Below are 115,343 nucleotides of genomic sequence, written 5' to 3'. Positions count from 1 at the left end.
ATTACGCCTATCAGGCCGATTTCTTCCGCAAAGGAAGCGAAAATGAAATCAGATTGGGCGGCATATACCAAATTCGGGTGACCTTGCCCTAAACCGGTACCTACCAAACCTCCGGAAGACATTCCGAACCAGGCTTGGACCAGCTGGTAGGAACCGCCCCGGCCTTCGTAAATCTCAGGGTTGAAGGCGTCGAGCCACACCGCGAAACGTGCTCGTACGTGCGGCACCGTGGTAGCCACGAAGGCGACGCCGCCTACCGTAAGCACCGCCCCGATAGCCAACCAGCTCACTCGTTCCGTAGCTACCCAGAGCATGGCCACAAAGAGCCCGAAGAACAGCAGCGTAGTCCCGAAATCGCGCTGGAACACCAGGATGCCCATGCACATCGCCCAGGCCACCAAAATTGGCACAATATGGCGAAGTTTAGGTAAGCGGATCCCTAAAAATTTCGGGCCGGCCAAGGAAAGATTGTCGCGTTCGGCTACCAGGTAGGAGGCGAAGAAAATCGCGAAACAAATTTTGGCAAGTTCGGCCGGTTGGAAAGAAAACCCGGCGATGTGGATCCACAAGCGCGCGCCATTAATAGTTCTGCCGATGCCGGGAAGCATGGGCAAAAGCAGCAGGCCAATACCGCAGGCCAGGGAAGTCCACTTGTAATTACGCAAAACCCGATAGTTACGGGTGAGCATTACCGTGAGCACGAAGAGCACTAGGCCCGCGCCGGTCAAAATCAGTTGCGAACGCGAACCGAGAGTTTCGGCAGCGGCGTCCACCCGATAAATCATGGCCAAGCCGAGCACATTCAGGCACAGTGCGATCGGGAACAACACCGGGTCTGCATAGGGGACCATCCACCGGATAAGCAGATGGACTATGAGCACGAACAGGCCGCCTCCGGCTGCGAGCAAAGTAAATTTCGGGGGTGTACCGTCATTGCCTAGCCCGTCCCACACTAGCCAGAAGGCAAGCAGGCCCAAGCCGAGCGCGGCCACCAAAAGCAATAATTCGGGCACGCGCCCTTTCCGGGCAGGAGCAGTAAGTACAACACTCATGACTATTCACCTCCCGGAGCAGGCGCGGCAGGTGAAGGCGCTGGGGCGGGCGGGACCGAGGAAGCAGGTGCAGACGAAGGGGCAGGCGCAGGCGTGCCAGAGTTGCTTGCTTCCGGGCCGGTGCCGGTGTTATTGCGTTTGTCCTCCCGCACCTGGGTGCGCAGGTTGTCCACTACCTCGCGCGCGCCGTCCAAAGAATCGCGCGTAATCGGATGTTGCAAACGTTCTTGGGCAATCGGGGCAAGATCGGCAAGATTAATATCGGTTTCTTCTACCGGGGAAGACAGCCGCAAAGATCCAATCACTTGCGGTACCCCCCGGTAAATCCACACTTTTCCGGATTCGGCGGCCACGTAGTAGCGGGTTTGCGTCCACTGGTAGCCGCCAATAGTGCCGCCCACCAGGATCGCGAGCACGGCCAGAATCGCAAAGAAACGGGCGAAGCGGAACCTGCGGGTTCGCGAAGTAGCGTCTTCCTCCGCGCCTTCCTCCGCGCCGGCCATAGTAGCTCCGTCTTTACCGTAGACACCGCTCCCCGCGGACCCGCCGGCGTATTCTCCCGCACCGTATCCGGCGCTGTTATCTGCACCCTCGCCATATCCTTCTGCGGCGCTACCGGCACTGTTTGGCGTCTTCGCTACGCCGGCTATACCGGCCATACCTGCATTACCGGCCGCGCCTTGGCCGAGCAGTGCCGCCCGGGCCGCGGCGGAAGTGCCCCCGCGGGTGGGCCGCTGATAGTCAAGGGCCGCACTACCAACAATTACGGGCTGGTTGGGGCCGTGTTCGCCGTCGGAATCGGCTACCACATCGGCTAGCACCACCGTAACGTTATCGGGTGCACCGGCCGCCAAAGCAAGTTCGATCAGATGCTCGCCAAGTTCTTCCAGGTCCTCAATGGTGGCCATGGCGTGCCGAATCGTATCGTTGGCGACGACGCCGAACAGGCCATCCGAGCACAGTAGCCAACGATCTCCAGGCCGGGCTTCGCGGATGGACTCGTCTAGTTCTACCTGGCCGGGAGTATCCCCCAGGGCCCGCATAATCACATTGCGTTGCGGGTGGTGTTCGGCTTCTTCCGGGGTGAGCTGGCCGCGATCTACCAGGTATTGGACGAGGGTGTGATCGTGCGTCACCTGTTGCATGGTGCCGCCCCGCATCAAATATGCTCGCGAATCCCCAATATGGACCATGCCGAGCTTATTGGAGGAACGTAAAATGGCGATGCACGTGGTGCCCAGGCCCGCCAGTTTTGGGTCGGCAGCTACGCGGGCGAGCATATCGTCATGCGCGTCCGTCATTGCTTGCCGCAGGAGCGGAAGCAGATCATCAGCAGCGTGCGAATCGTCAATTTGGGCAAGATGCGAAATTGCCACGGAGGAGGCGACGTCGCCTGCCGCCGCCCCACCCATGCCGTCAGCTACGGCAATTAGGTGCGGGGAGGCATATCCGGCGTCTTGATTATTACTCCGCACTAACCCGACGTCCGAGAACGCCGCATATTTCAGTCGAATATCGCTCAAATCTGCAGCTCCATCGTCGTCTTCCCGATCCGCACGCGCGTTCCGGGCACCAGTGCTACCGGTTCGGTGATTGCGGAATTACCGATGTAAGTACCGTTGGTCGATTGTAGGTCCTCGATCCACCAGTAGCCGTCTTGGAAGAAAACCCGTGCGTGGCGCGAAGAAGCATAAGAATCGTCAAGGACCAGTGACGAATCGGGGGAGCGGCCAATGATTATCTGGGCCTGGCCAAGGGGTAGCACCATGCCGGTGAGAGGGCCTTCAATAACCGCGAGTACCGGCCGCGATCCAGCGCCGCGAGTACCGGCCCCACCTCCGCCGGCCCGCGCCGGGCCGTGCCCGCTCACACCGCCGCGTGCTCCGGCTCTGGTACCGGCGTGAGCCCCCGCCGCCGCGCCGGCAGCGACACCGGCCGCGCCGGCTGCGGCTCCTGCTGTTGCTGCGGCTCCTGCTGCTGCTCCGGCACCTGCGGCTACTCCTGCGGCACCCGCGGCGCCTGCTGCTAGGTCACTGGTAGCGTTTTCGGTTTGCCGGGCAGCACGCCGCCCCCGCCGGGAAGGCTTCTTGCTACGGATCGCCAACCCGGAAGTATCATTGCGCACCACGAGAACCACGCCGAGCACGAACAGCCACAGGAAAATCAGGAAGCCGAAGCGGAGCAGTGTTAGCAATAGATTCATGAGCGTGCACCCTCACCCGTCCAGAACATAATGTGCGTGCGGCCGATGGTGATGGTGTTCCCGTCAACTAGCGTGGCCGCCGGAACCCGGTGACCTTCCACGTAGGTGCCATTGGTGGAGCCCAAATCGGTGGCTATCACGCCATTGGGAGTAATTTGTAATTCCAAATGGTGCCGAGAAATACCGGCGTCGTCAATTGTAATATCACAATCCGACCCCCGCCCAATAACGGTGGTGGGCCCGGTGAGAATATAGCGATCTTTCCCGATTTGGATCATCGGGTTACTGGCATTTGCCGCGCTGGTGGTAGCAGGGGCGACGGCGCCGCGCGTAGCGCGGGTTTCCACCTCTACGGTGCCCTCCCGCACAGAACTATCCACCACAAAATCAATGGTGATCGGACCCACGAAAATGTAATCTTGTTCGGCGGCGTGATTAGTGAGTTCCTGGGCGAATTCTTCACTCAGAGCTTCCCGCCCCCAGTTTTCTACCCGTTCGAAATCCTCGGGTGACAGGTGCACCGCGAAATCATTGGGGGAAACAGAACGGTCGCGGGAAAGGCGTGCCACATCGCGATCCATGGATTTTTTCATCTCCGTGAGAATCTCTACGGGCTTCAATTCCGAGCGGAACGCCCGAAACGCGCTGGCAACCGCGTTTTCAACACCTTTCTCAAATTTGCCAAACGCCCCCGCCATGGCTAACACCTTTCCTAGACATCTCTTCTACAGCCTCGATATTAGCGAACGCGGCTGGATTCCGGGGCGCAGGCACGGGATGAGCTTCTCTCATTGCTCCGCGAAACCGTGAGTTTATACCCACCCGCGGCTTTGTTGCGATCGGCAACACAACTTCACAGCTTGGTTTTGCCGGGTTTTAGCTATAAGCTGGTGTGCGCTGATAATTCTTCAGCACCTAGCTCGAGTGGCGGAATAGGCAGACGCGCACGGTTCAGGTCCGTGTGCCCGCGAGGGCGTGGGGGTTCAACTCCCCCCTCGAGCACCAACAGAACGCGGGTCGGTAGCTTGCTAGCTACCGACCCGCGTTTTGGTTCTTCCGGGCGCCAGTTAGTTTGCTGGCGCGGTGTTATTGGCCGCGGCCGCTTTTTGCTCTGCGGCCGGGTAATCCTGCAGGAGTTCCTTTTCCACCATGATCACATTCTCGAAGAGTTGTGACGGATAGGCCCCGCTAATATAGGTGCCATTGATGATTACGGCCGGCGTGGCATTTATGCCCAAAGAACTGGCATAACCGGTTTGCCCGGAAACAAAGTTCTGCGTATCTGCAGAATTCATATCCGCGTGGAACTTATTCATATCCAAGCCCAGTTTTTGGGCCAGGGCATCGAGTTTATCTTCCGCGATACGGGCCTTGCCGTGAGCGTCCGGCGTCGTCGCCCCTTCGGTGAACAAGAGATCTGAATACTCCCAGAACTTTCCTTGCAAACCTGCGGCATGCGCGGCGAAGGCAGCCTTATCCGAACCGAGCTGGGAGAAAATCGTGTAGTGGTAGAACTCGAGGCGAATCTCGCCCCGCCGCGCCTTTTCTTCCAAAACGGGCCAGGATTCTTCGTGAAGCTTCTGGCAGTAATGGCACAAATAGTCAGAAAATACGATCACCCGTACCGGAGCATCGGCCGGGCCGAGCGCTTCCGGGGTACCTTCCGGCAAAGCCGGGTTAGCCATGAGCTGACCGCGCACCGAATCGTACATCGTGGGCACAATTTCGTAGTTTTTCGCAGAAAGGCCCTTTTGTTCGGCGATTTCCGTGTACCGCGCGGCGATCGGATTTTGTGCCTGCACCTCTTCCATATTGGGAGTAGGGGAAGCATTAGCATCCGGGCTTGGGCTGCTATCCGCATCCCATTCGGTTTGCGGATCCGTCCACACGGAAGTGGGCCGATCGCTCGGCGAAGCCTGATTTACCGGCAACCGCGAGGGGTCCGAAGTGAATATCAACACCAAGGCGCTGACGACGAGGGCGATAATCACCAGCACGATCACCAAAATGCGATATCCCTTACCGCCGAGCGCGTTCCTTTTCGGGGTGCTTTCTACCGTCTCGTAACGTTCTTCGGACCCACTCTGCGTTTCGCTCAATCCTCGATCCACCTATCAATCGTATTCACGTATACCTCGGCGTCCTCATCACCAAAGATATCGAAAATCACCAGCTTGATCTTGCCGCGGTGAGTTGACATCCACTCATCAACCGCTCCCATCGCAATCTTCGTTGCAATCTCACGATCAAAATTTCCGCGCCCGGTTGCCAGAGCCACGAAAGCAATACTTTCAATGTCTCCCACTTCGGCTGCTAGATCAAGAGAAGAATGATAACAGGAACGGAGCTGTTCACATTCCTGCTCCGTCGGTTGGCGTGTACCTTCCACGATAGGCGGCAGGGTATGAATCACATACCGCGCGGGAAGCCGGTAGCCGCGCGTAATTTTCGCTCCGCCCGGTTCTTCGTCTTTCCCCTGCATTTCCCTGATCTTCGCCGTATCATTACGCAGCCACGGGCCGGCCTGGGAATGAATAGCTTGATCGGCGGAAGATACTCCGCTTTCCCGATAGCCGAGCAGATTGGGCCGTGCCCCTTCCACTACTGCATCCACTACGAGTTCGCGAATGTCTCCCCGCCAGATTGCCGCGTGCCGTGCCTGCCCGTATTCGGAGGTGGGCATCATGTCCGAGATCCGCATGAGATGTTTACCTTCGGTACGGCCCAAAAGTGCCGATTTCCGGTACAACAACTGGTCGACGGCGCGTCCGTAGCTTTCCGCAATCGGTCCCGGTTCGCGGTGAATAAGGTGATTTTCGAGTTCGTCAAAAAGCTGCCGATCCGTCATCTTTTCCTGACGTTCGGTGAGTCCCCCGAGAGCCACGGTGAAAAGCTCGCGATTAGACCGGGGATCGTTTCCCGGCACCGGCCACGGTTCGTCGAGCTTGATGGCTTCGCGGTAGTCAGAAAGTGAAAGCATGAGTTCTCCTCACTATGATTCTCGAGTTCTAGGTTACCGGCCCGCGCGCTCTCAGTGTGGAGAAAGTGGTCCCGGCTATGATGCTCCCATGGCAATTCAGCACGGCAACCCCATAGGTAAGTCTTATCCGGAATTCGATGCGGTACTCGCCACCGATGGCTCTTGTTCGGGTAATCCCGGCCCGGGCGGGTGGGCCTGGGTAGAACAAAAGAGTGGCGCCTATAACTCGGGCGGCGCTCACCACACCACAAACAACATTATGGAACTCACCGCCCTGCTGGAAGGCTTGCGTTTCATCGACCCGGCCGCGCGGCTACTAATCCGCTGCGATTCCCAATACGTAATCAATACGGTTACCAAGTGGGCACCGGGCTGGCGGAAGAAAGGCTGGCGTAAAGCCGATGGCAAACCGGTAGCCAACCAAGAACTGGTAGCCGCCCTGTTAGAAGCTTATGAAAGCCGGACGGGCTACACCGAAGTGGAGTGGGTGCGCGGGCACACCGGCGATGCTGGCAACGAGTTCGTGGATTCCTTGGCCACGGCCGAAACCCGTAAGTATTCCTAGCCCCAGGTTGCCCTGCCTTCCCGGCTTTTGCCCAGCCTTCCTAACTTGCCCTGCCTAGCCCCGCGGTTATTTTGCCGGCACAGCCCGGGTTTCTTGCGCGAAGCCCGCAAGTTTTCTACAGCAAGCAAAGTGTTTTCTGGCGCGAAGCACAGTGTTCTGATTCTTCGAAAGGCTACCGGCGGGCAGGTTAGCGCGGCTATGCTTCGGACATGGTAAACCTACGCGAAACCCTCGATAGCAGCCGCGATAGCGAGGAGAATTTCCTTTCCAATAAGCGGCATCCTGCTAAGGATGATCCGACCTTGCCGGCCGGGCCCACCGAGGAGCCAGTATCGGCGTCGTCGAACCCGGAAGATGTAAGCGCCGCACCTGCCACCGCGCCGCACCCGCCGGTGGCAAAAAAGATTCCCACCGAACGCGTTTTCCACGGGGATACCTACATCGATAACTACGAGTGGTTACGCAATAAGGAAGACCCGGAGGTGCTGGAATTACTGGGGGCAGAAAATGCTTATACAGACGCTTTACTCGCCCCGCTAGAACCCTTACGGCAAAACCTGTACGCGGAATATAAAGCGCGCACGGTCGAAGCTGATACCACGGTGCCGCAACGCTGTGGTGATTGGTGGTACTACGAACGCACCTGGGAGGGCCGCCAATACCCGGCCGTCTACCGCATCCCCGCAACGGGCGAAGAACGTCCACAGCCAGGCGGGCCCTACGAACAACTCGTGTGGGACGGCAACTCTTTGGCAGCGGGAGAAGAGTTTTTCCGCGTCTCCGGGTTTATGCCTTCCCCGGATGGCAAGTTGGGCGCCATGGGCGTGGATTTCCAGGGCGGGGAAACTTTCACGCTCCGCGTTTTCGAAATCGAAACCGGGCTGGTGGTTGACGATTCGGTAACGAATATTGGCTATGGTTTGGCCTGGGCCGCGGATTCTTCCGGGGTGATTTACACGCGGACGAATGCGGCGTGGCGCAGCTACCAAGTGTGGCTGCATCCGCTAGCTGCACAAACCGATATTTTGCTCTTCCAGGAAGACGATGAACGTTTTGAGGTTTCTCTGGAAGCTTCTCGCAATAACAAGTGGGTGACGGTCACTTCCGAATCGCGCACCACTACCGAAGTGCGGCTTATTCCCACGGCTTCCCCGGCCGATCAATCTACCCATTACGTGGTTTTACCACGCCAAGACGGGCTCGAATACCAGGTGGAACCTGCCGGAAACCAACTACTCATTACCCATAATCTCAATAATCCAGATTTTGAGATTGCCAGCGCACCTATGTGCACTTCCAACCTGGCAGAGTGGGTCACCGTGTTTTCCCCGCAAGCTGGGGAAAGGATCGACGCCGTGGAGGCCTACCGAGATTTCGCGGTAATTTCCATGCGTTCCGGCGGGGAAACCGAACTGCGGGTGATGCACCGCGCTACCCGCCCGCCCCGCGTGCTCCTGGATGCACCCGCAATTGCACTACCGACGCCGCAGCTGGCCGAATCTGCGCCAGCGCCGGAGGCGGGGGCTACCGCTAGCGCGCCGGAAAGTAGCGCTGCGGCGTCGCCAGCAAGTACGACGCCGAATACCGCGGCATCGCAAATTGCTGCGGCTTCCGGTGCGGTACCGGTGACTGGGGAAACTGGCGAGGCAGCGCAAACCGCTTCGGAAACGGAAACGGAAACGGAAAGCGCAGCGAACACCCCCGCTACAGAATGGGAGACGCCGGTAGTTATCCCGCGCGTTCCGGGTTCCACGGTGGCCACCCAACCCGATGCTTATTGGGAGGCGAGCGAGGTGGTTTACACCGAGCAGTCGCTTTTGGAACCGCCCACCCAGCGAGTTTTCGAACCTGCTACGCGCCGGCAACACACTCTCAAACAGCGCCAGGTGCCGGGCTATGACCACACGCGCTACGAACAACAAAATGTGTGGGTGACGGCCCGTGATGGCGTGCAGGTACCGATGACGATTGTGTACCGCAAGGGGCTGCAACCAGATGGGACGAATCCGGGCTATATCTACGGATATGGTTCCTACGAAGTTTCGCTAGACCCGTATTTCTCGGTTTCGTGGGCTTCATTCTTGGACCGCGGCGTAGTGATCGCGTGGACGCATTTGCGCGGGGGCGGAGAACTGGGCCGGGCCTGGTATGAGGATGGCAAACTTGATAAGAAGAAGAACACTTTCCACGATTTCGTGGATTGTGGGAACTGGTTACTCGAATCGGGATGGGTAGCTCCGGGCCGGCTGGCCGCCGAAGGGGCTTCTGCGGGCGGATTGCTCATTGGGGCAGCGATTAATGAAGCACCGGAACTGTTCCGGACGGTGGTGGCCGGAGTGCCTTTCGTAGACGCACTGACCACGATTTTGCAGCCGGAACTACCGCTCACCGTGGGGGAGTGGGAAGAGTGGGGCAATCCGGTAGAAGATCCGGATGTTTATGCCTATATGAAGAGCTACTCTCCGGTGGAGAATGTGCGCCAGGTGCAATACCCTTCGGTTTTGGCCACAACTTCGCTCAATGACGTGCGCGTATTTTATGTAGAAGCCGCGAAATGGGTGCAAGTACTGCGCGAGCAGACCGCGAATGGCCCGGACCGGCCGATCCTTTTGAAGATCGAAATGGTAGCCGGCCATGCGGGGAAGAGCGGCCGCTATGGCGCTTGGGAACAGCGTGCCTTCGAGCAGGCCTGGCTGTTGGACCAAATAGATGCGGGAACGCTACTGCCCGTAGCCGGTGCGGAAAATAGCGCGCCGAAAGCGGGGGAGTAAAGCACAGGAATAAAACGCGGAAACGCGGGAACGTAAACCGCAAGAACATAAACTGCAGGAACATAAACTGCAGAAACGTAAAACACGCGAGTAATCCGTGAGATAGTACGTGTTTTGCGCAAAAAGGGCGGCTCCGGCTGGCACCAGATCTGACTGGATTTGTTGCCGGCCGGAGCCGCGTTTTTAGTTTTCTGCGAGGCCGGCGGGCTCTGTTGGCCCGGTGGACTCGGTGGGCCCGGCGTGCCCGGCGGACTCGGCGGACCCGGCGGACTCGGTGGGCCCGGCGTGCCCGGCGGACTCAGCGTGCCCGGCGGACTCAGCGTGCCCGGCGGACTCAGCGTGCCCGGCGGACTCAGCGTGCCCGGCGGACTCGGCGGACTCTGCGGGCTTGGTGGCGGGGCTATCCGCAACCGCTTCCCCGCGGCCGTGCAGGGCCGCCGACCAAGAACCGTAATGCTGTCGTACTGCCGCGCCCGAAGGATAGATGCCTCGCAGGCCGGTTTCTTGTAGCCAGAGCGTGTAGTTTTTGAAACTCACGCGGCGACCTTCGGCCTGCACCCATTCGATGAACCGTTCGAGCGCCTCATCGTAATCGGCGTCAGTAAACTTCAAGGATCCGCGTTCCCGGCCGCGTTTTACCGCGAAACCGGCCGCCGAAAGCGCGTCATTCCAATACCCGCCGAAACGTTTTGTGACCGTCTGCGAAGTTGGCGGCCACACGAGTTTGCCGCGCCCGGAAACCGATGCCGCCTGGGCGAGCGCCGCCCGTTCTTCATCGTATTGCCGGGCCGTTATCGTCAGACTTGGATCTTCCCGCAAAGCCGCACGCACCCCGCCAATGATCCCCAAAACTTCTTCTTGGTCTAGGGGTTCTTCCGCCAAAGCTGCATGGTCTGCCGGCGTGGCCTCACTCAGTTCCGGCGTAATATCGTTGATTTTCCCGAACATATAGAGCAGCCCGGCTTGCAAAGCGTCCAGAGAGAAGCGCGGCGCGTGGGCCCGGGCGTGGCTAGTTTCCCCACTGGTACGACTGCCCGCCGTGCTCCCCGTGCCGCCGTCCTTCGCCAAACTACCTGCTTCCGCCCGCGGCCGTTTCGAGGCGAGGCTTAGGCAGGCATCCAGTTTTCCCGTTTCCTCGAATTTATCCAGCAAAGTACGGACCGTGGATGCCACACAAGCAGCGGAAAGTTCAGCTGCCCGGTCCAGTTCCATGTGATACACCTGTTCGGCGGAAGGCCCGGCCAAGTCGGAAGCACAGCGGATAGCAGCGAACGGAATCTGTGCCATGGCACAGCTTTGCGCCGCGGCCGCCGATTCCATATCCGTGAGCAAAGCTTCCGGGAACAGTTCGCGTGTCTCCCCCACATTTTTCGCCGTCACGAAAGCATCCGAAGAAAGAATCTGGCCGCGCAAGGTACCTTCCGGTGCGGCGTCGAGCAGGTCTGAATCTGCCGGGAAAGTAGCCGGTTGGCCCGGTACCTGCCCGATTTGGTAACCGAAAGCGGTGGCGTCGGCGCGCGTGTAGGCGTACGTGGTGCCGATAACGACGTCGCCGATGTTAATACTGGCCCCCAAACCACCTGCAGTACCCGCGGAAATAACGAAAAGTGGACGCAAGATTTCGGCCGCCCAGCCAAGGAACGTGGCGGTTGCTACCAGACCGATACCGGTTTGGGCAGCGATAATCGGGATTTTGGGGCCGGGGAAAACCCAGGCCTGACCGAAGGGCGTGGGGAAGGCTTGTACTTCCTCTGGTTTGGCGAAGGCGGCGATAACCGGTGCGATTTCTTCCCGCTGGGCGGCAATAATCAGGCCGAGCGCAGAAGGCGGGCCGGGCTCGATTCTTTTCGGTTCGGGAAGCGGCGGCATTTCCGGGGATTGACTCATGCAGCTTCCACCTTTTCCCAGCTATCGCGCTGTGCCAACATGCCGGCAATAGCTTCCTGCGCGGCTTGTAAATTGTGGCTTGCGGCCCATCCGCATTGGATTTCATTGGCAGCCGGAACTTCGGTGGCGGCCATAATGTCGCGGAAAGTGGTTTCTACCAGTTCGCAAATGGCCGGCACATTCGGAGCTTCGGCCATGAGGAGGTAGAAACCCGTCTGGCAGCCCATGGGCGAAAAGTCAATAACGTGCGGCGAATGGTTGCGTGAATATTCGGCGAAGGAATGCTCGATGGAGTGAATTACCGGCATTGTCAAATGTTCTTTATTGGGCTGGCAGAACCTAACGTCGTACTTCGTTAGCTGATCTCCCGCGGGTAAAGTCTTCACATCAGCTACCCGAATATAGGGAGCTACCACCTTCGTGTGGTCGAGGTTAAAAGACTCCACATTCATTTTCGTCATATATGTATGCCTCCAAGAATCACCTATTTACGTGTGATACCTATCGTACGTTGTATAAGCACTGCCGGGTATGATTTTCCCGGTTTTTCAGCTTTTTGCCGGCGCTGCACGCGCATCGGTATGCCCGGTTCACACCTAAAGAAATGGTGGATATTCGGCAAGATTTATTGCGTGTTCGCTCAGAACCTGATTAATCCAGCGGTAACAAAACAAGGCTAATCCCAGGTGCATCGGGCGGCTAGGTGGGTGTATGTCATCCTGACAGGAGCCCTGAGTGGCTTCCGAGTGACGCCCAGCAGCGTATTCGGTATGCTAGAGGCTAGTTACCGAATAGCGTTCGTTCCAATTTCTGGGAGTGTGTTAATTCCGATGGTGCTGTGATCTCCACTCGGCTTTACCGAGAAGCAACCGGATGTTTCGACGGCTTTGGAGATCGCTATGCCCACTCTCGAGGTAACCAATCTTTCCTTTTCATTTTCCGCCCAACCACTCTTAGATGGCGTTTCGTTCAGCCACTCTTAGATGACGTTTCGTTCAGCGTTGGCGACAGTGTGCGCGCGGTACTTGTGGGACCTAATGGTTCCGGCAAAACCACGCTGCTGCGCCTTGATCGCTAGACCTGCGTTAGCACCCAACCTTCCCTGATTGAGAGGTTGTTTAACGGTTGTAGATCGTGTCTCTTCGACCTATTGAGAAGACTTCAATCGTGATGATGTCGTCGTGGATGAGTGCAAGGATTCGATACGAGCCAACGCGGTAACGCCACTCTCCCGAGCGATTAGCGGTCAACCCTTTGCCGAAGGCACGCGGATCAGCGCATCCATCGAGGTTGTTCTTAATCCAGGTTGCAAGAATCCTCGCATCGAACCGATCCATCTTCTTCAATTGTTTGCGGGCACGCGCAGTAAGCTCAACACGCCACGCAACGCTCCGCGAATCCGTCATGAAAGCTCAGACACGACGTCGTCAATGCTGAATCGTTCACCAGAATCTTGAGCAATTGCCTCACGTAACTCTTGAAGATCGTAGACGTCCTCAATTTTCTCCAAGATCGCATTACGAGCAAAGTCGGAAATCGTGACGCCCTCGAACTGTGCGAACCTGCGCACTAGTTCCGCATCCTCCTCGTTCATTCGAACAGTCATCGTGGCCATAACGTTCCTCCCTAACCCCTCCACTTGAATACATCGTATTCACCAGCTAGCCGCTTCACAAGAGAGAAAACCAAAAAGACGCCCATTTTGTATCAAAATGAGCGTCCTGGTGGTGGAGCTGAGGGGACTCGAACCCCTGACCCTCTGCTTGCAAAGCAGATGCGCTACCAGCTGCGCCACAGCCCCGTATGAAGTTATGTGTCTGTTGCATCCTAGCTTGGATCTGGGATCTTTTGCCAGTGTGCGTAAACCTGCAGGTGTTTTTGTAATTCCACCGCGGCTACATATCCGCCAATTAGCACAAAAGAAAAGAGGAGAAAACGTTTCATTTCCCCTCCTCGCTTTCGTGGGCGTAGGTGGACTCGAACCACCGACCTCAGTCTTATCAGGACTGCGCTCTAACCAACTGAGCTATACGCCCTTACACCTTTGCGGACTGGATTAGTTTACATCAGGATGAGCAGAAACCAAACTTCGCGCATCGTGCGTTCCGTAACATTTCTACTACCGTGCTGATGTGTGCCTAGGTAAGCACACGTCCGCGGTGTATTAGCGGGTGCTTTGTTGTTTATGCGGGGTTTGGCGCGGTTTTATTCGTCGGTAACGGTGAGCCGTAGCCCGCCAACGAGTGCCGCGCACAGGTTGTAGATGAGCGCGCCTATGGCTGAAAGGGCCGTGAGGAGCGCAATATCAATAATGGCGATGATCACGGCGAAGCTCATCCACCTGCCAAACTCGAGGTATTGGGCGAACTGCAAGAGTTCTTTCGAGTTTAGGGTAAGCAGGAAATCGTTGAGGGAAGACCACACGTGCATACCGTCAAGTACCAGCCACACCAAGGCCATCGCAATAATGAGAACGATACCGAAGGCAAATGACAGGAGGAATCCGAGTTTCATCGCGGAAAGCGGCTCAATTTTTGAGATCGTCATCCGAATGCGCCGGATTCCTACGGTTTGCGCGGGCCGGGCATCTGGCTGGTTGCGGCCTCGCCCGTTGCCGCGTCCCCGCCCGGCGGGGCGTGCTTGCCCTTGCCCGCCGGCCCCGTGTTGGCGCGCGCCGGCTGGCAAGGCACCTGGAGTGGCCGGCGTGTTTTGGTCTGCTACCGGGGTGCGCGCGGTCACGGATACCCGTGCCGGAGCGGCTGCGGTTTTCCCGTTCCCGCGCTGCGGCGGCACAGACGGCGGTGGCGTTTTTCCTTGACGAGTATGTTCGCTCATAGTTCTCCCCGCTTGGCCGATACCTGTTCGGCCTTCTCCTTATCTGAAAAGTATCCCGTCAATAGAGAGTACCGCGCAAAAGCCCCGGATGTCCCGCGCGGCGCCCGCGAAATTAGTTTTAGACGCCCGTAATACCATCATTGTTAGCTATATCATTTTCAGCTTCGCCTGCAGCGCCGCTACTTTTATTCATCGCGACTTTCACCAGCTTCACCTGCGCCTTCACCTGTGCCTTCATCTGTGCCTTCGCCAGCAGCTGCTTCTTCGGCTGTTGCCTCCGGTTCTTCGGTCACAACCGCTGTTTCTTCGGTCGCAACCGCCGCTTCTTCAGCTGCCTCGGCTTCTTCGTCTTCTTCCATTTCGTCTTCGATATTGCGGGCTATTGCAATGATTTCATCGCCTTCATCGGGGCGGACGAAAGTGACACCTTGGGTGTTGCGGCCGGTGATGGAAACCTCACCCACGGTGGTACGCATTACCTTGCCGGAGGCCATGATCACGAGCACTTCTTCATCACCTTGGGTGACGAGGGCGTCTACCAGATCGCCACGGTTTTCTGGCAGGTTCGCTACCTTAATTCCAAGCCCGCCGCGGCCTTGCACCCGGTATTCCTCAATCTGGGTACGTTTGGCAAATCCGCCGGTGGTTACGGTGAACACGTCCGATTCGGGCCGCACGGTATCCATGGAAAGCAGGTAGTCACCTTCCCGGAAACGCATTCCCATCACGCCGCTGGTGGCCCGGCCCATTGGGCGCAAGCTTTCCGGCGTGACGGTGAACCGCAAGCACATGCCTTGCTTGGAAACGAGGAAGAGATCATCGCCGTCGTTCGCGAAGGTCACCGCTACTACTTCGTCTGTTACGCCTGCTTCTAGTTCGCGCAGTTTGATCGCGATGAGGCCGGAAGAGCGCGGAGAATCGTAATCGGTGAGCCGAGTTTTCTTCACTAACCCGGATTTCGTGGCAATCACCAAGTAGTCAGCGATTTCGTAGTTCGGGATGGAACGTACGGCTGCGATTTGTTCTTCGGGTTCGAAGGCCACCAGGTTGGCCACGTGTTGGCCTTTCGCGTCCCGGCTACCTTCCGGAATTTCGTATCCCTTGATCCGGTACACGCGCCCAAAGTTTGTGAAGAACAAATGCCAATCGTGTGTGGATCCTACGCCGAAGTGTTCGACTACGTCATCTTCGCGCAGGCTTGCGCCGCGGATGCCTTTGCCGCCGCGGTGCTGGGAGCGGTATTCGGTTACCTTGGTCCGTTTCGCATAGCCGCCGCGGGTAATGGTTACGACGACGTCTTCTTCCGGAATGAGATCTTCGACGGACACATCGCCGTCGTAGGGAAGAATGGCGGTACGCCGCTCATCTCCGTATTTATCAACGATTTCTTGGAGTTCTTCGGAAATGATTGTGCGCTGGCGTTCCGGCTTGGCGATAATATCGCGGTAATCGGCTACGAGCGCCTTCTTTTCGTTGTATTCGTCCGTGATCTTTTGGCGTTCCAGGGCGGCCAGGCGGCGCAACTGCATTTCTAGGATCGCATTGGCTTGGGCTTCATCAATATCGAGGAAAGCCATGAGTTCGGCGCGTGCGATGTCTACGGTTGCGGAACGGCGAATCAGCTGGATAACTTCGTCTAGAGCATCCAGGGCCTTCAGATATCCCTCGAGGATATGCATCCGTTTCAGGGCTTCATTGAGCCGGTATTGGGTGCGGCGCTGGATTACTTCCATCTGGTGGTTTACCCAGTGGCGCACGAAGCCGTCCAGGGAAAGCGTGCGCGGTACGCCGTCTACCAGGGCGAGCATATTTGCCGGGAAGCTGGTTTGGAGCTGGGTGTGCTTATAGAGATTATTGAGCACTACCTTGGCTACGGCGTCGCGTTTGAGGACGACGACGATGCGTTGGCCCGCACGGCCGGAGGTTTCATCGCGGATATCGGCAACTCCGCTAATCCGGCCGTCTTTAATTGCTTCGACCATGCGGTCGAGCAAGCGGTCCGGGTTGACTTGGTAGGGAAGGTCGGAGATAACCAGGCAGGTGCGGCCGTTGATTTCTTCTACTTCTACGATTGCTCGCATGGTGATCGAGCCGCGGCCGGTACGGTAGGTGTCTTCGATTCCGCGGGTGCCCAGAATTTGTGCGCCGGTGGGGAAATCGGGGCCCTTGATCCGCAGCATGAGTTCGCCCAGTAGTTCTTCCCGGCTCGCTTCCGGGTGGGCGAGGTACCACTGCACGCCATCATTGACTTCGCGCAGGTTATGCGGCGGGATGCGGGTGGCCATGCCTACCGCGATCCCTTCCGATCCGTTCACTAGAAGGTTCGGGAAGCGGGCGGGGAGTACTGCCGGTTCTTGTAGGGAGCCGTCGTAGTTCGGCATGAAATCGACGGTGTCTTCTTTGATGTCCCGCACCATTTCCATGGCGAGCGGGGCCATGCGCGCTTCGGTGTAACGCGGGGCAGCGGCACCCAGATCCCCGGGCGTTCCGAAGTTACCTTGGCCGGCTACCAGCGGGTAGCGCATTGCCCACGGTTGGGCGAGGCGAACCATGGTGTCGTAAATGGCGGAGTCACCGTGCGGGTGGTAATGCCCCATTACATCGCCAACGATTTTTGCGGACTTGGAGAAACTCGAATCCGGGCGGTAACCGCCGTCGTACATGGCGTAGACAACGCGCCGATGCACGGGTTTCATGCCGTCTCGCACGTCTGGCAAGGCGCGCCCCACGATCACAGACATCGCGTAATCCAGGTATGAGGTCTCCATTTCGCGTTGGAGATCCACGTCCATGATTTCGCCGTGGTTGTACACTTCGGACTGATCGCCCGGCGTCATTTCCGTCACTGCTTTTTACCTTCTCATGTTGCTCTTGGGTATGGGTGCTACTGCTTTAGGGCTGGTATTGCGCGGCTGGCGCGGCGGCTAAATATCCAGGAAGCGCACATCACGTGCATTGCGCTGGATGAACGCGCGCCGCGATTCGACGTCTTCGCCCATGAGGACGGAGAATGTTTCATCCGTGGCGGCGGCTTCCCCGATTTCCACCCGTTTGAGGGTGCGATTTTCGGGGTTCATCGTGGTATCCCACAGCTCTTCCGCGTTCATTTCGCCCAGGCCCTTGTAGCGCTGGATGCGTTGGGATTCTTCCTTGGGCAAGCGCCACCCGTTTTCTTTGCCTTTCGCGAGTTCTTCATCGCGCTCTTGGTCGGTGAAAACGTAGGAGTGCGGGTGGTTGGTCCACTTGATGCGGTACAGCGGCGGCATGGCCAGGAATACGTGGCCGGCCTCAATCAGGGGCCGCATGTACCGGTAGACCAGAGTTAGCAGCAAAGTGGCGATATGAGAGCCATCCACATCGGCGTCGGCCATGAAAATGATCTTATGGTAGCGGAGCTTATCTATATCGAATTCGTCACCGATACCCGTACCGAAAGCGGTGATCAGGCCCTGGATTGTATCGGAGGAAAGCGCTCGATCCAGGCGGGCTTTTTCTACGTTCAGGATCTTGCCGCGGATTGGCATAATCGCCTGGTGTTTCGGATCGCGCCCGTTGACGGCTGAACCGCCAGCCGAATCACCCTCTACGATAAAGATTTCGCATTCTTCGGGTTTATTGGAAGTGCAATCCTTAAGTTTGCCGGGCATGGAAGCCGATTCCAGCACGGACTTGCGGCGGGTTGCTTCCCGGGCTTTACGCGCGGCTGCGCGGGCCGCATAAGCCTGCGTGGCTTTGCGAACGATATCGCGCGCTTCGCTGGGATGGGAATCGAGCCAGTCCGAAAGGTTCTTATAAGCCTGCTGTTGCACGAAAGTGCGGGCCTCAGTATTGCCCAGTTTGGTTTTGGTTTGCCCTTCGAACTGCGGGTCGCCAATTTTTACGGAGATCACCGCGGTAAGGCCTTCGCGTACGTCCTCACCGGAAAGGTTCGGATCTCTATCACGCAAAAGGTTCTTATCCCGCGCGTACTTGTTTATCACCGAGGTGAGGGCGGAACGGAAACCTTCTTCGTGGGTACCACCTTCCGTGGTGTTGATCGTATTGGCGAAAGTGTGCACGGATTCGGTGTAAGCCGAAGTCCATTGCATGGCCACTTCCAGTTCGATCTGGCGTTCTTCGTCTTCCGTTTCGAAATAGATAATTTCCTCATTGACCAGTTCGGCCTTCTTCATGCCGTTGAGGAATTTGACGTAGTCAATCAGCCCGCCCGCGTATTTGTAAGTAACGTGACGCCGTTCGGGGGTGGCTTCGGTACCGGCGGCTTCTTCCGCGCCGCTTTCCCCGGTTACTTCGTCACCTTCCACGGTGATTCCTTCGCGTTCATCAATCAGGGTGATGCGCAGGTTTTTGTTGAGGAAAGCCATCTGGTGGAAGCGTTTGCTGAGCACTTCGAAATCGAATTCGGTGGTTTCGAAGATATCGCCATTGGGCCAGAAGGTTTGTTTGGTGCCGGTTTCGGTGGTTTCTTCCCCGCGCGTGAGCGGCCCGGTGGGTACCCCGTTCGCGAAGCTTATGCGCCATACGTAACCGTCACGTTTGATTACGGTTTCCATGCGGGTGGAAAGGGCGTTGACGACGGAGACGCCGACGCCGTGCAGACCACCGGAAACGGCATAGCCGCCCTGGCCGAATTTACCGCCGGCGTGCAAGACCGTCATTACAACTTCTACTGCCGGCCGGTGTTCGGTGGGGTGATCGTCTACGGGAATGCCGCGCCCGTTATCGCAAACGCTCACGCCGCCATCGGCCCGCAAAGTAATTTCTATGTGATCGCAGAAGCCAGCGAGTGCTTCGTCCACGGAATTATCGACCACTTCGTAGACGAGGTGATGCAGGCCGCGAGATCCGGTAGACCCCACGTACATACCGGGCCGTTTGCGTACCGCTTCCAATCCTTCCAGCACCGTAATATTCGAGGCGTCATAGGATTGGTCTTTTGATACCTCGCCTACGTGATGGACATGTGCCTGCGGTTGCGTTTCGGCAGCCGGTGTGGGCGCATCAGTAGTACCGGTATGGGATTCTGTAGTACCGGCATGAGATACGGCCGGTGCGGCAGATTCCTGTGGATCATTACTCTTCGTATCCGACACTCGCGGAAACTCCTTGGCTCTTGATCGGTAGGTTCCCGCCGCGGTGCGAGGATGTATCTGCGGCGCGCTACGCACACCACGACCCGCCCGCCACAATATGCAAGCAATGCACAATGCAGCAGGCTCGGTTTAACATCCACTTATTTCGCCGAAGAATATCCTGAACGTTATTTTCCAAAACGCCAGAAATGGACCCCTCGCGGGCGAAGACCTCTAGCGGGGGAACCCTACCCGAATAGGACTAGCTTCTATTCTAGCGCATTTTGGAGTGGTTTTCTGGGATGACATGTGCATTTCAACCCGTTTACTCCCACCCAAGTGCGTGGAGCTGATCATCATCAAGCCCGTAGAAGTGCCCGACCTCATGCACAATCGTGACCCTAATTTGTTCTACCAGTTCTTCACGAGTATTACACCAGCGTTGCAAAGGCCCGCGGAAAATATAGATCCGATCCGGCAATAGCCCGGCAGAATCGCCATACCGATCCGTTAGTGCTACGCCGTCGTACATTCCTAGCAGAGCGGGCTTTCCTTCGGCGTCGTACGCTTCTTCCCCCACGAGCATTTCGGGGGCCGGTTCTTCTTCCACTAGGAAGACCACATTGGGCAGGGTATCAAGGAAATGCTGCGGGAGCAGGTCAATTGCGTCTGCAACCGCTTCGTCAAACTCGGCGCTGCTGATCTCCAACATGAGAGCCTCCTAGGTTTTACTTGCAATTGTTTTGGCCCGGGTTTTGCGCGCGATAGTACGGGTTTCCTGGCGCGCGGCTATCCGTAAGTATCGCGCGGGCCGCGGCCGGGAACTGAATAGCGGCCGTGGCGCCAATTGCGTTGTTGCGGGCCGCGTACCTCGATATTTTTAACTATTTCCGGGCCGAGTTCGGCATCTAACCGGCTGGCTAAAGTGGCCAGCAAAGCGCGCATTTGGGTTGCCCACGACGTCGAAGAGGTGCGAATCGTAAGGGTTCCGGTATCTTCGTCGAAGCTTTCCACCCACGCATTGCGGGCCACGTTTTCGCCCACGATTTGCGGCCAGCGCCGTTCCACGGAGGCCACATTGAGGCGGGTTCCCCAGCCGCGATCCAAAATTGTGCGTTCCAGAATCACGCGTAAAGGCTTCGGATCTCGCCAAGAAGGGCGCGCACCGGAACCGGCATCCACGCCCGGGCTCGGCGTAAAAACTTCCGCGCCCAGCGGCTTGGCATCATTTAGCTCATCCGCGAGTTTTTGCGCCGCGTAACCGGCACTGGGCCGGCGAGTACGAATTTTGCCGCGGCGGAAAGCATCTTCACGCACCCGATCCAAAGCGCGCAGGGCCAAAATATCGCCGTTCTCCTGCGCGGCTTTGATCTTCGCCGCCTCCACTTTCCGATTCGTGGTCATTTTCTATTCGCCGCCTTCGCTGCGTGTGCCTTCGCTGCGTGTGCCTTCGCTGCGTGTGCCTTCGCTCCGTATGCCTTCGCTCCTTGCTGCCGCTCGGTTGGTTACCGGTGCTGAGTTAGTTTCAATTTCCGATTCGGGGTGGACGCGGCCGGCGTGGATGCGGAAGGTTTTCCCTTGCAGGGTAGCTGGTAGATCGTCACCGACGGCGGCCGTAATCATTACTTGGCCGGCGCTGGCGACCAGTTCCGCAAGCCGGCGGCGGCGGTGGCCGTCCAGTTCGGCAAAAACATCATCGAGAATCAGAATCGGTTCGCCGTCCCCAGACCATTCTCCCGAATCATCGGCCCGCAGAACTTGCCATTCCGCCAGCCGCAAGGCAAGCGCATAACTCCACGATTCGCCGTGGCTGGCATAGCCTTTGGCGGGCAACTGGCCTAAAGACAGTTGGAGATCGTCACGCTGCGGACCAACCAGGTTTTGCCCGCGTTCAATTTCTTGGGCACGGCGTTCTTGCAGGAGTTGTTGCAAGCGTTGCGTGGCCTGAGCGGGCTGGGCAAGTTCGGCGTCGTTATTGGTAATCGCGGCGGCAAGTTCGGGTTCGGCACTGATTCTTTCCGGCCCGGGCAGGGAGAAGAAACCGCGGTTGGCGCTAGCTTTGTAGTCGATGCGGGCGCCGGATTGGGTGCCGGAGACGAGGTTGTAATATTCGGCAACGAAAGGCCGGAGTTGGCGCACAATTTCGGCGCGGGCGGCCGTGATTTCTCCGCCAAGTTTAGCTAGTTGGGCGTCGAAAATATCGAGGACTGGATTTTCGAGGGAAACGTTTTGCCCTTGTTTTGCCGCGCTACTCAAGGAACGCAGGAGGGCGGCCCGCTGTTGCAGAACTTTATTGTATTCCGCACGTACGCCGGCCATCCGCGGCCGTAGCTGAATCATGAGATCGTCCAGGAAAGCGCGGCGGATAGCTGGTTCGGCGCGGATAATTCCCAGGTCTTCCGGCGCGAAGAGGACGCAGCGCACGATACCGACGATATCGGCGGGTTTGGCCGGCGCGCGGTTAATGCGGGCCCGGTTGGCCCGGCCCGCATAGATTTCAACTTGCACGGTGGTGGGGGAGGTGCCGCGATAGGTACGTGCTTGAATGACGGCGGCGTTCGCACTTTGCCGCACCAGCGCGTTATCGCTACTCACGCGGTGGCTACCGAGGGTCGCGAGGTAGGCAACGGCTTCCACGAGATTTGTTTTCCCCTGGCCGTTTTTCCCGGTCAAAATGTTTATTCCCGGGCTAAAGCTCACCACTTCACGTTCGTAGTTCCGAAAATCGGCCAGGGCGATATCGGAAATATACATTTACGCAGAATACGTCCGAATCGGCATGAGGAGGAGGCGGAAATCTTGGGAATCTTCCCCTTCGGGTTCCGCTTGGCCGGTAAGGACTGCCGGTTTGGTGGGATGGGTGTAGGAAAGCCGCAAATAATCGGTGGTAAGAGCCGAAAGCCCATCTTGCAGGAAAGACGGGTTGAAAGCCATGGTTATCGGCTCTCCATGTAGCGCTACTTGCAAAGCTTCCGAAGTTTGGGCGTTGTCATTTTGGCCGGCGTCGAGCACCACTTGGCCTTCCGAGAACTCGAGGCGCACGGCCGCGTTCTTTTCCACTACGAGCCGGGCACGTTTGATGGCGTCGAGCATTTCCGCGCGGTTGATGACGGCATAACCGGCAACTTCGTCCGGGAAGAGGGCGAGAACTTGCGGGTATTCGCCGTCGATAAGGCGCGCAATGCTCTTGCGGCCGGCCGCGGCGAAACCGATGGCGCCGGTGCGGCCAGAATTGTCGATCGTCATGGTGACGTCACCGGCGGTACCCAAAGAACGCGCGATATCTGAAAGGCGGGAGGCACGCACCAAAATCCGGGCTTCAATTTCCGGATCTGCGGGCTCCCAGTTGACCTTTGCTACCGCGAGACGGTACCGATCGGTAGCCATTAGGGAAATATCGCTACCGTGGATTTCGATGCAGACGGAAACCAGGAGCGGCAAAGTATCGTCTGTGGAAGCAGCCGTGACGGCTTGGCTTACCGCTTGCTGCCAGGCAGCGCCATTGATGGTGCCGCTCGTGCCTTCCAATTCCGGAGCGTCCGGATAATCCTCCAGGGGCATGGAAGTCATCGACATGCGGGAAGCCCCGCAGGTGAGATCAAGTTTCGCGCCTTGGGTTTCCAGCGCAACCGGCTTATTGGGCAAAGCCCGCAAATAATCGGCAAGCAGACGGCCAGATACCAAGATTTCACCGGGCTGATCTACCGCGGCTTCGATTACTGCGTGTGCAGAAATATCTGGATCATAGGAAGAAAGAGCGAGTTGACCATCTTCCAAGGCTTCAATCTTAATGCCAGAGAGAATTGGTAAGGAAGGCCGGGTAGGGATGGTACGTGCCGTCCAGGTAACGGCTTCTGCAAAGACATCGCGCTCAATCCGTAACTTCACGATTCTTCCCTTTCCGGCACCCGGAAGTGCCTACTGACCACTTTGTGTGGTGACTACCCGGTGGCTACAGGTGACCACCCGGCGGTTACCGGTGGCTAAGCGACCGCGCTGCCCTAACCATTAGGTACTGCGCCGCCCTGACCACTAACTGGATGGACAACTGCACCAGCCTACGAGAAAAGGCCGGGGAAATCACCCACGATGGAGGTAGAAAACACCTCAAACGGCATATTTCAGGTCCTACTCTACGCGAATATCAGACTTGCAACCCGGGAGTAGCACTGAACCACACTTCGCGAGGAGCGCGGCACGTGCAGCTGGTTGCGGCAGATCCGCTTCGGACTGAATCACACTCCGCGAGGGCGCGGACGAAAAGCGGTAGCGCCTCGGCGATGATCTTGTAATTCGCGGGTTTTAAAAGGTTGGTAGTAGTAATAGGGGCTGTGGATCTTGTGGATAAGTGTTCGAACCCGCGGGATCAAGCCAAAAGCTATGGTGAGATAGCTGTTGAATTCACTGTGGAAAATAATCGCTTGCTGTGGATTGGCTAGAATCGCCAGAAAAGTATCCACAATCCTATGTGCATTCATCACCTTAAAACCTGCTACCTTCCACAGCCCTTCAACACCCGATGTGGAAAGAAACTGGGCGGTAAATACGAATCGCGCCCAGTTTTTTATGAAAATTTAGCGGGGCGTGTTAGTAGTAGGGCGGGCTTATTCTGTTAGTTGCGGGTGTGTTTTTCTGTTAACTGGCGGTCTAGTTTTTGGCAGCCCGGCCGGCCACGAGCTGCGTGGGTAAAACGGTGCGCAAGCGATTTAGGTACGCATTAGGTACGCAGCATTCGGCGCGGAGAGTAACGTTACGCTACCTTACCCGGGAAGTAGAGGTACGACGTCGAACCTCGGAACGAAACACAACCAGTAAAACGGTAGCCAAGTCACACAACCAGTAAACCGGTAAAAGGTTGATAAGCGCTCGGAAAAGCGCCGCGCAGGAGCCGAATATGGCTATGGCGCGGCGTGCACTACAAGAAAATATGGAAGCAGCAAGCTTTAGCTACAGGAATCAGCGATCTCTAGCTACAGGTAACAGCAGTGTGTAGCTAGAGAACACGGCGGAAGTTCTTAGGAATTGTGGCCGGTGGCTTCCTGTTTGATGCGGACCGAGAGTTCAGAGACCTGGTTGTAGGTACTTTGTTGCTCGGCGATTTGTTTGTCGATTTTGCGGCAGGCATGCATGACCGTGGTGTGGTCGCGGCCGCCGAAGATAGCACCGATTTTTGGCAGGGAAAGATCGGTGAGTTCGCGGCACAGATACATGGCGATTTGCCGGGCTGTGGTAGGCAGGCGGGAACGATCCGCGCTGGTTAGGTCGTCTATCGAAACCCGGAAATAGTTTGCGGTTTGCGCCATAATCATCGACGGTTGGATCTGCACCGATTCTGGATCAGAGATCAGATCCTTGAGCACCATTTCTGCCAGCGTCAAGGAAACCGGCTGTTTGGAAAGATCTGCGAAAGCGGTGACGCGGCGCAAGGCCCCTTCCATTTCGCGAATATTTGTAGTCATGTTCGTGGCAATATATTCTTGCACGTCCCGCGGCACATCAATCTGATCCGCATGGGCTTTCTTCTCCAAAATTGCCACGCGCGTTTCCAGATTCGGGCGATCAATCGAAGCTACAACTCCGGAATTAAACCGAGAAAGCATACGTTCCCCAAACCCGTTGAGTAGATTCGGTGCCACATCTGAAGTAATAACGATCTGCTTGTTTTGGTTCGTCAAAGCGTTAAAAGTATGGAAGAACTCTTCCACGGTAGATTCGCGGCCGCCAATGAACTGAATATCATCAATGAGTAGCACGTCTACATTTCGGAAAGTATCTTTAAATTCGCTTTGCTTGTTATCGCGCAAAGCATTGATGAAAGCATTCGTGAATTCTTCTGCCGAGATATAACGTACCGCGATTTCCGGATAGAGCGCCAAAGCATAATTTCCAATGGCGTGCATGAGATGGGTTTTTCCCATCCCGGAATCTGAGTACAAGAACAGCGGGTTGTAACTCGTGCCGGGAGATTCGGCCACCGCCAAGGAAGTTGCGGAAGGAAAACGGTTCGAATCCCCAATCACAAAATTGTCGAAAGTATATTTCGGATTGAGGCCGGCTTTATGGGCGCGGGCCGCAAAACTCGGATCTTGCGCCTCATCCGGGCTGGTACGGGTGGAACTTGCCGCCGCAGTCGCATTGAGTGCGGCCGCCACCGTTTCCTCTTCAGCCGGATAACCACCGTATTGGAAACGCGAATTGCCCTGCCCACTGGTAGCCGCCGGTGCATTATCCAAATGCCCGCGGGCCGCAATCAAATCCACATATGAGGTTGGTTCGGCCGGCGGTTCCCAAGTTGATTTATGTGCCGGACGCATCGCTCGGTCAAGAGTGAGCTGGTTAGTGCCCGGATCGGCCGCAAATTCTGGGGCGGGTGCGGGGGTCGGTGCGGCGTCGTCGCTAAGCGGAGCAGTAGCCTCGGTAGCGGGCACGACGCCCGGAGCGCCGGCATCGCGAGCCACACCCGGAGCGGAAAAAGTGGAAGGTGCAGAACTCAGGGAGCTTGCCGTGGGCACCCGGGAAGGAAGTTTGGAAGAAACATCCGCAGGAACGTTTGGGCGCGCGCCAGCAGGAACATTTCCCGGAGCTTCGGAACGAAGACCCGAAACCGGGCGGTTCGAGGCGGCGGCCGCGGAAGGTGCAGAAGCAGAAGCTACCGCGGAGCTGCCGGTCAAATATTCTGGCGCAGCGGTAGAAGCGGCACTCGCGCCGGCCGCAGAACTCGCGCCGGCCGCAGAACTCGCAGTGGCAAATGTGCCCGCGGTGTCCGCTCCAGAATTACCGGCACTACCAGCAGAAACAGGAGAAATATTGGCGACCGGAGAGAGCGGCGAAGCCTGCGGGGCAGAACTACTAGGACTTCCTGCGCCGATCGTGCTGCCCGCGCTACCCGCGCTACCCGTGCCGCCCGTGCTGCCCGTATTTACCGCTCCGGTATTGGTAGCGGGACGAGAAATCCCCCGGGTGGAAACGTCAGTGACACTTGCCATACCGGTCGGTGTGCGGGAGGGTAACGGCGTCTCGTTAATCGAAGGGTCTACGGAAATGACGATTCTCACCTGCCGGCCGAGGATGGCCGAAAGCTTTTCCGTCATGGCTGCGGAGACATGCTCTTCAATCCAGTTCTTCACAAAATCGGAGCCGACTGTGATCATGAAGATTTCGTCTGCCATGGCCAGAGGGCGAGCCATCCGCACAAAGGCAGCCTGGGAATCGGAAAGAGCATCCTCGGCCCTTAATAGCTCCATGGCGGCAAGCCAAGCATCTTGGGCAGGATTCGAATCTGACATCAGTTCCTTTCCCCTTATCTACGGTGTACGAATGCGTGGACGATAAATCAGGCACCCGCGGATTTTTCGACGGCACCTGTGGTGCTACGAAAGCACACGGGCAACGCACGAGCTAAATACCAGCTACTTGCACGCTAGTTACAAGCCAGTTGCAAGCGTGTTACAAGCAGGTTGCACGCCAGTTGCCGCGGGATGCGAAAACTGTGAAACAGGGCGCCCACCGCAGTAAGGCGAGCGGATCCTTGGAGGATTTTATCCACGGCTAGCGGCCCTCATACTAGGACCTGTGGATAACTTCCCGAAAGTTTCCACCCCTCTCAAAACGGCGTAAATACAGGACTTTGCGCAGATTTACGCGAGCTGGGCCCGGTTTCTGTGGATTCATGGTAGGTCATTCCGCGCGAATCTGCGAGTGAGTTATCCACAGGTCTGTCCACACCTGTGGAAATTACATGCGTGTGTTTTAGTTTGCGTTTGCGTAAACGACGCCGAAAGATCGGCGTCTGCGCGCAATCCACATCTGTGCACACAGAAAAAAGTGAGATGCGCGGAGCGGAATTTTGCGGCGAGCCGCAGTATTGGAAAATCTCAAGAAAGTGAAACGCGGTAAGCGTGGGTGGTGAATTGCGGTAAAGGAACCGCGCCGCCAAGCCGTTAGATCTCTGTGAGATCACGGTCACCGCGGGACCGAAATCATTGACCAGAAGGGCAAATAACACGTAAAGTCGATTAGTCCGTGCATAGGTGTAACTATGCGCATTGTAAGTTTCATGCGAACTTTGACGCGGCGATGCTCTCGAGAGTGCTCAGATTTTCTGAGATAACAGGGCCCCGCCGGGGTAAAGCTCGCCGTCAGATTTGGGAGGATCACCGTGAGTACAAAGCGGACGTTCCAGCCGAATAACCGTCACCGTTCCAAGGTTCACGGTTTCCGCAAGCGTATGCGTACCCGCGCCGGCCGCGCCGTTATTGCGGCCCGCCGTCGTAAGGGCCGCGCCAGGCTAACCGCTTAAATGCTGAGCTCCGATCACCGTATGCGGAGATCGGAAGATTTCGCAGCGGCATTTTCGGGAGTACGCGGGAATTCTCGCCGGTTGCAAGTAGCAATCGGGGAGAATCACGCCGCAGATGAGATAACCGGCCCTCACCCTGTGCGGGTCGGTTTTGCGGTATCTAAAAAGGTTGGGAACTCAGTTGTACGCCATCGCCTTACGCGTCAACTACGGCACATAGTGCGAGAGAAGCTGGGGGAACTGAACGACGGCGAATGCGTCGTCGTACGCGCCTTTCCCGCCGCAAATGGCAGCACGTATGCGCAGCTCACCGCAGATTTTGACCGCGCACTCCACCGTGCCCGGAAGCAACAAACCGGGCAAAGAACGAGGCGAAACTAATGAACGGGGCAATAGGGCGCGCACTCATCCGCGTTATAAGGTGGTATCAGCGCAATATTTCAGCCGCTAATCCGCCGCGTTGCCGCTATGCCCCCACTTGTAGTGCCTACGCTATAGAGTGCTTGCAAGTACACGGAGCGTTAAAGGGTACACTCTTAAGTATCTGGCGCCTGCTACGGTGCAACCCTTTCACTAAGGGCGGCGTAGATCGGGTACCAGCTAAAGGTGAGTGGCCGCGCCGGCCGCTCGATCACGATGAACTCATCGAGCTTTATAAGAAGGAAGATGCCGATTTATCCGCGCAGGCGGAACGGGCAGAACGCTAGGAGATAACGCGTGGATACAATCCTTAGCCCATTCATGTGGGTTATCTCGTGGGTCCTCTACGGGATTCATAAGGGACTTGTTGCAATTGGAATGGCCGACGGGTCCGGCCCAGCCTGGGTGCTTTCCATTATCGGTTTGACGGTCGTGGTACGACTGGTCATTCTTCCTCTGTACAACCGGCAGATTAAGGCAAGCCGATCTACCCAGATCTTGCAACCAAAAATGATGAAGATCCGGGAGAAATACAAGAACAAGAAGGATACGATCTCCCAGCAGCGGCAGGCGGAAGAGATTCAGGCCCTATACCGCAAGCACGGGGTATCGCCAATGGCTTCCTGTTGGCCGATGCTCGTACAAATGCCGATCCTGTTCTCTCTATTCCGTGTGCTATACAAGTTCCCGATGATTGCATCGGGCGAGCATGCCGCAATTGGGCCGCTGGATGCCAGCCTTGCTGATGATTTCTTGAATTCGACTTTCTTCGGCGCGCCAATGTCTGCCTCCTTCGCGATGGCAAACAAAGCCCCGGGATATTCGCCGGTAACCATTCGAGTAGTGGCCGGGATTCTCGTGGTAGTAATGTGCCTTTCCATGTTCTGGACCCAACGCCAGTTGCTAACGAAGAATATGCCGGAGCATAAAGAAGGCGAAGACGAAGGCAACCCGGCGCTGCGGATGCAGAAGTACATGCTGTACGGTATGCCGCTCATTTACGTGTTCTCCGGTTATGCCTTCCCGGTGGGCGTGCTGATTTATTGGTGCGCAGGCAACCTGTGGAACATGGGCCAGCAAGCTTGGTTTATTCGCAATAACCCGACCCCAGGTTCGAAAGCTTATCGCCAGCGCGAAGAACGTTTGGCACGCGCACGGCGCCGCAAGGGCCTCAAGGAAGAGGGACTTTCGGAAGAAGAAATCGAAGAATTGGAGCAGAAGAGCGCGGCCGGCGGGCAGCGCAAACAGCCGATGAGTAAGGCGCGCGCGAAGAAGGCGGGCGTTACCGATCGCTTTGCCGCCGGAGGTCTGGAAACCGAAGAAGGCGGGGAAACGGAAGACGCTGCACTTGAAGAATCTGCCTCGGCAGACGCGGATAACGCCGAAAGTGATGGAGAAGTTCGCGGCAAGGACGGACTGACGGACGAAGAGCGGGCGCGCAAGCGCTACGAACGCCGGCAAGCCGAACGTGCCCGCGCTAAGTCGAAGCGGAAGAAGCGGCGCCGCTAAGCCGCCGATAAGAAGCGATGGCTTTCTAGACTGGGCCAGATAGTAATAATGGCAGTGGTGGAAGTAAGTGGCGGTTTCGGTGGTGGGACTCTTGGCAGTGCCTAGCCCGTGCCAGTGGCGGGACTGTTCGCGGCTCCGCGGCCGTGCATTGCGGGATCTTGCGCTACGGACACTACGGTCTGGAAGTTTCTTTGCCCCGGGGCGGCGCAGGTGCGTAAGCTGGCGCGGAATGCAGGCACGAATGCGTGCCGTTTCGGGAGTGCCGAGTCGGTGTTTGGGAGTAACGGACGATTGGGACCGAAAGATAATCGGTGCCAAACATGTATGAGATACACCGGTAGTAGCACGTAGCGCGAGAATCCGGCGTCGATATAGAAGTAAAATTTAACGAGAACTATCGCGGAATATAGACCGAAGAAAGGTAAGACAATGAGTGAAGTACCTGCGAAGGAACCGAATCTAGATAAGGAAGGCGATTTAGCCGCAGACTATCTGGAGGAACTGCTTGATATTGCCGATTTGGATGGCGATATTGAGATTTCCGTGGATCGGGACCGGGCAACGGTAGCTATTGTTACCGAGGGGGAAGCGGATTCGCGGCTGCGCCGGCTCATTGGTAAGCATGGCGAGGGTGTGAATGCTCTGCAGAGTTTGACCCGGTTGGCCGTGCAGCAACAAACCGGGGAACGCTCCCGCCTCATGGTTGATATTGCTGGATATCGGCAGGAGCGGCGCGAGAAGGTTTCGGAGCTTGCGGAACAAGCTATCCAAGAAGTAATCGATACCGGTGACGAGATTGAACTCGACCCGATGAACCCCTTCGAACGCAAAGTGGTTCACGACGCCGTTGCGGCAGCCGGACTTCTCTCAGATTCTGAAGGATACGGTTCGCACCGCCACGTCGTTATCAAGCCTGCTGATGATGAATACGGCGAATATGAGATCGTCTCGGATGAAGATGATGACGAATATGACGACTACGACGAGCACGAAGATAGTGCCGCCAGTGCAGAAAGCGCCGACTAAGCATACGAGCAAAATCACGCGCTGAAAGCAGCATCCAACACTAAAAAGCAGCGTTCGGCACTAAAGGGCCATATTTGGCACTTTAGTGCGGTGTTTGGCGCTAAAGGGCGGTTTTTGGCGCTTTAGGGCAGTATTCGGCACTAAAGGGTGGTATTCGGCGCTAAAAAAGAGGTATTTGGCGCTAAAAAGTAGATAGTAAAACTCGAGCGCGCACCTAAACGAGAATGCGCCAAGCGACTGTGTGTAAATAAGTGGGCAACTACGGTACGTAGCTTTCAGCAACGCTATCGAAGCACTGCACAGTTATCCGGAATAGACGGAGACGAATTTAGTGAGAGCCTCCCGCGAAAAGATATAACTAGGATATGTTTCGCGGGAGCTGCGAACTTATATCTGGGCAGGTCTTTGTTTTGCGGGTTGATTCCTGTGTTGCGCGGCTGTACTTGCGACGACGCGAGGCGAATAGGAAGCGATCCGATGTCCGAGCATCCGCAATTTACTTGTTCATTCGGCAGCTTCGTGGATGAATAGGTAAGTTTTCGCGAGAAAATCGCTACACGGCCGAATTCATGTAGGCATCTCTGCGGCTAGGAAGCATGCCTTGATAAACCTTTGCGCGCATGTTCGCGACGAAAGTGCGGTTCTAGAGCAAATTTGGTCCCGCCTTAATGTTGGGAATGTTTCACGTGAAACATTGGGCGGACCTAAGGAAATCTAAAGCTGTCCTAGCCGGGAACAACTAGTTGCCGGTCGGCAATAACTTGGCCGTTATTTGGCAAGTGCCCGTAGTAAACGGTTGATAGCCGGTAACAAGCGTTTGATAATCCGTAACAAGCGGTTGTTAGTCTGTAAAACTACTTGGGAGCCGGGAATCGGAAAGTTCCGGATCTTCATAAAAATAAACTCACCACGGTAATGAATAACCCCTAGACTCATCATAGGGATGTTTCGAAGTTGCGTATGTGCTCCGTTTCTGCCCGATGCTCTATCAGAAAATGCAACCATACGGAAAGGTCACGGCGTGAAGACCGAAGATTTTGATCCGGAAAAAAATGCCGACAGCGGAGAAGAGAATGAATCGGGAGAATCGAAAACCCAGATTCGCGCACGTGCGGATCCCTTCGGTGACGGTCCCGCGGCAAGGAATGAAACTAGATCACAGCATGACGATAGACCGAGTGCGAACTCGGTTGAAGTTCCTCCAGAAGGAGGATTAGAACACTTTGGTGATGAAGCTTGGTTGCGATTGTTGGCCTTTGCTGGATTACTCGAAGAAGAAGGGGAGAAGCGTGGGCTAATCGGACCTCGCGAACTCGAAAGACTCTGGGAACGTCATATTCTAAACTCGACCGTCCTCGATGAATTTATCCCTAATAAGGCGAGCGTTGCTGATGTGGGATCAGGTGCAGGTTTTCCCGGCATAGTTCTCGCGATTCAACGTCCCGACTGTAATGTAGTGCTCGTCGAATCAATGGAGCGCCGTGTGGAATGGCTGCAGTTTGTCACGGCGGAGTTGGCTCTAGATAATGTTCGCGTTAAAGCGTGCCGAGCTGAAGATCTTCATGGGAAACAAACTTATGACATTGTGACTGCGCGTGCGGTGGCGGCATTAAAGAAACTCACACGAATCACGCTACCGCTGGTTAAACCGGGAGGCTCACTACTTGCCTTGAAGGGTAAGAAAGCCGAACAAGAAATTCGAGAGGCGATTCCTCAGCTGAAAAAAGAGGGAGCCGCCTGGGCTGATATATATGATCGCAAGCCTTTCGGCACCCAGGAAGTAACTCGTATTCTTGAAGTGGCGAAGAAGTAGCTGTTTTCGTAGCGAATGGATAATTGGGAATCAATCACTCTGGGCCTCTGAATGTTTCACGTGAAACATTAGGAAGCCCAGAGTGAACCGTATCTGCACGCGACGCGCTCGATTCGAGCTGCTCTGTGTAATGTGAACACTCTTAGGTGCCTTAACCTCACGCGATTCGAAATGTTTCACGTGAAACATTTCGTCACTCTAATGAACTACCTGTTATCCAAAAACGCTTCCTTATATAATCTTCGCGCGAAAACGTCCGAGAGGGAACGGGAATGGCTAAACGAGCAGCGGGAAGTTGAACTGGTCGGAGCTATCTATTCTGCTTCCGAGCGCAAGATACGGGAGGCTGGAAGTCATATCTCATCAGGAATGTTTCACGTGAAACATTTCGTCAGACTACTATTGGTCAAGTATCTTGGTTTTGTCCGCGCTCACGAATAACACCATAGTCCTAGCAACAGATTTCTTTGCGTCCTATTTCGTAAAGTACCTGTGGAAAGTCCCGGACGTCGAGTTGAAACCCTCCTGGAAATCCGTACTGTGGTGAAGGGAAGATGTGAGGCAGGTATGTAAAAGCTGTGCCGTCCCTTATATGTGGGATTGACTCAGGAATGTCTGTGCTTGAGTGTCGTTGGGCGTCGATAGACTTAGGGAAGGCCAGGGAGGTGCTCATGAGTGATCCGAGGAAGAAGGTTCGTGTGTCTTCAGAGCAAAATGGTAAACACGCATTTTGGGACGGTTGGTCAGGTGACGACACTCCTGTAGGGGCAGCTCTTGCTCGGGATATGGCCCGTTTGGAGAGTGCTACGGAAGATAATTGGAAGAGACCGAAGCAGACCCGAATTATTGCCGTCGCGAATCAGAAGGGTGGAGTTGGAAAAACTACTTCTGTTACAAATCTTGCGGCGGCCATGGCAAAAGCTGGCCTCAATGTTTTAGTAATAGATGCCGACCCGCAGGGGAATGCGTCTACCGCCCTAGGATGCGCGCCGGAAACACGCGGTAATTCCTTGTACCACGCGCTGATGGGCAAGATTTCGCTCAAGGACATCGTCAAGCAAAACGACAAACTGTCCCGGCTCAAGGTGGTGCCAGCAACGATCGAATTATCCGCCCTTGATATGCAAATTGCGGCAGAACCAGATCGACTAACTAGGCTCAGCGATGTATTGCAGGAGTATCTCAAATACGCCGAATCTCAAGGGCTTCACTATGACTATGTGTTTATTGACTGCCCACCTTCTATGGGGTTAATCCCACTGAACGCCCTTGTTGCTGCCGGGGAGGTTTTGATTCCGGTGCAGGCAGAGTATTACGCCCTGGAAGGTCTGGCACAACTGCGCGAAACTATCGAAATGGCACGGTCTTCAGCAAATCCAGATCTACGCATCAGCACAATCCTCATTACCATGTATGACGGCCGCACCCGACTTTCGCAAGATGTGGCACAAAATGTGCGCGAATACTTCCCGAAGCAAACACTTGATACAGAAATACCACGAAATGTGACAGCAGCGGAGTCACCTTCCTTTGGTCAAACCGTGGTTACATATGACGAGAGATCATCTGCGGCAATCGCATACACGAGCGCGGCGCACGAGATTACTGAGAGAGCTGATTAGGAGAGATGGCTAAACAGAAACGACGTGGTCTAGGCGCCGGGCTCGGCGCGCTTATCCCAGAATCGCAAAAAGAAGCAACTAATAGCCCAATCGATGTTTTCTTCGGTGGAACACCACATGCACCAAAAGCAGTAGACAAAGGAGAAGCTCAGACTAAACAGGCTCCGGGGGAGGGAAATGTTTCACGTGAAACATTGCCACCTTCGAAGGAAGTAGTTGGAACAGCCTCATTGCGGGATGACTCCCCGACCGCGCGGACTGAAACAGAATCAACGACACCAAAGACTAGCTCCGAAAATAAAGCTTCTGCCAGGAAGGCAGCACCAAAGGGGCCGAAGCTTTCTGCTAAAGCTACGACCAAAGTCGCGAATGAGGCACCCGTAGAAACACAGGACGCAATTAAGCAAAAAACTAGGGTATCTGCTAAACCCAAGAAACAGACTCCAGTGGAGGAGGCAAAGCTTGATGTCGAGGAAACCACTTTGCCGGAGGAGGTCTCTTCCAATCAAGTAGCTGATAAAGGCGCAACGGGTCCTGTTACTACGGATCGAGAACCAGGCCTGGGAGTAGATAAGGACGTTGATTCGGACGATCTGGTTCCGGTTCCTGGTGCAACTTTCGCGGAGATTCCGCTCGAACAGATTGTTGCTAATAGAGCCCAGCCCCGGCAGTACTTCGATGAAGAGGAACTAGAGGAATTAGCAGACTCTATTTCTCAAGTTGGAGTCTTGCAGCCAATCGTGGTTCGCCCGCTTACAGAGCCTTTGGAAGATAATCCAGCTGCCCGTTATGAACTCATTATGGGGGAGCGGCGCTGGCGCGCATCGCAGAAAGCGGGCTTAGATTCGATTCCTGCAATTGTTAGGCGCACACAGGAAGATGATCTGCTGCGGGATGCGCTTCTTGAGAATTTGCATCGTGTACAACTTAATCCATTGGAAGAGGCGGCTGCGTACCAGCAGCTCATCGAGGATTTCGGATGGACTCAGGAAGAGCTATCGCGGAAGATATCAAAGTCGCGGCCGGTTATTACGAACACCCTGCGGCTTTTGCGTCTACCAGCACTAGTCCAGAAGAGGGTAGCGGCAGGTGTTCTTTCCGCTGGGCATGCACGAGCATTGCTAGGCCTAGCAGATCCCGCTGATATGGAGATTTTGGCACAAAGGATTGTGGCCGAGAATCTATCCGTTCGCCAGGTGGAAGAAATCGTGGCGATGGGAATTGATAAGCAGGAGAAAAAACCGCGGACGCGCCGCCGGGCCGGCCGTTATCAGGCTGAGCTCAACACCCTGGCCGGCCATCTATCTGACCGCTTCGAAACGAAGGTCAAAGTGCGCTTTGGTCAAAATAAGGGATCAATGACAATCGATTTTGCGGACATTGATGACCTCAATCGCATACTCGAAGTACTAGCCCCCGGCGAAGCTTCACTCATTGTTGAAGAGCCGGAAAGCGAATCCTGATCTGTAATTACAAAAAATCTCCCGGGAGAAGGCCATAAGTTCTTCTCCCGGGAGATTTTTATTCAGTACTGATACAAGGTCTCGAGTTCTAATACGGTAGCGGTCCCTTAGAACAAGAAAATCGATGCTTGGCGGGCGGGCGTATTAGAACACCTAATCGGCCGCCTTGGCAACTGAATCCGCATTGTCTGTGGCAACCGGCTGTGCCATATCTTTAGGTGCAGCCGGATCTGTACAACCATTCGCTCGATTCGCCGCGGTACGCAGAATTTGCAGGTAAATGTCTTCTACGGGAACCTGTAGTTCACGTGAAAACGCTTCTACAGCTTGAGGAAGTAGAGAAGTCTCTGTCATACCGGGTGCAACATTGGCGTCAATAATAATTGGCTGTGAATCGGAGACAATCATATCTATACGAGATATATCCCGGAGCCGCAAAACCTGATGTGCCCGAATAGCAGCTTCCTTTGCCGAGTCAATAACGGCTTCAGGTAGGCGAGCTGGAATGAAGTATTCGGCACGGCCGGCGTTGTAGCGAGCATCGTAATCGTAGGGACCATCTGTGTCTATTTCGACTGGCGGGAGGGCAATGACTTCGCCGTCGAGCTCCAAAACCGAAACTGCAATCTCAGTTCCTTCCACGTAGGATTCGACGTGCGCGGCCTCCCCGTATGCGAAGCAGTCAACCATCGCGCGTGGAAGATCCGCTTCATGTGAAACAATCGAAACCCCAAGTGCAGACCCGCCGAGATTCGGCTTTACAACGAGGGGAAAACCAATCTTCGAGCCGAGCAGATCGAGAATAGGCGCAACCCCGATCTCCCGGAAAAGCTTCTCCGGGAATGTTACCGACCAGGGAACCTGCAAGCCTGCATGCCGCAAAGTAGATTGCGCCCCGGCCTTAGATGAAGCGGTGCGAGCCGCATTCGCTGTGGAGCCCACGAAAGTGTATCCGGCGAGTGAAAGCAGATCTTGTAAGGCCCCATCTTCGCCCGTGGTGCCATGCACAAGTGGCCACACAACATCAGGATTCATAGAATCTAGTCGCTGCAAAAGGGAAGCATCCACATCCAAAACTTTGGCGTTCATACCGGCCTCACGCAATAGGCTGGCTACGCGCCTTCCTGAGCTCAGCGAGACATCTCGTTCATGAGTGAGCCCGCCAGCCAAAATAGCTACCGTTAGTACCTTGCTCATTATTTTGTCATCCTTTGTAATTCGTACCCAAGTGATCGGACTCCTCATCGGTGAGGTTCCGCGCCCGTTATTGCTAGTTTTGGTCAGAACCTATTCCGAACATATCAACGAGTTCCGCTTCGGCGGACACAACTTCTCCGAGCCGGCGCACACCCTCGGTGATTTCTTCCGGCGTGGGGTAGCAGAAGGAAAGCCGCATATGATCGCCGCCCTGGCCGTCTGCATAGAAGGCGGTACCAGAAACATAAGCAACCAGATTTGTTACCGCACGCGGGAGCATATCCTTCGCGTCAAGTCCTTCAGGTAAACCGACCCACGTGTAGAAACCGCCGACCGGTTTGTTCCACGTGCACATCGGCATGTATCTTTCGAGCGCATCTTGCATCGCTGCACCACGCTCTGCGTACTGTGCGCGATACTTTTCGATTTGGTCGTACCAATCATATGTGCGTAGATATTCAGCAATAACTAGCTGACCAAAAGTAGTAGGGCACAAAATCGCGTTCTCATTGGCGAGGGTGATGCGTGCAGAAACGGCGGGCGGTGCATAGGCCCAGCCTACACGGAATCCGGGTGCGAAAGTCTTCGAGAAGGAGCCGAGATAGACGACGCCGTCTGGATTAAAAGTCTGCAAGGAGGGCAAAGGATCACCATTGAAACCAAGCAAACCATAGGGGTTATCTTCGACAATTAAAACGTGATGGCGTTTGCATATCTCGGCAATGATCGGTCGTCTCTCAGCGCTGAGTACAACCCCGGCAGGATTGTGGAAATTCGGGATGGTATACAGGAATTTTATGGGTCTCCCTGCTTTTTCAAGCTCCCTAATTGTCTCTTCGAGGTTTTCTGGGATAAGGCCATGCTCATCCATACCCACATGAATTACATTTGCTTGATAAGCGCGGAAGGTCCCTAAGGCGCCCACATATGAAGGTGCCTCCGCTAGAACCACATCACCGGGATTAATGAAAATCTCGGAAATTAGATCGAGTGCTTGCTGGCTCCCTGTGGTTACCGTAATGTCATCCGGATGTCCACGCACGCCATCTGGGCGCATGACCTCAACGATCATTTCCCGGAGTTCTTCTTCACCCTGGCCGCCGCCATATTGAAGAATCTTTGTGCCGCGTTCACTCACGAGTCGTCCGATCATCTCGGACAAGAAATCGATGGGGAGTCCGCTAATATTTGGCATCCCGCCGGCAAGCGAAACAACTTCGGGCCGGTTTGCTACGGCGAATAATTGCCGCACTTCTGATTGGCGCATCCCCAAGGCGCGGTCTGCATACACGCTATACCAAGGGTCGAGGCGTGTACCGTGCGCAGATAGATCCTGTCGCTCGCTCATTGTGTCCTTTCTTGATGACCTGGAGAAAGTGTGCCACCACCTGAAGTGGATGGCGGCATTTTCCCGGGTGTCGCGCTCAATAAAGCGCGAATCACTTAACATTATCCACTCTCGCGTGGGGTGCGCGAGGTCTAATGACGATTCGTCTTCTTTTGTACAGGATGGGATTTTCTTTTAGGCAGATAAGGACTAACTCCCAGGATTCTTCGTGTATTTCGAGGCAAGTATCTGGAACTTTCCAGAGCCGTGCAGAATGTGCGACCGAAATGTTTCACGTGAAACATTTCGGGGGAGTGGGAGTGATGCGTAGGCGGCATCTTCATTCGTGCCTATGACTAGTTCGGATTATCGAGGCAAAAAGATGAAGGTTGGCAAGAATGTTTCACGTGAAACATTAGGGCTTTCTACGGGCCGAACTTGTAGAGGGAGTGCGTTGAGAATCGCGCGGCTTTAAAAAACAGTGAGCGAAGATTTTAGCTAGAAATGTTTTACGTGAAACATTTCCGTGTGGGGATAGGGCCCGCTCTACCAGGCTACGGGCTCGCCATCCATACCATCGAAGCATTGGAGAAGCTTTTGCCTAATCTTGAGTTTTGGCACTTGGCCTTCGAAGCGTGCATATTCGACGCCACATGGTTCCTCCTGGTTCTCTCGCTGCCCTAGCTCTTTTAAGTCCTCTTGCGCTTCGTGTTCTTCCCGTCCGTAAGGTTCTTCCCACTCAAGAATCAGAACCGGCAAAAATGCCAAATGCGGTTCGAAGGTATTAATATCCCGCGAGCTTCTTTCAAGTAAAGGTCGCCCGTTTTTCTCGAAAGTGCCTGGTGGAGCTGTTGCTGCGTCGCTCTCTGCCCACCCCAAGGCTTTGAGTTGCGGTGCACTAAAAGAAAGGTCGAGCGAATCTTGGGGGAGGAAACCCTGCGGTTTTATCTGTTCGGTGGCGTCCAATATCTTGCCCAGCAAGGGAAGTTCCGGTCTGGCCTTATGGGTCTTCAATAAAACTTCGGTAAAAATTCGGAGCATAGATGCTGTGGATGGCACCCACTTCGCACTCACGAAGGTTAAAATCCACCCGCCTACGGAGTCAGTTTTCTGCTGATCGGTAGGCGGGTGAGTTTTCATAAGGTTGCTTGTCCTATTCGGCGCTACTGTCTAGATCGGCTAGGTACCGTTCGGCGTCGAGCGCGGCCCGGCATCCCGTACCCGCAGCTGAAATTGCCTGCCGGTAATGCTTATCTACCACATCGCCGCAGGCAAACACTCCAGGAACGGAAGTGGTGGTATGCGGTTCATCCACGCAAATGTACCCTTCGGCGTCGAGCTTGATTTGATCGCCAAGTACGGCAGTACGTGGTTCGTGACCGATAGCTACAAATAGCGCAGAAACCGGGAGATCTTCAGTTTCACCAGTGACCGTATCCCGCAGTACCAAGTTGTTCATGGAACCGCCTTCTTCACCTTGGATATCGGCAACTTGCCGGTTCCAATGTATCTGCACCTTCGGATCGGCTTGTAGGCGGTCTGCCATAATCTTTGAAGCACGCAATTCATCGCGGCGATGGATAACGTGAACCGTGGAAGCGAAACGGGTGAGGAAGAGGGCCTCGGTAACGGCTGAGTCACCACCACCGACGACTGCTACTTCCTTACCCTTAAAGAAAAAGCCGTCGCAGGTGGCGCAGTAGGAAACACCGCGCGCCGCATACGTAGTCTCGCCTTCCAAGCCAAGTTTTTTGTAGGCGGAGCCGAGTGCCAAAATAACTGTCCGCGCCTGGAATTCTGACTCTTCGGTGCGGATGGTCTTCACGGGGCCTTCTAGTTCTAGCTCGATTGCGTCGTCATATTCGACTTCCGCGCCGAATTTTTCGGCCTGTTCTTGCATGCGTCCCATAAGATCGGGACCTTGCACGCCTTCGGGAAAGCCCGGGAAGTTCTCCACTTCGGTGGTGGTCATGAGCGCGCCGCCCGCATCGATGGCACCCGCAATCACCAGCGGTTTCAGCCCGGCGCGGGCAGCATACATGGCTGCCGTCCAGCCGGCTGGGCCGGAGCCCACAACGATCACATCGCGAATGTTATTATCTGCCATTTTCCCTTACCTTGACCTCGTAACTGGCTAACAAGTCTAAGTGATTGAAGGATAAACGGCCAGGGTGAAAACTACACCTCTCCGCCACTTGCCTTCACACACTTCTGAAAACTTCCCGGAGTAACGGTCACGTTCAGTGTCCTACTGCTACCGGGCAGGTTCCCGCCGGAGTCGTTTTAGGAGCCTTTGCTTCTATGCCGGTAAACGACGCCGCACGTCTTCTTATTCCGCACGCGGTGCCTACGCCTACCGCACGCGGTGCCTATGCCTACCGCACACGGTGCCTATGCCTTGCCTTTCTGTGATGCCGTTTAGGTTTTCCGCGCAGCGTGCCCGCGGCTATAACGCATGGTAACTTGAGCGCATCTGCCGGGTATCCGATTCGCGCCGAAGGAGCAGGCAGAGGTGCCGACAATGGGGTAGGCCGGGGTGCCGACGATGATACAGACAGAGGTACCACAATGAGGTAGGCCGGGGTGCCGACAATGGTACAGACAGAGGCACAAACAATCGTGCAGAAGGTTTGCTCGATGGTTTCGCGTGCACTTGCCCTGCACAAAACGACATTTGCAGTTACTGAACGACCATCACGTTAGCAGTCGATCAGTGCATTATTAGTCGATCGTTACGTCTACCAGGTCGATACGGAATTTCCCTTCGGGATTTGTCGGTAATTTCGTGAACCAAATCATCACGGTATCGGTTTCTACCGGTTCCGCAGCGGTTAGCACCGTGCTGCCGCTCATCGGGGTTTCGGCTACGAGTGTGCCGCCGGCCGGATCGGCCGCCGTCGTATTTCGCCACTGTACGGAGCCGCCGTTACCTTGCACGTTGAGATGCACGTTATGTACTTGTGTGGGCTCTGCCAACTTAACCTCGATGCCGATCCCTTCCTTGAGCCCGCCAAAAACAGGGTTCCGCAAATACTCGTAAGTGGACCAGAGCGTGTTCGGATCGCCGTCGAAAGCACGCGGCAAATGGTCCGGGAAATCCTGCCCGGGCTCGTTACTCGGGTCCGGATTGACCAGCGTGTAGGAAGCAATTTGCGGCGGCGCCGCAGGAGTGGGGGAAGGCGTGGGTGTTGGCGATGGGGACGCCTGCTGTGCACTTCCGTCTCCTGCGGGTGCTGTTTGCGCTGGTGGTGCGGAAATAGTCGGAGCAATAGTTTCGACGGCGCCGGGCGGGCTCGTTAGCTTACTTACAGCAAACCAAGCAGCGAAGGCCAAAACCAAGATAGCGCCACCTACGATCAGCGTGGAGGAATTGAAAATCTGGGAAGCCCAGCTCACCTTACCGGCGCCGTCGCGATCAATAACGCGAGGCCGGGAAGAATCAGCAGTTCCGCCGCGGCCAGCGCGGCCCCCGCGTGCACCGGTACCGCGCGAATCGCTACCCCGGCCAGTTCCTTGCGACCCGCTACCCGCTTGGCTCGAACCGGCAGGACGAACCGAAGTTACGGGTGCAAAAATACGCTGTCCGGAAGCATCACCCTCGGGCACAGCACCAACGTGGGGAGTGCCGGGCGCGGCACTAGCCACACTCGTAACATTTGCACCAGCACCCATTACGCCAGCAGCAGCGCCACTCGCGCCCGTGGTACCGGCGCCAATACCACGATCTCCAATTCCGCCATCGCCCATGCCGGAAGGAGCATTCCAATGCGGCTTTAGGTTCGGATCCGCGGGCGCAATAATCCCCAGTTCTGGATCGGGCGTGCCACCGGCTACGACATCTGCAGCTTCGCCAGCCGCAGCTCCTGCGCCGGAAACTGTAGTCTCTGCGCCGGAAATCGTAGCCCCCGCGCCGGAAGCTGCGGTAGCCGCAGTGGTGCCATAACCAGCATCAACACCGCCAACAGTAGATTCAGCTGCCGCGGCACCTGGCGTATATTCGCCTGGCGCATATCCGCCGGCCGTATATTCTTCGGGTGCATATTCGTCGGACGGATATTCGTCGGGCGCCGAACCCCAAATTGAATAGACTTCGGTATCGCTTCCGCTCGTACCGGGAATGCCTTGCCCGGGTTGAGTTTGTGGGGTGGCAGTGGTGAGCGCTACGTCGCCCGGACGTAGTGAGCCCGGAAATACTATCGAGCCCGGAACGTACGGGCCGGGCACGGGCATAGCACCACGTTCCTGAGGTGGCAACAAAGCCGGATCAATCGGATCCCAGGGCGCGAGCAGGCGCAAAACCTCGCCGGGGGAGAGCAGACCGGCCGGTGAACCCGCCCGTTGCAAAACGTCCCGAACTTCCTTCGGAAGTGAAGCGTCTTCGGAAAGTACTTCAATCCCGCGTGGATCTACATCGTGGCCTTCAAGCAAGGTAGCCAAGAAATTTGCGAGCCCAAAAGCTTCGGCATTATCGGCATCCGCCAAGGAAAGCGTATCGGTGTTAATTCCCGCCAGGGCGGCGTCGATCCCTAAACCGTCAATATAAACTTCCCCGGAATCGCCTACCCGCACGCGGGAGGGCCGCAAACGCACATGCCGCATACCCTTTGCGGAAGTTTGCGAAAGCACAGCCGAAAGCTCGCCCACGATTGCTCGCGCCAATTCCGGCTCCAAACCTTGCCCTTCCGGGAAATGCGCCAGCGAAATCCCCAGCGGAAGTTCGGTAATTACGAAATTATAACCCACGGAAAGGGTGCGAATCACGTGGGCGTCTTCAATAAGCGCCGATCTGCGCGCCCCATCAATCCCCGCTGACGCGGTGGGCAGCGCGGGATCGATCAAAAGCACGCGCACGGCCGTCCCGAGAACCGTGTCGACGCCGTACCACTGTTCCGTTCCCGGAATGTCTAGTTGATCGGGATACAGCTCCGTGAGCCGATAGCGCTCAGCGAGCATTAATCCAACCGCACCTATTGTTTCCACTTCGTTTCTCCTTGTGGGTTGGGCCGCCAAAATTCCTGCTCTCAATCCTATAGATAACCGTGCCGAATTAGCGGAAGACGCGAGATCTTTGCCAATTTGTAACAATCCCGCCGCGGAAAATAGCTATTCGCGGCTTTGCCGGCTTTCCGAATCCGGATCCTTTCCGCTTTCCGCCACACTACCAGCAGTATTACTACAACCCGGCCCGGGCCAGCGCGCACCCGCCTCCGCCGTAGCGGCAGCCTCCGTGCCTTTCTCGCCGTGCTTGCCGGCATGTTTAGCGCGCGCTTTGCGCCGGCGTTGCCGATCTTGTTTCACGTTTTGCATATGTTCACCGGGTGCCACCGCTCGGGAACGGCGGCCACGATGCACGGACCGCACCAAACCAGTAATTAGCACCAGTCCGAAAATGATCGCTGCGATCGTGGTGCCCGCGGTTTCCCACCCGGCCCGCACGCGGACGCGAATCGTCTGCACGGCCGAAGTTACCTGCCCGGGTGGATCGGTCACCACCGCAGACAGCACAATATTTCCGGAGCCAGAGGCGCGGATCGGCACGCTCACCGTCGTCGTCGAAGCCGCGGGAATAGTGGCCGCAACCTCCTCTTTCGGGACGATGCGGTAATCGGGCGCGCTGAGCCGCACCACCACCCCAATCGGCATGGGCAGGTCATTGCGCACATGCACCGGCAACTCCGTAGTTTCAGAAATTACGTTAATGGTAGAGGAAGCTTGGATTGAAACCGCGTCCTGTAGCCAATTCGCGGTTTCCTCCAGCCCCGCAACCAAGTCCGCGCGTACGTCTGGCCGCGCGCGCAGGGAAGCTCCGGCGCTCAACATTGCCCGATCCCAAGAAGGGTTAGTGATCATGCTCGGAGTGGAAGTAATGCGCGCCACCGAATTAATGTCCTGCATCGATTCTGCGGCGCTGCGCAGCTCTCGCGGGTTCGCCTCCCCGGCGGCAATATTTTTCTCGGCCATATTCGCGGTGGTCCGTTCGGTTGCCGCATTTAGTTGTGCGGGCGACGACGCCGTAATCCACGGCGCGGTTAACAAAGCATCCGCATTTTTCCGCACGGTTTCGGCGTTTGCATAACCTGCTCCCGCATCCAACCAGGCCCTATCTACTGCCAGCAGTTGGCTACGTGAAGAATCAGGCTTTTCCAGGTAGCTTTGCGCGGAGAGCGCGAGCGTGACCTGGCGTGAATCCACCTCATCGAGCTCGCCTATCCCCGCCGGGGCATTATTTTCGGCGCCGCCTTCGCCACCTGCGCCGGCTTCGGCGCCGCCCTCGCCACTTTCGGCACCGCCGGCATCGTTTTCGGCACCTCCAGCAGCGGTTTTCTCGGTGCCGGGGGTGCCGTTTTCGGCGGCATCGCCCGCGGCGTCGTAGCTGTACAAGCGGCCGGCCAAAGCATGGGAGATTGCGTCGTCCACCATGAGGGCCGGCACGGTTTGGCCTTCTCCGGTCACCACCGAAATAGGAGCGCCGGGCATCGTCCGGCTCGTCGTCGTAATATCCCCGGAATGTACCAGTAGCGGCCCCAAACCGGCACTTGCTGCCGTGGCCACGCTCGCCGCATCAGCGCCGTAGTCCACCAAGCCCAGGGGAGTAGGCGGACCTGCCGGCGCGCTTGGGGTTTCTGTAGCGTTTTGAGTATCCGAAGCTGTCGGCGCCTCCGGACCGGTTGGCGTTTCCGCGGCTGGAGTTTCCGCCGTTCCAGCAGCCCTAGTTGTGCCCGCCGTACCAGCGCCCCCCTGCTCGGTGGCGAGGTTTATAGCGCGGGCCACGGCTTCCCCCAGCAGGTTCTGCCCGCTTGGCGAATGGGCGAAAGCCGCCACATCCGCATCACCAGCCGGAAGATAAACAAAGTCCAGCGAGCCCCGGCCCACCATATCCTGCAGGGCCTGCGTGAAACGCACGTCCGAACGTAATAGTGGATCTAAAGCCACGGTCACCCCGGGCCGGTCCAAGAAAGCTAGGGCCGAAAGATGCGCATCAGTGGCGAGCCGGCCCCTTTCGCCATTCGCAGCGCCGCGTGCCGCGTCCTTTCCAGCGCCCTCGGTGCCATTACTGCCCGCCTCTTGCCCGGGGCTCGTAGTTCCGTTCGTGCCAGGAGTCCCGTTCCCGTTGGAGTTTCCGTTCGCGCTAGGGCTCGCGTCCGTGCCGGGAGTCCCGTTCCCGCTGGAGTTTCCGTTCCCGCCTGAACCTTCATTCCCACCAGGAGCCCCCGCGTCATTGCGCGCGGCCGGGCCGGTTCCATTCTCGCTCGCTCCGGCGTCGTTATTAGCATCCGCGGGAGCGCCGGGCTGATTTTCGGTACCGTTAGCGCCCTCCGTGCCGGTGCCATTTGCGCCAGTTTCAGCGCTTTGCGTTTCAGGGCTTTGCGGCGCGGGAGTTTCCGTTTTCTCCCCCTTGGCGGGAGACTTTCCCCCATTACGCGAGTTAGCAATCACTTCCTGTTGCACGGTTTCGCTCACGGAAGGCAAATTAGCGACATTTTCCGGACGTACAGTTAGTGGCAAAACAATCCCCGCCGGCACTTTCTCCAGCTCGTGATCCGGCCCAATAATCAGCATGGAACGGTCCATTGCCGAGATTCCGCCGGCTTCCGCGGTCACCTGAATCCCGCGCGGCCCCCACTGCGCACCTTCGCCCCAACTCACGAATTTTCGGTCCAAACGCAAAGTGAAACTCGCCGTTTGCCCCGGCGCTAAATCCTGTTTAGGTTCCTCTTCCGCGAGCAAACCGAGCGAAGCCGGCGCTCCGCCCATAAAGTCCAAAATTGCTTCCCGCGTATCCGCAGTGCTCCGCTCCGCATAAAGCGACAAATGCTCCAACCGCAGCGGTTGCGCGGAAGTATTCTTCACCTCGGCGGTCACCGTAATATCCGCCTTTTGTGCCAAAATCGGTTCCCCAACGGAACTTATCCGCACCGCCAGCTCGGTGGCGTGCCCGGTATCCGGATTATCCAAGGGCAGGAACGACGCCGTCTTTGCCCCGCTAGTAGCGGAGGTTGCGGTGGCAACGGTAGAGGTAGCGGTGCGTGCGGCGGCAGCTTCCGGGGAAGCGAGGAGACTCAAACTTCCTTGGAAGGTGGCGGCAAGGATACACATGGTCGCGCCGAGTTTGCGTGTAAATCTACGCGTAATTCCCCGGCGCACCTAATCATCACCAGCTAAGATCGAGCGGGCGGAAGCAACGATCCGCCGCTCATTGGGATAGGCGAGGCGAGAAGAGACGCGGTCTAGCCGCACCCACTCCACTTTTTCAGCCTCGTGATCGGGATCGTTTTCCACCGTGAGATAACCGGAAATAGCTTCCAAAAGAAAATGGTGTACAACCTTGTGAACTCGATGGCTGGTACCAGAAAACCAGTAGTCGATGGTGGCGAGGTGGAGGAGAACCCGGCCGGTAATACCGGTTTCTTCCGCAATTTCTCGCACGGCAGCTTCTTCGGGGGTTTCGTCGCCTTCCAAATGACCCTTCGGTAAACACCATTCGAGCCGGCCGCCGCGGTTGCGCCGCGCAATTACCGCGGTATAAGCGCGCCCCTCATGGACGGCAATGACGACCCCACCCGCGGATGTTTCATTCACCACGGGCTGAGTGTGCCGGCGTGCCCCGGCTTGGTGAGCCGCAGCCGCGCGCCGCCACGAACGACGCCCGCCAAACTCTGACGGGAGCGGAGCAGATGCAAACATAACTTTCACTTGATCAACAGGCCTAGGCGCCCGGCGTAGAACATGTTTGCCGCCCGGTTCGGCCGAGCCGCGCCACCGCCCCTGCGCAAGGTGCCCCTTCAACTGGTTTCATTCTCCCAGACTTCCCGCAAAAATGGCAGACGTGACCAGCGTTCCGGCGCGGTTCCAGTTTCCCGGCGGGTTCGGCGTGGTTATCTTGCAGCTTCCCTGTAGTTCTCCCACCGTTTCACCGCGGGCAAAGTCCCGTTAGTTTCCGCAGCGTTTCACCGCTGGCAAACCCTCGTTTCACATGAGTTTTCTCGCGGAGTGCGGCGCGCGGCTAAGGGAATGTGGCAGTCTTAGGAGGTGGCACTGAGCAGCGGTCAAGATAAAGAAATGGGACAGAAAAGGGGAGCGGGAGCCCTGCGTACTCCCGCGGCACGGGTTGCAAACGGCGCGACCTCTAAGGGAACGCCGCCGGCGCAAGCAACAACGCCGCCCGCAAATAGTCTTGCGAATGAGCGGGCGCGGTTGCTGGTAAATGCGCAGCATCGCCTGGCTTCGTTACCCGCGGCAATTACTGAACTGGGGCATATTTTCACACAAGCCGGCCATGAGTTAGCGCTCGTGGGCGGCCCGGTGCGTGACGCCTTTTTAGGCCTGCCCATCCACGATTTTGATCTCACCACCTCGGCGCGCCCACAAGAGACCGAAAAACTGCTTTCTACCTGGGGTAACACTTGGGATATTGGGCGCGAATTTGGGACCATCGGCGCCCGGCGCGGCGATATCACCGTGGAAGTCACCACCTATCGCAATGATCACTACGATATTGGTTCGCGCAAACCCGCCGTCGATTTCGGAGACACCCTGGAAGGGGATCTAACCCGCCGAGACTTCACCGTCAATGCCATGGCGGTGCGTTTGCCCGAACTCACCCTCGTAGATCCGTGCGGTGGCTTGGATGCTTTACTGCGCGGCGAACTGGATACCCCGGTTTCCGCGGCACAATCTTTCGACGACGATCCCCTGCGGATCATGCGCGCCGCCCGGTTTGCGGCGCAGCTTTCCCTTGACGTTTCCGAAGACGTAATGCGAGCCATGCGGGACTATGCTCCGCGGCTGGAAATCGTTTCCGCAGAACGCATCCGCGCAGAACTCGAACGGCTCATCATCGCCGAACATCCCCGCCGCGGCATTGAACTCCTGGTCTATACCGGCGTAGCCGATGTGGTGCTCCCCGAAATTTCCAATCTGCGCGGCGCCCACGATGAACACGGCCGTCACAAAGATGTTTACGAACACTCCCTGCAGGTCCTCGATAATGCGATTGCCTTAGAAGACGCCGCCGCGCCGCCGCAGTCCGCTGGTTCCAAGCTCGCTACTTCCGAGCCTGCTGCTTCCAAACCCACTACCTCTGAACCCGCCGCATCCGCGGCTTCCGGGAGTACTGCCGAAACGAATGCCGCTGCTCCCGCATCTGCCGGGGCTGAATCTTCCACTTCCGCATCTGCCGGTACAGAGAGGCCGATTTCGGAGTTGAGCCAGGCGGAGATCCGGGCAGAAATTGGCACCGTGGCCCGCCCAGATTTTGTTTTGCGCTTCGCCGCGCTCATGCACGATGTGGGCAAACCGGCCACGCGTAAATTCGAAGCGGACGGCACCGTCACCTTCCGGTTCCACGACGTCGTCGGCGCCCGCATGACCACGCGCCGCATGAAACAGCTCCGCTTCGACAAACAAACCATCAAAGACGTTTCCCGCCTCGTAGAACTGCACTTGCGTGCCTACGGGTTTGCGGAGGCCGATTGGACCGACAGTGCGGTGCGGCGTTTCGTGCGCGACGCCGGCCCGCTACTTTCCCGCCTCCTGCGGCTCATCCGCGCCGATATTACTTCGCAAAATAAGCGGCGCGTGCGCAAGCTACATGCTGCCAATAATGAGCTGGAACGCCGCATTGTAGAACTACGCCGGCGCGAAGAGCTCGACGCCGTGCGTCCGGATCTAGACGGTAACGAGATCATGGAAATCCTTGGCATCGCCCCGGGCCGCCAAGTGGGCAAGGCCTACCAATACCTGCTGGGGTTGCGCCTGGATGAAGGTGCTCTCGGCAAGGAAGAAGCGGAACGCCGTTTGCGCGCCTGGTGGGAAGAACAGGAACAAGCATGAAACTAATCTCGGATCTGAAATCCCTGGCCACCTCACCGGGGTTTCTGAAACTGCTCTCCGTGCGCCTCGTTTCGCAATGCGGCGACGGCATGTTCCAAGTGGGGCTCGCTTCCCTTTTCTTCTTCAACCCGGCTCGCGCCTCCGACGTCGGCACCGTGGCCCTTTCCCTAGTGGTCATGTTGCTCCCATTTTCCCTAATCGGCCCGTTCACCGGCCCGTTCATTGACCGCTGGCCGCGCCGGCAAATCCTGCTCTGGGGTAACATCTTGCGCGCCGGCCTAACCGCGGCGATCCTCGGCGTCCTCTTCGCGCAGATCGACTGGCTGGTTTATTTGCTCGCGCTCATCACGCTTGGGATCAACCGCATCCTGCTTTCCACTCTTTCCGCAGGTTTGCCCAAAGTGGTGGAATCCAAAGAACGTTTATTGGTAGCCAATTCGATAGTGCCCACTTTAGGGGGAGCTTCGACGGCGATAGGTGCCGTCCTCGGTTTCCTTTTGCGCCTCTTTTTGCCCACGGAAACCGGCCAGCAAATTGGTGCGCTCATCGCCGCTATTGCCCTGTATTGCGGCGGGGCCGCGGTGGCTTCGCGACTGGGCCGCCAAGAACTCGGGCCAGATAAACCGGTGCGGGAAAAGTTTGGGAAAGCCCTGGTTTCCGCGGCCCGCGAGCTGGGCGAAGGCGTGCGCTACCTGATGAAACGCGGTACGCCCGCGGCCGCTTTGACCACGATGTCCCTGCACCGTTTTGTTTATGGCATGCAGCTCATCACGATTATTTTGGCGGGCCGGAACCTGTATGCAGACCCGGCCGACGCTACGGCGGGGATCGCCAGTTTTGGGGCCCTCATGGGGGCAATGGTGGCTGGCCACGGCCTTTCTATTGTGCTCACGCCGCTCGCTCATGAACGCATGCGTCCCGCCACTTGGATCGTGTGCTGCTTGCTGGGCGGTACCGCCGGGCAAATCCTGATTGCCGCGAGTAGTGAATACGTAATCGTACTGGCCGGGATTTTCATTTTTGGCGTAGGGGTACAGGGCGCGAAAATCGCCGTCGATACTATTGTGCAAGCCGATACGCATGACCGTTTCCGCGGCCGCGCTTTTTCGATTTACGACGTTCTGTTCAACCTGGCCGAATGTGTGGCCGCTGGCGTTTGTGTGCTCGTACTCCCCGATATTGGGTGGTCACGGCCGGTACAGATCAGCCTCATCGTGTTCGTGTGGGCAGTAGCCGCGCTATACAGTTTCGAAACGCGCCGCCTGGGCGGCCAGCCCCGGCCGGTACTACCCGAAGAAGCCACAAGCGAAAGCACAGATCCAGCGCCCACCCGCGCGGTGGCCAGCCAGTAAAATAGCGGCCGGCTATTAAAAGAAATAGGTAGCCGGCTAAATAGAAATAGGCAGTCGGCCACTAAAGCCGCGGCTTGGCACTAAAGTGGCCGGCCTCCCAATAAAGTGGTGTACTCCTCGAGTTCGCCCTGCGGCGTCGTTATGTATTTCCACAGCTAGCACCTTTATGCTGGTGCCGAAGCTCCGCGTCTGAGGGGCGGAACGGGCCGAAAATGATATTTCGGTGCCGGCGCCGCAGGCCAGACCGGGTGAGAATAGCCGGTGCAACTGGAAACTATGCCGGTGGCCGCCATGCAAGTGGCCACCAACTGTAGACCGAGGACCTTTACCCAAGGCATAACAAAAGAACGGAAACACAATATGGTGCGTATGGGGCCGGGAGACCTCCCTCGCGATAAGGAACTGAAAATCAAGGCAGCCACCCAAGAGCAAGGGCGAGAAGCAGGAACCACGGAAACGGCAACCGGCCAAGGAACTGCGGCACAACCGGCGCAACCTACGCAACCGGCGCAACCAGCTGGGAACACACAAACCACCAGGGCGGAGAAAAATACCCCCGCGGGAATTCGCGCCGCCACGAACAACCCCTCCACAACTAGCTCCGCTACGGTAACCGCTGGTTTTGCGCCGGCTGGGGAAGCCCCGATCGGGCTCAAAATTTTGTTGGTCGTTGCCTTGATAACCGTGGGATGTGCGGGCCTGTATATGATTCAGGATTTCTTCGCCCCGCTGTTCTTCGCCCTTACTTTGGTGCTGACCGTGCGCCCGATCCACCGCTGGCTAATGGCACACCGGGTGCCGGGATTCCTTTCCGCCACGGTAACTATTTTGGTACTCATCGTGTTCTTGGGGGCCGTGGTGGGCCTGGTGGCGTGGTCGCTGGCCGGGCTGCCGGATACAATCATGCGGTATTCGGATAAATTCACCCAGCTTTTCCACGATGTTATGAACTTTGCGGAACAGCGGGGCTTTTCCACGGAAGAAATAACTCAGCAGCTTTCCAAGCAGTTCGATGTAGGCACGATTATTTCCTGGATCCAGCGGGCAGCCGGTTCCATAATGTCAACCGGTGCTCTTATTGGGGTGCTGGCCCTATGCGTGCTGTTCTTAACGATCGACACGATCCAGCTGCAATCGCGCAGCCGAATTCTTGAGAGTCACGATTCTGATTTCTACCGCGCGATCGCTTCCTTCGAAGGCCGCGTGCGCCAGTACTGGTTGGTAGCCACCGCCTTCGGTCTGGGAGTTTCGGTAATTAACTACTTCGTGCTCCTGGTGCTAGACGTGCCGATGCCGCTGGCCTGGGCACTGTGGACCTTTATCACCAACTACATCCCGAATATCGGTTTCATCATCGGTGTGATACCGCCAGCGCTGATGGGCCTGGTAGATAGCGGCTTGGCTACCGCTATTTGGGTGATCGTGATCTTCACTTTGATCAACGTGGTGATTCAAGGAATCATTCAGCCTAAATTCACCGGGGAAGCGGTGGGACTTTCCCCCACGGTCACCTTCATTTCCTTGCTCTTCTGGACGGTAGTGGTAGGCCCGCTCGGTTCTATTTTGGCTGTTCCGCTCACGCTCTTCTTCAAGGCACTTTTGGTGGATTCTTCCCCCAAGAGTCGCTGGCTTGATTCCTTCCTCATCCCCGAAAAGGAAGCAAAAATGAAGGAAGAACGCGGCATATATGAACCGGAAAGTGAGGCGGAAGTATTTATACCTTTCCAGCCTTTACAAGAATCCCGGTCTAGACTCTCTTCCAGACTATCCGTGAACTCGAGTCGTTCCGCGAGCCGCCTCTCGCGAGCGAAACGGCGAGCCAGCAGGAAGTAGATACCTACACACATGGCAAAAAAGCAGCATTACAGGAAACAACAAGTCAAGCAAGCAGGTGGCGGTTCCCGTAGAGGGCGCCAATCTGGCCGCAAAGGCTTTCGGTGGAATTACCCGCGCCGCGGGCTCGGGCCGATCCGCCGGTGGCTCCCTTCGTGGCGCTTTCTACTCGGTTGCCTGCTGATCGGCGTCGTCGCGATTATCGTGGCTTTTGTAACCCTGTATATGCTGTTAGACATTCCGAAACCGGAACAGATCGCCGCCGCCCAAAGAACCACCGTCTACTACGAAGACGGTGAAGAAGAAATGGGGGCTATTTACGATTACGATCGCACCGCGGTTTCCCTCGATACCCTCCCGGATTATGTGGGTAATGCGGTAGTCGCTTCCGAAGACCGTACTTTCTACACGAATAACGGGATTGATCTGGGCGGGATCGCGCGTGCCGCGATTAATAACCTGCGCGGCGGGGCACGGCAAGGCGGTTCCACTTTGACCCAGCAGTATGTGGAAAACTACTACCTGGGCCAAACCACGGATTATCTGGGCAAGCTGCGGGAGGCCGTGCTCGCCGTCAAAGTGGATAATCACCTCACCAAACAAGAAATCCTCGAAAACTACCTGAATACGATTTACTTCGGGCGGGGCGCCTACGGTATTCAAGCCGCCGCGGAAAGATATTTCGGGGTGAAAGCGGCTGATCTGACTTTGGACCAGGCCGCCCTGCTTACCGCGATCATTCCGGCGCCTTCCGCCTGGGATCCAGCTATCAATCCGGACCAAGCAGAAGTTCGTTTTGACCGCGTAATTCGCCGCATGGTTGATGATAAGTACATTACGGAGGCGCAGGCGGCGGCCGCGAAAATGCCGGAAACCATTGCGCCGAAAACCGCGAGTGATTTTTCGGGACCTTCCGGTTACCTCCTCGATCAGGCCCAGAAAGAGCTGATTGCTACCGGGAAATTCACCGATGAAGAGCTACGCCAAGGTGGTTTCCACATCATCACCACGATCGACGCCAAAAAACAGCAGGCCGCGATAGATACCGTCAACAACCTGCCGGATGACCGGCCGGAAAATAACTACGTGGGGATCCTTTCCGCCGATCCGCGCAATGGCGAAATCTACGCCATGTACGGGGGTGCGGATTATCAGAAACGGCAACGTAATGCGGTAACGCAGGATCGCGCGCAGGCCGGGTCTACTTTCAAGCCCTTCACTTTGCTCGCAGCTTTGGAACAGGATTATTCGCCGCAAAATACGTATTTCGATTCCCGTACACCCCTGGAGATCGGCAATATCAAGGTCCAGAATTACGACGGCGTCTCTCGCGGCCGGGTCAATATGCTCACGGGTACTCAGCACTCCATCAATACCTATTTTGTGCAGCTCAACCAGAAAATCGGGCCGGCAAATACGGCCCGGGCAGCGGTGCAAGCAGGCCTGCCCGAAAACACTCCGGGTTTGGATGACTCGTTGACGAATGTGCTCGGTTCGGCTTCGCCGCGGTCGATTGATATGACGCAGGCCTATGCCACCTGGGCTAACCGCGGCATGTACGTGCCCTTGCATATCGTGCGGGAAGTACGCGATTCGCACGGCAAGGTCGTATACACCACCCCCACCAAGGGGGAGCGGAAGATCGACGAGAATATTGCCGACAATATGAACTGGATCTTGCAAGCTACCGCGCGGCCGGGTGGTACCGCGGAAAAGGTGGCGAAACTGGGCCGCCCGGTAGCCGGGAAAACCGGTACTTCTTCCGGCCCGTGGTCTGCCTGGTACATCGGCTATACCCCGCAGATGATTACCACGATCAACATGTATCAAATCGGCCCCAATGGGGAAGAAGAAGTGCTCACTCCCTTCGGTAAATACTGGTGGGGTATTGGTGGTAATAACTTCCCGGTGGACATGTGGATGGACTACATGACGAAGGCCACCGACGGCATGGAAGTAATGGACTTTGCCAAGCCGGGGCCGATTGCGGGCCGCACGCCGGATACTGACCGCATTGAGGAAGAGCAACCGCAGATAATCGAAGCTCCGAGCGCGCAGCCAGAAGAAAGCCCGGAGCCGGAAGTTCCCCAGGCTCCCGAACCGGAGCGGCCGGCCGCGCCGGGTGCCGATGATGGCAAGCATGAGGCTCCAGAACGGCCCGGGCAGCCGCCGGTTCCGGCCGAACCGCAACAGCCGGCCCGGCCTGAACCGCAACGGCCGCAGCAACCGGAACAGCCGGAATGGCCCCGACCCTCCGCACCAGCAGATCCGCCTGCCCCGGCCAACCCGGAACCGGGCTATCCGGTTCCAGGTAATCCGCCTGGCAATAACAGTGCCCACTAGCGAGCCGGGAGGACTCCACGCGGAGCGGCTAGCTTTCGTGAAAATCACGTAGCGATACCTTCCTCGATAAGGCTAGGATGGAACGCTAGTGATAGTTTTCCGGTTAGGTGCCGGCAGGCTGGCACTAAATTCGCATAACCCTCCTGCCACGGAAGTACCGTGGCCGCATGAGACCAGAGGAGGTGGGTAATAGATGCGTGAATACGAGATGATGATCATCCTCGATCCCACCAACGTGGACGAGCGCAATATCAAGAACAACTCCGAGAAGTGGTTCAAGGTAATACCCGATGAGGGTGGCACGCTCGAGAAGATTGATGTGTGGGGCCGTCGTAAGTTGGCCTATCCGATTCAGAAGCACGAGGAAGGTATTTACATCGTCCTCGAAATCAAGGCGAAGCCCGCAACCGTGCAGGAACTGGACCGGCAGCTCGCGCTCCGGGAAGACGTACTGCGCACCAAGTTGCTGCGCCGGGACGAAAAGTAAGGCAAACCGGAAGGTACACCAATGGCAAACGAACCAATTCTGACACTCGTCGGCAATTTGACGGCGGATCCGGAGCTGCGTTTTACGGGTGCCGGTGTGCCCGTAGCGAGCTTCACCGTTGCTTCGACGCCGCGGAAGCGGAACCAGCAGACCAATGAGTGGGAAGACGGCGAACCGATGTTTGTTCGCTGCTCGGCCTGGCGCGATATGGCAGAAAATTGTGCCGAATCGCTAAGCAAGGGCATGCGAGTACTCGTAACCGGGCGTCTGACCGTAAGCCGTTACACCTCTAATACGGGTGAGCAGCGCGAATCTTTGGAAATGCAGGTAGACGAAATCGGACCGTCTTTGCGCTGGGCAAAAGCTCAAGTGCAACGGACCACCGGTGGTGGTTCGGGCGGTTTCGGCGGCGGATATAGCGGCCAAAACTTTGGTGGCAGCCAGCAAGGCGGCCAGGGTGGCCAAGGCGGTGGGCAAGCCCGCGGCGGTTTTGGGCAGCAGGGTTACGGCCAGCAAGGCGGCCAGAACCAGGCTACTTATAACGCCCCGCAAGGCGGTTCGCCCGCTGATCCGTGGGGTCAGCCCCCGCAGGGAGGCTCTGCTTTCGACGACATGCCGCCGTTCTAAACCCGTTCTAAACCCGCTTCAGATCCCGCGTGAAGCTTTTATTGCTACACCGGTAAGAGGCTAGAACCGCAGGCACATATCAATATTCTTAGGTAGGGCATTTCAGTGCCCGCCACGATGAGGAGACATTATGGCAAGGCGCCAGGTTCGGAAGCCGATTCGTCGTAAGAACGAATTCCACAAGGCTCCGAAGGTACAGAACATTGACTATAAAGACACCGCTACGCTGCGTAAGTTCATTTCTGACCGCGGCAAGATCCGCGCGCGGCGCGTGACCGGTGTGACCGTTCAGGAACAGCGCAAGTTGGCACGGGCAATCAAGAACGCCCGGGAAATGGCGCTTCTTCCCTACACTTCGAGCGCTCGCTAAGGAGGGAAACAAATGAAGATCATTTTGACTCATGATGTTGACCGCCTCGGCCAGGCGGGAGATGTGGTTGAGGTAAAGCCCGGCTACGGCCGTAACTACCTCATTCCGCAGGGCTATGCCACGCCGTGGACCAAGGGTGCACAGCGGCAGATCGATCAGATGGCGGAAGCTCGCCGCCGGCGGGCAATCACGGACCTCGAGCAGGCACATGCCCTGCGCGATGCTCTTGTTGCTGAACCGCTGCGGATCGAAAAGAATGCTGGGGAATCTGGCCGCCTCTTCGGTGCGGTTTCCACCCGCGATATTGCGGAAGCCGCAACGGAGAAGACGGGCAAGCCGGTAGACCGCCGCTGGATCCACTTGGCAAAGCCGATCAAGTCGGTAGGCCAGCACAAGGCACGCGTCAAGATCGCCGATGATGTAGTTGCTGATCTGGAGATCGAAGTCGTTTCTGCCAGCAAAGGCAAGTAAGCGCTATAGCTAGAAAGCGATAGCCAGAAAATGGTGGGCGCTTCCTAACCAATGTGTGTTAGGAAGCGCCCACCATTGCTATCTGCACAAAGATCCACCATTACTAGCTGCACCGGGCCATTGCTATTTACATGACGAAGGCTTGGCCCGCGGAAGTAAGCTGCTGCGTTTAGGAATCCGCGCCGAGCCGGATCCAGGCGCTGGAGCGGGCACGTAGCCAGGTGGTGAGGGCGCGGGCCCCGTGGAAGATAACACCGTAGCCGATCCACAACCAAGCAAAGCCAGACGGCCCGCTACCCCAATAGAGGACGGCGAGAGCCGCCGGGGCGTAGGCGAGCAAGCTGAGGCACATGAGATAAGCCAAGGCCCGAGTATCACCGGCCCCGATTAGAACGCCGTCGATAATGTAGGCAATGGAAGCCAGGGGCGAAGCAACTCCCATAATGATCAGCGAAAGTAAGGCCAGGTGCAAAACTTCCGGGTCGCTACTCATCAGGCGGGGCAGGAAAGGCGAACAGGCGGCCAGCACGGCGCCCACCACAACTCCTACGGTAATCCCGCGGTACAAGCACCGGCCCAATACTTGGCGCACGCGGCGCTCATTTCCTTCCCCGAGGGCTTGGCCAACTAGGATTTGCGCGGCCATAGCTAGCGCGTCTAGCCCGTAGATCGCGAAATTCCACACCGTCATTGTTACTTGGTTGGAGGCCAGTGCTTCCGTGCCCAGCCGGGTGGCCGCCGCAATTTGCAAAATGACGGCAACGCGCAACACGATGGTGCGCACGATGAGCGGTACGGAATCGCGAAGTGCGGTAAGCACCCCGGATCCGCGCGGGCCTAGATTCACCGCGTTCTCGCGTGCCTTGCGTGCTACCACGCCTCCCAGCCAGGCCCCCATGAGGGTCTGCGCGAGTGCGGTGCCGACGGCGGCTCCTACCAGCCCCCATCCGATCGGGTAAATAAAGAGGTAATTGAGCGGGATATTAACAAAGGTGCCCACCAAGGAAACTTTGAAAGGCGTCGTGGTGTCTCCAAGCCCGCGGATTGTTCCCGTGGCTGCCAGATTGATGAGCATGCCCGGTAAACCGAGAGCCGCAAAACGTAAATAGCCAGAGCCGCTTTCCACAATTTCTGGGCTAGCTCCAAAAAGGGTGAGCACCTGGGGCGCGCCAGCAAAAAGCACCAAGGCAAGGATGATTCCAAGCCCTCCGCCCAGCCACAACCCGTCGATCCCGTGCCGTAGCGCGCGGCCCATCTGCCCGGCACCCACGTAACGCGCGGTTGCCGCGGTGGTCGCATAGGCAAGGAAAATGCAAAGCCCCACCAAGGTGAGCAGGATCGTGGAAGAAAGGGAAAGCCCCGCTAGCGCTTGGGTTCCCAAATGCCCGACCATTACCGAATCAGTGGCCGTCAAAAGCGGTTCGGCCAGAAGCGAGCCCAAAGCCGGAATCGCCAAACGCCAAATCTCCCTATCAATGAGTCGATTCTGCGTTCTTTTATTCTCTAGGTCGTGGTTTTTGCTGTGCACTGGCTTAGGCTATCAAGCCGTCCTAAAAAGGGATATGGCGGCAATGAATCGTGCGGGTTGGTTGGGGTTGGTGGCGGGTTGGTGGCGGGTTGGCGACGGGCTGGTTGACGTTGGTGACGGGTTGGTGACGGGTTGGTGGCGGGTTGGGGGCGGGCGGATGCTCGGGCGGTGGAACAAAACGGTATGGGCGGTGGCCCGGTTGGCGTGGCGGGCAAAATCAGCGCGCAGTAGCAGACAGAAACAGTTGGTTATTGTGCAAAATGATCCGAAAGTAGTTTGAAGATTGCAAGATTTCCGCAGCAAACTGCGGAAATCTAACTTGAGGAAACGCTGAAGTGAGAGGTATCACGTGGTGTAAACCTGTGGAGAGAATCCACAGCTGTGGATAAAACTGGGGACGACATGACGCCATTTTCTCGGAGTTTTGCACAGGTGTGGATAGAGAAGTGGAAAAGTGTGGATAGTATTGCCGATCTTTTATTCGATATCCACAGGTTGTGCACAGGAGGTGCGGCGTGTTTCCACATTCCTTAGTTGCAGTTAACTTGCGCTTTGCCGGGTTTTTCACTAAGGGTCGAAGAGGGACCGCAGAAACGTGGTGCTCGTCCAGAAAGAACAAATAACCTCGATTCTTTCCGAGTGCCACACATAAGGTAGTGCGGTGGCTGGTATTTCGACGCCGGGTGCCCGCGCGGAAAGGGCGCACTAGCCCGCAAAGGAAAGAAAAGTAGGCGTGCGCCCGCGCGGAAGTGGAAACGTAGGCGTGTGCTCGCGTGAAAGCGGGAACGTAGGCGTGCGCCCGCGTGAAAGCAGGGCGCCGGGTGCTGGCGCGGAAAGCACGGATCGGCAATGTGGGGGAGTGTAAATAGGTGAGCGTGAACGCGGCAAATACGAGTTTTGAGCGGCGGCCGCCGCAGAATCTAGAAGCAGAACAGTCCGTACTGGGAGGCATGATGCTTTCCAAGGACGCGATTGCGGACGTCGTCGAAATTCTGGCGGTAGAGGATTTCTACAAGCCGGCGAATGCCACCATTTTCTCCACCATTATGGAACTGTTCGGGCGCGGAGAACCGGCCGATGCGGTAACGGTGGGTGCGGAGCTGAAACGGCAGGGCGAACTCGAACGTATCGGGGGCTTACCGTATGTGCATACCCTGGTCGCTTCCGTGCCGACGGCGGCTAATACCGCCTACTATGCACACATCGTGCGCGAACAAGCCCAGCTCCGAGGACTCGTGGAAGTTGGGACGCGTATCGCCCAGCTGGGTTACACCACCGACGGCGCGGATGTGGAAGGCCTGCTCAATATGGCCCAGTCGGAAGTGTTTTCGCTGGGGCAAAACCGCCAGTCCGTGGAATATTCGATGCTTTCGGAGATCGTGCCCGGCCTGTTTGAAGAGCTAGAACGCAATGCGCAACGTTCCGGCGAAATCGAAGGGATTTCTACCGGGTTTGCCGATTTGGATAGCCGGCTCAATGGCTTGCGGGAAGGCCAGATGATTATTGTGGCCGCCCGCCCCGGTGCCGGTAAATCCACGCTGGCCCTCGACTTTTGCCGGCAGGCCGCCATCCGGGAAGGCAAGGCGGTAGTCTATTTCTCCCTGGAAATGAACCGCACCGAACTTTCCATGCGCCTACTTTCTGCCGAATCTTCCGTATTTCAAGACCGCATGATTAAAGGCGAAATGACGGACGAAGACTGGAAGCGCGTGGGTGAAACACTGGACCGAATTTCTTCCGCTCCGCTCGTGATCGACGATTCACCGAATCTCACCTTGGGGGAGATTCGCGCCAAATCGCGCCGGCTCAAGCAGCAATACGATATTCAAATGATCGTGATCGACTACTTGCAGCTGCTTTCGTCCGGTGGCCGCATCCCGGAATCACGCCAGCAGGAAGTTTCCGAGTTCTCCCGCTCGATTAAACTCTTGGCCAAAGAACTCGAATTGCCGATAGTCGCCGTCGCGCAGCTTAACCGCGATTCGGAAAAACGTAACGATAAGCGCCCGCAGGTTTCCGACCTGCGCGAATCCGGTTCGCTTGAACAAGACGCGGACGTCGTTCTCCTCATCCACCGCGAAGATATGTACAACCAGGATTCGGAAAAGGCCGGCCTGGCAGAGATCATTATTGGCAAGCAGCGTTCCGGCCCCACCGGTTCTGTGGAAGTCGCTTTCCAGGGGCACTTCGCCCGCTTTGCCAACCTTGCGGAATAGGCGGGCTGGGCGCCGGATCCTTCCGGTGACTATCGGCCCCAGCCGTTTGGACACCGCAAAGGCGCCGCAAGGCCCCGCAAAGGCGCCATCGCGGCCGGCAGTTAACTACCGCTACTCGTTTCTGACTACCGCCACCCGTTTTACAATGTGAAACTACCGTTTCCGCACGTGAAATAATTCACCGATTCAAATTATCTGGCAATTTCACGGTAAACGCCCTGTAAAAATTTTTAGAGCGGCGGCCCTGAACCGCTAGATTTCAGCGGAAATAGCCGCATGGCACAACTTCAATTTTTCAGTGCAAAACCAGCATGTGTAAAAGTGCTGACAAAGAAAATGGATCGGAAAAAACTGCGGCGCGGAATCCCGATTTGTGGCACGTCTCGCATTATAAACTAATCGGTAGTTGTCAATGGAGACGAGGAGGAGATGTACATGGTTCACCCCCAACCGCGCCTGGGTTCTCGAACCGGGCGTTTTATTGAGGAAGATGGCCTCAGGTTCCGAGATTTGGATGGTGATGGCAAGCTTTCTCCGTACGAAGATTGGCGTCTTCCCGCCGCGGAGCGCGCCGCAGATCTTGCTTCCCGGCTCACCATGGAAGAAAAAGTCGGCTTGATGATTATTGGCTCCCACTATCCGGGATACTCCACTTTCCGGCCTGATCCGGAACCGGGCAAAATCCTCGCGGATACCGACGTCTACCGGGAAAACCATCCGATCACGGGGATCCCTTACCCCGAACCGGTACTCGTAGCTTCCTCTACCGAAAAAGCGATCAATGAGCGCCACCAGCATTTCTTCATTGTGCGGGACAATCCGCCGGCGCGCGATCTAGCTATCTGGACGAACGCCGTCCAAGAAGTAGCGGAGAATTCGCGGCTCGGCATTCCGGTTGTTTTTGCTTCTAACCCGCGCAATCACGTGGCTTTGGTAGCCCAATTTGGGGTGAATGAATCGGCCGGGATCTTCGCCGAGTTCTCCAACGAGCTAGGCTTGGCCGCCTTGCGTGATCCGGAACTGGTGGAAAAGTTTGGCCGGGAAGCGGCCCGCGAATGGCGTGCGGCAGGTATCCACAAGCTTTACGGTTATATGGCCGATACACCTTCCGAACCGCGCTGGTCACGCTTCAATGGCACCTTCGGGGAAGACGTTGCTATCGTCACCGCTTACACGCGGGCGGTAGTACGCGGCATGCAAGGCGAACAGCTTTCGGAAGAATCCGTGGCCACCACGATCAAACACTTCCCGGGTGGGGGCGTGCGCGATGAAGGCCATGACCCACACTTCGAATGGGGGCAAGTAAACGAATACCCCACGGAAAACTCGCTGGCTACCTATCATCTGCCACCCTTCCAAGCGGCCATCGACGCCGGGGTTTCCTCGATCATGCCGTACTACGCCAAACCGGTAAACACATCGGCTGCCCAGCTCCCGCGCGAATCGTGGATGAGTGAAACCGAGCAGTTCGATGAAGTTGCCTTTGCCTACAGCGAGCAGATTCTGCAAAAGCTGTTGCGCGAAAAGATGGGCCTGCGCGGCTATATCAATTCCGATTCGGGCGTTATCGACGCCATGCCCTGGGGTGTGGAAGAGCTGAGCGAACCCGAACGCTTTGCCCGCGCCGTGCGCGCCGGCGTCGACCTCTTCTCCGATATGTCTGACCCCGCGCAACTAATCACCGCGTGCCGGGAAGGGCTGCTTGAAGAAAAGTATCTAACTCGCGCCGTTACCCGCACTTTGCGCGAAATTTTCGAACTCGGATTGTTCGAAAACCCGTATGTGGACGAAGATCGCGCCGCCGCGGTGGTTGGCAATAGCGAGTTCTGGCAGCTGGGTGAAAAGCAACAGCGTGATTCAGTAACGCTCCTGCGTACCGGCCCGATACTTCCCCTGAGCGTGGCCACTCCCGCGAAGGTTTACGTGTACGCCACCGGGCGTACCAAGATCGACGCCGTACAAACCAAGCTGGAAGCAGCCGTGCGGAAAGTGTGGGTGGGCGCCGAACTGGTTGATAGCCCAGAAGCGGCGGATATCGCGCTGGTTTGGGCACGCCCAGAAATTTCCCTGTTTGAGGACGATAAACCGGGAGTTTCCCTTTCGGTCGAACTCGCCCCCAACGGGGTGGATGTGGAAGAGGTCCGACGGATTGAAAACACCGTCCCCACCATTTTGGCCGTCAATTTCACGAACCCGTGGGTGATTGGCGAAGTGGAGAAGGACGCCGCGGCCGTCGTCGGCACTTTCGAAATCCAACCGGAGCAACTGCTCCGTTCCCTTGCCGGGGAAGACGGCGGACCGAAGGGAGTTTTGCCTTTCTCGGTTCCCGCTTCCAGCGCCGCGGTGGATAGTTCGCCGCGCGATGTGCCCGGTAAATATCTCAGTGATTCCTACGCCTATGTAGATAGTGCCGGGAATCGCTACACCTGCGGGTACGGGCAGAGATTCTAGCCCTTCCGCATCTCGTGTTTATCTCGCGGGTGGCTCACTTTCCGCCGACCGGATTACCCCTGCCGGCGGAATGCCCGCACTCGCAAGCCACCGCCCGAGCTCTCGCTCGTGTTCGGGGCGGTGGCAGGTAAACGCGCTAGTTAGTGATGCCGATATAGTTGCCCCGCACGCACCGCGGTGGCGCGCTATCTACCAACTGAAAGAAGAATAGTTATGGCTAAGAAAGACGAGCAGGCGCAACCGCAAGGAAGCGGTAGCGTGACTTCTAAACGACCCTTCGGGTTACGCGACAAGATCGGGTACATGTTCGGTGATGTTGGTAATGACTTCACCTTCATTTTGCAGATGGCCTTCTTCATGGTCTTCTACACCCGCATGGGCGTAAATCCCGGATTTATCGGCACCATGCTGCTTGTGGTTCGCCTCTTTGACGCATTCTGGGATGTTATTTTCGGCCGCATTGTAGATGTTCTCAAGCCCACCAAGCATGGACGCTTCCGGCCGTGGATCGGGCGTATCGCGATTCCGATCTGCGTGGCTTCCGCCCTCATGTACATACCCTTCGTTTCCAGCTTCTCCACCACCGGAAAACTGGTTTACATGGTTTGCACCTACCTGCTGTGGAACTTCCTGTACACGATGATCAACATCCCGTACGGTTCCATGGCTTCGGTAATTACGGACAATCCGAAGGACCGGGCTTCCCTTTCCGTGTTCCGTTCCCTCGGCGCCATGATCGCCGCGCTGGGTATCCAGACCGTCCTCCCGATCTTCGTTTACACCTACGACGAAGCCACCGGCCAAAAGGTGCTGAACCCGCACAATATGGCGATTGCCGCGATAATCTGCGCGATTTGCGGGATAATTTCCTACTACATCACCTTCTTCAATGTGGAAGAACGTGTGGAACCGCAGGTGGATCCGAACCACGAGAAGGCCGGCTTTGGTGCCATGCTGAAAACCGTGGCCACCAACCGGGCTTTGCTCGCCCTCATCTGCGCCGCCATTTTGGTGCTACTAGGTTCCTTCATCGCTGGCCAGGTGATGCCGTTTATCTTCCAGGATTACTTCGGTAACGGGCAGTTGCAGTCTTGGGGCGGGCTGGTACAAAACATTCCGGTGCTACTTCTTGCTATTACCGGCGCGTGGCTCACCGTTCACTTCGGTAAGAAGGAAGCCATTAGTGTGGCGCTGCTGTTCTCCGGCGTCGTCGGTATTGTTATGTACTTCCTGCACCTGGATAACGTGGTGATTTTCCTGGTGCTGTACTTCTTCATGGCACTGGGCCTTTCCACCTTCAATTCTCTGGTGTGGGCGATCATCACGGACGTTATCGACTACCAGGAAGTGCGGGTAGGGGAGCGCGACGACGCCACGATTTACGCGATCTACTCGTGGGCGCGTAAGCTCGGCCAGGCCCTGGCGGGATTCATTGGAGGTTGGTCGCTGACGGCGATTGGCTACAACGAACACGCGGTAGAACAGGGCGTGACGCAAACGCAAAGCGTGCTCGATGGTCTGTACCTTCTCTTCCTGATCGTGCCGGCAGTGCTATACCTGCTGGCCGGGTTAGTGATGGCTTTCTGGTATCCGCTCACCAAGCAACGGGTGCACGAAAACTACCTGACCTTGCGGGGCCGCCGCGAAAAGGCAACGGGCCGCAAAGCGGATCTGGATTCCAAGTTCGTAGGCGATAGTGAGGATGCGCAAGTGGTTGACCCCGCTGCCGGTGTAAAGGTACCTGCCGGGGGCTCTTCCGCGACGGCGGAATGGGTCAGTCCGGTAATGCGCGATACCGCACTGGGCCGGGAAACTTCTGAGGAGCGCCGCATGTTTGAAGAAGACCGGCGCATTTACAAAGAAGACCGGCGCGATTCTAAAGACGAATAGAGCAAGCGGATCTAAAGAAGAATAGAGCTAGCGGTTCTAGAGAAGAATAGAGAAAACTCGCTTATTTCGCGCTTCCGCGTCCACGTTCAGACTCACCTGAGCGCGGGCGCGGAAGCGCGTTAAGGTGCACGAAAAGCACGACTCATACGGAAATCGTGCAAGCGTGCAGAAGCTACGCAAGTGCGCGAAAGGCGACGGATATGCGCGGTGCGAGTTTCGCTACCCGGGCGCACCCAAGGCGCAACCGAAAGGCGCCGGATATGCGCGGAGCGAGTACTGAACAGCAAGCTAGAGAACAAATTTCCCAGAAAAATCCCAGCCGGATTGTATGGATAACTCAGGGCTGTCTAGTTATATAGAACTTGTTAGCGGGGAAAACGGGAGCGTGGACCCGTCCCGCAACGGAGGAGTTCCCTCCTTCTAAATATATATAGATCACTTGCAGCCATGATGAGCGTTTGGTTTGCTCGAACAGTGCCCATTGGTTCGATGTTTGCTCTAGCGCGGTGATCAGGTGGCCGGGGAGCGTGGACCCCGGCCACCTACTCTTTAATCCCAAATTCGATTTAGTCGCAAACTCGATGCGATGCCTGTAGCCGGGCTCTGCCTGTGCGAGCTATATAACCGAGCTATATAACGGTGACGTGCGGATGGCGCGCGGATGGCGCGCCGGTTCGGCAATCCGGAAGCCGGCGCGAGCAAATATGAGGCTAGCGCGGGCCCTGTGTGGGGTGCATGTAGTGCGCCCTATCGGTGCTGGGTCAGAGCTGGTAGCCGCCTATTCTTCCGGCGCGTGCCTGGCTTCTTGGCATTCGGGGCAGTAACCCCAGAAGGTAATTTCGGCTTCGTCAATCTCCCAGCCGCGCGGATCGGCTGGTAAGAGGCATGGGGCTGCGGCTCGCGGGCACGGTACGTCCACAATTTTCCCGCAGGACCGGCAAATCATATGGTGGTGATTATCCTGCAGATTCAGTTCATACATCGTCACGTTCGAAGTAGGCTGCATCTTCCGCAAAATGCCTTTTTCGGTGAGCGTGTGCACGATATCGTAAATCGCTTGCACAGAAACAGATCCGAGCTGCTCAATTACTCCCGCGCGGAGTTGCTCCGCGGAAAGATGGCCGCCCTTATCAACTTCACGGAGCACCGCAAGCCGAGGCTCCGTGGCTCGCAAGCCCGCGTCCCTCAACATCCTGGTGAAATCGGTGCCCATCTACGTCTCTGCTCTATCCTCTGCTATATGCCCTACTGTGTGAAAAATATTCTGCCGAAGCGCCTCTGCGCCTTCTACCTACCATATCCCGGCAGAATCGGTGAGAGGGCCTGGAATCGGGTGCGAAGTTAGCACTAACTAACCAGCTTGCCACCCTTCGAGAGCCAATTATAGCCGATTTAACCTACTTTCTATTGTCCTGGTGTTCTATTTCTAAAGGAATCCGGGACGGTTGCCCGCTCGCGCGGCGGGCTATCTGCCCGGCTGCGGTGAGCTAATACATTGCCGCAAAGATACACAGCCTGTGGATAACTTTGGTCGAATTGTTCCCCAGGGTGTGCGTATCCAAAGAGGGGATTCTTTGTGTGCTTCATAGTGTGGATACCGCCGACGCCATCGCCCCGGTTTTCGCACTGCTAACGAAACACAAAAACATTGGTACTGCAACGAAAAACAGCCACCTGAAAAGGGTCTTCGCGGCAGAAATAAACGATTCACTTAAAGGGTCTGTGACTGTGGAACAGAATGTGGAAAGGCTGTGTATAAAGATCATGAAAGAAGTTTTTTGGCGGCGCTCTGGTCAACAAGTTATCCACAGAAATGGGGTTCTTATGCACAGTTAATGACATCTTTGTCATTAGCGAGCGAACCACAACACCTTGTGGTTACTTCCAATTTCAATCACAAGGTGTAGTGTTGAAGCCTACGCGGCGCGGCCAATGTGGATCTCGATGGTAATGGCCGCGATCGGGTCTGAGTTTCTTGCAGTTCAGCAAATCAGCAGTTCAGCAATTCAGCAATCGGAGGAGAAACGATGAGTATCACGGTTTATACGAAGCCGGCATGCGTGCAGTGCAATGCCACGAAGCGGGCCCTGGATAAGGCCGGCCTGGAATACACCACCGTTGACCTCACGGAAGATGCCGCGGCGCTAGCGGCGGTTAAGGCCCTCGGGTATGCGCAAGCTCCCGTCGTGGTGGCAAATGGCAAGCACTGGTCGGGCTATCGGCCCGACCAGATTAAGGCGCTGGTTGCCGCGCGGGATGCACGTGCGGAAGAAGCGCAGCGCACAGACCGTGCAGAGGCTGACGCGCGGGCGGAGGTTGCCGCGTAGGAACTAGTTACGCGGGCGCTGATTGCCGCGTAGAGGCTAGTTACGCCGGCGGCAGGAGCTGCGGAAAGTAGGGATTATGGGATTGATTGTCTATTTCTCCTCGGCCACGGGTAATACGCATCGGTTCGTGCAGAAGCTGGGCATGCCGGCAGTGCGCATACCTATTCACACGCGAGAGGAAGGCATCCCGCACGTGGACGAACCGTATGTGCTGATTACACCCACTTATGGGGGAGGGCGGGAAAAGGGTGCGGTGCCGCGCCCCGTCATCAAATTCTTGAACGACCCGCACAATCGCTCTTTTATTCGCGGCGTGATCGCGGGTGGAAACACGAACTTTGGGAAGTACTACTGCTGGGCGGGCGATATTATCGCCGCGAAATGCAAGGTCCCGTTCATGTATAAGTTTGAGCTCCTGGGCACCCCTACCGATGTGGCGGTAGTACAGCAGGGCTTGCAAGAGTTTTGGGAGAAGCAGCAATGAAAGATGTAAACACTTCGGCCGGTACGGAGGCAGGGAAAGCTACCGCGGCTGCTGAAAAAACTGCCGCAACTGCCGCGGCTGGTAACACCGCGGGCGGGGTGGCGCCTGCACCGCAGCCGGCACACGCACCGCAGCCGGCACACGCACCGCAGCCGCAACACGCGCCCCGGCAGACGCCAGCACCCCGGCAGGCACCGGATCCGGCGCTGGACTATCGCTCTTTGAATGCCAAGCTCAATCTTTATGATGAGAACGGGCAGATCCAGTTCGACGCCGATATTGAGGCCGTCCGCCAGTACTTCATCCAGCACATTATTCCTAATACCGTGCGGTTTGAAACCTTGGAAGAAAAACTCGCCTACTTGGTGCAGGAAGGCTATTACGAAGCAGAAGTACTCGAACAGTACCGCAGGGATTTCATTAAGCAGCTATACCAGGCGGCTTATGCCCACAATTTCCGTTTCTCCACCTTCCTGGGTGCCTACAAGTACTACCGTTCCTACACTTTGAAAACCTGGGACGGGAAGAAATACTTGGAGACTTTTGAAGACCGCGTGTGCATGGTTTCTCTCATGCTGGCCGAAGGCGATGAGAAACTCGCCATGGATCTAGTAGAGGAGATCCTTTCCGGGCGTTTCCAACCGGCCACGCCTACTTTCCTCAATGCCGGCAAGAAAGCCCGTGGGGAACTGGTCTCCTGCTTCCTGCTCCGCGTGGAAGACAATATGGAATCGATTGCGCGGGCCGTTAACTCTTCCCTGCAGCTTTCGAAGCGTGGCGGCGGGGTGGCGCTCAATCTTTCGAACCTGCGGGAACAGGGCGCGCCCATCAAGCGCATCGAAAACCAATCTTCGGGTGTAAACCCGGTGATGAAACTCCTGGAAGATGCCTTCTCTTACGCCAATCAGTTGGGAGCGCGGCAAGGTGCGGGTGCCGTGTATCTGCATGCACACCATCCGGATATTATGCGTTTCCTGGATACGAAGCGGGAAAATGCCGATGAAAAAATCCGCATCAAAACGCTCTCGCTCGGCGTCGTCGTTCCCGATATTACTTTCGAACTAGCGAAGAAAAAGGAAACGATGTGGCTGTTTTCCCCATACGACGTCGAACGCGTGTACGGGGTACCCTTCACCGAAATAAATGTGACCGAGAAGTATTACGAAATGGTCGCAGATACGCGGATTCACAAGTATCCCTTGGACGCGCGCCAGTTCTTCCAGACCTTAGCGGAGATCCAGTTTGAATCCGGATACCCGTACCTACTGTTTGAGGACACCGCGAACCGGGCGAACCCCATCAAGGGCAAAATCACAATGTCTAACCTGTGCTCGGAGATTTTGCAGGTCTCGGAAGCTTCCACATATAACCCGGATCTTTCGTATGAGCACGTGGGCAAGGATATTTCTTGCAACCTCGGTTCGCTAAATATTGCGAAAACCATGGATTCGCCTTCGCTCGGAAAAACTGTGGAAACCGCCGTGCGGGCATTGACCGCGGTTTCTACCCAGACTTCGATCGAATCGGTTCCTTCCATAAAACGCGGTAACGACATGTCGCACGCTATCGGGTTGGGGCAGATGAACCTGCACGGCTACCTGGGCCGGGAACGGATCCATTACGGTTCGGAAGAAGCCCTGGACTTTACGAATATGTATTTCTATACCGTGGCTTACCATGCGATTCGTGCCTCCATGGAGATTGCGAAGGAACGCGGGGAGCGCTTCGAAGGGTTTGAAGATTCTGCCTACGCGAGTGGTGAGTATTTTGAGAAGTACCTCAACCAGGTGTGGGAACCGAAATGTGAGCGCACGCGGGAACTGTTTGCCGGGCACCATATTCCTACCCGGGAGGATTGGCGGGCCCTGGCCGCAGACGTAGCCACCTACGGGCTCTACAACCAGAACCTGCAGGCGGTGCCGCCCACCGGGTCGATCTCCTACATCAACCATTCCACTTCCTCGATTCACCCGATTGTTTCCAAGATCGAAATCCGTAAGGAAGGCAAGCTGGGCCGCGTCTACTACCCGGCGCCGTACATGACGAACGACAATCTCGAATATTTCGAGGACGCCTACGAAATCGGGCCGGAAAAGATTATTGACACCTATGCGGTGGCCACCCAGCACGTGGATCAAGGCCTATCCCTGACCTTGTTCTACCCGGATACGGTGACCACGCGGGATGTGAATCGAAACTACATTTACGCCTGGCGCAAAGGCATAAAAACCCTTTATTACATGCGGATCCGGCAGCAAGCATTGCACGGCACCGAAGTGGAAGGCTGCGTTTCCTGCATGTTGTAGCGGGATGCATGGTGTAGCGGGGTGCATGTTGTAGCGGCTGGCGCCGGTGGAGGTCAGAACTGGGGACCTCGCGTGTGAGGCGTAATTGAAGGCGTTGCGCGTGCGGGGGATACACGCAACAAGGGCGCCGCGGAAGTTGTGGATAGCTTTCGCGGCGCCCTTAGTTTTTCTTACAATGTCACTATATGCGCGTGGTGAGGTTGCCGCGAACGACAGGAGCGAAGGGGGTTAGCATGGTTCCAACAACAGTAGAAATAAGCGCAGAAACGGCAGCAAAACTCGAAAAACTTTCAGCTGCTACGGGAAAACCTGCTTCCGAATATATCCGGCAAGCCATCGAGACCACAGTTGATAATTTGTTAGTAGAACAAGAGATCCTGGAACGTCTCGAAACTTACGAATGCGATGGCATTAGCTACTCAGAGACCCAGGTCAAGGTGGCCCTTGGGCTGGAAGATTGAATACCTCCCCGGCGCTCTCAAAGATCTCAAGAAACTAGACAAACAGGTTGCTCGCGAAATCACCGCATATTTGCGTGACTTGGCAAGTACTGGATTCCCTGAAAAACAGGGGAAGCCCCTTTCTGGAAAGTTAGCAGGTCTACGTAGATACAGGTGGCGTGACTGGAGAGTCGTCACGCGGCTTGATCACGAGAACTTCATTATCCTTGCGGTAGCCGTCGGGCACCGCTCGCGTATCTATGAGTAACTCGTAGCTGAAACTAGAAACCACCTGAGGAGCCGACGTCGGAGAGTAAGGCCCGCATGTCGGCGGCCGTGATGGGCCGATCCGCGCCGGAGTTGACGATCCCGGCTAGGCTCCGTTTGCGGTCCTGCAGGGCTACCACTTTTTCTTCGATCGTGCCTTGGGAGACCAGCCGGTACACCATCACCTGTTTGCCTTGCCCGATGCGGTGGCTGCGGTCAATTGCTTGTTCTTCGGCGGCCGGATTCCACCACGGATCCATAATGTAAACGTAGTCTGCTTCCACTAGGTTGAGGCCGGTGCCGCCCGCCTTTAGGGAGATCAAGAATACGGGGTTTTCGCCCTCGCGGAAGCTGGCGATTGCGCCGTCGCGGTCTCGGGTTGAACCATCCAGGTACGAGTAGCTAATCCCGGCTTCGCCCAAGCGCCGGGCAATCCGTTCCAAATAGCTGGTGAACTGGGAAAAGACGAGCACCTGGTGCCCTTCTGGCAATAGCTCGTGCAAGTGTTCCACAAGCCGTTCGGTCTTCGCAGATTCTGAAAGGCCGGCCTTTTCGTCAAACAAGCCCGGGTCAATAGCCAGCCGCCGCAACCGCGTTAGCGAAGCCAAGATTGAGATGCGGTTATGATCCACGTCCTCGATCAGCCCCAACACTTCTTGGCGTTCCCGTTCCAATTGTTGGCGGTACCGGCGCATATGCTTGGGAGTTAGCTCCACCAAAATGGTGTTTTCTACCTTCTCCGGCAAATCTTGAGCTACGTCGTTCTTCCGGCGTCGCATAATGAAGGGATGCACCAGACGTTGCAATAGCTTGGTAGCTTCCTGATCGCCACGCCGCTCGATAGGTTTGCGGAATTTTTCCCAAAAAACCGTGCGGTTAGGAAGCAACCCGGGCGCCGTCAAATATAGGAGCGCCGCCAAATCACCGAGCGAGTTCTCAATCGGCGTGCCGGTTACCGCGAAGGTCCACGGCCGCCGCAAATCCGCAATCGCCTTATAGGAATTCGTAGCCGGGTTTTTGATTGCTTGTGCCTCATCGGCAACCACGCCACCCCACTGCACGCGGCGATATTCCTTGGCGTCGATCCGTGCCAAAGTATAGGAAGTGACCACGATATCGGCTGAGCTGGCAAGTTCCGGGATTGATTCACGGCGCCGTTTTGCCGAATTGCGCACCACTTGCACCCGCAGTTGCGGCGTGAATTTTTGCGCCTCTGCCTGCCAATTCGAAACCACCGAAGTGGGGGCCACGATCAGCACCGGCCCTTCCCGTTCCCCGGTTTCCTGCAGGCGTTGAATCATCGTGAGGATTTGTAGGGTTTTGCCCAGGCCCATATCGTCGGCCAGAACACCACCAAAATTTGCCCGCGCCAAATGCGTGAGCCAGGCGTACCCGTTTTGCTGATAGCCACGTAAAGTAGCCGAAACGTGTTCCGGCAAAGGTTCCGGATCTCCCAGGCGTTCCAGTTCCCGCAGTTTTTTGCGAATATTTTTCGACGCCGTCAACTGGCTTTCCGAAAGGTACAGGGCGTGCGCGCGCACGGTTGGTACCCGCACGGTTTTCGGCGCCACTTCGCCGAGCGCGGCGGCACTGGAGAGCAATGCGCGGAGCGGATCAAAATCCGGGCCGAGCGGAATCATTACGTCCCCGCGTATCACATAGTCATAGTTATTGGTGAGGGCCTCATAAAGTTCAGGCAAAGGCACCTCAAAATCCCCGATTGTTACCACAATCCCTAGGTCTAGCCAGTCATTGCTCTCCTGGATCCGGGTTTCAATCACGGGTTTTTCGTGCGAAATATGCAACTGGGCGCCATCGGCGTAGAAGACGCGAATCCCAGCCTCTTCCAGGCGCGGGGCGAGCTCTCCTTGGAAACGCGCAAACTGCTCAAAATTTAGGTTAGTGGTATTAGAACCCCAAGCGTTAATTTCTGCCGCGCTGGTGTGAAACTGCGAGAGCAGCAGCGCCGAACGCAAAGAAGTTGGTACTCCGCCCACCGCGCTGTTTTCCCACAGCCGCAAACAGGTCTCGATATCATCTCTGAGAGCCAGATAGTCCGCAATTGGCGCGATCTGGGGTTCAGGTTGCGCTTCAGGTTGTGATTCACGTTGCGGTTCGACGCCGTCTTCCCTGCTTTCGATAGCGGCTGCGGCGTCTGCTTCGGTGCTTTCTTCGCTGGCCGCAGTGCTAGCTTCCGCGGCGAGCGTGGTTTCGGGTGCGGTGTTTTCCGCGGCGCCGCGCAGTTCTGCTGCGTCGCCTTCCAGACTGACTTGCTGTTTGGCCGTGATTTCGAAGTAGCCTGATTCGGGCCGGGATACTTCCAGGCACAGGCGGGGCGGGGAAACCCGGCACGGGTGGTAGGAATCATCGCGGGAAGAAACCGGAAGAATTTTCTCCAAAGAGGGCAGGAACGCGGTTTCGAACTCGAGCCGGTCTTTTTGCGGCACGGAAATTGGGTGGTTTGTGCACAAAAGAGCAGCTACGGCCTTAGAAGTGCCTTGCGGCAGGGCACCAAGAATCGCCCCATTATCGGTAACCAGCAGGCCGAGCAGAGGCTTGGTGTTTTCCAATACTTCTACGCGCCGCCCATCGGCCCCGAGCGCCAGAATACGCACCTGCAAATCTCCGCTATCCAGCAGGGTCACATCTGCGCAAACTTCCCACGGATCGGCAGAAATCTCGAGGGGATGCGAAGTGTCTTGCCAAAATAGTTCCACTCCGGCCTGTGCGGCCTGTGCCAGTAAAGCCAGCGCCATGCTGCCGAGGTCGCGCAAAGTTAGACCTTCGTGCGGGGAGCGGTAGCCGGAAGAAACCTGCCGCATAAAATTCTGCAGGGCCGCGCGGTGCGCGGGGACGGCTAGCCGGCTTCCGGTACGTGCGCCGGGGCGCTGCCTTTGGGCAAACTGGTTCCAACTCATCTGGTTTGGCGTCCAGTTACCGGCTCGCAACTGGCGTAAAGGCCGCAGTTTGATCCCGGTTTTAGTGCGCTCCAAACGAAGGCCAAGCCGCTCATATTCCGGCTCGTGCTGATTTGCCTTAGTTACCTGGCGGCCGCTACCTAACATGTATAGCTGCTCACGCCAAGAACTGCTTTCGGCACGCACGGCCAGCAAGGTGGCGGCAATATGTTTACACCGCACGCGCACTGGGCATCCGCAGGTAGCGTGGAAAGGATGCAGAGAGTTAATTACGACGCGGTAGGAGCGGCCGTTGCCTAGTACCACCGCGGAAATGCCGCCCGCCAATTCGGGTTCTTCATCGGTATGTAACACGTGCTCATTGATGAAATATTGATACCCGCGGGAAAACATAGTTTCGCCGACGATGCTGATGATTTGCGCATCACGCAATGCCGCAATCTGCTCCCGTATGTTTTCGGCCATTCTCTCATTTTAGAACTATTGGCGTGCCTGCGCATTACCGCGAAAATCGTGGCAGGGGCGCGAGCGGCGGCGTCGAAAAGAAGAGGCGGGGGCGGCGTCGAAAAGGGCAGGGGCGGCGGCGTCGAAAAGAAAAACAGAACAGGGCGGCCGAGCCGCGGGTAGGTAAGCGAGTGGTAGCGCGAAGCGGCCTGTAGCGACACGAAACAATGCGAAGCGGCATGGCACGCACCACCCCCACAAAAAAATATTTGAAAACTTTGCGACGTGGGACATTGGAGATGGCGGGCGCGCGTGGCAAACTTGGGCACTACCGGTGCTCCGAAATCTAGCGCAAGCGGAGCCAAAACATGCGGGAGCGCGGCGCTCCGCGGGAAGGAAACAGCATGATCCAGCCGAAGCTCAAGCTGGTCAGTTCGGTCAGTGCGATCAACTGGAACCGTCTGGAGGATGAAAAGGACCTCGAGGTGTGGGACCGGTTGACGGGTAATTTCTGGCTCCCGGAGAAGGTGCCGCTTTCGAACGATATTCAGTCGTGGAACAGCTTGCAGCCCCACGAACAGCGGATGACCACGCGCGTATTTACCGGTCTTACTTTGCTGGATACGATCCAGGGCACGGTGGGTGCGGTCTCCCTGATTCCGGATGCGATCACACCGCATGAGGAAGCCGTGTACACGAATATTGCCTTTATGGAATCCGTGCACGCGAAGTCGTATTCTTCGATTTTCTCTACCCTGATTTCTACCGAGGAAATCGACGAAACTTTCGAATGGTCGGAGAATAATGAGTTCTTGCAGAAGAAGGCGCAGATCGTGCTCGATTATTACCGCGGGGACGATCCGGAAAAGCGCAAGGTCGCTTCGACGATGCTCGAATCTTTCCTTTTCTACTCCGGTTTCTATGCGCCCATGTACTGGTCCGCGCACGGCCAGCTCACCAATACCGCGGATCTGATTCGCCTGATTATTCGCGATGAGGCCGTGCACGGCTACTACATTGGTTACAAGTTCCAGGTGGCATTACGCAAGGCTTCCCAAAAGCGGCGCGAGGAGCTCAAGGAATACACTTTCAACCTGCTGCAAGATCTGTATGAAAACGAAGTGGAATACACTTCCTCCCTGTATGACGAAATGGGATTGACGGAAGATGTGTGTGCCTTCCTCCGCTATAACGGCAATAAGGCGCTCATGAATTTGGGCTACGAAGCGCTCTTCCCGGCCGAACAGACGAACGTGAATCCGGCGATCTTGGCGGCGCTTTCTCCGGGGGCCGATGAGAACCACGATTTCTTCTCCGGTTCCGGTTCTTCCTACGTGATTGGTGAGGTGGAAGCCACGGAAGACGACGACTGGGATTTCTAGCCGGCGTTCGGGATGGCCTTCCCGGGAGGCGGGACAGTTGGCCCGGCGCGCGGGCCGGCTTGGCCTTGCCGGCGGGAGGGATAGGTCGCTCTGTGGGCAGGGCGGTTGGCCCGGTGGGCGGGACTGGGGGCCTGGCGGGCCGGGTAACTTTTACCCCGAAGCATAGGACCTCCGGCCCGGAATTTCTTTGGGCCGGCGGTGGGTGTTACCCAAAATGGGCAACAAGTCCACCTCTTTCGCGGAGCTCATCGTACGGCGTCGCTAAATAAAAGGTCGTACAATGGTCCCAGAAGGAAGGAGGAGGGATGCCGAAAATCGAAGCTCCGACGGTGCGTGAGCACCGGGAAATGATGACAAACCGCATCGTAGAAGCGGCGGAAAAAATTTTGCGTACGCAAGGTCCGCGCGCCCTTTCCGCCGGCGCGGTAGCTGCCAAAGCGGGGATTGCCCGCAACTCAATTTACCGCTACGTGGATTCCGTGGATGATTTACGCCTCATGGTTTTGGATCGGAACGTGCCCAAATGGCGGGCGGAAGTCATGCAACACGTGGACATGGATGCCGAACCCGCGCAACGTTTAGCTACGCTCGTGGTGGCTTGCATTAGGCAATCAGGCACGCGGTCCTCACACGGCTGGCTCATGGGTTTGATGCGTAGCACGCACGGCAAACCGGTTTCTGAAGCGCGGCGTTCTGAGGCACAAAAAGACGTCGATCGCGTGCACGATTTCTTCAGTGAGCAACTGAAGATGGCGTGGAAAGATATAGGGGCGGCAGATCCGGATATTTGGACCTCATTCACCCGTGCCATCATTTACGACGGTTTCAAACAGGTAAGTGCGGGCACGCAAACCGAGAAAGTGTGTGCCGCGGCCCGGGAATTGGTCTTCCAGATGGCACAGGCGGCGCAAGCAGAAGAGTGACGGGCCGATAGCAGCGCGAAGTGTAGATATGCTCCGGATATATCTCAAAATATGCTGGCCTCCGGGGCGCTGGCCCACGGAGGCATTACGCTCTTCTCGTCACCGGCACCGCGCTTTGCGGAAACAGAAGAAAGGGGCATTGCCATTATGGGAAAGATCCGAGTAGCAATTAACGGGTACGGCAATTTGGGCCGCGGAGTGGAAAAAGCTCTCGCCCATGCCGAAGATATGGAGCTGCTGGCAGTATTTACGCGCCGCGCCCCGGAAACTGTGGTCACCGCTGGTGCTCCCGTGGTGGCTTTGCGCGAGCTACCCAGCTGGGTGGGCAAGATCGACGTCGTTATTAACTGCGGCGGTTCCGCAACCGATCTGGAAACCCAAACTCCGCAGGTAGCCGAGCATTTCAACGTGGTCGATTCTTTCGATAACCACGCGCATATCCCCGCGCATTTCGCGGCCGTGGACGCTACCGCCAAGGAGCATGGCACGCTCGCCCTGATTTCTTCGGGTTGGGATCCGGGGTTCTTCTCCCTGCAACGCGCCTATGGTCTGGCTTTCTTGCCGGCCGGGGAAACCTACACTTTCTGGGGGCCGGGCCTTTCGCAAGGGCATTCGGATGCGGTAAGGCGGATTTCCGGGGTGAAGCACGCGGTACAGTACACGCTCCCCGTGGAAGAGAATATGCAGCGCATCCTCGCGGGCGAAAAGCTGGAGCTGAGCACGGCGGAAAAGCATCGCCGTCAAGTGTTCGTAGTGCTCGAAGAAGGTGCCGATGCGGATGCGGTGCGCGAAGCGATCGTGACCATGCCCGACTATTTCGCTCCCTACGAGACCGAAGTGAACTTCATTTCGGAAGCCGAATTTGCGCGGGATCATACGGGTATGCCGCACGGCGGGCATGTGATTCGCATCGGGGAGACGACGCCGGGAACCACGCAGGTGGTACATGGCGAACTCAAACTAGATTCGAACCCAGAATTTACGGGTTCGGTACTCGCTGCTTCCGCGCGGGCCGTGGCCCGCATGGCCGCGGCGGGTGCCACGGGTGCAATCACGCTCTTCGATGTGCCGCCGGCCCAGCTAGTAGCGGCAGACCCGGCCGAACTGCGCCAGCACTGGCTGTAGCGAGCCGTAAATAGCAGTAGTGCGCCGTATTTAATCGGTAGCACGCCGCAAATAAGGTAACAAAGCGCCGCCCGCGCTGGGTATCTCGCAATCGGGACCAGCGTGGGCAGCGCTAAAGTTTGCGCCTAAGCAGTTCGAATCGGGCAGTTTGCGCCAAGCAGTTTTGCACCTAGCGGTTCGAACCGGGCAGGTTCCGCTAGAAAGTCGGGCCAGCTTCCGTTAGGAAGTTGGTCCGACTTAGAAATCAGTGCGGCTTATGAAGTTAGGTCGGCGCTTTCGAGCCATTCATGCACGTGTTCGAGCGTGCGTTCGCGTTCTACGTCTTCACCGCGGATGTACATGGGCAGGCCAACGGTAGCATCGGGCGCCACGAGCGCGATCGTGCCGGTAATGTTCACGCACAGCGGGCTCAAGGACCACGTAACGAAAGGCAAAATTAGGGACTCTCCTACTGAAGCTTGGGAGAGGTAAGAAGAAATAATCCGCGGCACGCTATCGCCCCACACGGGGAAGCCCAAGACAATCACGTCATAATCGGCCAAGCTCGGTACCGGCTCGGCGATTTCCGGCATGGCGTGGTCATCCTGTTCCGCGAAGTTCCGCGTTTTTGCTTCGTCCACATCTTCCGGGTAAGGATCAGCCGGCAAGATCCGATAAGTATCGAGGGTTGCACAAGCCCCGCCGCGTTCAAGTTCGTCTTTGACAAGCTGCATCAACCGTTCCGTATTGCCAGGTTGACGAACCGCCGTCCCGGTAAACCACATCGACATCCCGCCCCGTGAAAAATACACGAGGGCCGCGCGGATTTGGTCCATTCCTCTACTCCTCAATCGCAGGCGAACTGCATTTACACACCGAGAAACTCCTAGTGCACAACTCGGCGTTAAACGCCTCAATCATATTAGCCGCACGTCCTGCTTGGGCGGATACGCGCGTCACAACTTCGAGACGATGCGATACCCAAAACATTCTCTAGCCACACTATCACTTGAAAGTGGGACTAAGGGTGTAAACCGGCGGTGTGCGCCTGTGGTATCTGCCTCTAGAAATGCTCCGTTAACAGCGGCGTACACTCGGGCCGCCGGCAGGAAAACCTCCTCCCAGCGGCCCGATGGTAAGTACTATGCTCCCGGCGGCCCGGCGGTAAATACCATGCGCGGTCGGTGGCTAGTCGTTTTGTCGCCCTTGGCGTAAGACCACGCGCTTTTCTAGCGGGGCCACCACGAGCAGAGCCACCAGGCACATGGCCAAACCGATACCTAATACCGCGAGGAGTACCACCAGGTTATCGCTTTCAATGTAGTTGCTCTTACTGGCCGGAATCATAAAGCTAGCGAGCCAGCGGCCCAGGGTGGTGAATAGAATCGCGCATACTAGGAGCGGTCCGAAGCTTTGTACCAGCCGTGTGGCAGAGAAGATTCGCGTGGGGAAACCCAAGTAACGCAAAGCTTGGGTTTGCCGGCCCCGATCGAAAATATCGGAAGCCTGGTTGATAAGAATCCCAATCGCCGCTACCACGAAGCCAACCGTCAAGGTAATCAGCACGCCAAAACGAATATCGTGGAGGAACCAGAGATCGCCCCGGGTAACGCCGTCTTTGGTGAAAGCTACGGAACTTATTGAAGTGTAACCAGCGATAAAACAGAGCAGAATAATGCCGCTGACCGTACGCCATATGGCACGCGGGTTATCGAGAATGCGGCGGGCCGCAAGGAGCACCGGAACGCTATTGACTTTTGTGAGAGGCCAGGCCAGTACCTGAATAATGAAAGGCGCGGCAACTGTAATACCGGCAATTACGCCCGCTAACGTCAGGCTTATAATTACCCAGGTTCCTATTTCTTGGTAGCTTCCGCGTTTCAACATATATGCGATGAATATGATGATAGCGAGAGCCAAAACGAGCAGACGCCACCAGCGCAAAGCCGCCGAGCTTTGGTGGCGGGCCACCCCGAGCGGGGAGATGCGCACTTTCTGCAGACCGGAGACCGTGGAAAGCACAGCGATCAAGAGCAACGCCAGCAAAATGAGCGCGAATAGCCACCAGGGTAGAAGCATGTGTTGCCAAATAATTCTTTGCCCCACAAAGGAGCCGTGTTGCCATAGCGGCAAAGTTGCGAGGTAAGCAGCGCTCCCGATAGTCGCGCCGATTACCCATTGCACTACGGTTTCGGCCACGGTCATGAGAGTGGTTTGCCCGCCCGTCATACCCACCAGCCGCAAGGACGCCAGGCGGCGGGCCCGGCCAGCAGCACCCAGCTGGGCAGCGGAAGAACCGAGCGAAAACACTGGTACTACCAAAAGCCCGCAAGCAAAACCGGCGAGAATAAAGTACTGTAGGGCCCAAAGTTTTACGGAGTCCGCTTGGGAGGCGATGTCTCCACTAAGCTCTGCCGTGCCGGAGATTTCCAAGAAACCTTGCGCAATCTCCGGGCTCGGATCGGTATACCAGCCGTAAAACATCCATGCGCCACCCGCCACCGTGAGAGCTAAAGCTGCTGAAATGGCGAAGGTAATGACGGCTAACACGTCTAGCCAGCCGTCACCTTGCCGAGCTTTGATCCGCCCGGCGGTGAGCATGGGCGCTAATTTCAAAGTGTTCATTGCTGGCCTCCCGCAGCTTGCTGAGTCGCCGCGTTCGGTTGGCCGGGCTGGCCAGGTTGTTCTGGGGCGTTCGCAGCGTTCGGTTGGGAATCGGCGTGAACCACACCATCGCGAATTTCCACTAGCCGATCACACCATTGGGCGACCTTCGGATCGTGCGTCACCATGACGAGCGTGGCACCGGACATGCGCACCGTCGTCGTCAGAATCTGCATGACCTCGTGCCCGGTGGACTGGTCGAGCGCGCCGGTAGGTTCGTCCGCGAAAACGACGGCGGGACTGCCGGCCAGGGCACGGGCGATAGCCACGCGCTGCATCTGCCCACCAGACATTTCCCCGGGCCGGCGCTTGCGCTCGCGATCCACGCCGAGCCGGGCCAGCCACTCATCGGCTACCTTTAGGGCGTTCCCGCGCCGCGTCCCGCCTAACATGAGCGGCACGGCCACGTTTTCGCGCGCCGGTAATTCAGGGATGAGCTGGCCGTCTTGGAACACGAAACCCATGCGGGCGAGCCGCAACTTGGAGCGTTTTGCATCGGAAAGCGCGGAAATCTCAGTATTTCCCAAAAAGACGGTGCCGCTCGAAGGGGCCATGATACCCGCCAAGCAGTGCAACAAGGTGGACTTACCGGAACCGGAAGGCCCCATAATGGCCACGGTTTGGCCGGAGGGGATATCGAGCGTCACCCCGCGCAGGGCGCGCACCTTCCCAAAATTCTTCATAAGGCTCGCGGTGTGGAGCGTTGATGTTTGTGTTGTCATGCTTCGATTCTGGCGCGCGGGCCGGACCGGCGGAACGGCCCTGAGTATCGCAATAAGGTAGAGCTGAGTCTACCTGTGCCGCGCAGTATCCGCGCCGTTCAGTATCTGTGCCGCGCAAGTGAGAAGATAAAGGCATGACCATTTGGCCGTCACTTTCTGCGCTTCCTGTGCCTTTTGCGCCGCGGGTGAGGAGGGAGCTGCATGCGTAATTCTCGGCGCGCGCTGCGTAAATCGTCGTGGTGCATGTTCTTATACGGGGCGGGAGCCGGGTTCTGCTCACTGTTCGGGTTTCTGCTGCTCTGCGCTGGATTGCGCAGTTACGGCTACCCGGTGTTTCTAATCCTCGTCGGTCTTAGCTGGCTTGCCGCAGTGTGGTGCGTGGTGCGTGCGCGAAATAGTGCGCGCGAGTTTTCCCGGCAGCGCGAAACTTCCACGTGGAGTGTTTCCGCTGCCGAATACGGGTACGACGTCGCCGCGCGGCGCCAGGTGGCAGCCGCCTTCGAAATTGAAAGGCGCCGCATCGAACGCGATCTGCACGACGGCGCCCAACAGTTCCTCGTGGCCGCATCAATCGACGTGGGCGAAGCCGCGCTCATTTTGGACGACGCGGCAACCCAGGCGGATGCGGATTTGACGGCGGATTTCAGGGAGAGTTTGGCGGAAGCACGCAGTTTAATGGCCTCCGCGCAAGACCGCACCGAACTGGCTTTGCGTGCTTTGCGGCGTACCGTGGCCGGAATCCACCCCAAGGTGCTGTCCGATCTGGGTTTGGAAGCTGCCGTGCGCGACCTTGCAGAAACTTCACCTTTGGATGTGGAATTAGTGGTTCCCGAACCCTTGCCGGAAATAACGGAGGGGGTGACGGCCGCGGGATATTTCGCCGCATCAGAAGCTCTCACGAACGCGGCGAAATACGCGCGCGATGCCCACGTGGTGGTGTTATTGACGGCCGGGGATAACTTGGTGGTCTCGGTGAGCGACGACGGCCCGGGCGGCGCCGTCTTACGCGAAGGTGGCGGTCTGGCCGGTTTGGCGGAAAGACTGGCCTCCTTTGGCGGTTCTCTCACGGTTTCCTCCCCGCCGGGCGGGCCCACGGTGGTTGCCGCCCGTATTCCTTTGCTGTTACAACGCGGCGAGTTTGGCGTAGCCGGCGAGTCTCGCGCCCGCCAAGAGGGGCACGAAATCCGGGAGAATAGCGATAGTTGAGGCAAGCGCGTTACCAGTGCGTCCAAGTGCGAACCCGCGCCGCAAAGCGCAGGCAGGAGAGGCAATAATGAAGGTGATAGTGGCAGATGATTCGGCTTTGTTCCGCGAAGGTTTAGTGGGCATTTTGGAACGGCGCAAACACGAGGTGTGCGCCCAGGTGGCAAGCGCGCCCGAACTGCTCGCCACCGTAGCCGAAACACCGGTAGACGTGATTATTACGGACGTGCGAATGCCGCCAAATATGACCGACGACGGTTTGCGGGCCGCCGTGGAAATCCGCCGCGCCCATCCCAGTATTGGCATCGTGGTCCTCTCCCAATACGTGGCCCCGGCCTATGCACGCGAACTTTTTGACCCCTCCGGTTTCAGGAATGCTGGGGGATTCGGAAATACCGGGGGAGTGGCGACCAGCGGAGAAGAACCTACGGGCGGGCTTGCCTACCTGCTGAAAGACCGCGTGGCCCGGGTTGCGGACTTCATGCGATCCCTGGATGTGGTGGCGGCGGGCGGCGTCGTCGTCGATCCGGAAGTGGCCGGGGAATTAATGCGCGGTTCGCGCTCGCGCTTGGCGGAGATGACGGAACGGGAAATGGAAATTTTGGCGCTCATGGCCGAGGGGCTTTCCAACTCGCAAATGGCCGAAAAGCTGTACCTTTCCGGGGCAACGATTTCCAAGCACGTGGCCAGTATTTTCCAGAAACTCGGCATGGAACCGGGGGAGGAGAACCGGCGCGTGCGGGCCGTGCTCGCCTACCTCACCGACCACGGCGCTACCCGATAATACGACCCACCCGGTAATACGGCTCCGGCAGCGGCGCCACTCGGCCACTCGACAGCCGGGCGCTACCCGATAGCATGGAGTAATGCCGCGTTCTTTATGTGATCTGCTTCGTGAACCTCCTGCTTTGCCGGTCGCCACCCAGTTGGCAGACGTGTGGCAGGCACTGGAAGAATCGCGCGGGCTCGCCGTTATTGAGGCACCGCCCGGTACCGGGAAGACCACACTGATTCCGCCGCTGGTTGCCACTTGGGTGGCAGGCGATCCGGAGGCGGCGGAACTTTTTGGGGATAAAGCGGCGCCGGCATTTTCCCAGACGCAAGCGGGACCGGTGCGGGAAGCAACCCGGGTGTTAGTTATGCAGCCACGCCGCGTGGCCGCGCGGGCCGCGGCTCGGCGGATTGCCGCCCTTTTGGGGGAACCGATCGGGAAAACCGTGGGGTTTGCAGTGCGCGGGGAGAACCGTACTAGCGCGCAGACACGGATTGAAATGGTTACTCCAGGTGTGCTGGTACGGCGTTTGCAAGCAGATCCGGAACTGCCCGGAGTGGGCGCCATAATTTTGGATGAGATCCACGAACGCCACCTCGATGCGGATATTGCGCTGGCCTTTGCACTCGACGTGCGCGCCGCTTTGCGCCCGGATCTAGCGCTTATAGCTATGTCTGCCACCTTGAATACCGCCGAAATTACAAAATGCTTGGCAAGTGCGGCGGGTGAAGCCGCAAGTGCGGCGGGCCAAACCGAGAGTGCTGCCGGCAGCGCACCCGGCGAGGGCAATACACACAGCGAGGGCAGTGTACCCAGCGAAGGTAGCGTAACCAGCGAGGGCGGTGTACCTAGCGAGGGCGCTGTAACGCGCGAAGGAGAAGCGAAGCCGCAAGCTAGTAGCAACGAATCTGGCGTAACCGCCAGCGCCGAAACTGAAACAGGCGATTCAGGTGTGCGAGCGGTGCGAATCCAGGGTGAGGTTTATCCGCTCACGGTACGTTATGCGGCGCCCGGTCGCGGTGCAGAACCACTGGGCACGATTGGACGCGACGGGGCGATCGGGGTACGCCGCGAATTTTTGGGCCACGTAGCGGCTACCGCGCGGCGGGCGCTGACGGAAACCACGGGCAATATTTTGGTGTTTGTGCCGGGCCGGCGGGAAGTGGAAACCGTGGCCGGATTGCTTGCCGGCAAGGCGCTTGCCAGCGAGGTGCTCGCCAGCGAGGTGCTCGCCAGCGAGGCCGTGGAAGTTCTGCAATTGCACGGTTCTTTGGATGCGGCCGCGCAAGACTATGTGCTTTCCGCGCCGGAAAATCCGGGCGAGCAAGAATCGCAAGTGCCGGGCAAACAACAGCAGGAAGTGCCGGCCGGCGGCGGGCAGGCGGCGCCGCGGCGGATTATTGTTTCCACTTCGATAGCGGAATCATCTTTGACGGTACCAGGAGTTTCCGTGGTGGTTGATTCCGGGCTTTCTCGCCGCCCGCACACGGATTATGCGAGCGGCATTTCTGGCTTGGTGACTGTTTTGGAGTCACAGGCAGAAGGCGAACAGCGCGCCGGCCGGGCGGCGCGGCTCGGCCCGGGCACGGTGTACCGGGTGATGGCCGAATCGACCTGGGCGCGGCTGGCCGATCAAGCCGCTCCCGAAATAACGACGGCGGACCTCACCGATTTCGCGCTCCAAATGGCCGTGTGGGGAACCCCGCGCGGGGAAGGACTAACGTTGCTTACCGCGCCGCCCGCGCCCGCACTTTCAGCCGCCGAAGGAGTATTGCAAGACCTGGGTTTGCTGGGGCCAGAAGGTAAGGCTTTGCCCGAAGCACGGGTGTATGCACGCATGCCGATGGATGTGCGGATTGCGCGCGGGGTGCTCACGGGCGCCGCTGACCCACGTATCGGCCCGCGCCGCGCCGCCCAAATCGGCGCCATGCTGGCTCTCGAACCGCGCCTGCCCGGAGCAGATCTAAGTTCCTGGCGGCGTGTAGTGCAAGGCGGAGGTAGCGGCCGCGGCGGGAGCCGGAATGGTGGGAGCGGCGGGAGCCGGGGAGGAAGCCAGGCGCATCTGGCTCGCGAATGGCGGCAGCAAACCTCCCGTTTAGAAAAAGAAATTCAGCGCGCTGGTGGGGCCGGCTTCAGGGTTGCGGATGGCTCCGGATACCAACCAGGGGAAACCTCTAGTTCCCAACCTGCGAACACGGCCGCCTACAAGGCTGCGGAGGGAGGTAGCTCCGCGCCGCTTTCGGAGGTAGATGCGACGGCGTTGATCGTGGCCGCTGCCTACCCGGACCGGATTGCCCGGGCCCGGCCGAGCAGCAACCCCGCGCGGCCCTTCGCGCGCTACGTGCTCACGGGCGGGACGGGCGCGGTACTCCCGGAAGATTCACCGCTCATCGGCGAGGAATGGTTAGCGATTTCTTCTTTGACCACTTCACCAGGCCGGGCTGATGCCATGATTCGCGCCGCGATCCCCATTGCGGAAGCTGATGCCTTGCAAGCCGGGAAAAACATGGCGCGAACCACCACCGACGTCGAACTAACTCAAGGTAAACGCAAACGCCTGCGCGCGGAAGAAAACCACTGGTTGGGAGCGATCCACTTACGCCGCCGAACCGTGGATAAAGTGCCGCGCGAGGCGGCGCGGGCGTGGCTGGAAAAAGCAGTTGCAGATGGTTCTTTGCCGCTTGAGTTTTCGCGGGAAGGGGCAGAATTGCGCGAGCGTCTGCAATTTTTGCATGACGCTTTAGGGGATCCGTGGCCGAATGTTTCACGTGAAACATTGGCCGCTAGATTAGACGAATTAGCTGGGCCGGAATTGGATGAGTTCGTGCGTTGCGGGAGCTTTGCGTCGATTTCGGCGGCACAGTTGATGCGGCTTGTGCCCTGGGAGCAGGCCGCGCGGCTCGCCGAATATGCACCCGCGGCGATCCAGATTCCTACCGGGGAGAACCGGCGAATTGATTATTCGCGGGCGCGCCCTACCGTCCGTTTGCGGGTGCAGGAGGCGTTCGGGTGGAAAGCAACGCCGTGCATTGCCGGCGGAAAAGTGCCGATCACTTTGGAATTGTTATCTCCCGCGCAACGACCGGTGGCAATCACGGATGACCTGGCTAGTTTTTGGGCCGGCCCCTACGCGGATGTACGGGCGGATATGCGTGGCCGGTATCCGAAACATCCCTGGCCAGAAGATGGCGCGAATGCCGAACCCACCAGCCGCGCCAAAAGATCGAGAATCAGTACCCGAAAGTGAGGGAGGGTGACTGGACTTCATCGGCGAACTGTTCCCGGATCGAGTTGGCACCGGCCGCGAAATGCTGCAACTGGCTATACAGCTGCGAGCCCGTAACCTCGCCGAGAGGGACGGTAATACGCATGGCAAGCATCGATTCGAACATCACCAGATCGCCTTCCAGTAGGCGGGCGTTTTCCTGCATGATTCTGCGAAGTACCCCCTCCGTCGGACCATCGACCAGCGGCGCCGTGAAATAAGCGAGATCGCCGAGCTCGGGAACGGGCGCGTAGGAGGCAAGCACTGCTTGAGACTTGTCATCAGATTTCCATACCACCCGGAAGGCATAATGCACGCCGTCTTCCTGTTGTTTCGCCCGGAACCGGGTGACTAGAAATTCGCGCAGGTCGGAATCATTCTTGATTGGTAATTCCGCGAAATTGGAGCGGTTTTCCTCGCGCTCGCGGCGCCGCTTTTCTCTGAATTTTTTAAACATCTAGGGTCTTTGCTTTCCGTATTCTGTTTGCTCGGGCAGCTGCGAGTGTTTCCACTGCGGCCGTTTCTCTCTACCCAAAACCGTTTTGCCGCCGGGTTTCTTACCGCCGGGCCTCTTGCCGCCGGGCTTCTTATCTCAGGGCCGTTTGCGGCCCGGGCGGTTTTGCTACCCGGTTGCTCTGCTAAGGATGTCTCATTATAAGGGCTGTTTTATGACTCTAAGGCTTCTTTCGATATGGCCTTGGTCTGCGTAACTAGCAGCCGAATCGCGGCCGCCAACCAGTGAGCGGATACTGGGAACCGCACCGAAAAATGCAGATGGGGTAGATTGCCCAAAAGCCGTACCCCGCCCAGCGGCAAATTCTCGGCCAGGCGTACGATCTGCACCAAGTCCGGACCCTCCGGATCGATGCCAAGTTTCTCTAGCAATCTGCTCGCATGGGGATGCGCGGCCTGGCTGCCGGACCGTGCGTCGGGTTCGTTAGCGGTAGCGCCCGCCGTGCCGGTTTCGGTTGCGGCATCGGTTTCGCGCGTGGCACAGGTTCCACCCGCCGTGCCGGTTTTGGGCGCATTGCTGGTTTCGGCCGCAGCACTAGTTTCTGTAGCGGTAGTAGTGGCGGCGCCGGGCGCGGCAGCGTTTGCGTCAAGGCTGCCAGGCTCTGGTGTGCCAGCTGCAAGAATGCTTTTGATAATCGGCGCGGCCGCGTGTACTACCTTGCCGCCATGGCGCATTCCGGAAACCCCGAGCCAAACCGTCACGGGTACGCCATCTACTTGCAGGCGTAGAGCCCCGGCGTCGTCTACCGCATCCGGGAAGGCATCATGCAGAGCCGCGCGCAATTCCGACCATTCCGCCAGTTTCGCGGTGCCGGTTTCGGTGGGGTCGAAGTGTGGTGTTTCGGTTAGCGGGGCACCCGCGTGGCTACCGCGTGCGTGGGCGGCGTCGTTATTGGTATTAGTCCAGGTCATGGTTCCTTCCGAGTCCTTCATGTCCTTCAAAGTCCGCGAGGCGTTCGCGCAGGCGCGAAGCGATCTGCACGCTTTCCACGCCAAAGGTGGTCACCTGTTCGGCGATTGTGCGCAGGGGCAGGCCCGCAATTTCCAGGGCGTGCATGGCAAAAATCTGGCCTTGCAATACTACGACGCCGGTCAGTGCCGTCCCCGCTGCCGCTTCCGCCGCGAAACGCACTTCCAGCGGATGTGCCTCCTCTAGCGGCGTCACCAGGTAAATCGAATCCTCGCCAGAAGGCAAAACATTGCGCGAAACCGTTACCGGCACTTGTTGGCTCAAAGCATCTACGTATAGCTGGAAACCGAATTGGAGTTCTTTCGGATCACCCTCGCGGCCATGAATGATGTCTTCCCAAGAAATCACGCGTTTATCCAGATCGCCCATTCCCGAATAAGCGAAAGGTTGCAAGCTAATCTGGTGCGGCGCGCTGTGGGGAGCTTTGCTGGAGCTGTGGGGAGCTTCCCCGGGGTTAGAGGTAGAGGAAAAACCGGCCGCATAAGCTTCGTAATACTCGTCGTAGTAGTCGGTGGAAGTTTCGTATGATTCGCCGGTTTCCCTGCGAATAGTTTCCAGGTTATCGGCGGCGAAAGCGATGCATTCGGCGCTAAAATGCTCGCCTTTGACCGGCGGCACATCGGCGAGTCCCTGCACGAAAATCGCGCGCGCATCAAGCCCGGCCACGAGCACAAACTTCACCATCGAAGAAAAGCGGGAGAAAGAAAGATCATCCGCGCGCAAACCAACAAACAGGTAAGCGCTGGAGTTATGCACGCGAACCGAACCGAAAGTGAAAGTTTCGCCCAGCCACTTTGCTAGGCGCCCCAAATCTACCTGGCTGGCCGGCGCAACACGGAACCAAATTCCATAGCAAATGCGCCCAAATGGTTCGCGGGCGGGCCGCACTTCCACACCATCCACGAGCGGCCCGATTGCAATCGGCAAGACGAGGCGGCGGAAAAGTATGTCGGTTTCCAGTTGCGTCTGGCATGCCTTAACTAGCCGCGGCCAGGTGTTAACGATGTACGCCGGGCTCGCGGGTGTAGCGGGTAAAGAGTCAAGGCGAGCATTGCGTGCAATCGAATCAATTTCGGCAGCAAGCTCTCGGAAATCCGGTTCTTCAGCCATACTCCTTAGCGTACCGGTGTCAGGTTTTGTTAGTTGCATTAGCTTCAGTTTCCGGCGACGCCGTCGCCCGCGCCCACTGCAACTGAGGCTTTCCCATCTGCCGCCTGCTGATGGGGTGAAAGGCGGCGCGCCCACCTCAACCTAGCCTTCCGAATGTGGCCTGTGGAAAATTTCGGGCACCCGTAATTGAATACTTAGGTAAGGCGAACTATAGTTCCGCGCATGGCATTACACTCACGCACTCCTTTTCAGGCAGCCAGCACCACGCGCACACCTACCAGTACAACCACGCGCACAACTAGCAGCACAACCACGCGCATGACCACGCGCACAACTACCAGCACAACCTGGCGCATAACTTTGCGTAGGCAAATCAAAGCAATCATTGCGGCTTTACTCGCCGCTGTACTCGCCAGCGCGCTCACCGCGTGTTCCCCGAAAAACATGGGCGCGAGCCGAGATAAGGAGGATTCCCGGCCGCTGGTTTTGACCTCGTTTACGGTGCTTGCCGATATGGCCCGGAATGTGGACGGCGATTTGTTACGTGTGGAATCGATTACCGTACCGGGTGCGGAGATTCATGATTTCCAGCCCTCTCCGGAAGATATAAAGCGCGGGGAAGGTGCGCAGCTAATCTTGACCAACGGCCTGGGGTTAGAGCGTTGGTTCGATAAATATGTGGAAAACTCGCCGGCGGAAGTAGCCGAGCTTTCGGAAGGTGTGGAAGCGATTCCGATTGGGGATGGTGATTACGCAGGTGCCCCTAATCCGCACGCGTGGATGAGCCCCGCAAACGGAAAAATCTATGTGGATAACATCGTCAAGGCATTTGTAAAGCTTGATCCGGACAATGCGAATACCTATCGGGAGAACGGCGAAAAGTACAAGCAGAAAATCGGTGAGATTTCCACCGAAATGGACGAAAAGCTTTCCACGGTGCCGCCCGAGCAGCGTGCCTTGGTGACTTGTGAGGGTGCCTTTAGCTATTTGGCGCGCGACCAAGGCCTGACCGAAAAGTACTTGTGGGCAGTCAATTCTGAGGGTGGTTCCAGCCCGCGTGCGAAGGCCGATCTAGAGAACTTCGTACGCGATTCGGGCGTCAAGGCGCTGTTCTGCGAAACTACGGTTGATGACAAAATGGCCTCCGTTTCTGAAGATACGGGCGTCCCGGTAGCCGGTTTGCTTTATGTGGATTCATTGTCTGAGACCGATGGTCCCGTACCTACCTACCTTGATCTTCTGCGGTACGACGCCGATTTAATCACCGCCGGTTTGCGCGGCGAAAAAACGCCGGGCACGGGCCGCGAGAAGTAACGGGCACGGGCCACGAGAAGTAATAAGCGCGGGAAGCGCATTCCACTACCAGTAAGTTAACGGGCTGCGAGAAGTGACCAGCGCGGCTAGGGCACAGAAAAGCGTTATTCGAGTAGGGATGAGTTGATGAAGGAGAAGGCCTTAGAGGTCCGCGATGTGCGGGCGAGCTACGGGCGAGTGCAAGCGCTGACGGGCGTGAGCTTTGAGCTTGAAGCCGGCAAGATTTGCGGGCTAGTAGGCATGAATGGCTCCGGGAAATCTACGCTCATGAAGTCAATTATGGGGGCGGTGCGTCATTCCGGGCAGGTGCGGATTTTTGGCCGGCCCGCTCCGGAAGCACGCAAAGCAAGCCTGGTTGGCTATGTGCCGCAAAACGAAGGCGTGGACTGGATGTTTCCCGTTTCCGTCAAGGACGTAGTGACCATGGGCCGCTACGGGTATATGGGGCCGTTGCGCCGCACCCGGCCCGAAGATGCCGCGGCCGTGGCCGAGGCTTTGCAAATCGTAGAAATGAGCGAGTTTGCGGATCGGCAGATCGGCTCCCTATCGGGCGGGCAACGCAAACGCGTGTTTATTGCCCGGGCTATTGCACAAGGAGCACGCCTACTTTTGCTCGATGAACCTTTCGCGGGTGTGGATAAACCTTCCGAGCTCATGATCACCCGGATTTTGCATGAGCTCGTGCAGGATGGCCGGGCGGTATTTGTGGCCACCCACGACCTCTATGAGCTTCCGAACTTATGCCATGAGGCGCTGTTGCTATACCGTCGCGTGATTTTCCACGGCGATGTGGCCGAAGCGTTACTACCAGAACACTTAGGCCCGGCATTTGGCATGACGCCTAGTGAAACTACCGCCTGGCGGAAAGGAAGTAGGGAGGCGTGAGCATGGAGAACCTGTATTGGCTTTTCGGGGAGATGTGGACGCATCCGTTCATGGTGCGCGGAGCCACGGTGACGCTGGTGGCGGCCGCGGTGTGTGCGGTGATTTCATGTTGGCTCATTCTGATTGGCTGGTCGCTAATGGGGGATGCGCTTTCGCACGCGATTTTGCCGGGTGTGGTAATTGCCTATATTGCGGGCGTGCCGTTTTCGGTGGGGGCTTTGGCAGCGGCGATCGTCGCGGTGCTTTTCATTTTCCTGTTGCGCGGGACTTCCCGGGTGAAAGAAGATGCGTCGATGGGAGCAGTTTTTACTGCCATGTTCGCGCTCGGGCTGATTCTCATCAAGATCAACCCTTCAAATGTGGATCTGAACCACGTGATTTTCGGGGATCTGCTGGGGATCACGAATTCCGATATGAAGCAGGTGCTGATTTTGGCGCCGCTCGCGCTCGTGCTACTGCTAGTGAAGCGGCGCGATATTACGGCTTATGCCTTTGACCGGACCCATTTGCGGGCAATCGGGATATCCACAAGGGCAATTGGTGCGTTACTGCTGGTCTGTTTAGCGCTCACCGTGGTAACTGCAATGCAGGCAGTGGGGGCGATTTTGATTATTGCGCTGGTGATTGTGCCGGGCGCGGCCGCCTTCCTCATGACCTCGAAGATCCAGCGGATGCTGTGGATCGCTCCGGTGTTCGCCTGTTTGTGCGCGCTGGGCGGGCTGTATGTTTCCTACTGGTTCGACCTGCCTTCGGGAGCGTCCGTGGTGGTGGCGCAGGGCGTGGTCTTCCTTATTATTTGGGTCTGCTCTCCGCATGGCCTGCGCGGATACCTTGCCGGCCACATCGGCAAGCCTGCCATTACTGCAGCTGGCAAGCCCGCGGGTACCACACCCAGCAAGCCCGCCGATGCCACAGAAACCCGGGAAGAGAGGGAAACCCTGGAAAAGAGGGGAACCGAAACCGTAGCTTCCACCGGAAACTAAGTGGCGATGCGGAGTACAGATGCTCGCATCGATTTGGTACGTAAGACGATGTACAGGCGCGGCTAGATATAACTGTGGTGCGCTTCGGCTGTAACACACTTCGCAGAAGGCTCGGCGTTACCATAACGAGTGACACATTAATCAATGTTTTCCACCGGCTACCCTGGTTCACATGAATGCACGCTCTCTCGCGCTAACCGCGGCCATGACCGGCATAATCGCAGCCCTCGGCATTATGCCGCCGATTCCCGCACCCATGATCCCCGTTCCGATCACCTTGCAGGCTGCCGGCCCGATTCTTGCCGGCATGTTGCTGGGCCCGCGCCGCGGTACCGCTTCGGTGCTTCTACTCTTGGTGCTCGCCGCGATCGGCCTGCCAGTACTCACCGGCGGGCGCGGTGGCCTCGGCGTTTTCGCTGGCCCTACCGTCGGCTACCTGGTCGGATACGTAATCGCCGCTTACGTGACGGGCCTTATCGTACAGTTTGCACGCGCCCGGGTAGCCGCGCGAGCCCGCGCACGAAGCGAGAAACAAGTAAAACGCGGCGAGGCTTTCAGGGAACTGCTGTGGTACATCCTTGCCGGCGCGGTGGGCGTACTAATTATGTACGTTACGGGAACCGTGGGAATGGTCCTAATCTTGCGCATGGAGTGGGTTGCGGCTTTTGTTGCGAACGGAATTTTTGTTCCGTTCGACGCCGTAAAAGCCGTCCTCGCGGCCATGATTGCCCGCGGCGTGCACCGCGTTATGCCAGATCTTTTCGAGAATGCGAAGCAAAGTTCCGCAAAAGCACCTGCGCTGGCCGCGCCCGCGCCTATGGCTACGTCGGCCAGAAGCAGGCTGGCACACGGAAGCGGGCTGGCGCAGGAGAGCAAACTTGCCCAGGAGAGCAAGCTGGCACACGAGAACAAGCAGGCCCAGGAGAGCGGCCAAAAACATGGGAGCGGTCAAAAACACGAGAACGGGCAGGCACAATGATCGAATTATGCAATGTGGAAGTTTTCGCCGGCTCATCAACTAGCCCGGAAACCCGCATTCTGGGCCCGCTTAGTTTGCGTTCCGAAGCGCGCCGAATCGGCATAATCGGCCCGAATGGTTCCGGCAAATCCACACTTTGCCGCCTACTTGCCGGAATCGTGAAACCCGGCGTCGGCACGGTAACGGTAAGCGCCAACCAAGCGAGCCAAGAAACCGGCACACGCGGCGGAGTAGCGATGCTTTTTTCCGAACCGGACGCACAAATCCTGCTCCCCACCGTGCTAGAAGACGTCGAATTTTCCCTGCGTGACCTGCCGCGCAGCGAACGCACCCCGCGCGCCCTGCAAATCTTGGAGCGGCTCGGCATCACCCATTTGCGCGACCGCCTCTGCCACACACTTTCCGGCGGCGAAAAACAACTACTCGCGCTCGCGGCGGTGCTCGCCACCGACCCGCACACGATCGTCTTCGACGAACCCACCACGCTGCTTGACCTGCGCAATCGTCGCCATTTCCGGGAACTTCTCGGTTCTCTCACCCAAAATTTCGTGCTCGCCACCCACCAACTCGATTTGCTGGATGTGTGCGAACGTGTTTTTGTGGTCAATTCCGGGCAGATCGTGTACGACGCCGAACCTGCACGGGCCGTCGATTACTACGTGAATGAGGTGGCGTAGTGGCGAATGCTAGCGGGGGAGCGGCCAGTTCAGCACGATCCGCAGCGCGGGAACTGGCGGCGGTGAGGCGGGCAAGCTGGGTAATCGGCCTCACGGCAGTGGTTTCATTACTGGCCATGTTATTGCCGCCGCTTCCGGCCGTAATTGTGTTTGGTCTGGTCAGTGGGCTGTGGGCCGCTACAACTTTGGCCCCGGTGTTTCCGCTGGTGGCGGGGCGGGCACAGCTCGAGGCCGGGTCGGGTCAGGGTAGCGCCGGGGGACAGCCTGGGGCCGGGCCGAGGCAGGGCGGTGCGCGGGCACCGGCAAGAACATCAACGCCGGCAGCCGCCACGGCGAACAGGAAAGCCCAGGCAGTGGCGGGCAGGCGGGAATCCCGGCGGGAACTGTGGGCGCGGCTCCGCAAAGGCCTGGTTTTACTGGCAATTATTATTGCTTGCGCGTACGCGGGGCGGTTGATGCCGCTGCTAATAACCGGGCGGGCGAATGGGGGCGCGGAAGGAGCGCGGGAATTCGGCGCAACGCTTGCCGAAACCCATGTTTTGGCGGCTCGTTTGGCCGCGGTTATTCTGCTCGCCACCTGGGTGAATGCGACTACCAGAAGTCTTGATCTAGTGGAAGGTGCCCTGTGGTACGTGCGGCCGCTAGCCAGGTTGCGCCGGTTTGATGTGGATCGGGTGCGCATAACCTTGCTCGTGGCCATGCGCATGATCCCAATCGCCCTGGCAGAAATCCGCAAAATACGCGAAGCACAGAACGCGCGCGGATCACGGTCGCTGGTGCCGTTCGGCGTCGCCCTCGTGGTGAAAGTTTTCCGCCGCGCCGAAATGACCGGAGACGCACTCATCTCGCGCGGGGCCGTCTAACAAAACGAGGCGCCGCGAGGCCACCGGCATCAGCATCAGCATCTGCACAAAGTGACGGTGGCGGTTTCAGCGCCGCGACGCCGCGACGCGGGCGTAAAGCGAAAGGATCGGCGGCGGCGACGGCGTCGGCAGTTTTTATGCGAAAGCGCCGGTGGGTAGTGGCTAGAAAAACAAAAGGTACCGGCCCGGACTGTGTTTCCACAGACCAAGCCGGTACCTAAAACCCCGGAAATGCCTATCTACAAGAGTTTGCCGTGTTTACGCACGTACGCGGGTTTCATTAAGGAAACCAACACGAAGTAGCCGACGAGTACGGCGGCTAGCAACCAGTAGTAGAAACCGGGCAGCGGGGAAAGCTTGAAGTAGTTGCCGAGCGCCGTGTAGGGCAGGGCGGTGCCGAAGGCTACTCCCAAGCAGGTAATAACGGACATTGTGAAAGATGGCCAGGAATGAATGAACGGCAGCTTTTCGGTGCGCAAGGTCCACAGCACGAAGGTTTGCGTCCACAGCGAGACGATAAACCAGCCCGTGTGGAATAGGGATTCGAAACCGAGTTCTGCGGGCGTGCCGGCGGCTTGGCCGAAGGGCATTCCCATGATTGCCGGGCAGATCAGGAAGTATAGGACGGCAAAAGTAATGCAGTCGAAAATCGAGCTGACCGGCCCGAAATAAACCATGAAATTCTTGATATCCGAAGCGTCCCAACGTTTTGGGTGCGCCAAGTATTCGCGGTCCATGCGATCCCAAGGGATTGACATGCACGAAATATCGTAAATCAGGTTGAGCACCAGAATCTGGGTTGGCAACATCGGTAGGAAAGGCAAGAACAGGGAGGCTACCAAGATCGAAAATACGTTTCCGAAATTGGAAGAAACCGAGATCTTGATGTACTTCATAATGTTGCCGAAGATTTCCCGGCCGGAAAGTACGCCACGTTCCAGGATTGTAAGATCCTTTTCCAGCAAAATAATATCTGCGGATTCTTTTGCAATGTCTACCGCGGTGTCTACGGAAATGCCGATATCGGCTTTAGCTAGTGCCGGAGAGTCGTTAATACCATCCCCTAGGAAGCCGGTTACATGGCCATTTTCGCGCAGTTGCTCCACAATATCGGCTTTCTGGCCGGGAGAAATTTTCACGAAAATATTGTGCTTTTCTACCGCTTCCGCCCATTCGGAACGCGGCAACGCGGCCAGTTCTTCCCCGGAAATGATCCGCTGGTCATGGATACCTACTTGGCGGCAAACTGTACGGGTGACCTCGAGATTGTCTCCGGTAACCACTTTTACTTCAATGTTTGCTTCGTGCAGGGCCGCGATCGCTGCTTCCGCGGATTTCTTTGGCGGATCGAGGAAAGCCAGATACCCGATGAGCACCATATCCCTCTCATCAGAAAGCTGAAATTCCTCGGCCCGCGGCGGATTGTCTTTCCGTGCCAGCACGAGCACACGCATTCCGTCTTCATTTAGCCGGCGTACTTTTGCCTGCACCATTTGCCGGATGCCTTCCGTAAGCGGTTTGACTTGCCCGTCCAGTTCCACAAAGGAGGAAATGGCCAGCATTTCTTCCGCCGCACCCTTCGTAATAAGTTCGGTCCGGCCGGCCTCATCACGCATAACTACGGACATGCGCCGCCGGTTGAAGTCGAAGGGGACTTCGTCAACTTTGGTGTATTTGCGGCGGTCGATGTTTAGCTCATCTTCCGCGGCACGGATTACCGCTTTGTCCAGCAGGTTCTTTAGCCCGGTCTGGTAGTAGGAGTTGAGGTAGGCGTAGCGGAGTACGCGTGGGTCCTCTTCCCCGTGGCAGTTCAGGTGCCGTTCTAGAACGATCTCATCTTGCGTGAGGGTGCCGGTTTTGTCGGTACAAAGTATGTCCATGGCGCCAAAGTTTTGTATGGCATTCAGGTTGCGCACGATCGTTCCTCGCCGGGCGAGGGTTGCGGAACCTTTCACGAGGTTCGTGGTAACCACCATCGGCAACAGTTGCGGAGTGAGTCCGACGGCCACTGAAACCGCGAAAATAAAGGCATCGGTCCAATTCCCTTTGGAGAGCCCGTTTACGAGCAATACCGCGGGGGTCATTATCAGCATGAACCTAACCAGCAGGCGCGAAGTTTTGTCCAGGCCAATATCGAAGGCGGTGGGTTCTGAGTGTCCGGAAAGCCGGGAAGCGATGTCCCCAAATTCCGTGTTTTCTCCAGTTCGAACGACGACGCCGATACCCGCGCCCGAAACAATATTCGATGCCATATAGGCAATGTTTTCCGGCTGGTCAGCGCCGGAATTATTAGCCGGCTGGTCGGCACTGGATGCGTGAGCCTGGTGATCGGCGCCGGAATTATTCGCTGGCTGGGAAGCGGTATCGGGGCTGGCTAGTGCCTCGGTTTCGGCCGGGTTTTGGCCGCCCACGCTCGCTGACAGTTTATTCCGGCTACGCCGTATTTTGCTTCGCCGTGGTTCGGCTACTTTTTCTACCGGGTAGGATTCGCCGGTTAGTGCCGATTCGGAGACGAAGAGGTCTTTGGTGTGGATGAGTCGCATATCGGCGGGGATGATGTCTCCCGCGGCGAGTTTGACGCGATCTCCGCACACGATTTCTTCGGTGGGGATTTCGCGGTATTCGCCATCGCGATAGACGGCTGCGGTCACGTGGACCAGTTTTTCTAGTTCCGCGGTTGCTTTATGGGAGCGTACGGATTGTACTAGTGAGATCGTCCCCGAAATGATCAGGATAATCAGGATGATCAGGGGCGAAGAAAAGTCTTTCTCTCCTGCCGGCGCATATACGAAATCGGTTAGGAATGTGATGATAGCGAGGACGAAGAGAATGATCGAAAACGGGCCGCAATAGGACTCGCGAATGAGTTTCCATAGGGAGGGGCCGCGTTGGGAACTGAAAGTGTTGCTCCCGAATTCCTTTCTGAGTGGTTCGACCTGCGGGGTGGTGACGCCAGATTCATCTACCCCGAAGTGGTCGTAAATCTTTTCCACATCCATTGTTGAGAATTCCCCAAGGGTATAAGTCCGCATGGTTCCTCCTTGATATGTTTATGTGTTCTTTGATGAGTGCACGCGCATGTAAGGAGTTGATTTTCTGGTTTTGTACATGGCGGCGAGGCACGCGAGCTAAGGCCGCGTAGATGTGTGGAAGAAAAATATCACGCCGTGGGCGTGCTTACGCCCACGCGAATGAAACGCAAACCTCGATGTAAAAAATTGCGGGTTAGAAACAGTTTCCCAAACCCTCCAAGGAGTTTAGCAAGGTCAGCAAGGTTGAACAAGTAATTCTGCCCACGCCGGGTGGCGTGGGCAGAATCGGAGTTATGGAGTTTGGGATTTGAAGATCTAGCTGGCCGCTTTCGGGCTAGGCCCGCGCATTCAGAGGCCGCCGTATGTCTAGCAACTCGGAGATTTTCTCTAGCCGCTCCTTTTGAGTGGCAACGACGGGCACTAGATTCTGCGTGCGTTCTCCCTGCGGGCTCGTATGAGGTCCGTAGAGTACGCAAGTAAGCGGCCGTTGTGCGGTATTTGCTTCTTGGTGCGCTAGCAATGGTGCAGGAATCTGAGTAAAAGCATTGGCAGATCCTCTACCCAGGTAGAAAGGAAACTCTGGCGCGAAAGCTTTCCGGCCCAGATAGGTGGCGAAAGCAGGGGAGCTCAAGGCGTCTTCCAATTCGTCTTCCTTGCCCGCTACCGCGATTCGTACCAAAAACTCGCCGTCGGCTAGGTAGGTGCGATTTACGATCGAGGTTCCGCTTCGCGCGTCGGGTGTGAAGACCAGGGTCTTTTTACTAACCCGTTGGCCTTGGATTATGATCATGCGGCGTCGAAATTCCTCAGATTCTTCGCGGGGGTTAATTGTCTGGAAATCGTCGGTGAGATAAGGTTTTCGATCTTGCCGAACCCAAAACTCAGCTTCATCCAGCCAACTCGGCCAAGCACCGCGCCGAGCACCGAGTGCCCCAGCGAGAAGGCCTTTGAGGCCAGAGCGCGTGGGAAATCGTTCGGTGCGAACGATATTTCCCGCTACCGCCGGCCCTGCCCAAGACTGCAGGGGAGCGGCGAGGCGAATGTAGAGGCAATCCATTACTCCTCATTCCCGGCGTCTTTAAGCGGCTCTAGAATCCAATCCACAATGCCCGCAATGAAGTCATCGAGATTGCAGGATGTGGCGCCGGCAAATTCGCCTTCGTCAAGCTCAGCAGTGCCGGAAACGAGTTCTAGAGGGCCAAAGTTTCCCGGATCGAAGGACCGGGCTTGCTTGTATTGCCGGTTAAGTTCGGCAATGCTGGTTTCTTCATACCCGCCATCACGGCCTGCCTCCACCGGTTTTTCGAAACTATATGCCGTGCGGTACCGCTGTTCTTCCGCAAGCAGAAGGCTTGGCATCGTGTAGGGAGCTGTGGCATTTTCTTTGCCGCGGGGAGCTCCGTAAACAATAGCTCGAATTAGTTCGCTTAGATTCTCTCTATTTTCCGGCATTTCGTATCCGGTCCAGCTTTCTTTAAGCTGCTCACGATCAATTGTGACGCTACGGTAGAACGTGCCATTTACGAAACGTGCGACGCCGAGATAGGTGGCCCCGGTTTCTCCCGCACGTTCTTTAATATCGTCAACGGTAGTGAAGTAGTCCGTTTCGATAGTTGCCGCGTGGGTGGTAATTCCAGGCGATACCGCAATCGCTGCTTCCGTATTGTGTTGGGGAGAGTTTGCAAACATCCGGCCAAAAGCGGCAATAGCAAGAGAACCCGTTGCATTCCCGGAAATGAAATCCGTTCCATCCTCTGCAGAATCTGGATGTATTAGCGCCTCCGCTAGGGTATTGATTTCCTCTTGACTAACCCACACTGAACGGTCCGATTCCGATTCCGCGGAACTGCTTTTAGTCAGTTCTCCAATTCGTTTATTGGCGATCTTCCGTAAGGCGGGAATATCCGCTTCCGGGGCTAGTTTGGCCACAGTTGCCATGACCTCGTCAAGTATATTTCCGGACCTGACGGAGGTGTTAAGGCTGGCTTCTTCATACTTGGTGCGAATGCCACGTTTGATAGATTGCGAGGAATGGAGAGCTCGTAAAGCGCCTCCTAACGTGACCCGCTTCGGAGTGCCTGAATCGTCACGATTCAGATTTGAATACGGAACGTTGGTTATCTGATGGATAGTAAGGTGACGAGCCATGTTTTTCCTTAGTGCGTATTAGTGGTTGAATCGGAATTATCTTTGGGTGAATAGCTTGCTGCGCCGGCGTAATAGTGCCGTAGCGGCGCGGAACGAACTTTTCTAGATCTCTCCGAGATTCCATTTCCCCAGCGACTGAGCATCCGGTAAAGACCGAAATAATCCAGGCTGGGTGGTGGAGTGAGGCCGCGCGCGTACTGCATCAGGCGGTACACGGAGCGAACTGCCTCCTCGAAGTCTTGGGTGTGGATATAGGCGAGCCGCTGTGCAACCGTATCGGGTTTATCTGGGTTGAGGATAAACTCCTGACCATCTTTTCGGGCCTGGGCTACAGACACCTCGTAGCACCACCGCCCGAATGGCTTTGGTGGCCTATCCGAGGTGCGATCATCCTGCGGTATCTCCACGAATTCAGCAACCAGCGCTGCGGTTCTTAGCAGCACTTTTTGGCCGTGGGTGCTCGAATCCCCGGAAAGGAATGGGAATACGTAAGGAATTGCGAATGTTTCCGTATTTTCGTCGATGCCGCGGCGTAAGTTAGCGCGTTGCTGGCGGAAGGTCTTATCGGTTCCATCCGCCCGGCGGGAGAGTATGCGCGCGATTAGTTGCTGAGGTGTGGCCGTGCGAGCATTATCCATGAGATTATCCCTTCAATTCCTCATCGAAAACTGGGTACTTTTCGCGTAGCTTCGCCCGAATTATTCGGGAAAGTGCAGATCGGGTGTAGTAAATCTCCGCCGAATGTTGGTCCAGATAGGGGTGGGTCACCCGGTCATAAGCAAGTAAAGCACTTCGATGTAAACCGTGTAGTAACGTTTCCACATCAGGTTGACCCTGCCGTGCCGAATCGAGGAAATCCTCGTAAGTGGCAGTTACCTCGCGCCAGAATTCGGCAGAAGCATCGGGCTGGGCATCCGCAAGCGCGTCCAAAATAGGGGTGAGGCGCCCCGAAGACTGTTCACGCTTACTGTCTTGCGAGGAGTGGCGCCGGAATCGGCCCCGAAAAATACTATGGACTTCCCGGATAATCTGGGCTGCATCTACCACTGCGAAAATTGCCTCTTCAGGAACATCGAAGGCCCATACCGTATCGTCTGGGAAGAATACTTCAGAGGCACGAATTGACGGAGAAGAAGCAGTACCCTCGAGCTGGTGGCGGAGGAAAATCGGGCGCCTATCAGCTCCCGATGTGGGTAGCAGATTCTGTTCGGTGCTTTCCGTGAGTGCCCGCATTTTCTCTTCTGCCGCCCACTCGACCGCAAGGTCGGTGCCATCGCGTCCAAAATCGATACGTTGCGCCTTGAGCTCATTCTTATCGTTTGCGACGTAAAGATATAGCGGATCGGCTTCGTTTCGCGTATCCCACCATTGTTTCAACAGGGCCTTTCCGCTTTTATCAGAAGCATTAACGGGCCACCAGGAAGTGGGGATGCCACCAACTCGTACGCCAGTAAGCTCCTCACCTTCCCAAAAACCGACCGCGGTATTTGAGCTCCAAGTAGCAGCCCAGAGCGGGGCGAACTCGAGGCCTTCGCGTGCTTTCTTCGGATCCCTTTCTGCCCAAGCAGGAAGTATTTCGCCGGGAATCCAATTTTGAGGAATTGACGTTAACATGCTGGCAAGAGGTATTTGCTCATCTTCTTGCCACCAGAATTCGGTTGCAGCGTTCCCTTTGCCCAGGAAACGAATTCCAGGCGCCCCCATCTGCGCTTTGTCGCCGTCGTAGTTGTTATTTCCAGCCAGCGAGTAATAGTGGTTAACCACCAGCAATAGAGTGGCTGCTGCTTCGGTAAGAACTTCTGGGAAACTAACCAATAAATTCCAATAATCTTCTCCTTCATCAGAAGGCATTGCAGGAGATAGTTTTTTCACTGGATGATCATTTCGCCCCAAGCGGCGTGAACTGTCCTTCGGGCTGGTGGGCTCCAATCTTGGCCTCTGCATAAAAGGGCGTTCGGCATCGCGAAGATTTGCGTAGGGAGCCACTTTTTCGTAGGCGGCCGCAACCGCACTCTCGGTAAAGCCTGTTTCTACTAGTCTTTCGGCTTGATCCCGAGTGATACGGCCACCTGGGCGCGCACTTTCCGGAATCTCTTCGCGTACTGCCAGGGCTACCATGCTAAGTAAGAAGCGGAATTGCGCGCCCACCTCGAACCCGGGTCGGTCTAAATCAAGTGCGTATTCGGTTTCATGGCAATGCAGCAAGAATTCATACGGTGTGCAGGGGCCAGAAGTGGTGTGGATCCACTGCACGGTTTTAAGTGCGTCACCATTCATATGATTCCTACATCCTTATCAGCCGCACACCAACGTGCGGCGCTATGGTCCAATAGACTGCAGTGGGCTTAGCCGACCACACTAGTGGTCATACCGTAACATTGTACTAACTAAATGCTCAACGCGAGGGTGCGGGGGCTTGCTGATGAAAGGAAAGTTCATGTCCGAGCGCGTATATCTTGCCAAATATCCGCTACATGAGGCTCTCGCCCAAGAGGCAGAACACAAGCCGCAAAATGGCTGGAATCCTAACGATCCAAAATTTCGACATCGTGCGGTGATGTCCCTATTCGGCGATTTGACGGATAGTGAAACAGAGGCGGATGCACAGAGCGGCACAAGCGCGCGACGGGCGGCGGCAGGAGTGCTTTTCCGGGTGGATAAACTTCCAGGTCAACCACCATTTTTCTTAGTGCAAGCACAGTTACGGCCAGAGGAACGCCAGGGTCTGGAAGTCAAGCAAATAGAGCTCAGCGAGTATCCGGTGGGGCAAGTACTCGGATTTCGGATAGCAATCAATGCGATTCGGCGGCAAAAAGGGCCGGAATCTTATACCCGAAGTGGTAAAAAACGAGGTGGTACGAAGGCGGTGCCGGTTCCTTTTGATGGCGATACCGAAGCGCCGGAAGGGATTTCGCGTATGACCCCATGGCTAGAAAGCAGATTCGTGGGCGCGCTCACCGGCGTCGAAATCATTAACCACCAGCGCGAAGTGCTCGGAACAGATCGCGCAGGAAGGAACCTCAGGGGCGGTAGTGGCAGGGTTGTGCAAGTAGATACCGTTGACGGCGTGGCACGCGTTGCCGATCCGGAACAGCTTTTGCAGTTGCAGTTGCAAGGAATTGGCCGAGCAAAAAGCTACGGATGTGGCCTTCTAACGGTTAGGCCGTTAGCATGAATACCCACCCTGAGCTATGGGCAAAACAAAGCAGGCTCGTCAAAACGTACCCACTTCTAGCGCACTTGCTCGACACCGCTACCGTGATCGGCGTGCTTTACGATTCCTGGTTACGACCCGAATTGCGTGATCTTATTAGCGCGGAACTTGGCCCTAAAGCTCGGCAAACGGTCCAGTTTCTGGGTGGAGCGCACGACGCCGGAAAAGCCATACCACAGTTTCAACTTCAGCCCCGCCGAAGCGGAGAAGTGTGGGAAGAGATTCGCCGTCGCATCAAAGCGAGTGGGTTATACGGCCCACCTTCTCCACTAAGTACCCTCATTACCAGTACGGATCCCGTTATTCGCAGGCATGAAGCGTGGTCCGCGTACGCTTTGCAAGGGGACTTATTACGGCGGGAAGCTCCCGCGCGCGCCACCTGGAAAGAACTTACAGTAGCTGGCCATCACGGGCGCTGGCAGTGCGTGGTTGGTAGAGCCAGGCAAATTCGCCCCGCCCTACTGGAAGTAGAAAAAACCCGCTGGGCGGCCGCGCAAAGCGATTTACTGGCCGCGGTTGCTGCCGGATGCGGGATATCGCGAGAGGAAATGCCCGAAACCGTTGCTCCGGCTATCACTTTGCTACTTTCCGGACTGGTGATTCTGGCAGATCGAATTGCTTCGGGGGAAGAATTTGTACTTGCGGGGCAGGAAATTCTGGCCAAATCTCCGGAGCTCCTTGCCACCCCAGCCGATTGGATTGCCCGCCGCTCCGCGGAAGCAGAAAAACGAGTGCGGGAAACCGTTGGCATATACACGCCGCCCTGGAGAAACACCGAAGAAGCCTGTAAGAAAATCCTCCAGGGGCATGCTCCGCGGCCAGCACAAGCAGAAGCTATGCAGTCTGGGGCCGGACTGTACTCGATTATGGCCAGTACCGGTTCGGGCAAAACCGAGGCGGCACTACTACGCCACGCCACGAAAAACGAGCGCCTGATTTTCCTATTGCCAACGCAAGCTACTACTAATGCCATGATGGCTCGCATCCAAAAAATCTACGCCGGGACAGCTAATGTTGCCTCTCTAGCCCACGGGCTCGCCTCGATCGAAGATTTTTATGCCAACCCGATTACGGTGTACGACGACGAAAGCACTGGCCATTCCAACACACAGCACAAAAATGCCAAAGCTGATGCGGAACTAGAAATAGAGGCCGAGCAAAGTCAGCGCCCCAGCGGCCTGTACCCTTCCACCTTCGTCAAATCAGGAGCTTCGCGGTTACTGGCCCCAATTTGCGTGGGCACCGTTGACCAGGCACTTGCTGGTGCCCTTCCTGGAAAATGGATCCATTTACGGTTATTAGCGTTGGCAAATGCGCACGTGGTAATTGATGAGGTGCATACCCTCGATCAGTATCAAACCGAGCTTTTGGGTCAGCTTTTACCGTGGCTCGCCGCTACGGGTACACGCGTTACTTTCTTGACCGCAACCATGCCCAGCTGGCAACGTGAAAGGCTTATGCGCGCCTACGGCGGCGAAAACTTCGCTCTGCCAGAAACCGAATTTCCCGCAGTAGAATCTCTTGCTGAATCGGAGCTGCGGATCGCGAAGGTACCGGACCGCGCTCGCGAGATAAAAATTGCGGTGGATGAGGTGCCATTTGCAGAGATGGTGGAGGGGCACGTCGCGTGGGAAAAGCGGATCCGGCAGCGGTTCCCGCAGGCGCGCATTGGCATTATTTGCAATACAGTGGCGCGTGCGCAAGAAACGGCGCAACTTGCTCGCGCGGCGGGGAGCGAAGTGGTTCTCTTGCATTCCCGGATGACGGCAGAGCATCGCCGCGTGCTTACCGAAAGGCTTCATGAAACGGTGGGAGCCGGGAGTGCGGGAAGCGCAATAACCGTTGTCGGCACGCAGGTGATCGAAGCATCGCTAGACATCGATCTGGATTTTATGCGCACCGAACTTTGCCCCGCTCCTTCGCTTATTCAACGGTTAGGTAGGCTGTGGCGGCGTGAAGACCCATTGCGGGCGGAACGAGCTCCGGGGCAAACTGGGATGGAGTTGAGCTTGGCCGTAATTGAAGATCCAGAAGCATGGAAGGTGCGGCCATACTTGAAAGCCGAACTCACACGTACCGTGGATTGGATTCGGCCCCGGGGTAAGTTAGTTTTGCCGGAAAATGCGCAGGAATTTGTGGACGCAGCAGCGGTTTCTTTAGAAGATGCAGTGACTGCGGATGACGAAGAAGCAGTAGCAGAACAGATTATTCAGGCGATGAAAGCGGGCAATCGAAAGGCACGGATCGCGGATTTGCTTACGGGAGATCCACAAGCGGGTAGTTTTGAAGCTCTTACCGTGGGATTGCCTAAAGACGAAAGTTCCACCCGTCTCATTGATGATAGCGACCAATACCAGTTGATTATGGGTGGGGACCCGGACGCGGTGCCCGGTGCCTGGCAGGGAACTGCGGAAGAACTGCAGCGGTTACCTAAAGATGAAAGCAGGCAAACAATAATTCGTGCAGCGCTCAAAGCTTCTATAACCGTGCGTATCAAGCAGGATATGTTCGCGCAGCTGTGTGAAGAGGGCAGTTTGGAATCGCTTAGCGACTCGAAATCAGTGCTGGCGGGGTATTACTTGCTGCGAGGTGCGGAAAGGTTTTACTCTCCAGAGATTGGTTACGTGGGGCTAGAGGGCGGAACCGGGGAGGACAGCTCGGCAAGTGCGGGGGAGAATCACGCATGAATTATTCTGAGGAGGCGCTGGCATTCTCGCGCATTCCAGCTAGCCACCAAGTGCGAATATCTGACCGGATTTCGTATCTGTACCTAGAGCGGGCACTCATACGGCAAGACCGCACCGGCGTTATCGCTATCCAAACGGATGATGCTAAAGCAGGAGCTCCGGAAGCGGGTGAAGCGGAAGCGGATGATGTGGAAGCGGGTGATGGGGAAGCAGATGAAGCGGAAGCGGATGTTTCGGAAATGAGTGATGCGGAAGCGAAAGCTTCCGTAAAAGATAGGGAGAAGACCGAACAGCTGAAGCTGCGGATCCAGTTACCGGTAGCCGGCCTCGGAGTGCTGGTGCTCGGGCCGGGAACGAGTATTTCGCATGCGGCTATGGCTTCGTGCGCGAGGGCGGGATGCGTGGTGGTATTTTCGGGAGGTAGCGGAATTACGAGTTACGCGGTGGCGACGCCGTTGACTTCTTCCGCTAAGTGGGCAATCGCGCAAGCGAAATTGATTTCTTCCGAAGTGCATGTGAAAGAAGCTGCCCGCAAGCTTTACTGTAAACAGTTTGGGGAAGGGGTAATAAAAGGCGGAACTCTGCAGGTGATGCGGGGACTGGAAGGCCGGCTCATGCGAAGTGCTTACCGGGAGGGCGCTAAGAAGGCGAAGATCAAGGGGTTTAAGCGTAATCCGGAGGCGGAAGATCCTGTAAACGCGGGGTTAAACGTCGCTAATTCTATTATGTATGGCGTTGCGTCAACTGTGTGTTCGGCTATCGGGGTGAACCCAGCACTGGGCGTGATTCATCGGGGAAACGCGCGGGCACTGCTTTTTGATTTGGCGGATCTTTTCAAGGCGCGACTCGTGGTGCCACTAGTTTTCTCGTGTGCCCACGAGGTAGAGCCGGTGGCGGAAATTCGACGTCGGCTGCGTAAGGAAATACATCGGCAAAATGTGTTGCCGACTATGCTTGATGTTCTAATGGAGATCTTGGAGCCGCATCTGCCGCATCGCGACGATGACAGGCTTCTTGATGATTCAGGGGAAGTGCCAGGGCATATGCAGTATGGCAAGGATGAAGAATAGTGTTTGCAGTCATTCAGCTTTCCGCAGTGCCTGAGCACGTACATGGATATGTGAGTAGATTCCTTTCCGAAGTGAGCTCGGGGCTTTACGTGGGCGTTATTTCGCGCAATGTTAAGGAGCAGCTCTGGGAACGCCTCAGCACAGTAACCGGAGAGGGTTCCGCAGTCTTGATCTACAACGATTCTTCCCGTGAGCAAGGATTTGGAATTGAAATGAGCGGGCGGCAAGCCTGCAAGGCACTCGACTTCGACGGCTTGACGCTTTTTGCTTCGCGCCCCGGTAGGATTAACGAAAATTGGGCGAGCGGCCGATAAAACCGCAGGTCATTTAGTCTCTTCTCCGCACGCGCGGAGGTATTTCCAGCGTTCGGTCAGCAGAGAGCCGAAATCCTCGCTCTTCTCCGCACGCGCGGAGGTATTTCCCAGTGAAGCCGTTGTAGGTGATGCCGCGCGTGCTCTTCTCCGCACGCGCGGAGGTATTTCCCGCTATCCTTGTCCCGTATCTCAATCCGGAAACTCTTCTCCGCACGCGCGGAGGTATTTCCCGAACTAAGCCGCCCTTAGGGTAGAAACCTCCCTCTTCTCCGCACGCGCGGAGGTATTTCCTGTAGCCCGTGCGTCAACATCATCCGCGTCGACTCTTCTCCGCACGCGCGGAGGTATTTCCCAATTTCCGGGCCGATTTCCGCGCTAATACCGCTCTTCTCCGCACGCGCGGAGGTATTTCCGGCATGCCCGATTTCCAGGGCACCGCGCCGCACTCTTCTCCGCACGCGCGGAGGTATTTCCTACTCAGCGAGTATGCAGGGCGTACCGGTGATCTCTTCTCCGCACGCGCGGAGGTATTTCCGAGGCTCGCCACGGTCTCGCGAGAAGCGCCCTCTCTTCTCCGCACGCGCGGAGGTATTTCCATATTTGACCGAAGCGGTCATTGACGGGGCTGCTCTTCTCCGCACGCGCGGAGGTATTTCCGGGTCGCTAGCGCTTCCACCGGCGGGCGCGTTCTCTTCTCCGCACGCGCGGAGGTATTTCCTCTCCGATGACGCAGTGAGCGGATCCCAAAAGCTCTTCTCCGCACGCGCGGAGGTATTTCCCCCCGCACCTCACTCGTTCTCTTCTTCGACAACTCTTCTCCGCACGCGCGGAGGTATTTCCCCGATCGAGGTACTGACAATACGGCCCGGTCACTCTTCTCCGCACGCGCGGAGGTATTTCCGGCGGTGATGAACGTACGGCTTCAGAAGGTGGCTCTTCTCCGCACGCGCGGAGGTATTTCAAACCTTAGCGGCCTTCAAAAATGCGGAAGTCGCTCTTCTCCGCACGCGCGGAGGTATTTCCTCTCCGCAATCCGGAAGGTTGGCGGTCTGTCGCTCTTCTCCGCACGCGCGGAGGTATTTCCCGATCGCGGCATACCGGTCTGGATTAGCTTGGCTCTTCTCCGCACGCGCGGAGGTATTTCCTTCTTCTCCCCTCCTAACAGCTTTTTGCACCCCTCTTCTCCGCACGCGCGGAGGTATTTCCCAGGCAGGCCCGCTCATCGAAACCCTCAAACACTCTTCTCCGCACGCGCGGAGGTATTTCCTGGGAAATATAGGACCGCACCGTATTAGGAGACTCTTCTCCGCACGCGCGGAGGTATTTCCGTAGCCGCGGGCGCGTATAGCGGCGGCAAATTCTCTTCTCCGCACGCGCGGAGGTATTTCCATGGGCGGTTGTGGGGGTGGTGGTTTGTGGCTCTCTTCTCCGCACGCGCGGAGGTATTTCCGTAGCCGCGGGCGCGTATAGCGGCGGCAAATTCTCTTCTCCGCACGCGCGGAGGTATTTCCATGGGCGGTTGTGGGGGTGGTGGTTTGTGGCTCTCTTCTCCGCACGCGCGGAGGTATTTCCGTAGCCGCGGGCGCGTATAGCGGCGGCAAATTCTCTTCTCCGCACGCGCGGAGGTATTTCCATGGGCGGTTGTGGGGGTGGTGGTTTGTGGCTCTCTTCTCCGCACGCGCGGAGGTATTTCCGTGGTAGGCGACGAAATTCATTGCCCCCACTACTCTTCTCCGCACGCGCGGAGGTATTTCCGGCCTTAATTTTGAGGGTGACCTCCCTATCGACTCTTCTCCGCACGCGCGGAGGTATTTCCTAGACCTAATCGACACCCTCGACTATTGCCCCCTCTTCTCCGCACGCGCGGAGGTATTTCCGTACGGGGATACAGGCCGCCCGAACCGGCTTGCTCTTCTCCGCACGCGCGGAGGTATTTCCGTATGATCTGGTGGCTGATCGGGGCGGGATTACTCTTCTCCGCACGCGCGGAGGTATTTCCCTTGCGATAACCGGCATGGAGCTGGTGAATCGCTCTTCTCCGCACGCGCGGAGGTATTTCCAGAAAGCGACATCGCCGGGTTGTGGGAACACCCTCTTCTCCGCACGCGCGGAGGTATTTCTCGTTGCTGTGGGCGGGGCCTATGGGCGGGGAGCTCTTCTCCGCACACGCGGAGGTATTTCCCGAATTAACCGGAATAAACGCGTGCACAGAATCTCTTCTCCGCACGCGCGGAGGTATTTCCCGGTAATAGGGTTACGTATACCGCGGCCCAACCTCTTCTCCGCACGCGCGGAGGTATTTCCCGCTCGCTCCACCACCTGCCGCGAAACGCCCGCTCTTCTCCGCACGCGCGGAGGTATTTCCGGGCTTTACGCTCTGCCAGGCCTTCACGGCGCCTCTTCTCCGCACGCGCGGAGGTATTTCCCTGCTCAGGACGCGGGCGCGCAACACGGCCGGCTCTTCTCCGCACGCGCGGAGGTATTTCCCCCTAATCAGTGTGCCCGCCGGTAATAGCGGCGCTCTTCTCCGCACGCGCGGAGGTATTTCCATGCCATGCTCCACTACAACAAGGACACCCCCCTCTTCTCCGCACGCGCGGAGGTATTTCCGGGCACTGTCTTTTCTTCCATCTCGGTTTCCTTCTCTTCTCCGCACGCGCGGAGGTATTTCCCTTCGGGGTCTTTCAATCCCCAGCCACTAACGCTCTTCTCCGCACGCGCGGAGGTATTTCCCTGCGGTACCGGCATGGCTGGAGACTTCAACACTCTTCTCCGCACGCGCGGAGGTATTTCCTTCGAGAACTACGCCTTTGATGTCGTCGGCTACTCTTCTCCGCACGCGCGGAGGTATTTCCAGCTCAGGGCCTGATAACTCTCGCCTACCGCAACTCTTCTCCGGGGGTTTTCCCCCCCCCCCCCCGCAGGATCGCGCCAGTCGCCTCCTGCCGCTCTTCTCCGCACGCGCGGAGGTATTTCCCTCGTAAATTTCGTAGGCTTGCCGGTAGATCCGCTCTTCTCCGCACGCGCGGAGGTATTTCCCCCCTTCCCACAACTTCCCCAATAGTGAGAAACTCTTCTCCGCACGCGCGGAGGTATTTCCCGGCATGGAATTAGTGAATCGCGTGTTGGAGACTCTTCTCCGCACGCGCGGAGGTATTTCCGTTCTAGCAAAACCTGTGCAGGTGGCGAGGTCCTCTTCTCCGCACGCGCGGAGGTATTTCCGTTTACCGGCCTTGCCAGGCAAGTACATTCCGCTCTTCTCCGCACGCGCGGAGGTATTTCCGTTTACCGGCCTTGCCAGGCAAGTACATTCCGCTCTTCTCCGCACGCGCGGAGGTATTTCCTCCTTAAAAACGGCCCTAGATCGGTGTTGTGTCTCTTCTCCGCACGCGCGGAGGTATTTCCCAGTAAAACTCTTTTACGGGCCTATCGCGATGCTCTTCTCCGCACGCGCGGAGGTATTTCCGGTGATGGTTTATCAGCATTCGGGCCGGGATCCTCTTCTCCGCACGCGCGGAGGTATTTCCCTGCCAAGCAAGCCCGCCGCCGATCACCATCACTCTTCTCCGCACGCGCGGAGGTATTTCCGGTGAAAGCCGGCGTGGATTACAACAGGTTACCTCTTCTCCGCACGCGCGGAGGTATTTCCGGGATGAAATGATCCCGCTAGGGCACCATGTTCTCTTCTCCGCACGCGCGGAGGTATTTCCGGTATTCCGTATTCCTCGGTGCTAGGACATAACTCTTCTCCGCACGCGCGGAGGTATTTCCGGCTTGGGGCTAATGTCTCTGATTTCGTGCAGCTCTTCTCCGCACGCGCGGAGGTATTTCCGGCTTGGGGCTAATGTCTCTGATTTCGTGCAGCTCTTCTCCGCACGCGCGGAGGTATTTCCTATACGCAGGCGCTTGATGGTAGCCCGCGCGACTCTTCTCCGCACGCGCGGAGGTATTTCCATGTATGAAACGGCTTGCCAAATGTCGGATGACTCTTCTCCGCACGCGCGGAGGTATTTCCGTGGTTGGGTCGCGGCGAACACTCACCACGCCCTCTTCTCCGCACGCGCGGAGGTATTTCCTGGATAATGGATTTTCTTCCGCGACTCACTCCCTCTTCTCCGCACGCGCGGAGGTATTTCCGCGTAGTGTGCCGCTAGTGATAGTGGACCCGGCTCTTCTCCGCACGCGCGGAGGTATTTCCAGGGAAACCGCTAAAAGCCTCGAAGAAGCTGGATCTCTTCTCCGCACGCGCGGAGGTATTTCCAGGGAAACCGCTAAAAGCCTCGAAGAAGCTGGATCTCTTCTCCGCACGCGCGGAGGTATTTCCGGTGCATTTTCGGCCCCGCCGGCTAACTCCATCTCTTCTCCGCACGCGCGGAGGTATTTCCAGCTGCCCCTCATGCCGCATCGCAATTTGGCTCTCTTCTCCGCACGCGCGGAGGTATTTCCGGTGAATGTTATGCACCGCGCCGCATGTTCATCTCTTCTCCGCACGCGCGGAGGTATTTCCCAGGAATACAGGTATTTTCTGGGCCGGCTTGCCTCTTCTCCGCACGCGCGGAGGTATTTCCCGTAGGAAACAAAAAGGACTACGCAACCGTAGCTCTTCTCCGCACGCGCGGAGGTATTTCCCAGCAACATTCAACGACTGGAGTCCTGCGGGACTCTTCTCCGCACGCGCGGAGGTATTTCCATCGTGTTTTCGCCGGGCCTGGTAAGGCTCAGCTCTTCTCCGCACGCGCGGAGGTATTTCCGGCCTAACCGACGCGGGAATATGGCCGGATGACTCTTCTCCGCACGCGCGGAGGTATTTCCTACAATGTGGCGGACCAAGCCAGCGATCATGCCTCTTCTCCGCACGCGCGGAGGTATTTCACACGGAAAAGATTGACGGCACCCGGCGCGTAGCTCTTCTCCGCACGCGCGGAGGTATTTCCCGGTGATCCGGAAGGTGACCCGCTCGGTGACCCTCTTCTCCGCACGCGCGGAGGTATTTCCGACATGGCACTCACCTTCCGAGCAATCAGCGTCTCTTCTCCGCACGCGCGGAGGTATTTCCAGAAAGGAGGTGCGCCTAAGTGGCTTGGCTTACTCTTCTCCGCACGCGCGGAGGTATTTCCGTGCGGATCAAAATCTGTAAACGTTCAACCCCCTCTTCTCCGCACGCGCGGAGGTATTTCACCGCCCAGCTCGTAAGCTTTATGCGTTGCACGCTCTTCTCCGCACGCGCGGAGGTATTTCCCAGAGAAACCCTAGGGTTGGCCAGTTTACTTTCTCTTCTCCGCACGCGCGGAGATATTTCCCAGTGTTGCAACCGCATTAGCCGCATCGCCCGGGGTTTTGTAATCCTCCTTGAAGTTCACGTTGCTCGTTGTGAGAAGGGTGTGGCGTCATGAGTTGGCGGGCGTCTGCGTGGGCTTTGGATCAGGTGCGTGGTATTGGTGCTAATTGCAAGCTGGTTCTTATTGCTTTGTGTGAGTTTGCGAATGATGAGCAGGTGACGTGGCGGTCGATGGGTGAGATAGCTCATAGTTCTGAGTGTGAGGTGCGTACCGTGAAGACTCATTTGAAGTCTTTGGAGGAGTGGGGGCTTATTACTCGCACGCCTCGTTATCGGTGGTGCGATTCTGATGCCCCCTCGTGTGCTAGTCGTGGTGCTCATAAGCACCGGTCGGGTACTGATTATCGGGTGAATATGGAGGTCGGTGACTTTGATGTTTCAAAGCTGGAAGCGCCGATCAGTGAACCTGAATCTGTGGATAAATCTCTTGTGGATAACCCTCCTGTGGAAAACTTGCCTGTGGATAAGTCCACAAGTGCAAAGTTTGCACCTGTGGAGGAAATGGCGGAATCACGCGGGAAAGTCCACAAGTGCAAAAGTTTCACCTGTGAGACGGGGGAGGGTTCCACAGGTGCAAATTCTCGTCTGCCACAGGTGCAAAAACATGTACCCATAAGATCAGTTAACCCCCATGTAGATCCTCCAGCCAGCCATACGTTGACTGGTTCTAACGAGACCGGGCGGGTAGGTTCGCGTCCGGGCTTGGTGGCTGGCGGGCGTGAAAGTTTGCAAGGCCGGACTGACGACGTGGTGGCCGGGGCGGCTGACGCCGGCCCCGGCGAGCCTGGCCTGTCCGGGCCTGGTCAGGGCGGGCCAGGCTCGCGCGTGGTGGCAGACCCGGCGCAGGACACCTCGCAAGCCCCGGTCTCAGATTCCGCGGCTGATGTTGGTGTGGATTTGGGCCTGGTGGATGCGTGTGTGCCTTCCCGGTTGCGTGAGGTGTTACCGCCTTCGGCGTTGGGCCGGGTGTGCGATCTGCTGCGTGAAGCGTTGCGTTTGGGTTGGAAACCGATTCAGATTCACACGCGGTTGAACATGGATCCGTTCCCGCAAGATGCGAAGAATCCGGCGGGTTTGGTGATTTTCCGGGTTGGCCAGTTCACCAGTGAGGTGCCGGCTACGGCCCGTAAGGCCCGGTCGCATACGAACTCGCTGGTGGACACGAGTGTTCCGGCCGGTGAGCGGGCAAGTGCTCCGCCTGCTGGGTGGGCTGAACTGGGCGAGAAACTGCGTGCTAACGCGGCTTTAGCACACCGGGAACGGGGGTGGTAGCAGCTAGTTAGAACCATATTCTGGAAGAATGTTTTTATTGGGGATTTCCTTACGAGACGAGGGGAAGTGAGAAATCCATGGACAACACGAAAACAGTGGTGCTAGACGAGGTTGAAAGCGCCGTGCCAGGCGAGGAAAACCCGGCCACGCCAGGGGCCGGGCCGGCTGGTGGGGTAAGTGGTGCTACGCCAGCAGGACCGGAAGATTTGCCGGTAGCAAGGCGTCGGCGTTGGTGGGTGTGGGGTATTACCGCCCTGGTTGTTGGCGGTCTGGCCGGTGGTGCTTATTGGGGGTATTCGGCGTATAACGCTATCCGGGTTAGACAGGCCTATGAGAAGGTTTGGCCGGTCTACCAGGAGGCTTACCTGGAAGCCGGGCGGGCTGTGGAGAGCGCTCGGGGTGTGTGGGAAACCTGCCAAGCAGACGCCTCCGATCTGGGGTTGGAGTGCGGGCCAGGACCAGAACTTGCACACCAGCGTGAGCAAGTGGACCTTGCCAATGCGAAGACGAGGACGGTCAAGAATGAAACGAGACAGTTAGAAGAATTAACGGATAGCCTGGCCGTGTTTGCTGGTGAATGGAATACCCAAGCTGACCAGTGGACTGAGAGTATTGGGACTGCGCGGCGGGCGTGGGCAGAAGATACGCTTAGTGGGCGGTTAGGTGCCGTACTCGAACTAGCCGGTAGTGGTAATCAGTTAGTAGCTGCCTATCCTGATAGTGATGAGACGGGCCGGATTGGTCAGATCCGGCATTCCCTTACCGACCTGCAAACCAGTATCGGTGGTGACGTATCTGGTATGGATAGCAAATGGCGCGAACAAGCACTGGAAACTATCAAGACTGGGGAAGAAGAACTACCAGGCCTAATCCAGGCCCTGCAGGCGCGCCACGATAGTGAGCAAGCAGCCGCTGCGGCTGCCACGGCTCACCAGCCACGCACATCGAACGTTGCAAGTGCAGGTAGCAATAGGGCTACTAGCCAGTCCTCCGTCAACAAAGAAACTACCAAGAGCAGCAGCTCGAGTGCTCGTAGTGGTGGCAACAGCGGGCGGAAAGCACCAGCTCCAGCTCCGGCACGTCCACCCGCCCCCGCCCCGGCTCCAGCCCCCGCTCCAGCTCCGGCACAAGGCGGCGGATGGGTCGAGTCTTACGAGAATGCAAACTACTGCTTTGCGGGAGATGCAAGTGGAAATTCGTGGGAAGTGCCGTGTCCCTAGAAATACGGAATTGGCACAGGATGAGGAGGTTTTGTCCACGCGTTTGTGTAGTTAGGGCGGACTGTGCGGTAGTTGGCGCTACCGCACAGTCCTAGAAGATGATTTCTTGTTTCCAACCAGTTTGGTTGGCGTTCGTATTGTAAATCAACTCCTTAAGGGGTAATTATGCCGAATTTGGCTTATCGTCGGGGTGGTACTTCCTGGGCTTGCCCGCAAGTTGTTGACGTTTTTCTAAGCGGCTTCCACGAATGGTACCGCGGTTATTAATTCATATTCGACGGGTGTGTGACCGCCGATAGCCGTGTGGATCCGGGTCCGGTTATAAAACACTTCGATCCACTCTGATACTGACTCGTAGACTTCCTTGCGCGTGGCGAAGGCATACCGGTAGAAATGTTCTACTTTCAAGATCGCCCAAAAAGCTTCAGACATCGCGTTATCCCAGCACACCCCGGTTCGTCCCATTGACATGTGCCCATCAATTCTCTCCATATACTCGCCCATTTCCTTAGACGTGAACTGAGCACCCCGATCCGCGTGCAACACCAATTTACGTGGCGCTTGCCCTCGTAGCCCAATCGCCATATCCAAGGCTTTTAGCACGGTTTGAGTGGTCTGCTTATCACTCATTGCATAACCGAGAACGCGCCGTGAATGGGCATCCCTAATGGCTACCAGATACACCCAACCTTCCCCGGAACGCAGGTACGTGAAATCGGTAATCCACACCCGGTCCAGGGCACCTTTATCCCACTTACGCTCACGGTGATCCGAATAGTCGCACTCTGTTTTTTCTCTGCGGCCCGGACGGCGAAAACTGCGGGCACTAATTGCTTGCAAACCCTGGCGTTTCATTGACCTGGCCACGGTCTTCTTATCCGCATGAATACCGCGCCGGCGCAGGGCTATTGCTAGACGCGGCGCCCCATAAGTTTGCCGGGAGTTTTCAAACTCTTTTGCTACCGCCTCATCAAAACGCCGCCGCTGCTGTGCCCTGGCCTGGCGTAGGGCGCTTCGGGAACGCCACGCATAATAACCCTGGCCAGTAAACCCCAAGAACTGCCGCCATGAATGTAACCGAGTATCCATAA

General features: G+C 57.1%; 87 protein-coding genes, 3 tRNA genes, 1 pseudogene and 2 CRISPR repeat arrays (1 of these 93 running past the window's edge). Of the genes and pseudogenes, 48 read left to right on the top strand and 43 right to left on the bottom strand.

The annotated features are described in order from the left end of the window. The 4 genes in view from BLT47_RS01640 to BLT47_RS01625 are tightly spaced (at most 2 nt apart) and all read right to left on the bottom strand, a layout consistent with a single transcriptional unit that may run on beyond the window. On the bottom strand, positions 1-1,052 hold the 5' portion of the coding sequence (locus BLT47_RS01640; protein ID WP_231583112.1) for an FtsW/RodA/SpoVE family cell cycle protein. The gene continues 622 nt to the left of window position 1, outside the view; the window shows 1,052 of its 1,674 coding nt (coding positions 1-1,052); the start codon lies at positions 1,050-1,052; its stop codon lies beyond the left edge, outside the window. Positions 1,053-1,054: 2 nt separating this feature from the next. Next, a complete protein-coding gene (locus BLT47_RS01635; protein WP_074660992.1) occupies positions 1,055-2,575 on the bottom strand; it encodes a PP2C family protein-serine/threonine phosphatase in 1,521 nt (506 codons plus the stop codon). Beyond that, complete coding sequence (locus BLT47_RS09495; RefSeq protein WP_074660989.1) at positions 2,572-3,255, bottom strand: FHA domain-containing protein FhaB/FipA; 684 nt, start codon at positions 3,253-3,255, stop codon at positions 2,572-2,574. Before BLT47_RS09495 ends, BLT47_RS01635 begins: the two co-directional genes overlap by 4 nt. Then, positions 3,252-3,953 carry an FhaA domain-containing protein gene (locus BLT47_RS01625; protein WP_074660987.1) on the bottom strand — a complete coding sequence of 234 codons (702 nt, stop codon included), beginning with the start codon at positions 3,951-3,953 and terminating at the stop codon, positions 3,252-3,254. Before BLT47_RS01625 ends, BLT47_RS09495 begins: the two co-directional genes overlap by 4 nt. A gap of 220 nt (positions 3,954-4,173) precedes the next feature. On the opposite strand from BLT47_RS01625, the gene BLT47_RS01620 reads away from it, so the two are divergent. Next, positions 4,174-4,260, top strand: a tRNA-Leu gene (locus tag BLT47_RS01620). A 62-nt stretch (positions 4,261-4,322) separates the two neighbouring features. Here BLT47_RS01620 and BLT47_RS01615 read toward each other — a convergent pair. Both BLT47_RS01615 and BLT47_RS01610 read right to left on the bottom strand, forming a co-directional pair. Continuing rightward, a complete protein-coding gene (locus BLT47_RS01615; protein WP_074660984.1) occupies positions 4,323-5,354 on the bottom strand; it encodes a DsbA family protein in 1,032 nt (343 codons plus the stop codon). Next, positions 5,351-6,235 carry a macro domain-containing protein gene (locus BLT47_RS01610; protein WP_074660982.1) on the bottom strand — a complete coding sequence of 295 codons (885 nt, stop codon included), beginning with the start codon at positions 6,233-6,235 and terminating at the stop codon, positions 5,351-5,353. The genes BLT47_RS01615 and BLT47_RS01610 overlap by 4 nt, the downstream gene beginning before the upstream one ends. Positions 6,236-6,323: 88 nt before the next feature. Here BLT47_RS01610 and BLT47_RS01605 point away from each other — a divergent pair, with 88 nt between their 5' ends. Together BLT47_RS01605 and BLT47_RS01600 are read left to right on the top strand one after the other, a co-directional pair. Continuing rightward, positions 6,324-6,800, top strand: coding sequence for a ribonuclease H family protein (locus BLT47_RS01605; protein WP_074660979.1), 477 nt, complete (start codon positions 6,324-6,326; stop codon positions 6,798-6,800). Between the two features lie 209 nt (positions 6,801-7,009). Beyond that, positions 7,010-9,571 (top strand): S9 family peptidase, encoded by a 2,562-nt coding sequence (locus BLT47_RS01600; protein WP_083329987.1) that lies wholly within the window; start codon positions 7,010-7,012, stop codon positions 9,569-9,571. A gap of 183 nt (positions 9,572-9,754) precedes the next feature. On the opposite strand, the gene mtnN is transcribed toward BLT47_RS01600, so the two are convergent. Together mtnN and BLT47_RS01590 are read right to left on the bottom strand one after the other, a co-directional pair. Next, positions 9,755-11,458 (bottom strand): 5'-methylthioadenosine/S-adenosylhomocysteine nucleosidase, encoded by a 1,704-nt coding sequence (gene mtnN, locus BLT47_RS09490; protein ID WP_074660977.1) that lies wholly within the window; start codon positions 11,456-11,458, stop codon positions 9,755-9,757. Continuing rightward, on the bottom strand, positions 11,455-11,919 hold the full coding sequence (locus BLT47_RS01590; RefSeq protein ID WP_049619692.1) for an S-ribosylhomocysteine lyase: 465 nt from the start codon (positions 11,917-11,919) through the stop codon (positions 11,455-11,457). The genes mtnN and BLT47_RS01590 overlap by 4 nt, the downstream gene beginning before the upstream one ends. A 377-nt stretch (positions 11,920-12,296) precedes the next feature. On the opposite strand from BLT47_RS01590, the gene BLT47_RS09660 reads away from it, so the two are divergent. Continuing rightward, positions 12,297-12,536 (top strand): ATP-binding cassette domain-containing protein, encoded by a 240-nt coding sequence (locus tag BLT47_RS09660; RefSeq protein WP_476920366.1) that lies wholly within the window; start codon positions 12,297-12,299, stop codon positions 12,534-12,536. 40 nt (positions 12,537-12,576) lie between these two features. Here the strand turns inward: BLT47_RS09660 and BLT47_RS01580 are convergent, their stop codons facing one another. The 13 genes from BLT47_RS01580 to dnaA all read right to left on the bottom strand — a co-directional run bounded on the left by BLT47_RS01580 (position 12,577) and on the right by dnaA (position 26,651). After that, on the bottom strand, positions 12,577-12,864 hold the full coding sequence (locus BLT47_RS01580; protein ID WP_049619691.1) for a type II toxin-antitoxin system RelE family toxin: 288 nt from the start codon (positions 12,862-12,864) through the stop codon (positions 12,577-12,579). Further along, the gene (relB, locus tag BLT47_RS01575; protein ID WP_255306673.1) at positions 12,861-13,064 is read right to left on the bottom strand and encodes a type II toxin-antitoxin system RelB family antitoxin; all 204 of its coding nucleotides are present in this window, start codon (positions 13,062-13,064) and stop codon (positions 12,861-12,863) included. The genes BLT47_RS01580 and relB overlap by 4 nt, the downstream gene beginning before the upstream one ends. A gap of 119 nt (positions 13,065-13,183) precedes the next feature. Further along, positions 13,184-13,259 (bottom strand) — tRNA-Ala (locus BLT47_RS01570). 161 nt (positions 13,260-13,420) lie between these two features. Further along, positions 13,421-13,494, bottom strand: a tRNA-Ile gene (locus BLT47_RS01565). Positions 13,495-13,663: 169 nt separating this feature from the next. After that, positions 13,664-14,293: a DUF3566 domain-containing protein gene (locus tag BLT47_RS09480; RefSeq protein ID WP_244924481.1), complete on the bottom strand. Its 630-nt coding sequence runs from the start codon at positions 14,291-14,293 to the stop codon at positions 13,664-13,666. 185 nt (positions 14,294-14,478) lie between these two features. Beyond that, a complete protein-coding gene (gene gyrA, locus BLT47_RS01555) occupies positions 14,479-17,130 on the bottom strand; it encodes a DNA gyrase subunit A (RefSeq protein WP_074661161.1) in 2,652 nt (883 codons plus the stop codon). 87 nt (positions 17,131-17,217) lie between these two features. Next, a complete protein-coding gene (gene gyrB, locus BLT47_RS01550; protein ID WP_407706094.1) occupies positions 17,218-19,197 on the bottom strand; it encodes a DNA topoisomerase (ATP-hydrolyzing) subunit B in 1,980 nt (659 codons plus the stop codon). 493 nt (positions 19,198-19,690) lie between these two features. Continuing rightward, positions 19,691-20,077 carry a metallopeptidase family protein gene (locus tag BLT47_RS01545; protein ID WP_049619689.1) on the bottom strand — a complete coding sequence of 129 codons (387 nt, stop codon included), beginning with the start codon at positions 20,075-20,077 and terminating at the stop codon, positions 19,691-19,693. A 77-nt stretch (positions 20,078-20,154) separates the two neighbouring features. Further along, positions 20,155-20,769: a DciA family protein gene (locus BLT47_RS01540; RefSeq protein WP_049619688.1), complete on the bottom strand. Its 615-nt coding sequence runs from the start codon at positions 20,767-20,769 to the stop codon at positions 20,155-20,157. Between the two features lie 3 nt (positions 20,770-20,772). Continuing rightward, entirely contained in the window at positions 20,773-22,119 is a 1,347-nt protein-coding gene (gene recF, locus BLT47_RS01535) for a DNA replication/repair protein RecF (RefSeq protein WP_074660974.1), read from the bottom strand. Next, positions 22,120-23,253, bottom strand: coding sequence for a DNA polymerase III subunit beta (gene dnaN, locus BLT47_RS01530; protein WP_065419409.1), 1,134 nt, complete (start codon positions 23,251-23,253; stop codon positions 22,120-22,122). A 347-nt stretch (positions 23,254-23,600) separates the two neighbouring features. Further along, positions 23,601-23,846: a hypothetical protein gene (locus BLT47_RS01525; protein WP_143021733.1), complete on the bottom strand. Its 246-nt coding sequence runs from the start codon at positions 23,844-23,846 to the stop codon at positions 23,601-23,603. 534 nt (positions 23,847-24,380) lie between these two features. After that, positions 24,381-26,651, bottom strand: coding sequence for a chromosomal replication initiator protein DnaA (gene dnaA / locus BLT47_RS01520; RefSeq protein WP_074660969.1), 2,271 nt, complete (start codon positions 26,649-26,651; stop codon positions 24,381-24,383). Between the two features lie 872 nt (positions 26,652-27,523). On the opposite strand from dnaA, the gene rpmH reads away from it, so the two are divergent. The 8 genes from rpmH (at position 27,524) to BLT47_RS01475 (ending at position 35,517) form a co-directional block, all read left to right on the top strand. Continuing rightward, entirely contained in the window at positions 27,524-27,664 is a 141-nt protein-coding gene (gene rpmH, locus BLT47_RS01515; RefSeq protein ID WP_074660967.1) for a 50S ribosomal protein L34, read from the top strand. Beyond that, positions 27,665-28,045 carry a ribonuclease P protein component gene (gene rnpA, locus BLT47_RS01510; RefSeq protein ID WP_074660965.1) on the top strand — a complete coding sequence of 127 codons (381 nt, stop codon included), beginning with the start codon at positions 27,665-27,667 and terminating at the stop codon, positions 28,043-28,045. After that, the gene (gene yidD, locus BLT47_RS01505) at positions 28,045-28,371 is read left to right on the top strand and encodes a membrane protein insertion efficiency factor YidD (protein ID WP_049619686.1); all 327 of its coding nucleotides are present in this window, start codon (positions 28,045-28,047) and stop codon (positions 28,369-28,371) included. Before rnpA ends, yidD begins: the two co-directional genes overlap by 1 nt. 10 nt (positions 28,372-28,381) lie before the next feature. Then, positions 28,382-29,593: a membrane protein insertase YidC gene (gene yidC / locus BLT47_RS01500; protein WP_074660963.1), complete on the top strand. Its 1,212-nt coding sequence runs from the start codon at positions 28,382-28,384 to the stop codon at positions 29,591-29,593. A 429-nt stretch (positions 29,594-30,022) separates the two neighbouring features. Further along, positions 30,023-30,619 carry a Jag family protein gene (locus BLT47_RS01495; RefSeq protein ID WP_049619684.1) on the top strand — a complete coding sequence of 199 codons (597 nt, stop codon included), beginning with the start codon at positions 30,023-30,025 and terminating at the stop codon, positions 30,617-30,619. Positions 30,620-31,640: 1,021 nt separating this feature from the next. Continuing rightward, on the top strand, positions 31,641-32,432 hold the full coding sequence (gene rsmG / locus BLT47_RS01490; RefSeq protein WP_256332494.1) for a 16S rRNA (guanine(527)-N(7))-methyltransferase RsmG: 792 nt from the start codon (positions 31,641-31,643) through the stop codon (positions 32,430-32,432). Positions 32,433-33,103: 671 nt separating this feature from the next. Continuing rightward, the gene (locus tag BLT47_RS01480) at positions 33,104-34,054 is read left to right on the top strand and encodes a ParA family protein (RefSeq protein WP_074661156.1); all 951 of its coding nucleotides are present in this window, start codon (positions 33,104-33,106) and stop codon (positions 34,052-34,054) included. A 5-nt stretch (positions 34,055-34,059) separates the two neighbouring features. Beyond that, positions 34,060-35,517 (top strand): ParB/RepB/Spo0J family partition protein, encoded by a 1,458-nt coding sequence (locus BLT47_RS01475; protein WP_074660959.1) that lies wholly within the window; start codon positions 34,060-34,062, stop codon positions 35,515-35,517. A gap of 153 nt (positions 35,518-35,670) precedes the next feature. Here the strand turns inward: BLT47_RS01475 and BLT47_RS01470 are convergent, their stop codons facing one another. The 7 genes from BLT47_RS01470 to BLT47_RS01440 all read right to left on the bottom strand — a co-directional run bounded on the left by BLT47_RS01470 (position 35,671) and on the right by BLT47_RS01440 (position 46,726). After that, entirely contained in the window at positions 35,671-36,714 is a 1,044-nt protein-coding gene (locus tag BLT47_RS01470; protein ID WP_065414692.1) for a D-alanine--D-alanine ligase family protein, read from the bottom strand. Positions 36,715-36,787: 73 nt separating this feature from the next. Then, the gene (locus BLT47_RS01465; protein ID WP_074660957.1) at positions 36,788-38,062 is read right to left on the bottom strand and encodes an aminotransferase-like domain-containing protein; all 1,275 of its coding nucleotides are present in this window, start codon (positions 38,060-38,062) and stop codon (positions 36,788-36,790) included. Between the two features lie 525 nt (positions 38,063-38,587). Then, positions 38,588-39,181 (bottom strand): hypothetical protein, encoded by a 594-nt coding sequence (locus BLT47_RS01460; RefSeq protein WP_074660955.1) that lies wholly within the window; start codon positions 39,179-39,181, stop codon positions 38,588-38,590. A 13-nt stretch (positions 39,182-39,194) separates the two neighbouring features. Further along, positions 39,195-40,148, bottom strand: coding sequence for a thioredoxin-disulfide reductase (gene trxB, locus BLT47_RS01455; protein ID WP_074660953.1), 954 nt, complete (start codon positions 40,146-40,148; stop codon positions 39,195-39,197). 614 nt (positions 40,149-40,762) lie between these two features. Then, positions 40,763-42,994 (bottom strand): protein kinase family protein, encoded by a 2,232-nt coding sequence (locus tag BLT47_RS01450; protein WP_074660951.1) that lies wholly within the window; start codon positions 42,992-42,994, stop codon positions 40,763-40,765. A 150-nt stretch (positions 42,995-43,144) separates the two neighbouring features. Beyond that, positions 43,145-46,138 (bottom strand): DUF6049 family protein, encoded by a 2,994-nt coding sequence (locus BLT47_RS01445; RefSeq protein ID WP_074660949.1) that lies wholly within the window; start codon positions 46,136-46,138, stop codon positions 43,145-43,147. Between the two features lie 48 nt (positions 46,139-46,186). Continuing rightward, a complete protein-coding gene (locus BLT47_RS01440) occupies positions 46,187-46,726 on the bottom strand; it encodes an NUDIX hydrolase (RefSeq protein ID WP_082160153.1) in 540 nt (179 codons plus the stop codon). Between the two features lie 375 nt (positions 46,727-47,101). Here BLT47_RS01440 and BLT47_RS01435 point away from each other — a divergent pair, with 375 nt between their 5' ends. From BLT47_RS01435 to rplI, 8 genes are all read left to right on the top strand, one after another. Beyond that, on the top strand, positions 47,102-48,874 hold the full coding sequence (locus BLT47_RS01435; protein WP_083329984.1) for a tRNA nucleotidyltransferase/poly(A) polymerase-related protein: 1,773 nt from the start codon (positions 47,102-47,104) through the stop codon (positions 48,872-48,874). Continuing rightward, positions 48,871-50,226 (top strand): MFS transporter, encoded by a 1,356-nt coding sequence (locus BLT47_RS01430; RefSeq protein WP_074660947.1) that lies wholly within the window; start codon positions 48,871-48,873, stop codon positions 50,224-50,226. Before BLT47_RS01435 ends, BLT47_RS01430 begins: the two co-directional genes overlap by 4 nt. A gap of 261 nt (positions 50,227-50,487) precedes the next feature. Beyond that, complete coding sequence (locus tag BLT47_RS01425; protein WP_256332493.1) at positions 50,488-52,059, top strand: AI-2E family transporter; 1,572 nt, start codon at positions 50,488-50,490, stop codon at positions 52,057-52,059. Between the two features lie 12 nt (positions 52,060-52,071). Beyond that, the gene (locus tag BLT47_RS01420) at positions 52,072-54,402 is read left to right on the top strand and encodes a transglycosylase domain-containing protein (protein WP_083329983.1); all 2,331 of its coding nucleotides are present in this window, start codon (positions 52,072-52,074) and stop codon (positions 54,400-54,402) included. A gap of 193 nt (positions 54,403-54,595) precedes the next feature. Next, entirely contained in the window at positions 54,596-54,889 is a 294-nt protein-coding gene (rpsF, locus tag BLT47_RS01415; RefSeq protein ID WP_049620226.1) for a 30S ribosomal protein S6, read from the top strand. 21 nt (positions 54,890-54,910) lie between these two features. Continuing rightward, positions 54,911-55,516 (top strand): single-stranded DNA-binding protein, encoded by a 606-nt coding sequence (locus BLT47_RS01410; protein ID WP_049620225.1) that lies wholly within the window; start codon positions 54,911-54,913, stop codon positions 55,514-55,516. A gap of 130 nt (positions 55,517-55,646) precedes the next feature. Next, complete coding sequence (gene rpsR, locus BLT47_RS01405; protein ID WP_049620224.1) at positions 55,647-55,886, top strand: 30S ribosomal protein S18; 240 nt, start codon at positions 55,647-55,649, stop codon at positions 55,884-55,886. A 12-nt stretch (positions 55,887-55,898) separates the two neighbouring features. Then, a complete protein-coding gene (rplI, locus tag BLT47_RS01400) occupies positions 55,899-56,357 on the top strand; it encodes a 50S ribosomal protein L9 (protein WP_049620223.1) in 459 nt (152 codons plus the stop codon). Positions 56,358-56,526: 169 nt separating this feature from the next. Here rplI and BLT47_RS01395 read toward each other — a convergent pair whose 3' ends face one another. Further along, complete coding sequence (locus tag BLT47_RS01395) at positions 56,527-57,885, bottom strand: MATE family efflux transporter (protein ID WP_074660943.1); 1,359 nt, start codon at positions 57,883-57,885, stop codon at positions 56,527-56,529. 43 nt (positions 57,886-57,928) lie between these two features. Between BLT47_RS01395 and BLT47_RS01390 the strand changes: the two genes are divergently transcribed. The 4 genes from BLT47_RS01390 (at position 57,929) to BLT47_RS01375 (ending at position 64,442) form a co-directional block, all read left to right on the top strand. Beyond that, the gene (locus BLT47_RS01390) at positions 57,929-58,165 is read left to right on the top strand and encodes a hypothetical protein (protein ID WP_074660941.1); all 237 of its coding nucleotides are present in this window, start codon (positions 57,929-57,931) and stop codon (positions 58,163-58,165) included. A gap of 589 nt (positions 58,166-58,754) precedes the next feature. Further along, positions 58,755-60,101, top strand: coding sequence for a replicative DNA helicase (gene dnaB / locus BLT47_RS01385; RefSeq protein WP_049619565.1), 1,347 nt, complete (start codon positions 58,755-58,757; stop codon positions 60,099-60,101). Between the two features lie 435 nt (positions 60,102-60,536). Further along, the gene (locus BLT47_RS01380; RefSeq protein WP_074660938.1) at positions 60,537-62,552 is read left to right on the top strand and encodes a glycoside hydrolase family 3 protein; all 2,016 of its coding nucleotides are present in this window, start codon (positions 60,537-60,539) and stop codon (positions 62,550-62,552) included. 213 nt (positions 62,553-62,765) lie between these two features. Continuing rightward, entirely contained in the window at positions 62,766-64,442 is a 1,677-nt protein-coding gene (locus BLT47_RS01375; RefSeq protein WP_049619567.1) for an MFS transporter, read from the top strand. Positions 64,443-65,220: 778 nt separating this feature from the next. Here the strand turns inward: BLT47_RS01375 and BLT47_RS01370 are convergent. Next, positions 65,221-65,634: a Fur family transcriptional regulator gene (locus tag BLT47_RS01370; RefSeq protein WP_256332498.1), complete on the bottom strand. Its 414-nt coding sequence runs from the start codon at positions 65,632-65,634 to the stop codon at positions 65,221-65,223. Positions 65,635-66,469: 835 nt separating this feature from the next. Here BLT47_RS01370 and nrdH point away from each other — a divergent pair. The 5 genes from nrdH to BLT47_RS09690 all read left to right on the top strand — a co-directional run bounded on the left by nrdH (position 66,470) and on the right by BLT47_RS09690 (position 70,267). Then, the gene (gene nrdH / locus BLT47_RS01360; RefSeq protein WP_049619569.1) at positions 66,470-66,769 is read left to right on the top strand and encodes a glutaredoxin-like protein NrdH; all 300 of its coding nucleotides are present in this window, start codon (positions 66,470-66,472) and stop codon (positions 66,767-66,769) included. Between the two features lie 76 nt (positions 66,770-66,845). Beyond that, positions 66,846-67,253 (top strand): class Ib ribonucleoside-diphosphate reductase assembly flavoprotein NrdI, encoded by a 408-nt coding sequence (nrdI, locus tag BLT47_RS01355; protein WP_049619570.1) that lies wholly within the window; start codon positions 66,846-66,848, stop codon positions 67,251-67,253. Then, positions 67,250-69,559 carry a class 1b ribonucleoside-diphosphate reductase subunit alpha gene (gene nrdE, locus BLT47_RS01350; protein WP_256332492.1) on the top strand — a complete coding sequence of 770 codons (2,310 nt, stop codon included), beginning with the start codon at positions 67,250-67,252 and terminating at the stop codon, positions 69,557-69,559. The genes nrdI and nrdE overlap by 4 nt, the downstream gene beginning before the upstream one ends. A gap of 233 nt (positions 69,560-69,792) precedes the next feature. Beyond that, positions 69,793-70,020 carry a ribbon-helix-helix protein, CopG family gene (locus tag BLT47_RS01345; protein WP_049619571.1) on the top strand — a complete coding sequence of 76 codons (228 nt, stop codon included), beginning with the start codon at positions 69,793-69,795 and terminating at the stop codon, positions 70,018-70,020. After that, a complete protein-coding gene (locus tag BLT47_RS09690) occupies positions 69,965-70,267 on the top strand; it encodes a type II toxin-antitoxin system RelE family toxin (protein ID WP_074660933.1) in 303 nt (100 codons plus the stop codon). The genes BLT47_RS01345 and BLT47_RS09690 overlap by 56 nt, the downstream gene beginning before the upstream one ends. A gap of 13 nt (positions 70,268-70,280) precedes the next feature. On the opposite strand, the gene BLT47_RS01335 is transcribed toward BLT47_RS09690, so the two are convergent. Next, positions 70,281-73,649 (bottom strand): DEAD/DEAH box helicase, encoded by a 3,369-nt coding sequence (locus BLT47_RS01335; RefSeq protein WP_074660930.1) that lies wholly within the window; start codon positions 73,647-73,649, stop codon positions 70,281-70,283. Positions 73,650-74,032: 383 nt separating this feature from the next. On the opposite strand from BLT47_RS01335, the gene nrdF reads away from it, so the two are divergent. From nrdF to BLT47_RS01320, 3 genes are all read left to right on the top strand, one after another. Next, positions 74,033-75,010: a class 1b ribonucleoside-diphosphate reductase subunit beta gene (gene nrdF, locus BLT47_RS01330; RefSeq protein WP_141670078.1), complete on the top strand. Its 978-nt coding sequence runs from the start codon at positions 74,033-74,035 to the stop codon at positions 75,008-75,010. 305 nt (positions 75,011-75,315) lie between these two features. Continuing rightward, positions 75,316-75,933, top strand: a complete 618-nt coding sequence (locus tag BLT47_RS01325) for a TetR/AcrR family transcriptional regulator (RefSeq protein WP_049619572.1) — start codon at positions 75,316-75,318, stop codon at positions 75,931-75,933. A 147-nt stretch (positions 75,934-76,080) separates the two neighbouring features. Then, positions 76,081-77,058, top strand: coding sequence for a diaminopimelate dehydrogenase (locus BLT47_RS01320; protein ID WP_065414707.1), 978 nt, complete (start codon positions 76,081-76,083; stop codon positions 77,056-77,058). A 254-nt stretch (positions 77,059-77,312) separates the two neighbouring features. Here the strand turns inward: BLT47_RS01320 and BLT47_RS01315 are convergent, their stop codons facing one another. From BLT47_RS01315 to BLT47_RS01305, 3 genes are all read right to left on the bottom strand, one after another. Further along, positions 77,313-77,873 (bottom strand): flavodoxin, encoded by a 561-nt coding sequence (locus BLT47_RS01315; protein ID WP_074660927.1) that lies wholly within the window; start codon positions 77,871-77,873, stop codon positions 77,313-77,315. A 352-nt stretch (positions 77,874-78,225) separates the two neighbouring features. Then, a complete protein-coding gene (locus BLT47_RS01310; protein ID WP_074660925.1) occupies positions 78,226-79,662 on the bottom strand; it encodes an FtsX-like permease family protein in 1,437 nt (478 codons plus the stop codon). Continuing rightward, complete coding sequence (locus tag BLT47_RS01305; protein ID WP_082160037.1) at positions 79,659-80,423, bottom strand: ABC transporter ATP-binding protein; 765 nt, start codon at positions 80,421-80,423, stop codon at positions 79,659-79,661. Before BLT47_RS01305 ends, BLT47_RS01310 begins: the two co-directional genes overlap by 4 nt. A gap of 201 nt (positions 80,424-80,624) precedes the next feature. Here BLT47_RS01305 and BLT47_RS01300 point away from each other — a divergent pair, with 201 nt between their 5' ends. The 3 genes from BLT47_RS01300 (at position 80,625) to BLT47_RS01290 (ending at position 85,645) form a co-directional block, all read left to right on the top strand. After that, on the top strand, positions 80,625-81,629 hold the full coding sequence (locus BLT47_RS01300; protein ID WP_218122531.1) for a sensor histidine kinase: 1,005 nt from the start codon (positions 80,625-80,627) through the stop codon (positions 81,627-81,629). Positions 81,630-81,696: 67 nt separating this feature from the next. After that, a complete protein-coding gene (locus BLT47_RS01295; protein WP_065414677.1) occupies positions 81,697-82,410 on the top strand; it encodes a response regulator transcription factor in 714 nt (237 codons plus the stop codon). An 82-nt stretch (positions 82,411-82,492) separates the two neighbouring features. After that, positions 82,493-85,645, top strand: coding sequence for an ATP-dependent RNA helicase (locus BLT47_RS01290; RefSeq protein ID WP_074660922.1), 3,153 nt, complete (start codon positions 82,493-82,495; stop codon positions 85,643-85,645). Here the strand turns inward: BLT47_RS01290 and BLT47_RS01285 are convergent. The 3 genes from BLT47_RS01285 to BLT47_RS01275 all read right to left on the bottom strand — a co-directional run bounded on the left by BLT47_RS01285 (position 85,629) and on the right by BLT47_RS01275 (position 88,256). After that, positions 85,629-86,120, bottom strand: coding sequence for a hypothetical protein (locus BLT47_RS01285; protein ID WP_065414675.1), 492 nt, complete (start codon positions 86,118-86,120; stop codon positions 85,629-85,631). The genes BLT47_RS01290 and BLT47_RS01285 overlap by 17 nt on opposite strands. Before the next feature lie 209 nt (positions 86,121-86,329). Next, positions 86,330-87,088: a hypothetical protein gene (locus BLT47_RS01280; protein ID WP_074660920.1), complete on the bottom strand. Its 759-nt coding sequence runs from the start codon at positions 87,086-87,088 to the stop codon at positions 86,330-86,332. Further along, entirely contained in the window at positions 87,075-88,256 is a 1,182-nt protein-coding gene (locus BLT47_RS01275; protein WP_074660917.1) for a hypothetical protein, read from the bottom strand. The genes BLT47_RS01280 and BLT47_RS01275 overlap by 14 nt, the downstream gene beginning before the upstream one ends. A 354-nt stretch (positions 88,257-88,610) precedes the next feature. Between BLT47_RS01275 and BLT47_RS01270 the strand changes: the two genes are divergently transcribed. The 6 genes from BLT47_RS01270 (at position 88,611) to BLT47_RS01245 (ending at position 93,957) form a co-directional block, all read left to right on the top strand. Next, positions 88,611-89,570 (top strand): metal ABC transporter substrate-binding protein, encoded by a 960-nt coding sequence (locus tag BLT47_RS01270; RefSeq protein ID WP_074661149.1) that lies wholly within the window; start codon positions 88,611-88,613, stop codon positions 89,568-89,570. Between the two features lie 126 nt (positions 89,571-89,696). Then, the gene (locus tag BLT47_RS01265) at positions 89,697-90,455 is read left to right on the top strand and encodes a metal ABC transporter ATP-binding protein (RefSeq protein ID WP_074660913.1); all 759 of its coding nucleotides are present in this window, start codon (positions 89,697-89,699) and stop codon (positions 90,453-90,455) included. Positions 90,456-90,457: 2 nt separating this feature from the next. Continuing rightward, positions 90,458-91,438: a metal ABC transporter permease gene (locus BLT47_RS01260; RefSeq protein ID WP_083329982.1), complete on the top strand. Its 981-nt coding sequence runs from the start codon at positions 90,458-90,460 to the stop codon at positions 91,436-91,438. A gap of 172 nt (positions 91,439-91,610) precedes the next feature. Beyond that, positions 91,611-92,417, top strand: a complete 807-nt coding sequence (locus tag BLT47_RS01255) for a biotin transporter BioY (protein ID WP_083329981.1) — start codon at positions 91,611-91,613, stop codon at positions 92,415-92,417. Further along, entirely contained in the window at positions 92,414-93,094 is a 681-nt protein-coding gene (locus BLT47_RS01250) for an energy-coupling factor ABC transporter ATP-binding protein (protein WP_074660907.1), read from the top strand. The genes BLT47_RS01255 and BLT47_RS01250 overlap by 4 nt, the downstream gene beginning before the upstream one ends. Further along, positions 93,094-93,957 (top strand): energy-coupling factor transporter transmembrane component T, encoded by an 864-nt coding sequence (locus BLT47_RS01245; protein WP_074660904.1) that lies wholly within the window; start codon positions 93,094-93,096, stop codon positions 93,955-93,957. The genes BLT47_RS01250 and BLT47_RS01245 overlap by 1 nt, the downstream gene beginning before the upstream one ends. Positions 93,958-94,196: 239 nt before the next feature. On the opposite strand, the gene mgtA is transcribed toward BLT47_RS01245, so the two are convergent. The 5 genes from mgtA to BLT47_RS01220 all read right to left on the bottom strand — a co-directional run bounded on the left by mgtA (position 94,197) and on the right by BLT47_RS01220 (position 101,414). After that, positions 94,197-96,989: a magnesium-translocating P-type ATPase gene (gene mgtA / locus BLT47_RS01240; RefSeq protein WP_074660901.1), complete on the bottom strand. Its 2,793-nt coding sequence runs from the start codon at positions 96,987-96,989 to the stop codon at positions 94,197-94,199. A 334-nt stretch (positions 96,990-97,323) separates the two neighbouring features. Next, the gene (cas5e, locus tag BLT47_RS01235) at positions 97,324-98,046 is read right to left on the bottom strand and encodes a type I-E CRISPR-associated protein Cas5/CasD (RefSeq protein ID WP_074660898.1); all 723 of its coding nucleotides are present in this window, start codon (positions 98,044-98,046) and stop codon (positions 97,324-97,326) included. Beyond that, complete coding sequence (gene cas7e, locus BLT47_RS01230) at positions 98,046-99,137, bottom strand: type I-E CRISPR-associated protein Cas7/Cse4/CasC (RefSeq protein WP_049619631.1); 1,092 nt, start codon at positions 99,135-99,137, stop codon at positions 98,046-98,048. Before cas7e ends, cas5e begins: the two co-directional genes overlap by 1 nt. An 8-nt stretch (positions 99,138-99,145) precedes the next feature. Further along, a complete protein-coding gene (gene casB, locus BLT47_RS01225; RefSeq protein ID WP_049619632.1) occupies positions 99,146-99,775 on the bottom strand; it encodes a type I-E CRISPR-associated protein Cse2/CasB in 630 nt (209 codons plus the stop codon). A gap of 4 nt (positions 99,776-99,779) precedes the next feature. After that, positions 99,780-101,414, bottom strand: a complete 1,635-nt coding sequence (locus tag BLT47_RS01220; RefSeq protein ID WP_083329980.1) for a type I-E CRISPR-associated protein Cse1/CasA — start codon at positions 101,412-101,414, stop codon at positions 99,780-99,782. A 160-nt stretch (positions 101,415-101,574) separates the two neighbouring features. Between BLT47_RS01220 and cas6e the strand changes: the two genes are divergently transcribed. The 7 genes and pseudogenes from cas6e to BLT47_RS09045 all read left to right on the top strand — a co-directional run bounded on the left by cas6e (position 101,575) and on the right by BLT47_RS09045 (position 114,252). Continuing rightward, a complete protein-coding gene (gene cas6e, locus BLT47_RS01215) occupies positions 101,575-102,312 on the top strand; it encodes a type I-E CRISPR-associated protein Cas6/Cse3/CasE (RefSeq protein ID WP_074660896.1) in 738 nt (245 codons plus the stop codon). Continuing rightward, complete coding sequence (locus tag BLT47_RS01210; protein ID WP_074660894.1) at positions 102,309-105,038, top strand: CRISPR-associated helicase/endonuclease Cas3; 2,730 nt, start codon at positions 102,309-102,311, stop codon at positions 105,036-105,038. Before cas6e ends, BLT47_RS01210 begins: the two co-directional genes overlap by 4 nt. Beyond that, a complete protein-coding gene (cas1e, locus tag BLT47_RS01205) occupies positions 105,035-106,108 on the top strand; it encodes a type I-E CRISPR-associated endonuclease Cas1e (RefSeq protein ID WP_049619635.1) in 1,074 nt (357 codons plus the stop codon). Before BLT47_RS01210 ends, cas1e begins: the two co-directional genes overlap by 4 nt. Further along, on the top strand, positions 106,108-106,422 hold the full coding sequence (gene cas2e, locus BLT47_RS01200; RefSeq protein WP_065414662.1) for a type I-E CRISPR-associated endoribonuclease Cas2e: 315 nt from the start codon (positions 106,108-106,110) through the stop codon (positions 106,420-106,422). Before cas1e ends, cas2e begins: the two co-directional genes overlap by 1 nt. A gap of 18 nt (positions 106,423-106,440) precedes the next feature. After that, positions 106,441-109,277: direct repeats of the CRISPR family, unit length 29 nt; unit sequence CTCTTCTCCGCACGCGCGGAGGTATTTCC. Between the two features lie 92 nt (positions 109,278-109,369). Continuing rightward, positions 109,370-111,722: direct repeats of the CRISPR family, unit length 29 nt; unit sequence CTCTTCTCCGCACGCGCGGAGGTATTTCC. A gap of 89 nt (positions 111,723-111,811) precedes the next feature. Continuing rightward, positions 111,812-112,003, top strand: a pseudogene (locus tag BLT47_RS09685) (helix-turn-helix domain-containing protein); the annotation flags it as partial. A 111-nt stretch (positions 112,004-112,114) separates the two neighbouring features. Next, complete coding sequence (locus BLT47_RS01195; RefSeq protein WP_256332491.1) at positions 112,115-113,032, top strand: hypothetical protein; 918 nt, start codon at positions 112,115-112,117, stop codon at positions 113,030-113,032. 77 nt (positions 113,033-113,109) lie between these two features. After that, a complete protein-coding gene (locus BLT47_RS09045) occupies positions 113,110-114,252 on the top strand; it encodes a hypothetical protein (RefSeq protein ID WP_074660891.1) in 1,143 nt (380 codons plus the stop codon). Positions 114,253-114,483: 231 nt separating this feature from the next. Here BLT47_RS09045 and BLT47_RS01185 read toward each other — a convergent pair. Beyond that, positions 114,484-115,343: IS3 family transposase (locus tag BLT47_RS01185; protein WP_074660889.1), on the bottom strand; the 860-nt coding region annotated here is incomplete at its 5' end.

It is taken from the genome of Actinobaculum suis (assembly GCF_900102025.1).
GTDB lineage: Bacteria > Actinomycetota > Actinomycetes > Actinomycetales > Actinomycetaceae > Actinobaculum > Actinobaculum suis.
The sequence above is the reverse complement of the archived record's forward strand: the minus strand, read 5'-3'. Positions and strand labels throughout refer to the sequence as shown.

Bases quoted from the DNA above. Each gene is read 5' to 3' on its own strand.
- BLT47_RS09495 (WP_074660989.1), bottom strand. From the start codon at position 3,255: ATGAATCTATTGCTAACACTGCTCCGCTTCGGCTTCCTGATTTTCCTG.
- BLT47_RS01625 (WP_074660987.1), bottom strand. From the start codon at position 3,953: ATGGCGGGGGCGTTTGGCAAATTTGAGAAAGGTGTTGAAAACGCGGTT.
- BLT47_RS01610 (WP_074660982.1), bottom strand. From the start codon at position 6,235: ATGCTTTCACTTTCTGACTACCGCGAAGCCATCAAGCTCGACGAACCG.
- BLT47_RS01605 (WP_074660979.1), top strand. From the start codon at position 6,324: ATGGCAATTCAGCACGGCAACCCCATAGGTAAGTCTTATCCGGAATTC.
- BLT47_RS01600 (WP_083329987.1), top strand. From the start codon at position 7,010: ATGGTAAACCTACGCGAAACCCTCGATAGCAGCCGCGATAGCGAGGAG.
- mtnN (WP_074660977.1), bottom strand. From the start codon at position 11,458: ATGAGTCAATCCCCGGAAATGCCGCCGCTTCCCGAACCGAAAAGAATC.
- BLT47_RS01590 (WP_049619692.1), bottom strand. From the start codon at position 11,919: ATGACGAAAATGAATGTGGAGTCTTTTAACCTCGACCACACGAAGGTG.
- BLT47_RS01580 (WP_049619691.1), bottom strand. From the start codon at position 12,864: ATGACGGATTCGCGGAGCGTTGCGTGGCGTGTTGAGCTTACTGCGCGT.
- relB (WP_255306673.1), bottom strand. From the start codon at position 13,064: ATGACTGTTCGAATGAACGAGGAGGATGCGGAACTAGTGCGCAGGTTC.
- BLT47_RS09480 (WP_244924481.1), bottom strand. From the start codon at position 14,293: ATGAGCGAACATACTCGTCAAGGAAAAACGCCACCGCCGTCTGTGCCG.
- gyrA (WP_074661161.1), bottom strand. From the start codon at position 17,130: ATGACGCCGGGCGATCAGTCCGAAGTGTACAACCACGGCGAAATCATG.
- BLT47_RS01545 (WP_049619689.1), bottom strand. From the start codon at position 20,077: ATGTTGGAGATCAGCAGCGCCGAGTTTGACGAAGCGGTTGCAGACGCA.
- BLT47_RS01540 (WP_049619688.1), bottom strand. From the start codon at position 20,769: ATGACCACGAATCGGAAAGTGGAGGCGGCGAAGATCAAAGCCGCGCAG.
- recF (WP_074660974.1), bottom strand. From the start codon at position 22,119: ATGTATATTTCCGATATCGCCCTGGCCGATTTTCGGAACTACGAACGT.
- dnaA (WP_074660969.1), bottom strand. From the start codon at position 26,651: ATGTCAGATTCGAATCCTGCCCAAGATGCTTGGCTTGCCGCCATGGAG.
- rnpA (WP_074660965.1), top strand. From the start codon at position 27,665: ATGCTGAGCTCCGATCACCGTATGCGGAGATCGGAAGATTTCGCAGCG.
- yidD (WP_049619686.1), top strand. From the start codon at position 28,045: ATGAACGGGGCAATAGGGCGCGCACTCATCCGCGTTATAAGGTGGTAT.
- BLT47_RS01495 (WP_049619684.1), top strand. From the start codon at position 30,023: ATGAGTGAAGTACCTGCGAAGGAACCGAATCTAGATAAGGAAGGCGAT.
- BLT47_RS01480 (WP_074661156.1), top strand. From the start codon at position 33,104: ATGAGTGATCCGAGGAAGAAGGTTCGTGTGTCTTCAGAGCAAAATGGT.
- BLT47_RS01475 (WP_074660959.1), top strand. From the start codon at position 34,060: ATGGCTAAACAGAAACGACGTGGTCTAGGCGCCGGGCTCGGCGCGCTT.
- BLT47_RS01470 (WP_065414692.1), bottom strand. From the start codon at position 36,714: ATGAGCAAGGTACTAACGGTAGCTATTTTGGCTGGCGGGCTCACTCAT.
- BLT47_RS01465 (WP_074660957.1), bottom strand. From the start codon at position 38,062: ATGAGCGAGCGACAGGATCTATCTGCGCACGGTACACGCCTCGACCCT.
- BLT47_RS01460 (WP_074660955.1), bottom strand. From the start codon at position 39,181: ATGAAAACTCACCCGCCTACCGATCAGCAGAAAACTGACTCCGTAGGC.
- trxB (WP_074660953.1), bottom strand. From the start codon at position 40,148: ATGGCAGATAATAACATTCGCGATGTGATCGTTGTGGGCTCCGGCCCA.
- BLT47_RS01450 (WP_074660951.1), bottom strand. From the start codon at position 42,994: ATGCTCGCTGAGCGCTATCGGCTCACGGAGCTGTATCCCGATCAACTA.
- BLT47_RS01445 (WP_074660949.1), bottom strand. From the start codon at position 46,138: ATGTGTATCCTTGCCGCCACCTTCCAAGGAAGTTTGAGTCTCCTCGCT.
- BLT47_RS01440 (WP_082160153.1), bottom strand. From the start codon at position 46,726: ATGTTTGCATCTGCTCCGCTCCCGTCAGAGTTTGGCGGGCGTCGTTCG.
- BLT47_RS01435 (WP_083329984.1), top strand. From the start codon at position 47,102: ATGGGACAGAAAAGGGGAGCGGGAGCCCTGCGTACTCCCGCGGCACGG.
- BLT47_RS01430 (WP_074660947.1), top strand. From the start codon at position 48,871: ATGAAACTAATCTCGGATCTGAAATCCCTGGCCACCTCACCGGGGTTT.
- BLT47_RS01420 (WP_083329983.1), top strand. From the start codon at position 52,072: ATGGCAAAAAAGCAGCATTACAGGAAACAACAAGTCAAGCAAGCAGGT.
- rpsF (WP_049620226.1), top strand. From the start codon at position 54,596: ATGCGTGAATACGAGATGATGATCATCCTCGATCCCACCAACGTGGAC.
- BLT47_RS01410 (WP_049620225.1), top strand. From the start codon at position 54,911: ATGGCAAACGAACCAATTCTGACACTCGTCGGCAATTTGACGGCGGAT.
- rpsR (WP_049620224.1), top strand. From the start codon at position 55,647: ATGGCAAGGCGCCAGGTTCGGAAGCCGATTCGTCGTAAGAACGAATTC.
- rplI (WP_049620223.1), top strand. From the start codon at position 55,899: ATGAAGATCATTTTGACTCATGATGTTGACCGCCTCGGCCAGGCGGGA.
- BLT47_RS01390 (WP_074660941.1), top strand. From the start codon at position 57,929: ATGAATCGTGCGGGTTGGTTGGGGTTGGTGGCGGGTTGGTGGCGGGTT.
- BLT47_RS01380 (WP_074660938.1), top strand. From the start codon at position 60,537: ATGGTTCACCCCCAACCGCGCCTGGGTTCTCGAACCGGGCGTTTTATT.
- BLT47_RS01375 (WP_049619567.1), top strand. From the start codon at position 62,766: ATGGCTAAGAAAGACGAGCAGGCGCAACCGCAAGGAAGCGGTAGCGTG.
- BLT47_RS01370 (WP_256332498.1), bottom strand. From the start codon at position 65,634: ATGTTGAGGGACGCGGGCTTGCGAGCCACGGAGCCTCGGCTTGCGGTG.
- nrdH (WP_049619569.1), top strand. From the start codon at position 66,470: ATGAGTATCACGGTTTATACGAAGCCGGCATGCGTGCAGTGCAATGCC.
- nrdI (WP_049619570.1), top strand. From the start codon at position 66,846: ATGGGATTGATTGTCTATTTCTCCTCGGCCACGGGTAATACGCATCGG.
- nrdE (WP_256332492.1), top strand. From the start codon at position 67,250: ATGAAAGATGTAAACACTTCGGCCGGTACGGAGGCAGGGAAAGCTACC.
- BLT47_RS01345 (WP_049619571.1), top strand. From the start codon at position 69,793: ATGGTTCCAACAACAGTAGAAATAAGCGCAGAAACGGCAGCAAAACTC.
- BLT47_RS09690 (WP_074660933.1), top strand. From the start codon at position 69,965: ATGGCATTAGCTACTCAGAGACCCAGGTCAAGGTGGCCCTTGGGCTGG.
- BLT47_RS01335 (WP_074660930.1), bottom strand. From the start codon at position 73,649: ATGGCCGAAAACATACGGGAGCAGATTGCGGCATTGCGTGATGCGCAA.
- nrdF (WP_141670078.1), top strand. From the start codon at position 74,033: ATGATCCAGCCGAAGCTCAAGCTGGTCAGTTCGGTCAGTGCGATCAAC.
- BLT47_RS01325 (WP_049619572.1), top strand. From the start codon at position 75,316: ATGCCGAAAATCGAAGCTCCGACGGTGCGTGAGCACCGGGAAATGATG.
- BLT47_RS01320 (WP_065414707.1), top strand. From the start codon at position 76,081: ATGGGAAAGATCCGAGTAGCAATTAACGGGTACGGCAATTTGGGCCGC.
- BLT47_RS01315 (WP_074660927.1), bottom strand. From the start codon at position 77,873: ATGGACCAAATCCGCGCGGCCCTCGTGTATTTTTCACGGGGCGGGATG.
- BLT47_RS01310 (WP_074660925.1), bottom strand. From the start codon at position 79,662: ATGAACACTTTGAAATTAGCGCCCATGCTCACCGCCGGGCGGATCAAA.
- BLT47_RS01305 (WP_082160037.1), bottom strand. From the start codon at position 80,423: ATGACAACACAAACATCAACGCTCCACACCGCGAGCCTTATGAAGAAT.
- BLT47_RS01300 (WP_218122531.1), top strand. From the start codon at position 80,625: ATGCGTAATTCTCGGCGCGCGCTGCGTAAATCGTCGTGGTGCATGTTC.
- BLT47_RS01295 (WP_065414677.1), top strand. From the start codon at position 81,697: ATGAAGGTGATAGTGGCAGATGATTCGGCTTTGTTCCGCGAAGGTTTA.
- BLT47_RS01290 (WP_074660922.1), top strand. From the start codon at position 82,493: ATGCCGCGTTCTTTATGTGATCTGCTTCGTGAACCTCCTGCTTTGCCG.
- BLT47_RS01285 (WP_065414675.1), bottom strand. From the start codon at position 86,120: ATGTTTAAAAAATTCAGAGAAAAGCGGCGCCGCGAGCGCGAGGAAAAC.
- BLT47_RS01280 (WP_074660920.1), bottom strand. From the start codon at position 87,088: ATGACCTGGACTAATACCAATAACGACGCCGCCCACGCACGCGGTAGC.
- BLT47_RS01275 (WP_074660917.1), bottom strand. From the start codon at position 88,256: ATGGCTGAAGAACCGGATTTCCGAGAGCTTGCTGCCGAAATTGATTCG.
- BLT47_RS01265 (WP_074660913.1), top strand. From the start codon at position 89,697: ATGAAGGAGAAGGCCTTAGAGGTCCGCGATGTGCGGGCGAGCTACGGG.
- BLT47_RS01260 (WP_083329982.1), top strand. From the start codon at position 90,458: ATGGAGAACCTGTATTGGCTTTTCGGGGAGATGTGGACGCATCCGTTC.
- BLT47_RS01255 (WP_083329981.1), top strand. From the start codon at position 91,611: ATGAATGCACGCTCTCTCGCGCTAACCGCGGCCATGACCGGCATAATC.
- BLT47_RS01250 (WP_074660907.1), top strand. From the start codon at position 92,414: ATGATCGAATTATGCAATGTGGAAGTTTTCGCCGGCTCATCAACTAGC.
- mgtA (WP_074660901.1), bottom strand. From the start codon at position 96,989: ATGCGGACTTATACCCTTGGGGAATTCTCAACAATGGATGTGGAAAAG.
- cas5e (WP_074660898.1), bottom strand. From the start codon at position 98,046: ATGGATTGCCTCTACATTCGCCTCGCCGCTCCCCTGCAGTCTTGGGCA.
- cas7e (WP_049619631.1), bottom strand. From the start codon at position 99,137: ATGGCTCGTCACCTTACTATCCATCAGATAACCAACGTTCCGTATTCA.
- casB (WP_049619632.1), bottom strand. From the start codon at position 99,775: ATGGATAATGCTCGCACGGCCACACCTCAGCAACTAATCGCGCGCATA.
- BLT47_RS01220 (WP_083329980.1), bottom strand. From the start codon at position 101,414: ATGAATGGTGACGCACTTAAAACCGTGCAGTGGATCCACACCACTTCT.
- cas6e (WP_074660896.1), top strand. From the start codon at position 101,575: ATGTCCGAGCGCGTATATCTTGCCAAATATCCGCTACATGAGGCTCTC.
- BLT47_RS01210 (WP_074660894.1), top strand. From the start codon at position 102,309: ATGAATACCCACCCTGAGCTATGGGCAAAACAAAGCAGGCTCGTCAAA.
- cas1e (WP_049619635.1), top strand. From the start codon at position 105,035: ATGAATTATTCTGAGGAGGCGCTGGCATTCTCGCGCATTCCAGCTAGC.
- BLT47_RS01195 (WP_256332491.1), top strand. From the start codon at position 112,115: ATGGAGGTCGGTGACTTTGATGTTTCAAAGCTGGAAGCGCCGATCAGT.
- BLT47_RS09045 (WP_074660891.1), top strand. From the start codon at position 113,110: ATGGACAACACGAAAACAGTGGTGCTAGACGAGGTTGAAAGCGCCGTG.